The 115,343-nt window shown below is 65.9% G+C and carries 104 protein-coding genes and 1 tRNA gene (1 of these 105 running past the window's edge); 43 read left to right on the top strand and 62 right to left on the bottom strand.

The annotated features are described in order from the left end of the window. From infB to RQI43_RS09905, 6 genes are all read left to right on the top strand, one after another. On the top strand, window positions 1-456 hold the 3' end of the coding sequence (gene infB, locus RQI43_RS09930) for a translation initiation factor IF-2 (protein WP_207411573.1). It extends 2,460 nt beyond the left edge of the window; the window shows 456 of its 2,916 coding nt (coding positions 2,461-2,916); the start codon falls outside the window, past its left edge; it ends in the stop codon at window positions 454-456. A gap of 142 nt (window positions 457-598) precedes the next feature. Continuing rightward, window positions 599-1,024, top strand: coding sequence for a 30S ribosome-binding factor RbfA (gene rbfA / locus RQI43_RS09925; RefSeq protein WP_056431290.1), 426 nt, complete (start codon window positions 599-601; stop codon window positions 1,022-1,024). 141 nt (window positions 1,025-1,165) lie between these two features. Further along, a complete protein-coding gene (gene truB / locus RQI43_RS09920) occupies window positions 1,166-2,191 on the top strand; it encodes a tRNA pseudouridine(55) synthase TruB (protein ID WP_311275049.1) in 1,026 nt (341 codons plus the stop codon). 181 nt (window positions 2,192-2,372) lie between these two features. Continuing rightward, window positions 2,373-3,914: a TadE/TadG family type IV pilus assembly protein gene (locus RQI43_RS09915; protein ID WP_311275048.1), complete on the top strand. Its 1,542-nt coding sequence runs from the start codon at window positions 2,373-2,375 to the stop codon at window positions 3,912-3,914. Continuing rightward, a complete protein-coding gene (locus RQI43_RS09910) occupies window positions 3,911-4,495 on the top strand; it encodes a TadE/TadG family type IV pilus assembly protein (protein ID WP_311275047.1) in 585 nt (194 codons plus the stop codon). The genes RQI43_RS09915 and RQI43_RS09910 overlap by 4 nt, the downstream gene beginning before the upstream one ends. Then, the gene (locus RQI43_RS09905; RefSeq protein WP_311275046.1) at window positions 4,495-5,073 is read left to right on the top strand and encodes a TadE/TadG family type IV pilus assembly protein; all 579 of its coding nucleotides are present in this window, start codon (window positions 4,495-4,497) and stop codon (window positions 5,071-5,073) included. The genes RQI43_RS09910 and RQI43_RS09905 overlap by 1 nt, the downstream gene beginning before the upstream one ends. Before the next feature lie 64 nt (window positions 5,074-5,137). Here the strand turns inward: RQI43_RS09905 and RQI43_RS09900 are convergent, their stop codons facing one another. From RQI43_RS09900 to RQI43_RS09890, 3 genes are all read right to left on the bottom strand, one after another. Further along, a complete protein-coding gene (locus tag RQI43_RS09900; protein ID WP_311275045.1) occupies window positions 5,138-6,307 on the bottom strand; it encodes a M20 aminoacylase family protein in 1,170 nt (389 codons plus the stop codon). Between the two features lie 140 nt (window positions 6,308-6,447). Next, window positions 6,448-6,897: a Cu(I)-responsive transcriptional regulator gene (gene cueR / locus RQI43_RS09895; protein ID WP_311275044.1), complete on the bottom strand. Its 450-nt coding sequence runs from the start codon at window positions 6,895-6,897 to the stop codon at window positions 6,448-6,450. Beyond that, a complete protein-coding gene (locus RQI43_RS09890) occupies window positions 6,894-9,371 on the bottom strand; it encodes a heavy metal translocating P-type ATPase (protein WP_311275043.1) in 2,478 nt (825 codons plus the stop codon). Before RQI43_RS09890 ends, cueR begins: the two co-directional genes overlap by 4 nt. 108 nt (window positions 9,372-9,479) lie before the next feature. On the opposite strand from RQI43_RS09890, the gene RQI43_RS09885 reads away from it, so the two are divergent. Next, window positions 9,480-9,734, top strand: a complete 255-nt coding sequence (locus RQI43_RS09885; protein ID WP_056431317.1) for a hypothetical protein — start codon at window positions 9,480-9,482, stop codon at window positions 9,732-9,734. Between the two features lie 10 nt (window positions 9,735-9,744). Here RQI43_RS09885 and RQI43_RS09880 read toward each other — a convergent pair whose 3' ends face one another. The 11 genes from RQI43_RS09880 to RQI43_RS09830 all read right to left on the bottom strand — a co-directional run bounded on the left by RQI43_RS09880 (window position 9,745) and on the right by RQI43_RS09830 (window position 21,826). Then, window positions 9,745-11,013, bottom strand: coding sequence for an ATP-binding protein (locus tag RQI43_RS09880; RefSeq protein WP_311275042.1), 1,269 nt, complete (start codon window positions 11,011-11,013; stop codon window positions 9,745-9,747). A gap of 30 nt (window positions 11,014-11,043) precedes the next feature. After that, on the bottom strand, window positions 11,044-12,102 hold the full coding sequence (locus RQI43_RS09875; RefSeq protein WP_311275041.1) for a lysylphosphatidylglycerol synthase domain-containing protein: 1,059 nt from the start codon (window positions 12,100-12,102) through the stop codon (window positions 11,044-11,046). Window positions 12,103-12,227: 125 nt separating this feature from the next. Then, a complete protein-coding gene (locus tag RQI43_RS09870; RefSeq protein ID WP_311275040.1) occupies window positions 12,228-12,884 on the bottom strand; it encodes a uracil-DNA glycosylase in 657 nt (218 codons plus the stop codon). After that, window positions 12,868-13,641, bottom strand: a complete 774-nt coding sequence (locus RQI43_RS09865) for a PIG-L family deacetylase (protein ID WP_311275039.1) — start codon at window positions 13,639-13,641, stop codon at window positions 12,868-12,870. Before RQI43_RS09865 ends, RQI43_RS09870 begins: the two co-directional genes overlap by 17 nt. Before the next feature lie 2 nt (window positions 13,642-13,643). Further along, the gene (locus RQI43_RS09860) at window positions 13,644-14,867 is read right to left on the bottom strand and encodes a glycosyltransferase family 4 protein (protein WP_311275038.1); all 1,224 of its coding nucleotides are present in this window, start codon (window positions 14,865-14,867) and stop codon (window positions 13,644-13,646) included. Beyond that, the gene (locus tag RQI43_RS09855) at window positions 14,864-15,709 is read right to left on the bottom strand and encodes a sugar phosphate isomerase/epimerase (protein ID WP_056431334.1); all 846 of its coding nucleotides are present in this window, start codon (window positions 15,707-15,709) and stop codon (window positions 14,864-14,866) included. Before RQI43_RS09855 ends, RQI43_RS09860 begins: the two co-directional genes overlap by 4 nt. Next, window positions 15,706-17,292: a YcaO-like family protein gene (locus RQI43_RS09850; RefSeq protein WP_311275037.1), complete on the bottom strand. Its 1,587-nt coding sequence runs from the start codon at window positions 17,290-17,292 to the stop codon at window positions 15,706-15,708. The genes RQI43_RS09855 and RQI43_RS09850 overlap by 4 nt, the downstream gene beginning before the upstream one ends. 179 nt (window positions 17,293-17,471) lie before the next feature. Beyond that, window positions 17,472-18,497, bottom strand: coding sequence for a Gfo/Idh/MocA family protein (locus RQI43_RS09845; protein WP_056431340.1), 1,026 nt, complete (start codon window positions 18,495-18,497; stop codon window positions 17,472-17,474). Further along, entirely contained in the window at window positions 18,497-19,681 is a 1,185-nt protein-coding gene (locus tag RQI43_RS09840; RefSeq protein ID WP_311275036.1) for a methyltransferase domain-containing protein, read from the bottom strand. Before RQI43_RS09840 ends, RQI43_RS09845 begins: the two co-directional genes overlap by 1 nt. 31 nt (window positions 19,682-19,712) lie before the next feature. Beyond that, window positions 19,713-20,609, bottom strand: a complete 897-nt coding sequence (locus tag RQI43_RS09835) for a hypothetical protein (protein ID WP_311275132.1) — start codon at window positions 20,607-20,609, stop codon at window positions 19,713-19,715. Between the two features lie 23 nt (window positions 20,610-20,632). After that, window positions 20,633-21,826: an inositol-3-phosphate synthase gene (locus RQI43_RS09830; protein WP_056431348.1), complete on the bottom strand. Its 1,194-nt coding sequence runs from the start codon at window positions 21,824-21,826 to the stop codon at window positions 20,633-20,635. 316 nt (window positions 21,827-22,142) lie between these two features. Here RQI43_RS09830 and RQI43_RS09825 point away from each other — a divergent pair, with 316 nt between their 5' ends. Both RQI43_RS09825 and RQI43_RS09820 read left to right on the top strand, forming a co-directional pair. Then, window positions 22,143-23,333, top strand: a complete 1,191-nt coding sequence (locus RQI43_RS09825; protein ID WP_311275035.1) for a transglycosylase SLT domain-containing protein — start codon at window positions 22,143-22,145, stop codon at window positions 23,331-23,333. 436 nt (window positions 23,334-23,769) lie between these two features. Then, window positions 23,770-26,244, top strand: coding sequence for a PBP1A family penicillin-binding protein (locus tag RQI43_RS09820; protein ID WP_311275034.1), 2,475 nt, complete (start codon window positions 23,770-23,772; stop codon window positions 26,242-26,244). Window positions 26,245-26,281: 37 nt separating this feature from the next. Here the strand turns inward: RQI43_RS09820 and RQI43_RS09815 are convergent, their stop codons facing one another. Beyond that, entirely contained in the window at window positions 26,282-27,751 is a 1,470-nt protein-coding gene (locus RQI43_RS09815; RefSeq protein WP_311275131.1) for an AMP nucleosidase, read from the bottom strand. 238 nt (window positions 27,752-27,989) lie between these two features. On the opposite strand from RQI43_RS09815, the gene tsaA reads away from it, so the two are divergent. Together tsaA and RQI43_RS09805 are read left to right on the top strand one after the other, a co-directional pair. After that, the gene (tsaA, locus tag RQI43_RS09810; protein WP_311275033.1) at window positions 27,990-28,511 is read left to right on the top strand and encodes a tRNA (N6-threonylcarbamoyladenosine(37)-N6)-methyltransferase TrmO; all 522 of its coding nucleotides are present in this window, start codon (window positions 27,990-27,992) and stop codon (window positions 28,509-28,511) included. Continuing rightward, window positions 28,508-29,203 (top strand): GDSL-type esterase/lipase family protein, encoded by a 696-nt coding sequence (locus RQI43_RS09805; RefSeq protein WP_311275032.1) that lies wholly within the window; start codon window positions 28,508-28,510, stop codon window positions 29,201-29,203. The genes tsaA and RQI43_RS09805 overlap by 4 nt, the downstream gene beginning before the upstream one ends. On the opposite strand, the gene RQI43_RS09800 is transcribed toward RQI43_RS09805, so the two are convergent. From RQI43_RS09800 to RQI43_RS09790, 3 genes are read right to left on the bottom strand one after another with little or no spacing between them, the layout of a single operon-like run. Next, the gene (locus RQI43_RS09800; RefSeq protein ID WP_311275031.1) at window positions 29,204-32,302 is read right to left on the bottom strand and encodes an efflux RND transporter permease subunit; all 3,099 of its coding nucleotides are present in this window, start codon (window positions 32,300-32,302) and stop codon (window positions 29,204-29,206) included. Between the two features lie 38 nt (window positions 32,303-32,340). After that, window positions 32,341-33,426 carry an efflux RND transporter periplasmic adaptor subunit gene (locus RQI43_RS09795; RefSeq protein WP_311275030.1) on the bottom strand — a complete coding sequence of 362 codons (1,086 nt, stop codon included), beginning with the start codon at window positions 33,424-33,426 and terminating at the stop codon, window positions 32,341-32,343. Next, on the bottom strand, window positions 33,423-34,556 hold the full coding sequence (locus RQI43_RS09790; protein ID WP_311275029.1) for an efflux RND transporter periplasmic adaptor subunit: 1,134 nt from the start codon (window positions 34,554-34,556) through the stop codon (window positions 33,423-33,425). The genes RQI43_RS09795 and RQI43_RS09790 overlap by 4 nt, the downstream gene beginning before the upstream one ends. A gap of 88 nt (window positions 34,557-34,644) precedes the next feature. Between RQI43_RS09790 and RQI43_RS09785 the strand changes: the two genes are divergently transcribed. Beyond that, a complete protein-coding gene (locus RQI43_RS09785; RefSeq protein ID WP_056431361.1) occupies window positions 34,645-35,238 on the top strand; it encodes a TetR/AcrR family transcriptional regulator in 594 nt (197 codons plus the stop codon). 6 nt (window positions 35,239-35,244) lie between these two features. Here the strand turns inward: RQI43_RS09785 and RQI43_RS09780 are convergent, their stop codons facing one another. Further along, a complete protein-coding gene (locus RQI43_RS09780; protein ID WP_311275028.1) occupies window positions 35,245-36,144 on the bottom strand; it encodes a histone deacetylase in 900 nt (299 codons plus the stop codon). Between the two features lie 196 nt (window positions 36,145-36,340). On the opposite strand from RQI43_RS09780, the gene RQI43_RS09775 reads away from it, so the two are divergent. From RQI43_RS09775 to RQI43_RS09765, 3 genes are all read left to right on the top strand, one after another. Further along, a complete protein-coding gene (locus RQI43_RS09775) occupies window positions 36,341-37,501 on the top strand; it encodes a ceramide glucosyltransferase (RefSeq protein ID WP_311275027.1) in 1,161 nt (386 codons plus the stop codon). A gap of 344 nt (window positions 37,502-37,845) precedes the next feature. Continuing rightward, complete coding sequence (gene eat / locus RQI43_RS09770) at window positions 37,846-39,222, top strand: ethanolamine permease (RefSeq protein WP_311275026.1); 1,377 nt, start codon at window positions 37,846-37,848, stop codon at window positions 39,220-39,222. Between the two features lie 262 nt (window positions 39,223-39,484). Further along, window positions 39,485-40,192, top strand: coding sequence for a glutamine amidotransferase-related protein (locus RQI43_RS09765; RefSeq protein ID WP_311275025.1), 708 nt, complete (start codon window positions 39,485-39,487; stop codon window positions 40,190-40,192). 43 nt (window positions 40,193-40,235) lie between these two features. On the opposite strand, the gene RQI43_RS09760 is transcribed toward RQI43_RS09765, so the two are convergent. Beyond that, window positions 40,236-40,322: transfer RNA gene (locus tag RQI43_RS09760), tRNA-Leu, on the bottom strand. 143 nt (window positions 40,323-40,465) lie between these two features. Here RQI43_RS09760 and RQI43_RS09755 point away from each other — a divergent pair. Further along, window positions 40,466-41,047 carry a YqaA family protein gene (locus tag RQI43_RS09755; RefSeq protein ID WP_056431376.1) on the top strand — a complete coding sequence of 194 codons (582 nt, stop codon included), beginning with the start codon at window positions 40,466-40,468 and terminating at the stop codon, window positions 41,045-41,047. Further along, a complete protein-coding gene (locus RQI43_RS09750) occupies window positions 41,044-41,535 on the top strand; it encodes a disulfide bond formation protein B (RefSeq protein ID WP_311275024.1) in 492 nt (163 codons plus the stop codon). The genes RQI43_RS09755 and RQI43_RS09750 overlap by 4 nt, the downstream gene beginning before the upstream one ends. Window positions 41,536-41,553: 18 nt before the next feature. On the opposite strand, the gene RQI43_RS09745 is transcribed toward RQI43_RS09750, so the two are convergent. The 4 genes from RQI43_RS09745 to cpdR all read right to left on the bottom strand — a co-directional run bounded on the left by RQI43_RS09745 (window position 41,554) and on the right by cpdR (window position 43,664). Then, window positions 41,554-42,039, bottom strand: a complete 486-nt coding sequence (locus tag RQI43_RS09745; RefSeq protein ID WP_311275023.1) for a DUF1178 family protein — start codon at window positions 42,037-42,039, stop codon at window positions 41,554-41,556. 25 nt (window positions 42,040-42,064) lie between these two features. Then, on the bottom strand, window positions 42,065-42,940 hold the full coding sequence (locus tag RQI43_RS09740; RefSeq protein WP_311275022.1) for a carbon-nitrogen hydrolase family protein: 876 nt from the start codon (window positions 42,938-42,940) through the stop codon (window positions 42,065-42,067). Then, window positions 42,937-43,209: a glutaredoxin 3 gene (gene grxC, locus RQI43_RS09735; RefSeq protein WP_207411540.1), complete on the bottom strand. Its 273-nt coding sequence runs from the start codon at window positions 43,207-43,209 to the stop codon at window positions 42,937-42,939. Before grxC ends, RQI43_RS09740 begins: the two co-directional genes overlap by 4 nt. Window positions 43,210-43,307: 98 nt before the next feature. After that, window positions 43,308-43,664 (bottom strand): cell cycle two-component system response regulator CpdR, encoded by a 357-nt coding sequence (gene cpdR, locus RQI43_RS09730; protein WP_003603128.1) that lies wholly within the window; start codon window positions 43,662-43,664, stop codon window positions 43,308-43,310. 208 nt (window positions 43,665-43,872) lie between these two features. Between cpdR and RQI43_RS09725 the strand changes: the two genes are divergently transcribed. Then, complete coding sequence (locus RQI43_RS09725; RefSeq protein WP_207411539.1) at window positions 43,873-44,781, top strand: N-formylglutamate amidohydrolase; 909 nt, start codon at window positions 43,873-43,875, stop codon at window positions 44,779-44,781. Window positions 44,782-45,111: 330 nt separating this feature from the next. On the opposite strand, the gene galU is transcribed toward RQI43_RS09725, so the two are convergent. Beyond that, complete coding sequence (galU, locus tag RQI43_RS09720; protein WP_311275130.1) at window positions 45,112-45,978, bottom strand: UTP--glucose-1-phosphate uridylyltransferase GalU; 867 nt, start codon at window positions 45,976-45,978, stop codon at window positions 45,112-45,114. 188 nt (window positions 45,979-46,166) lie between these two features. On the opposite strand from galU, the gene galE reads away from it, so the two are divergent. The 3 genes from galE (at window position 46,167) to RQI43_RS09705 (ending at window position 49,901) form a co-directional block, all read left to right on the top strand. Next, a complete protein-coding gene (gene galE / locus RQI43_RS09715) occupies window positions 46,167-47,159 on the top strand; it encodes a UDP-glucose 4-epimerase GalE (RefSeq protein WP_311275021.1) in 993 nt (330 codons plus the stop codon). Continuing rightward, window positions 47,156-48,382, top strand: a complete 1,227-nt coding sequence (locus RQI43_RS09710; RefSeq protein WP_311275020.1) for a lytic murein transglycosylase — start codon at window positions 47,156-47,158, stop codon at window positions 48,380-48,382. Before galE ends, RQI43_RS09710 begins: the two co-directional genes overlap by 4 nt. Before the next feature lie 130 nt (window positions 48,383-48,512). Further along, window positions 48,513-49,901: an SGNH family hydrolase gene (locus RQI43_RS09705; protein ID WP_056431400.1), complete on the top strand. Its 1,389-nt coding sequence runs from the start codon at window positions 48,513-48,515 to the stop codon at window positions 49,899-49,901. Between the two features lie 79 nt (window positions 49,902-49,980). Here RQI43_RS09705 and RQI43_RS09700 read toward each other — a convergent pair whose 3' ends face one another. From RQI43_RS09700 to gltB, 3 genes are all read right to left on the bottom strand, one after another. Next, window positions 49,981-51,414, bottom strand: coding sequence for a glutamate synthase subunit beta (locus RQI43_RS09700; protein WP_056431403.1), 1,434 nt, complete (start codon window positions 51,412-51,414; stop codon window positions 49,981-49,983). 101 nt (window positions 51,415-51,515) lie between these two features. Beyond that, window positions 51,516-52,118, bottom strand: a complete 603-nt coding sequence (locus RQI43_RS09695; protein WP_056431405.1) for a glutathione S-transferase family protein — start codon at window positions 52,116-52,118, stop codon at window positions 51,516-51,518. Between the two features lie 7 nt (window positions 52,119-52,125). Then, window positions 52,126-56,838 (bottom strand): glutamate synthase large subunit, encoded by a 4,713-nt coding sequence (gltB, locus tag RQI43_RS09690; protein ID WP_056431408.1) that lies wholly within the window; start codon window positions 56,836-56,838, stop codon window positions 52,126-52,128. Window positions 56,839-57,489: 651 nt separating this feature from the next. On the opposite strand from gltB, the gene RQI43_RS09685 reads away from it, so the two are divergent. Further along, on the top strand, window positions 57,490-58,419 hold the full coding sequence (locus RQI43_RS09685) for a hypothetical protein (RefSeq protein WP_311275019.1): 930 nt from the start codon (window positions 57,490-57,492) through the stop codon (window positions 58,417-58,419). Between the two features lie 86 nt (window positions 58,420-58,505). Here the strand turns inward: RQI43_RS09685 and RQI43_RS09680 are convergent, their stop codons facing one another. From RQI43_RS09680 to RQI43_RS09655, 6 genes are all read right to left on the bottom strand, one after another. Beyond that, on the bottom strand, window positions 58,506-58,799 hold the full coding sequence (locus RQI43_RS09680; RefSeq protein WP_207411533.1) for a formate dehydrogenase subunit delta: 294 nt from the start codon (window positions 58,797-58,799) through the stop codon (window positions 58,506-58,508). A 43-nt stretch (window positions 58,800-58,842) separates the two neighbouring features. Then, complete coding sequence (fdhD, locus tag RQI43_RS09675) at window positions 58,843-59,700, bottom strand: formate dehydrogenase accessory sulfurtransferase FdhD (protein ID WP_311275018.1); 858 nt, start codon at window positions 59,698-59,700, stop codon at window positions 58,843-58,845. Next, window positions 59,687-62,548 carry a formate dehydrogenase subunit alpha gene (fdhF, locus tag RQI43_RS09670; protein ID WP_311275017.1) on the bottom strand — a complete coding sequence of 954 codons (2,862 nt, stop codon included), beginning with the start codon at window positions 62,546-62,548 and terminating at the stop codon, window positions 59,687-59,689. The genes fdhD and fdhF overlap by 14 nt, the downstream gene beginning before the upstream one ends. Window positions 62,549-62,561: 13 nt before the next feature. Next, window positions 62,562-64,121, bottom strand: coding sequence for an NADH-ubiquinone oxidoreductase-F iron-sulfur binding region domain-containing protein (locus tag RQI43_RS09665; protein ID WP_311275016.1), 1,560 nt, complete (start codon window positions 64,119-64,121; stop codon window positions 62,562-62,564). Continuing rightward, window positions 64,118-64,591 (bottom strand): formate dehydrogenase subunit gamma, encoded by a 474-nt coding sequence (locus tag RQI43_RS09660; protein WP_311275015.1) that lies wholly within the window; start codon window positions 64,589-64,591, stop codon window positions 64,118-64,120. Before RQI43_RS09660 ends, RQI43_RS09665 begins: the two co-directional genes overlap by 4 nt. Window positions 64,592-64,714: 123 nt before the next feature. Continuing rightward, the gene (locus tag RQI43_RS09655; protein WP_056431607.1) at window positions 64,715-65,623 is read right to left on the bottom strand and encodes a LysR family transcriptional regulator; all 909 of its coding nucleotides are present in this window, start codon (window positions 65,621-65,623) and stop codon (window positions 64,715-64,717) included. A 410-nt stretch (window positions 65,624-66,033) separates the two neighbouring features. On the opposite strand from RQI43_RS09655, the gene coxB reads away from it, so the two are divergent. From coxB to RQI43_RS09585, 14 genes are all read left to right on the top strand, one after another. Then, window positions 66,034-66,885 (top strand): cytochrome c oxidase subunit II, encoded by an 852-nt coding sequence (coxB, locus tag RQI43_RS09650; protein WP_207411529.1) that lies wholly within the window; start codon window positions 66,034-66,036, stop codon window positions 66,883-66,885. Window positions 66,886-66,992: 107 nt separating this feature from the next. Next, entirely contained in the window at window positions 66,993-68,621 is a 1,629-nt protein-coding gene (gene ctaD, locus RQI43_RS09645; protein ID WP_056452074.1) for a cytochrome c oxidase subunit I, read from the top strand. A gap of 154 nt (window positions 68,622-68,775) precedes the next feature. Beyond that, complete coding sequence (locus tag RQI43_RS09640) at window positions 68,776-69,738, top strand: heme o synthase (protein ID WP_311275014.1); 963 nt, start codon at window positions 68,776-68,778, stop codon at window positions 69,736-69,738. Then, the gene (locus RQI43_RS09635) at window positions 69,735-69,908 is read left to right on the top strand and encodes a hypothetical protein (protein WP_056431437.1); all 174 of its coding nucleotides are present in this window, start codon (window positions 69,735-69,737) and stop codon (window positions 69,906-69,908) included. Before RQI43_RS09640 ends, RQI43_RS09635 begins: the two co-directional genes overlap by 4 nt. Before the next feature lie 43 nt (window positions 69,909-69,951). After that, complete coding sequence (locus tag RQI43_RS09630; protein WP_311275013.1) at window positions 69,952-70,566, top strand: cytochrome c oxidase assembly protein; 615 nt, start codon at window positions 69,952-69,954, stop codon at window positions 70,564-70,566. 164 nt (window positions 70,567-70,730) lie between these two features. Beyond that, window positions 70,731-71,582, top strand: a complete 852-nt coding sequence (locus tag RQI43_RS09625) for a cytochrome c oxidase subunit 3 (protein ID WP_056431442.1) — start codon at window positions 70,731-70,733, stop codon at window positions 71,580-71,582. 151 nt (window positions 71,583-71,733) lie between these two features. Next, entirely contained in the window at window positions 71,734-72,102 is a 369-nt protein-coding gene (locus RQI43_RS09620) for a DUF983 domain-containing protein (protein WP_207411527.1), read from the top strand. Beyond that, on the top strand, window positions 72,102-72,878 hold the full coding sequence (locus RQI43_RS09615) for an SURF1 family protein (protein ID WP_311275012.1): 777 nt from the start codon (window positions 72,102-72,104) through the stop codon (window positions 72,876-72,878). The genes RQI43_RS09620 and RQI43_RS09615 overlap by 1 nt, the downstream gene beginning before the upstream one ends. Window positions 72,879-72,972: 94 nt before the next feature. Continuing rightward, window positions 72,973-73,407, top strand: a complete 435-nt coding sequence (locus RQI43_RS09610) for a DUF4864 domain-containing protein (RefSeq protein ID WP_311275011.1) — start codon at window positions 72,973-72,975, stop codon at window positions 73,405-73,407. A gap of 203 nt (window positions 73,408-73,610) precedes the next feature. Beyond that, window positions 73,611-75,023 carry a threonine synthase gene (gene thrC, locus RQI43_RS09605; RefSeq protein WP_311275010.1) on the top strand — a complete coding sequence of 471 codons (1,413 nt, stop codon included), beginning with the start codon at window positions 73,611-73,613 and terminating at the stop codon, window positions 75,021-75,023. Window positions 75,024-75,029: 6 nt separating this feature from the next. Then, window positions 75,030-76,325, top strand: a complete 1,296-nt coding sequence (locus RQI43_RS09600) for a pitrilysin family protein (protein ID WP_311275009.1) — start codon at window positions 75,030-75,032, stop codon at window positions 76,323-76,325. Window positions 76,326-76,646: 321 nt separating this feature from the next. Then, the gene (locus tag RQI43_RS09595; RefSeq protein WP_311275008.1) at window positions 76,647-79,532 is read left to right on the top strand and encodes an EAL domain-containing protein; all 2,886 of its coding nucleotides are present in this window, start codon (window positions 76,647-76,649) and stop codon (window positions 79,530-79,532) included. 114 nt (window positions 79,533-79,646) lie between these two features. Next, window positions 79,647-80,024 carry a hypothetical protein gene (locus tag RQI43_RS09590; protein ID WP_056431462.1) on the top strand — a complete coding sequence of 126 codons (378 nt, stop codon included), beginning with the start codon at window positions 79,647-79,649 and terminating at the stop codon, window positions 80,022-80,024. Between the two features lie 76 nt (window positions 80,025-80,100). Continuing rightward, window positions 80,101-81,054, top strand: coding sequence for a ferredoxin--NAD(+) reductase (locus tag RQI43_RS09585; protein ID WP_311275007.1), 954 nt, complete (start codon window positions 80,101-80,103; stop codon window positions 81,052-81,054). Window positions 81,055-81,155: 101 nt separating this feature from the next. Here RQI43_RS09585 and RQI43_RS09580 read toward each other — a convergent pair whose 3' ends face one another. From RQI43_RS09580 to RQI43_RS09570, 3 genes are all read right to left on the bottom strand, one after another. Next, window positions 81,156-81,866, bottom strand: coding sequence for an RlmE family RNA methyltransferase (locus tag RQI43_RS09580; protein WP_311275006.1), 711 nt, complete (start codon window positions 81,864-81,866; stop codon window positions 81,156-81,158). After that, on the bottom strand, window positions 81,863-82,951 hold the full coding sequence (locus RQI43_RS09575) for a Ppx/GppA phosphatase family protein (protein WP_405030588.1): 1,089 nt from the start codon (window positions 82,949-82,951) through the stop codon (window positions 81,863-81,865). The genes RQI43_RS09580 and RQI43_RS09575 overlap by 4 nt, the downstream gene beginning before the upstream one ends. A gap of 130 nt (window positions 82,952-83,081) precedes the next feature. Then, window positions 83,082-83,552, bottom strand: coding sequence for a response regulator (locus RQI43_RS09570; protein WP_056431476.1), 471 nt, complete (start codon window positions 83,550-83,552; stop codon window positions 83,082-83,084). 392 nt (window positions 83,553-83,944) lie between these two features. Between RQI43_RS09570 and RQI43_RS09565 the strand changes: the two genes are divergently transcribed. Then, window positions 83,945-84,709 carry a cold-shock protein gene (locus RQI43_RS09565; protein WP_056431479.1) on the top strand — a complete coding sequence of 255 codons (765 nt, stop codon included), beginning with the start codon at window positions 83,945-83,947 and terminating at the stop codon, window positions 84,707-84,709. A gap of 416 nt (window positions 84,710-85,125) precedes the next feature. Here RQI43_RS09565 and lpxB read toward each other — a convergent pair whose 3' ends face one another. The 9 genes from lpxB to RQI43_RS09520 all read right to left on the bottom strand — a co-directional run bounded on the left by lpxB (window position 85,126) and on the right by RQI43_RS09520 (window position 96,830). Beyond that, window positions 85,126-86,316: a lipid-A-disaccharide synthase gene (gene lpxB / locus RQI43_RS09560; RefSeq protein WP_311275005.1), complete on the bottom strand. Its 1,191-nt coding sequence runs from the start codon at window positions 86,314-86,316 to the stop codon at window positions 85,126-85,128. An 8-nt stretch (window positions 86,317-86,324) separates the two neighbouring features. Further along, window positions 86,325-87,209, bottom strand: coding sequence for a UDP-2,3-diacylglucosamine diphosphatase LpxI domain-containing protein (locus RQI43_RS09555; protein ID WP_311275004.1), 885 nt, complete (start codon window positions 87,207-87,209; stop codon window positions 86,325-86,327). Further along, window positions 87,206-88,018 carry an acyl-ACP--UDP-N-acetylglucosamine O-acyltransferase gene (lpxA, locus tag RQI43_RS09550; protein WP_405030586.1) on the bottom strand — a complete coding sequence of 271 codons (813 nt, stop codon included), beginning with the start codon at window positions 88,016-88,018 and terminating at the stop codon, window positions 87,206-87,208. The genes RQI43_RS09555 and lpxA overlap by 4 nt, the downstream gene beginning before the upstream one ends. Then, complete coding sequence (gene fabZ / locus RQI43_RS09545) at window positions 88,015-88,470, bottom strand: 3-hydroxyacyl-ACP dehydratase FabZ (protein WP_405030585.1); 456 nt, start codon at window positions 88,468-88,470, stop codon at window positions 88,015-88,017. Before fabZ ends, lpxA begins: the two co-directional genes overlap by 4 nt. Before the next feature lie 194 nt (window positions 88,471-88,664). Continuing rightward, entirely contained in the window at window positions 88,665-89,729 is a 1,065-nt protein-coding gene (gene lpxD / locus RQI43_RS09540; RefSeq protein WP_311275003.1) for a UDP-3-O-(3-hydroxymyristoyl)glucosamine N-acyltransferase, read from the bottom strand. Between the two features lie 47 nt (window positions 89,730-89,776). After that, window positions 89,777-92,362, bottom strand: coding sequence for an outer membrane protein assembly factor BamA (gene bamA / locus RQI43_RS09535; protein WP_056431490.1), 2,586 nt, complete (start codon window positions 92,360-92,362; stop codon window positions 89,777-89,779). Between the two features lie 353 nt (window positions 92,363-92,715). Beyond that, window positions 92,716-93,876 (bottom strand): RIP metalloprotease RseP, encoded by a 1,161-nt coding sequence (gene rseP / locus RQI43_RS09530; protein WP_056431493.1) that lies wholly within the window; start codon window positions 93,874-93,876, stop codon window positions 92,716-92,718. A 164-nt stretch (window positions 93,877-94,040) separates the two neighbouring features. Next, the gene (locus tag RQI43_RS09525; RefSeq protein WP_311275002.1) at window positions 94,041-95,618 is read right to left on the bottom strand and encodes a DHA2 family efflux MFS transporter permease subunit; all 1,578 of its coding nucleotides are present in this window, start codon (window positions 95,616-95,618) and stop codon (window positions 94,041-94,043) included. Window positions 95,619-95,627: 9 nt separating this feature from the next. Further along, window positions 95,628-96,830: an HlyD family secretion protein gene (locus RQI43_RS09520; RefSeq protein ID WP_311275001.1), complete on the bottom strand. Its 1,203-nt coding sequence runs from the start codon at window positions 96,828-96,830 to the stop codon at window positions 95,628-95,630. 120 nt (window positions 96,831-96,950) lie between these two features. On the opposite strand from RQI43_RS09520, the gene RQI43_RS09515 reads away from it, so the two are divergent. The 3 genes from RQI43_RS09515 (at window position 96,951) to RQI43_RS09505 (ending at window position 99,481) form a co-directional block, all read left to right on the top strand. Next, entirely contained in the window at window positions 96,951-97,607 is a 657-nt protein-coding gene (locus RQI43_RS09515; protein WP_311275000.1) for a TetR/AcrR family transcriptional regulator, read from the top strand. A gap of 90 nt (window positions 97,608-97,697) precedes the next feature. Further along, entirely contained in the window at window positions 97,698-98,996 is a 1,299-nt protein-coding gene (locus tag RQI43_RS09510) for an SDR family oxidoreductase (protein ID WP_311274999.1), read from the top strand. A gap of 5 nt (window positions 98,997-99,001) precedes the next feature. After that, a complete protein-coding gene (locus tag RQI43_RS09505) occupies window positions 99,002-99,481 on the top strand; it encodes a DUF2269 domain-containing protein (RefSeq protein ID WP_311274998.1) in 480 nt (159 codons plus the stop codon). Window positions 99,482-99,488: 7 nt separating this feature from the next. Here RQI43_RS09505 and dxr read toward each other — a convergent pair whose 3' ends face one another. The 15 genes from dxr to RQI43_RS09430 form a co-directional block, all read right to left on the bottom strand. Next, window positions 99,489-100,658: a 1-deoxy-D-xylulose-5-phosphate reductoisomerase gene (gene dxr / locus RQI43_RS09500; protein WP_311274997.1), complete on the bottom strand. Its 1,170-nt coding sequence runs from the start codon at window positions 100,656-100,658 to the stop codon at window positions 99,489-99,491. A gap of 13 nt (window positions 100,659-100,671) precedes the next feature. Next, complete coding sequence (locus RQI43_RS09495; RefSeq protein ID WP_311274996.1) at window positions 100,672-101,538, bottom strand: phosphatidate cytidylyltransferase; 867 nt, start codon at window positions 101,536-101,538, stop codon at window positions 100,672-100,674. Beyond that, complete coding sequence (locus RQI43_RS09490; protein WP_056431515.1) at window positions 101,538-102,383, bottom strand: isoprenyl transferase; 846 nt, start codon at window positions 102,381-102,383, stop codon at window positions 101,538-101,540. The genes RQI43_RS09495 and RQI43_RS09490 overlap by 1 nt, the downstream gene beginning before the upstream one ends. A 49-nt stretch (window positions 102,384-102,432) precedes the next feature. After that, window positions 102,433-102,996: a ribosome recycling factor gene (frr, locus tag RQI43_RS09485; RefSeq protein WP_056431517.1), complete on the bottom strand. Its 564-nt coding sequence runs from the start codon at window positions 102,994-102,996 to the stop codon at window positions 102,433-102,435. 115 nt (window positions 102,997-103,111) lie between these two features. Then, window positions 103,112-103,627: a BLUF domain-containing protein gene (locus RQI43_RS09480; RefSeq protein WP_311274995.1), complete on the bottom strand. Its 516-nt coding sequence runs from the start codon at window positions 103,625-103,627 to the stop codon at window positions 103,112-103,114. 161 nt (window positions 103,628-103,788) lie between these two features. After that, a complete protein-coding gene (gene pyrH, locus RQI43_RS09475) occupies window positions 103,789-104,511 on the bottom strand; it encodes a UMP kinase (RefSeq protein ID WP_056431523.1) in 723 nt (240 codons plus the stop codon). A 244-nt stretch (window positions 104,512-104,755) separates the two neighbouring features. Further along, window positions 104,756-105,679 carry a translation elongation factor Ts gene (gene tsf, locus RQI43_RS09470; RefSeq protein WP_056431526.1) on the bottom strand — a complete coding sequence of 308 codons (924 nt, stop codon included), beginning with the start codon at window positions 105,677-105,679 and terminating at the stop codon, window positions 104,756-104,758. A gap of 119 nt (window positions 105,680-105,798) precedes the next feature. Next, window positions 105,799-106,863 carry a 30S ribosomal protein S2 gene (locus RQI43_RS09465; RefSeq protein WP_056431618.1) on the bottom strand — a complete coding sequence of 355 codons (1,065 nt, stop codon included), beginning with the start codon at window positions 106,861-106,863 and terminating at the stop codon, window positions 105,799-105,801. A gap of 177 nt (window positions 106,864-107,040) precedes the next feature. Continuing rightward, window positions 107,041-107,790 carry a pseudouridine synthase gene (locus RQI43_RS09460; protein ID WP_311274994.1) on the bottom strand — a complete coding sequence of 250 codons (750 nt, stop codon included), beginning with the start codon at window positions 107,788-107,790 and terminating at the stop codon, window positions 107,041-107,043. A gap of 31 nt (window positions 107,791-107,821) precedes the next feature. After that, window positions 107,822-108,745, bottom strand: a complete 924-nt coding sequence (locus tag RQI43_RS09455) for a class I SAM-dependent methyltransferase (RefSeq protein WP_156467874.1) — start codon at window positions 108,743-108,745, stop codon at window positions 107,822-107,824. Between the two features lie 359 nt (window positions 108,746-109,104). After that, window positions 109,105-110,034: a GTPase Era gene (gene era / locus RQI43_RS09450; protein ID WP_156467881.1), complete on the bottom strand. Its 930-nt coding sequence runs from the start codon at window positions 110,032-110,034 to the stop codon at window positions 109,105-109,107. Window positions 110,035-110,083: 49 nt separating this feature from the next. Beyond that, a complete protein-coding gene (rnc, locus tag RQI43_RS09445; RefSeq protein WP_056431536.1) occupies window positions 110,084-110,896 on the bottom strand; it encodes a ribonuclease III in 813 nt (270 codons plus the stop codon). Window positions 110,897-110,907: 11 nt separating this feature from the next. Continuing rightward, the gene (gene lepB, locus RQI43_RS09440; protein ID WP_056431539.1) at window positions 110,908-111,708 is read right to left on the bottom strand and encodes a signal peptidase I; all 801 of its coding nucleotides are present in this window, start codon (window positions 111,706-111,708) and stop codon (window positions 110,908-110,910) included. Window positions 111,709-111,768: 60 nt separating this feature from the next. Beyond that, complete coding sequence (gene acpS, locus RQI43_RS09435; RefSeq protein WP_207411500.1) at window positions 111,769-112,236, bottom strand: holo-ACP synthase; 468 nt, start codon at window positions 112,234-112,236, stop codon at window positions 111,769-111,771. Continuing rightward, window positions 112,233-113,000 (bottom strand): pyridoxine 5'-phosphate synthase, encoded by a 768-nt coding sequence (locus RQI43_RS09430; protein WP_311274993.1) that lies wholly within the window; start codon window positions 112,998-113,000, stop codon window positions 112,233-112,235. Before RQI43_RS09430 ends, acpS begins: the two co-directional genes overlap by 4 nt. Window positions 113,001-113,115: 115 nt before the next feature. On the opposite strand from RQI43_RS09430, the gene RQI43_RS09425 reads away from it, so the two are divergent. From RQI43_RS09425 to RQI43_RS09415, 3 genes are all read left to right on the top strand, one after another. Then, the gene (locus RQI43_RS09425) at window positions 113,116-113,490 is read left to right on the top strand and encodes a PH domain-containing protein (RefSeq protein ID WP_056431548.1); all 375 of its coding nucleotides are present in this window, start codon (window positions 113,116-113,118) and stop codon (window positions 113,488-113,490) included. 117 nt (window positions 113,491-113,607) lie between these two features. Beyond that, window positions 113,608-113,871 carry a PepSY domain-containing protein gene (locus RQI43_RS09420; RefSeq protein WP_156467875.1) on the top strand — a complete coding sequence of 88 codons (264 nt, stop codon included), beginning with the start codon at window positions 113,608-113,610 and terminating at the stop codon, window positions 113,869-113,871. Between the two features lie 95 nt (window positions 113,872-113,966). Then, on the top strand, window positions 113,967-114,632 hold the full coding sequence (locus tag RQI43_RS09415) for an MgtC/SapB family protein (RefSeq protein WP_311274992.1): 666 nt from the start codon (window positions 113,967-113,969) through the stop codon (window positions 114,630-114,632). 4 nt (window positions 114,633-114,636) lie between these two features. Here RQI43_RS09415 and RQI43_RS09410 read toward each other — a convergent pair. Continuing rightward, window positions 114,637-115,343: PQQ-binding-like beta-propeller repeat protein (locus RQI43_RS09410; RefSeq protein ID WP_311274991.1), on the bottom strand; the 707-nt coding region annotated here is incomplete at its 5' end.

The raw sequence follows: 115,343 nt of genomic DNA, 5'->3' as shown, positions 1-115,343 counted from the left end.
TCGAAGGCCGTCGTCATCGGCTTCAACGTGCGTGCCCATAAGGAAGCGCGCGAGTCGGCCGAGAACAAGGGCGTCGAGATCCGCTACTACAACATCATCTACGACCTCGTGGATGACATCAAAGCGACCCTCTCGGGCATGCTGCCGCCGACCCTGCGCGAAGAGCGCCTCGGTGAGGCGCAGATCCTGCAGATCTTCGACGTGTCGAAGGTCGGTAAGATTGCCGGTTGTCGCGTCACCGACGGTGTCGTGCAGCGTGGCGCCCATGTCCGCCTGATCCGCGACAGCGTCGTGATCCACGAGGGCAAGCTGTCTCAGCTGAAGCGCCTCAAGGACGACGCGAAGGAAGTCGGTTCAGGTTACGAGTGCGGTATGTCCTTCGAGAACTTCCAGGACATGCGTGCGGGTGACACGATCGAGTGCTACCGGGTCGAGGAGATCCGCCGCACGCTCTAAAAGCGACGCGGCTTGACGAACCCGGCGGCTGCAGCGCGCGCTGCAGCCGCCGTTTTGTTTTGCAGACGGCCGGTACGTCTGAGCGCCCCCGCAAAACGGGGCGCCCAGTCCAGGCGATCCCGGATCCGAGACCCAAGCGACAATGGCTCAGAAACCCAATCCTAGTGGTCCTTCGCAGCGCCAGCAGCGCGTGGCCGAACTTATCCGCCACGCCATCGCAGAAGTGCTGCAGCGCGGCGACATCCAGGATCCTGTCCTGGGCTCGCATGTCATCACCGTGCCGGAAGTGCGTATGTCGCCCGATCTCAAGATCGCCACGGCCTACATCATGCCGCTCGGCGGCCTCGACGAGAAACCGGTCATCGCGGCTCTTGAACGCAACAAGAAAGCACTGCGTCAGGAAGTTGCCCGCCGGGTGAATTTGAAATTTGCGCCCGATCTACGCTTCCTGCGAGACGAGACCTTCGACGAAGCGGATCGGATCGACGCCCTTCTCAGGTCCGAGAAGGTGCGGCGCGATCTCGAATCGCAGCCGCGCGATGCGGACGAGCCGGACGCAGGCGCGTAGGTTCGACCATCTCGACGAGGTTCATTGGACCCGGAGAGCGGACGCCTCGCGTTACACCCCATCAGGAACTGACCCTGGCGTGGATTAGGATTTCGTGGCTGCCAAAGCTGCCGCTTCCATCTCGCCGCCGACGAGGACATCATGATCAACGATCCGACGATCGAGAATCCCGACGTCGCCACTCCCTCGCCCCACCGTTCCGGTGAGGAAAGACCCTCACAGGGTCGCCGCCAGCAGCGCGGCCAAGCCTCCGACAGGCCCAAGCGTCGCGATGTGAACGGTTGGGTCATCCTGGACAAAGGCGTCGGAATGACCTCGACCCATGCGGTCGCGGTGGTGAAGCGTGCCTTCAATGCGAAGAAGGCGGGCCATGCCGGCACGCTCGATCCATTGGCCTCCGGCATCCTGCCTATCGCCCTCGGCGAGGCGACTAAGACCGTTCCCTTCGTCATGGATGGCCGCAAGGCCTACATCTTCACCGTGACCTGGGGCATCGAGACGGATACCGACGATGCGGAAGGCCGTCCGGTTGCGACGAGCGACACACGGCCTGACCGCGCGCTCGTAGAGGCCGCGCTGCCCGCCTTCGTCGGAGCCATCGAGCAGGTGCCACCGCGCTACTCGGCGATCAAGATCGCCGGTGAACGTGCCTACGATCTCGCTCGCGACGGCGAAGTGGTGGAGCTCGTGGCGCGTCCGGTCCAGATCGACCATCTCTCCGTGGTGGAACATACGCCCGATCGCACGATCATCGCGGCAGAGTGCGGCAAGGGCACCTATGTGCGCGCCATCGCCCGCGATCTCGGCCGGGTGCTCGGCTGCTACGGGCATGTCTCCGCCTTGCGCCGCACGCGCGTCGGGCCCTTCGCGGAGGCTGAGGCCTGCCTCGTCGCCACCCTCGAAGAGGGTGGACCGGATGGAAACGCCGCACATCTCCGTCCGGTGGAGACTGCACTCGATGCGGTCGTTTCGGTGGCCGTCTCACGGGACATGGCGTTACGGCTCATGCGGGGCCAACCCGTCCTGCTGCGGGGACAAGATGCCCCCACGGAAGGCAAGGCCTTTGCGACCTGCGGCGGCATCCTCGTGGCCGTAGGCGATGTCGAGCGCGGTGAACTCGTCCCGCACCGCGTTTTCCATCTTGGTGGTACCGCGCGTCAGTCGTGAAATAGGCAGAAGCACTGCTACTGATAGTAGCATCTTATCGAGTGCCGATTGTATCGACAGGCTCAAGTTCTTCGGTTTAACTTACGAGTTGTTGACGCTCACATCTTCTTATCTCCCGCCGACAGCCGTTGGCGGGAGAGATTTACTTTTCCATTAGAAAGTTCGTTCTACGCGTGGCTCTATGACGAGCCGAAGCGAACATTCTGCAACGATCCTGCTGACGCGCTTCCGCCGGGATACCGACGGTGCGATCGCCATTTTCTTCGGCCTGCTCGCTGTTCCCCTGCTAATGCTGTCGGGATTGGTGATCGATTACGGCGTGAATTCGATGGCCCAACAGGGTCTTCAGGATGCCGCCGATTCAACAGTTATCTCGCTGCTCAAGCTCCCAGTGGCCACGACAACTGCCGAGCTTCAGACCAGGGCCGAGAACCAGATCAGGGCTGCCGCGCCCAGGTTGGTGGACGCCGACACGAAGATCACTGTTGCACGGGTGGAGAATACGATCACCGTTTCGGTCATCGCCAAGAGCCCGACCAGCATGACTAGGATCGCGGGCTATAATTCCTTCCCTGTCTCAGTCACGGCAGCAGGTATACGTGGATCGGGCAATCTCGAGATCGCCCTCGTTCTCGACAATACCGGATCGATGAGCGGTTCGAAGATCACCAACTTGAAGGCAGCCGCTAACGACCTTGTCACGAGTCTGTTCAGAGAGGCCGATCCCGCTAAGCCCAACGCCCTGAAAATCGGAATCGTCCCGTTCTCGATGACCGTGAATGTCGGTCCATCGAATGCAACCCAGTCATGGCTCGATAAGGATGCGAAGGCCTCCTATCACTCGGATATCTTTGTCTCCTCGGCGAACCGCCTGACCCTTTTCCGCCAAATGGGGGTCGCTTGGGGCGGGTGCGTCGAGAGCAGGCCAGCGCCCTACGACGTTCAAGATACACCGCCGTCGATCGCCAATCCCAATACCCTGTTCGTGCCCTTCTTCGCACCCGATGAATCCGATAACGACCGGAAAGCCGTCAACGATTACATGAGCGACTACACGACCACATCGACAGTGGCCGACCATCGGACGCGGCAGGGCCAGATCATAAAATATTCCAGGAATCCCATCTTACAAAAGGGCCGGATCAGCGACACCGTCCCCTATCGCTACGGGCCCAATTCCGGATGCGAGCTCCAGCCCATCACGCGTCTCACCACGTCACAATCTACGCTCACCAACGCGATCAACGCGATGACCATCGTCGGCGATACGAACATCGCTATGGGTCTGGTCTGGGGATGGCATCTGCTGTCGCCGAACGGCCCCTTCGCGGAGGGTGTGCCGTATGACGAAAAGAACACTCGGAAGTTCGTGATCCTGATGACGGACGGACAGAACGCCTCCTCTGTCAGCTCGTCCGCGAATGCATCGATCTATTCTGGCCTCGGCTTCAGCTGGCAGAATCGTATGTGGACCAATGCCAACACGACCGCGACCCGGACGGCGGCCATGAATGCACGGCTCTCAACCCTTTGCACGAACATAAAGAATGCGGGCATCACCATCTTTACGGTCCGCGTCGAGGTCACTGAAGGGGCCAGCGACATCCTCCGCAACTGTGCGAGCGGCACCGACAAGTTCTACGATGTCCAGCATTCCGCGACGCTGACCGACGCCTTCAGGGCTATTGGGTCGCAGATGAGCGAGATGCGGATTTCGCGATGAGGATCCGCTGGCCGTCCCGCCTGCTTTCGCGCTCATTCCGGGATTTTCCAGGCAATCGTCGCGGCGTAACGGCGGTCGAGTTCGGGATCGTCGGTGTTCCGTTCTTCATGCTGCTCGGTGCGTTGATCGAAGGCGCCATGTTGATGGTCGCCCAGATCTCGTTCGACAACGCCCTCGATCGGGCGGCGCGGGCCGTCTTCACCGGCACGTTTCAGCAAGGATCCAACAGTAGTAGTCCAGCGATCCGGCTCATTCAGGAAATGTGTAGAGGTGCCACGCTGTTCGACTGCAGCACGGACAAGATCAAGATCGAGGTCACTGCTACGGAGAGCAGCAACACCCTCGTGACCTGCTCGCCCTACGATAATGTGAGCCAGTCGATAGCGACGGGCTTCGGAAAGAAGTTCGAGTGTCCCAACGGAGACGACATCGTGACGATCTGCGCGATCGCGGCGATACCTCGCTATTTTCCAACGTCGAAGCTGATGCTGCCGCCTCTCCCCAACAACGAGCAAATGATCCGTTCGATGGTGGTCTTTCGCGCGGAGCCATACGCGCAGGGAAAATGTCAGGCGAATTGATGCGGGCGATCATTCAGTGTCGACGGATGATCACCGACCAGTCGGGCGTTTCCGCCATGGAATTCGCCCTCATCGCCCCCGTGATGATTCTGCTTTTCATGGGTTCGATCGAGTTGCCGCGTGCTTACACGACAGGACAGCATGCCAATCGCGCCGCGCGTTCCATGGCGGATCTGATCTCCCGAACGACATTGACCACGACGGAGATAGAGGGCGTCTATAAACTTGGCCGCAACATCATGGCGCCCTACGACGCCAGCGGTGCGAAGATCGTCCTCACGGCGGCAGGCGTCTACCAGCAGAACGACGGATCCCTCATAGCCAAGGTCTGCTCGAGCACGGCGGTCAACGCCCCGAAATATGCAGCTTCCACGATCCTTGGTGCGCCACCCCCATCGGAAGCTATGAAGCGGGCTCGCTATGTCATCGCAAAGATGACGATCTCCTATAAGCCTGTCTTTCCTGTCTTTCCGGCGTTGACCTCCTTCTCGTTCGAGAAAGAAGTGACTTGGCCAATTCGCGCCATCAACGGGAAGGAGATCATACTCCCCGGTGGCGTGCCCTGCCCCGCAACGTGACAGATCAATCGCAGTCCGTGGCGGCTGCGACGGCCTGCTGTCTCCGAGACGATCAGGACGACGATCAGCGAGCCGGCAGCGCCGTCTCGATTACCCGAGCCCAGAGCGAGGCGCCGTACGGAATGGCGGCATCATTGAAATCATAATGCGGATGGTGGAGGCCTGCGCTGTCACCATTGCCCATGAAGATATAGGCGCCGGGCCGGTGAGCCAGCATGTAGGAGAAATCCTCCGCCGCCATCATCGGCGCGACATCACGCTCCACTCGTTCCTCGCCTACGATGCCCGCCGCTACGTCGGCGATGAAATCCGCTTCGGCCGGGTGGTTCTCGGTCACCGGATATCCGCCGCTGTAATCGACGCGGGCGGTGGCACCGTAGGCGGCGGCGGTGTTCGTCACGATGGCGCCGATGCGCTCCTGCATGGTGGCGCGCACCGTCTTCGAAAGCGCGCGCATGGTGCCCCGCATGGTCACCTGCTGGGGTAGTACGTTGAAGGCATCGCCGGCTTCTAGGGCACAAACCGACACCACGCCACTTTCCAGCGGGTTGATGCTACGCGCGACCACCGATTGCAGTGCGATCACGACATGGCTCGCCACGAGAACGCTGTCGATGGCGAGATGCGGTTGCGCGGCATGGCCGCCGCGCCCTTCGATCGTGATGGTGAAGCGGTCGGTGGACGCCATGATCGGGCCGGGACGGATTGCGAAACGGCCGAGTTCCAGGCCCGGAATATTATGCAGGCCATAGACGGTCTCGACGCCGAAACGCTCCATCATTCCGTCTCGGACCATAGCTTCGCCGCCGCCGCCGCCCTCTTCCGCGGGCTGGAAGATCATCACTGCGGTCCCGTCGAAATCACGTGTCTCGGCGAGGTACTTGGCGGCGCCGAGAAGCATCGCGGTATGGCCATCGTGGCCACAGGCATGCATCCGCCCCGGCGCGGTGGAACGATAGGTCAGATCCCGCACCTCCTGGATCGGCAGCGCGTCCATGTCCGCGCGCAAGCCGATGGCGCGGTTCGAACCGTGCGACCGGCCCCGGATGAGGCCGACGACCCCGGTGCGGCCGATGCCGGTGGCAATCTCGTCGCAGCCGAAATCCCGCAGCTTGTCGGCGACGAAGCCGGCAGTGCGATGGACATCGTATTGCAGCTCCGGATGGGCGTGGAGGTCGTGCCGCCATGCGGTGATCTCATCCGCCAGAGCTGCGATCCGGTCGACGATGGGCATGGTGTCACGTCTCTTCGCGCGTCTTGGCTCGTCTCGGGCAGAGCCTCCCGACCATAGCGCATCCCAGCAAAGGCGAGGCCATTTAGATCGATTTAAAAGGCTACGGCCGACGGATCATGTGCAGAACGTGGCGCCAGGGGCTAGCGGGAGAGCGGCTTCGTCCGGCGAGGGCGTCGTGACTGTTGCGAATGCTCTGCGGCGAGGTCATCGAGAATGGGGCAATCCGGCCGGGAATCACCGCTGCAATGAGCCGCGAGCGACGTCAGGGTGCGAGCCATCGCCTCCAACTCGCCGATGCGGCGACGCAGATCCGTCAGATGCTGCACGGCCAGGGCCTTCACCCGGGCGCTGGCACGTCCGCGATCCTGCCAAAGGGCGAGGAGGCCGGCGATATCCTCAACGGAAAAGCCGAGATCACGGGATCGGCGCACAAAGCGCAAGGTGTGCAAGTCGTTCTCGGCATAGAGCCGGTAACCGGAGGCCGTCCTGTCTGCCGGTGGCAGGAGGCCGGTCTGCTCATAATACCGGATCATCTTGGCCGAGACGCCCGTGGCCTTCGCCGCCTCGCCGATGGTGACGGAACCGCTCACCCCCGATCTCCCGCATGCCGGAGGCGAAGGGCGTTGGCGAGGACGAATACGCTCGACAGTGCCATGGCGCCCGCGGCCAGAACCGGCGACAGCAGGGGTCCGCCGAAAACGTAAAGCAGGCCCGCCGCAACCGGGATCAGGGCCACATTGTAGGCGAAAGCCCAGAACAGGTTCTGCGCGAGGTTGCGCATCACTGCACGCGGGAGCGCAATGGCGGAGACGATGCCGGATAGAGCACCCGCCATCAGCACCACATCGGCGCTCTCCACGGCAATGTCGGTACCGGTCCCGATGGCAATGCCGATCTCGGCTTCGGCGAGGGCTGGCGCATCGTTGATACCATCCCCCACGAAAGCCACAGGTCCGAACCGGGCCCGCAAGGCTTGCACGGCCTCGACCTTACCGCCGGGGAGCACTTCGGCGGCGACCTCGGTGATCCCGAGCCTTGCCGCGACGCCGCTGGCAGCTCCCCGCGCATCACCCGTCACCATGGCGACGACCAGACCTTGTGCCTTGAGCGCCGAGACGGCCTCGGCTGCACCTGCCTTGATAGGGTCGGATACGGCGACGAGGGCGGCGATCCGTCCCTCGACAGCGACGTAGAGGGGGCTTTTCCCCGTACCCTCCAGCCGGGATGCAGCTTCCGCCAGATCGGCCACGGAGATGCCCAGCTTGTCCATATGGCGTCGCGCACCGACGATGACTTTCCGCCCGTCGACGCTCCCCTCGACACCGTGGCCGGGTAAAGCCTCGAATCGATCTGGGGGAATAAGAGTCAGGCCCCGCTTCAGAGCCGCATCGACGATGCTGCGCGCGACCGGATGCTCCGAGCGAGATTCGACGGATGCTGCAAGTCCCAGCACTGTATCCGCTTCGAAGCCCGGTGCCACCACGAAGTCGGTGAGTGCGGGCCTACCCTCGGTGAGCGTCCCGGTCTTGTCGAAGGCGACGACCTTGGCGTCGCGGAGAGCCTGCAAGGCGGCACCGTTGCGGAACAGCACGCCCAGTTCTGCCGCACGCCCCGTGCCGACCATGATCGAGGTCGGCGTCGCCAACCCCATGGCGCAGGGGCAGGCAATGATCATAACGGCGATGGCGTTCACCAGGGCGAAGCCGAGGGCGGGGCTCGGTCCGAATGCCAGCCACGCCAGGAACGTCACCAACGCAGCGCCGAGAACCGCCGGGACGAACCAACCCGTCACCCGGTCGACGAGCGCCTGGATCGGAAGCTTGCTGCCCTGCGCCGCCTGGACCATCGCCACGATCTGCGCCAGCACGGTCCGCGCGCCGATCGTATCGACGCGCAGATCGAGGCTGCCATTGGTGTTCAGCGTACCGCCAACCATGCGGCCACCCTCGCCCTTCGCCACGGGCACCGGCTCGCCGGTGATCATGCTCTCATCGACGAAGCTCCTACCCGCTACAACGACTCCATCGGCAGCCACACGTTCCCCCGGGCGGACTCGAACGATATCTCCGAGCCGCAAGTCAGCCAGGGGAATCTCGTCCTCACGACCGCCCCGCACGATTCGGGCCGTGGAAGGCGCCAGGGCGACCAGGCGTGCGATCGCCGCCCCCGTGCGCCCCTTTGCGCGGGCCTCAAGGACGCGGCCGAGGAGAATCAGGGTGACGATGAGAACGGAGGCCTCGAAGTACAGATGCGCCGTTCCCGGCGGCAGAATCTGGGGAGCGAGGACCGAAACCAGGGAGTACACATAGGCCGCTCCCGACCCGAGAGCGACGAGGGCGTTCATATCGGGATGGCCGTTCAATAGAGCGGGAATCCCTCGACGGAAAAAGCGCCGCCCCGGCCACGCCAGGACGAGCGTCGCCAGAACGGCCTGCACCATTCCGGCTGCATCTCCGAAATGGGCATGGATCGCGTCGCCGAAGCCAGGGAGCAGATGTCCTCCCATGTCGAGGATGACGATGGGCGCCGACAGCATGGCTGAGAGGATGAGATCCCGCCGAAGGCCGGTGGTCTCGCGCTCATGCCGGTTCGCCTGCGCATCCCCTCCCCCGTTCTCGACGCCCGACGCGTCGTAACCGGCAGCGTTAACCGCTTCGACGAGATCCGCGATCGTAACGACGCCGTCAGCATGGCGCACAGTCGCCCGCCCGGTGGCGAGGTTCACGTTGGCCATCGTCACACCGGCGACGGCGTGAAGCGCGCGCTCCACGCGACCGACGCATGAGGCGCAGGACAAGCCACGGACAGACAACTCCGTCACCGCCTCCGGCACCTCGTAACCGGCCTTTCCGATGGCAGCCACGGCATGGGCAGGGTCGCCGTGGAGGATGAGGCTGGCCCGTCCGGTGGCGAGATTGACAGAGACGTCCGATACGCCGGGAAGTGCGGCGAGCACCCGCTCGACGCGGCCGACGCAGGACGCGCAGCTCATGCCGGTAACGGGAAGAGTGAGACGACGTCCCATGCCGGGACGCTGCTTCGGGGGAGCGATCACGTTATCCATGCACGACTATGTGGGGCTTCCCATCGTGGGAAGGTCAAGGCTGCGACGCATGGCTCATCACGTCGCGTGTGCATGGCGTCCGGGGCGTTTCCTTGTCATAGGGAGGCGATGATACAGCCTCTCGACACCTGCATGCGAACCCTGAGCGCGCTGATCACCTCCGACATCCCGGCGGGTGAGGCAGAGGCGAATGCCTGTATCGAGACCTATCTCGCGACGTTTCCCGGCCCGGCGAAGCAGGTGGCCGCTCTCAGCATGCTCGACCGTGCCGTCGACCAGCGCTTGAGCCCCTCCCCTTTCCTGCCTGTGCTGAAGGCCATCATCGAGGCGCAATATAGGCGCCTCGGCACCAGCCGGAACTGACCGACCCGGATCATCCGGTCGTCGACGCTCCTCCGATCGATGGCTGTTCCGGGAGCAGGGCACGGACGGTCGTGCCCCGGTCGAGTTCGCTCTCGATGACGAGCCTGCCGCTGTGGCGATTGACGATATGCTTGACGATGGCGAGGCCGAGGCCCGTCCCGCCCTTTTGGCGGCTCGATGCGACATCGACCCGGTAGAACCGTTCGGTCAGGCGGGGAATATGCTCGGGCGCGATGCCGGGTCCGTCGTCTTTCACGCTCAGTGCGATCAGTGGTTTTCCAAATGCCGAGCGCAAGGTCCGTTCGAGGCCGACCACCACGTTGCCGCCGCCGTACTTGACCGCATTCTCCACGAGATTCTCGACCACGCGAGTGAGTTCGTCGCGCTCTCCTAGAACCGGATAGGCGGCGTCCGGCGCGTCGAGGGTGATGGTCACGCCGCGCTCGCGCGCCAGCGGCCCCTGCATATCCACCATCTGCCGCGCGATCTGACCGAGATCGACGATCTGTGTCGGCGGAACGTGCTCGCGCAACTCGATACGAGAGAGCGAAAGCAGGTCATCGACGAGGCGCGCCATGCGCTGTGCCTGGGTCTTCATGATGCCCAGGAATTTCTCCCTTGCGGGTACATCGCCTTTGGCCGGCCCCTGCAGGGTCTCGATGAAACCCAGAAGTGAGGCGAGCGGCGTGCGAAGCTCGTGGCTGGCATTGGCGACGAAATCGACCCGCATCGCCTCGAGGCGACGCGCCGCTGTGAGATCGCGAAGGAACAGGACCACGTTGGGCTGTCCGCCCCCCGGCCCGTCCGGCATGGGCAGCGCGCCGATCTGAACCTCGAAGGCCCGTTCCGTCGGCACACGCGTCGTGTAGAGCGTCTTCAGCGGGGCGCCCGTGCGTAGCACCTCTTCGATCCCGTCCAGTACGTCTGGGGCTCTCAAGGCGAAGGAAAGCGGGTGCTTGACCTTCAATGCCGGCAGCAGCGTACGCGCAGCCGGATTGACTTCGATGACCACGCTGCGCCGATCCACGAGGATCACCGGATCGGGGATGTTCGCCAGCAGGGCTTCGGCGATGGAATGCCGCTGGCGAGCGGTTCTCTCCGGGAGAGCGACTGTTCGGGGCCGGCTCAGACTGCCGGCAAGGCCACCGGCGGCGATGGCAGCCGCCCCAAAGGCGATGGTAATGACATCGAGATCACCTTTGAGGGACGTGGCCGAGGTCGTGATCGCAACGGCGATCCCTGCGCCGATCCAGGCCGATCTTCGCGCGCCCCGGGCCATCGCTTAGCGTTCCAGGATTGGAGACATTGCTCAGGACTCGTCGGACGCTGAAGGAGACGATTCGCGCATACGCCGGACGATCTCGTAGAATCCAAGCATCGCCAGGGCGACGACGAAGGGGACGAGGTAGTAGCAAACCCGAAACAGCAGCAGCGAGCCGAGGACCTGATCCCGTGGCAGGCTCGACAGGGCGAGGAGGATCGTGGCCTCGAACACGCCGAGCCCGCCCGGCGCGTTCGAGGCGATACCGAGCATGGCCGCTAGCACGTAGACGCCGACGAAAGTCGTGAAACCGATGGTCGAACCCGCCGGAAGCAGGACGTAGAGCGTGGCCGCTGCCGCGCAGACATCGCCGATGCCCACCACCATCTGGCTCATGGACACCGTCGCGCCGGGAAGCTCCAGGGACCAGCCTTTCACCCTCACGTGGCGGCGCTTGAGCGAGACCCAGCCGAGATAGCCAAACACCATGAGCAGGGCCGCGAAGCCTACGCCCTGGTTGAGGCGTATGCTGGTGAAGGTCAGCGCCGCCAACTGTCCGGCCTCGGCGACGAGGCTGAGCCCAAGGACGACGCCCATGCCAAGCCAGAACGTAAAGCCGGCAATAACGGTGAGCGCCGCGATCTTCGACGCACTCAACCCCTTCTTCGAGTAGATCCAATAGCGGATCGTCCCCGCTGTCAGGAGTGGGAACCCCAGGGTGAAGCTCACGGCGTAGCTGGTAAACGAGGCGAGCGCGGTCGTCCTGTAGGGGACTTTGATCTTGAGTTGGCGGAGGGCGAGAGCGTCATAGCAGGTGAGGAAGAGATAGCTCACCCCGACGAACAGGAAGGCCAGGCCGAGCTGTTCCCCGGTCGCCGCCGTCAAAGCCGCGTGCAATTCGGCCCAGGTGACCTGCTGAGAGAGCTTCCACAGCACGCCGAGCGACACGGCGAAGATGACGATGCTGGCAGCGGTGCCCAGCCAAGCGTATCGGTTCTTGTAGGAGCGCTTGGGCACGGGCGGCGCGCAATCTTCGGCCTCGGACGTCGCCAAGGCGCTGGCCGCATCGGATTCGGCGCGCCGCTGATGCTCTCCCGCAAAATTCATGTCGTCGGCGTCCGCCTCCGCCGGCCTTCCCGACCAACCTCGACGGCGGCGTGGAACGGGACCGAGCTTTTGCCGGACCGCGGCCCGTGACCCGGCATTTAGGGTCTTTGTGTCCGGAAGGCCAGTCATCTGCCCTCTTGAGTTGGTGACGAAGAGATCCCCCGCAGGATCGCAGCTGCCTCGCTAAGCCCGAGAGCGATCCGTTGGGAGACCTCTGGCGACGTGCAAACGTAGGTTGGGCTCGGATGCGGGACGGCGATGAGCGGTATCACCGGCCGCAGGCGCCGGAGCGTTTCACGCGACAGACCAGCAACACGGCCGGCGAGGACAACGACCTCGAGTGCCGGAAGCATCTCGATGACGGAAGCGAGATAGGTGGTGGCCGTCGCAATCTCGGCTTTCCGTGGAGCACGGTTGACGGCTCCCGGCGCGTGGATGACCCAGGGTACTGCGTTCCAGATGAGGCTCTCACGCCGAGCGATGCCAGCCTCCGCCATGAAGCGGAACAGGTTGGCGGCGGTCCCGGTGGGGTTGTCACGGGAGACGAAGCCGGTACGGCCGATGCCGGGGCCCGGTGTTTCGAGGAGAAGGAGGAGCCGTGCTTCCGTACCGCCATCGAGCGGATCGGGATCCGGCACCTCCGCCGATCGTTCGATGGCGACCGACCGCGCCAGGCGTCGCAGGGGAATGAAGCGATCAGCCTCCAGGAGTGAGCGGCGGATAGCGACCTGCTCCGGATCGGCCAAGCTCCTGGGCCGGGTCGGTTCAGGAAACGGCAGCATGATCCTCGAACAACACGGCGGCTTGCAAGGGGAGCACGCCCGCTAGTCGGAACCGCTCTGACCGTGCCTCATCTGCGAGCCGACGCAGCAGACCCTCGACGCCGCCGAACTGGTATCCGAGTTGGGTGGCGTAGGCAGCGCAGGCGAGCGCCTTCTTCTCTTCCGCGCTCGCACAATAGTGAACCGCGTGCTCGGGCAATTTGGCGAAGCGGGACCCAAACGGCTCCTGCGGCTGCGTATGACGCACCGTGTAGGGGAAATCCCGCCACCACAGGATGGGCGCATCCCCCGCCACGTGACCAATGGCCCGGACTAGCTGGACGTGATCGACATGGCCGCCCACAGATTGAGGGGCGAATATGAGATCGGGCGACACGTCTTTGATAAGTGCGGAGACCGTATCGGCGAGCGCACCGACGATGTCATCGTCATCCCTTGGCGCGGCAAAAAGGTAAGCGGGCGCGCCGTAACCGCGATGGGGGGCCTCGCGGAACGGGAGATGCAAAGGAGGAGCGATGCCGAGCGCCTCTGCTGCTCGTCGATCCTCGGCCCGCCGAAGCGACATGTAGTCGACCTCCGGACCTAGACCCTTGTCGGTCTGGCAAGCGAGCGCGAAGCCTTTGGGATCGGGGACGGAGGCGGTGAAGATCGTCGCCATTACGATCGTCCAGCCGGCATCGGCCAGCGTTGCCAGAGTGCCGCCACAGGAGAAGGCGGCGTCATCAAGATGAGGCGAGAGTGCGAGGGCGACGGGCATGGTCAGAGCAGATGCGGTTCTGCGCGGAAGCGGCAGTTCGGATCGTGTGGCAGAACCTCATCGAACGTCGTATGCGGCCGCTGGCCGACCACTTCGGCATAGATGTCCATGATCTGGCGACCGACGGCGGTCCAGGAATAGACGCGGCGGCATTCATCGAGCCCGTCCGCTGCAAGCCGCTGGCGCAAGCTCTTGTCCTCAATGACGCGCTGAAGCGCATCCGCTAGAGAAGCCACGTCGCCGGGCTGTACCAGGAGGCCGTTTTCGCCGTCGCGCAGGCAGTCGGACACGCCCACCGCATGGGTGGAGACCACGGCGAGCCCCGCCGCCATGGCCTCGAGGATCGTGTTGGAGAAACCCTCCGCATAAGTCGGCGAGACGAAGACATCCGCCTGGCGGTAGAGGTCGGGTACGGTGTCGTAATCGGCGTAGCCGGTGAAGCGGATTTCGGCCTCGGAAAAGTTCAATTCAGCGGCGCGTGCCTTCGAGGAATCCGCGTCCGGCCCGATGCCGGAGATCGTCGTCTCGAGCGGGACTCCGCGCGCGCGCAACAGACCCAGGGCGTCGATGAAGTCGAGCACGCCTTTCCGGCGATCGACGCGACCATGATAGAACAGTCGCACCGGCCCCGCATACCCGGGGACACCGGGCGTGAAGCGCGCCGTATCGACGGCGCCGGGTACAATGGTGAAGCGGTCCGGGTCGGAACCCAGCCGGTCGCAGACCTCCCCCACGAAGGAGCGGCCACCGATGAGGAGGGCGTTGGCATGGGCCAGCACTTCGCACATGGCGATGCGATGGGTCTCGCAACAGGAGCCGACCCAGTGGCCATCGCCCCCCTGGATCGAGACGACGTTGGGAATTCCGATCCGCTTCGAGGCCAGTAGCGTCGCCCAGCCGGTCGGATAGCCGTACTGCGCATGGAGCACGTCGAACGGCCGTTCGCGATGCTCTGACACGATGGTCTCGACCATCGTGTCGATGTCGCGCTCGAAATCGCCGTTCGTCTGCTCGCCCACCTGTTCGAGGCCGATGACGCGTACGCCCGGCACGGATGGCGGTGGCCCACCGCCATAGACGCGAGTGCCGAACGCGTCGCCCCGGTACTGGCTGACCATCGTCACGTCATGGCCGGCGGCCACGAGTTCGCGCAGAAGGTTCTGCGCGTAGACGCTCATGCCTGAGATCGCCGGAAAATAACGGCGGCTGACGAAGCAGATCCTCACGCGCTCACCTCGGCTTTGTGGTTGCGGCAGGTCCGCAGGTAATCGAGCGATATCGGCACCATCACATCGGCGCGGTGGCTCTCGCGGGAGAGTTCGACGCAGACGAGGCGCTGGAATCCGATGCCGTCGAGGGCGTCGAGGACGCTCGGGACATCCATGTCGCCCTCGCCGAAGGGCAGATGGATATGCTCTCCGCGCGCCATGTCCTCGATCGCCACGGTGCCGATGCGGTCGGCGAATTCCGCTACGGCCAGGGCCGGGTCTCGCTCGCCCGTGACGAGGCAATGACCGGTATCGAGAGCAAGCCTGAGGCCTTCGATTTTCAGGTCGGCAAAATCGTCGAGGGTCTCGATCAGCATGCCCGGCTCGGGCTCCAGGCAGGCGACGATACCCTGCTCCGCAGCATAGGCGACAATCTCGGCGATGCCCTCGCCGAGCCAGAGCCGGGCCTCATCACGATCGATGCCGGGTTTGGGCACGCCGGCCCAGAACGAAACCGCTTCGGAATGCAGGATGACGGCGATGTCCACCGCGCGCTTCAGGAAACCGATGCGCCTCGCGCGGCCGGAAGCGTCGCCGCTTACCAAGGTCGGCTCGTGCTTGGCCTTGGGGTCGAGGAGGAAGCGGGCACCCGTCTCGATGACGCTCCCGAGGCCGAGCCTTTGAAGGCGGCTCGACAGGCGCTGGGCCTCCTGGATCCAATTCTCCGAGAACGGATCGAGATGATGGATGTCGAGGGTGAGCGCCACGCCCTGATAGCCGGCATCGGCGATGAGATCGATGGCGTCGTCCAGGCGATGGTTGGCCGTACCGTTGGTGTTGTAGGCGAAGCGCAGACTCATGCGGCGCGTCCCTGCTGCTCGAGACGGAACGGCGCGTGGTGCGATTCCGGCTCGCGATAGAGCGGGTAATGGCGCCCGACGATTTCGTCCGCCAACGCGACGTCGAAGAGCGGCTGGCCGCCGAGACGCTCGATCGCTTCGGGCGTAAGCCGCACGGGCAGCCTCGTTTCGCTGGGCTCGCCGAATGAAATCAGCGGGTGATCCCGCTCGATGAGCTTGGCGGTGTTGCGCTCGCCGATGCGGTGATAGCTCATCGTCTCGACCTCCAGCCCCGGCACGATCGCCTTGACCACGCCGACGCCACCACCCGGCGGCGAGCAGTCGACATAGAGAACGTCGAAACCCGACGCTTCGAGACGTTCGCGGGCGATGCGGCCGCGTGCATGGCCATCCGGTGCCGGGGCGGTCGGCAGATCGGTGAAGGCCTTCGTGCTTCGCTCGGAATAGACACTGTCCTTCAGGACGTCGCGCAGGCCCTCAGGCGGCAGGACGATCCATTCCAGCATTGCCCTTAGGGCACGGCTCTCTTCCAGATCGAGGCTCGGCAGTGCCTTCTGGATGAAAGCCTGGACGTAGCCCGGCGGCGTCACCCGCTCAGCGAAGCTCAGGGGACCATGCCCGAAGGCCTTACGAACGCGGGCCGCCTGGAATTCAAGGAGTGCCTTGCGGAGGGCCCGCTCGCGGTCCGGGTCGCAGGCTTCGCCACAGGCAGAGAGGGCGACGGGGACCGGCGCATCGGCGGGATTCCTGTCGTAGCCGACGACATAGATATTCGTGAGACCGAACTGGTCGGTGGCGAATTTCGGCAGCGCGCGGATACCGAGATCGTCGAGACGCTCGAGCATCGCCCTGTTCTCGGGACCGATCCCGTCGAGATCGAGCATGACGCCCTGGTCGAGGGCGCGGAACAGCAATCCGTTGCCGTCACGCTGAAGCAGTTCGAGCAGGCCGTGGCCCAGGGCGAAATCGACGTCCGGCCCGGCGCCGAGACCGTTCGTGATCAGGTTGGTGAAAGGCTTGTAGCCTTCCGACAGCTCGAAATAATCGGTGGCCGCGATGTCGAGGGGCATCAGCACGGTTTCGCCGGTGCGCGGCCGGACGCTCGGCGTCCATTCCAGAACCGTGTTCCGGCCGACCGGGGAACCGGCGGGCAGGCACAGGGTGAGCGGGTCCGCCACCGCCGCGGCGCCAAAGACCTTGGCGAGGTCGTTGTAGGAGCCCCGTTCCTTCTTGCGCGGCATCACCGCGAGCGACGGCATCAGATTTTCGGCGATCTCCGCGACCGCGCCGATGAGCGCCTCGTCATCGGTGGCGCCGTAGCCGATGCCGCTCGGCATGGCGCCGATAAAGAACGGATCGTCGAGGAACAATGAGACGAACCAGACCGGAATACCCGTCCGGTCGAGAGGGGCCAGAGGGAAGCCGACGATGCGCCCCTTCGGAAGAATGTCGAAATAGGCACGCACCGGCTCCGGCAAAGACGCTGGCAGACCCTCGATGATGCGTGGCCCGCCGTAGGTGTAGGGACGGGGGGCCTTGATGCGCGGGTCACGCGCCCTGGCGTCCTGGTCGTGTTCGCTCACGTCGATCGTCCCTCAGGTTCAGGTAATCCAACCGCCGACCTCACCCCGCAGTGCCCCAGCCAAGCTGCGATTTCGAAAGGGCTCCCAGGGCCGAGGGTGATCCTGGGAAAAGTCCTTCGAAGCAGCTTGGCAGCACCTTCAGGATGAGACCACGTTAGGAAGAAGGGTTGCGTCCCGATCTAGTCCTCGTTGACCCGGGCACTCCGACAGCCAGCATAAGCCCGCGTCAGCAGCCGCATCGTGTGGAGGTCGCGCTCAGCGCTGTATGCGTCGCGCTCGGCGGGTCGGCGCAGGGCAGAGCCGAAGGCACGAACCTGCTCGAGAAAGGGCGAGGCCTCGGCATCGAAGGCGACTGGCTCGGTCTGCCCACTCGCACCATCGGTGATGAAAAGTGTGCCTCCGGCCACCTGTCCCATCGTATCGACGGCCGTGAGCGCGCCACCGGTGCCAATGACTTCGAGACGGCGACGCGGCAGGGCATCCGGGCAATTATAGGCGACGTGCAGGTTGGCGAGGATGCCGGAGCCGGTGCGGCCGATGAGGAGCGCGCCGTCATCGACAGCGTAGTCCTGCGCCCTTGCCTGCGTCAGAGCGGCGATATCCTCGATCGACTCATCGAGAAGAAAATCGACGAGATCGATGCCGTGAGGAGCCAGATCCATCAGCGCGCCGCCGCCCGCTTTAAGCGGGTCGATACGCCAATTGTCCTGGCCGGCGAACGAGGTCCAAGCCCGATCGAGCCAGCAGGCATAGACGATGCGGATGGTTGTCACGGCGCCGATGCGCCCGTCGCGGATCGCGGTGCGCATGGCCCGGTGGGCCGGATGATGGCGCTGGTCGAAGGCCGTGCCGTAGAAGATGCCGCCATTTCGCACAGCCGCGACCATGGCCTCGGCATCGGAGAGCGAGGCCGCCATCGGTTTCTCGCACAGCACGGCCTTGCCAGATGCCGCCAAGGCCTCGACCGCCTCACGGTGGAGGTGATTGGGGGTCGCCACATAGACGGCCTCGACCTCCGGCTCGGCCAGCAATCCGGCCAGGTCAGGATGAGCACGCGCGCCTTCTCGCTCGGCAGCGGCGCGCGAAGCTTCTCCGGGATCGGACACGGCCACGAGCCGATGACCCGCAGCGCGGATGCCCGGAGCCATGTAATCCCGTGCCACCCAGCCGTAGCCGACGATGCCCCATCCGATGGAATCACCCATCACCAGCGCTCCGGCAGGTCGACGAATTCACGGCGGCGGACGCGATCCTCGTGCGGCGATTGCTCGCCCCCGACCCAGTCGAGGGTCTCCGGGCCTTCCGAGCGAAGCGGATAGGTGACCCTGGGGGCATATTCGGCTTCGTAGCGATCCGAGGGCCATGCGACCACGTAGCCGCCGGAAGGATCGGGCTCATAGAGGGGGTTCAGCCGGAGCGACGTCCCTTCATGGGGCCATGTCAGTCCGTCGAGGATGGCGCGGGGTGCAGGCCGCATCCCTGCACCGGCGACCACCGAGAACGCTTCCACATGGCGAAGGTCGGACGGCCGCTGTGGCGAGGGCGCGCGCTTCTCCACGAGGGCACGGGTGAGTTCGTCGTCATCATAGACGAGGGCATCGGGAAACAGGTCCTCGATCTCCTCGGCCGAGACCGCGCGACCGGCCGAGAAGCCGGGCCGCTCGGCATTGTGAATGTGGCTGAGAACGAGCCAACCATCGTCGCCGGCATTGTGCCGAAGGCATTCGAGAATGCCGGGCTTGTCATCGAGGAAGTAGAAAGCGTCGTTGCACACCACGAGATCGACGGGTGCGCCGGGGATCGGCCAGTGCGGTGACGCAGCATCGAAACAGACGAGCTGCGCCCTCTCGCCGACGACCCAGTGCCGGGCGACCCAGAGCTTGGCGAAAACGACATCGGCCCCGGCTACCTTGACGCCGCGCATCTGCATCTCGCGGAGGTAATGGCCAATGCCGCATGCGAATTCGAATGCGCAAACGGGGCCGTTCCAATGCGCTTCGAGTAACGTCAAGCCAGCGAGAAAGGTCGGATCGGTCCAGCGATGCAGGAAATAGTCGCCGACTCTGCCCCAGCCGAGCAACCGCACTGCGTCCCGCAGGCTCGTCCTGTCACGATCCCGCACAAGAGCATGAAGATCGAGGGGATCTGCTGGCGGGCCGGTCCACCAATCGTCCTGATCGGCGAGCAGACCCTCCAGTGCCAGTTCGTGTTTATCCCGATCGAGCAGGTCCAGCGTCGCGCCCAGAAGCTCCAAGCGGCCAATTCGCAGATAGGGAATCCCGTCGATGACCGGCCAGCGCTCACCGGTGACGACGTCGCGGAGGGAATGCGGCGTATCGGCTTTGAGCGCGTTCCCCGTCTCCGGGGAAAGGAGTTCGAACGGGATCATCTGTGATGTCCCGTCATGCAGCGACGAACCATCACGGAATCCGCATGTCCCTGAGGACCCGGTCGTGGAAGCCCTTCACCGGACCGGCATGGACCAGTTCCATCTCCACCAGCACGGTGTCCATGGTCAGCGATGCGGCCCTAAGGTGCTGTGAAATCTGCAGAACCCGGTCGATGCAATCGGCGGCGTGAAAAGCCCTGCCCTCGGCCGTCGCATCGTCGGGCAGGATGGCACGCGCCCGCTCGATGGTCTCGCGCAAGGGGGCGTCCAACTCGTCGAGAGCCCATTGGGTGGTCCGCGCCATGATCGGAGCGAGGTGGTCGCCGAGCAGCATTTCGCCGGTGAAGCCGGCGTCGGGCATTGCCGCGTTGTGGAAGTGGTGGCTCATGGCCGCCAGGAAAACCAGCGTGGGATCAGCCCGGTAAAAGGGGCTGAGGACGACGCCGTAGACCGCAACCATCAGGCAATGTTCGGCATGGTTCTCGGGCGGCTCGAGCAGGATGCGAGGCTTGCCGGGACAGGTCACGCCGGCGCGCGGCTGGTGGCTCAGTGCCGCCACGAAGGCGGGCAAAGGACCGCCATGCAACCCCTCGTTCGAGCGCAACGCGACGGCCATACGCCGCTTCAGTTCGGGGTCGACCGTTGCGGTGACGGCGTCGAGTCCGGACGTCAGAACGTCGCCGATTTCCGCCTCGGCCAGACCGGCGGAGGCGAGAAAAGCGGCATCGAGGTCGCAGAGGCGGGAGGCCGCGAGCGCCTTGGCGGTGATGTCGATGGCGACCGTCTCGGGATCGGCACCGCCCGTCAGCGCCGACCACCCTTGGGCGAACAGCCGCTCGGCGATGGAGCCGATGCGGCCGGCGGAATGCACGCGCTTAAGGTCGTTGAGTTCGACGAACACCTCGCGCAGCGCGAAGGGGGCGGCCATGCCGCCCCCCGTATCGGACGTGATCATTGCTGGCCGCCGAGCCACTCGAGCAGCATGTGCTGCTGCTTGCCGAAATCGTGCTCGGGTCCGTGGCCGTTGGCGACCATGGGCGCCTTGAAGAACGAGGAGAGTTGCTCCTGCGGGCCGCTCTCGCCGCGCTTCTTGGCGAGGTCGAGCACGCGAGCGATCTCGATGACCAGGGGTGCGGCCAGGATGGAATCCTTGCAGAGGAAGTTGACCTTGATCTGCATCCGCTGACCGAGGAAGCCGGTGACGTCGATATTGTCCCAGGCTTCCTTGTCGTCACCGCGCGGACGGTAATAGTGGATGTGGACCAGATGGTCCTCGACCGGATAGCCGAGGATCGAATCCAGCACCGTACCCTTGGTGTTGAGCTTCGACTGGAGCGAATCCTTGTCGTTCAGGGCGAGACCGTCGCGGTTGCCGAGGATGTTGGTGGAGAACCAACCATCCACGTGGAGGGCGCGAGCCTTGAGGGCCGGCGCCAGGACGGTCTTCATCATGGTCTGGCCGGTCTTACCGTCCTTGCCCGCCAACGGCACGCCGTTCTCGCGGGCGAGTTCGAGCAAAGCAGGGATGTCGGCGGCCACGCTCGGGGTGAAGTTGGCGTAGGGGACGCCGCTCTGGATCGCCGCATAGGCGTAGAGCATCGCCGGGCTGATCGCCTCGTCGCTGGAATCGAGACCCTTCTCGAAAGCTTCGCGGGAGTTCAGTGCGGGCGCATCCAGGTTGGGCCAGCGTTCCGTGGAGGCGAGGTTGATCACGACGACTTCGTCGAGATTGCTCTCCAGACGAAAACGACGAAGGTCGTTCGCGATGACGGAGACCGCCTCGCGGTGATCGGCGGCGACGATGCGGTTGGCACCCTCGATGTTCTTGCAGAACTTGGCGCTGCCGACAGCCGGCCAGGGCTTGATGCCCTTCAGCACCTGGGCGCCGTTCTCGATATCCTGCTTGGTGAGCACGCCGTGGCCGGTGGCGGCGGAGGCGAGATCGTCGTCGTTGAGATCCCAGCCGCCAAAGACGAGATCCTTGTAATCGGCCAATCCCGCGACCGAGAGGCCCGCGAGGGGCAATCCGTCGAGGCGGTTCGAACCAGATTTGATCATCTCGATGCCGGCGATGGCGGTGGTGGCGACGGCGCCACCCATACCGACGAAGGCAACGCCGACGCGGCGACCGGTCTGCATGCTCATTGGAAAAAGGCTTCCTTCAATGGGTCCATCGGGGCGTGTCTCGTCGATATTTCGAGATCGCCCTCTGGGACCATCGTAACTGGGCTACGGAGCCTTCGTTCCAACCCCGGCCAGAATGCCTTTTTGACGCGGCCACGCTGAACCGCGCCCGAACGAATACTTAAAATATCGTTAAATCATAGCCTTAACCGTTCCTTAAGCGTGCCACGCTTGAATCACGGAGCTGTCCCATTGTGGTCACAGCTCCCAGCGAGATGTCCGCTCGCTGAACTGATCGAAGCCGCGTCCTAGAAAGCCGCGGCACGAACAAGGAACAATGATGGGGCTTTTCCCGGAGCCGGCGCATCGCGCCGACGACGCGTGCCGTCTCGTGCCTAACGAGACCCTGGATCGTGACGAGACGGTGGCTTGGCTGAAGCCCGGCTCCCTTCGCGGCAGGAAGAAGGCAAGCGCCACGGTATCGGCCAAACTCACCGTCGCGAAGATCGCGATCGGCCTGCTGCTCGGCTCAGGTTTGCCGCAGAGCGCACTGGCGCCGGCAGCGACCGCCCATGACCGCATCGACATCCGCGCCTACGTCGCCAACGATTTCGCGGCGGCCACAATCGACAAACCCACGGATTGGGATGGGGTTCCCCTCCTCGACCAGGAACCTGCGACGGCCAGCCTGATCGAGAACGACCTCGCCTCGCTTCCCCAGAGCCGCGAGAGCGACGGCCGGGACGTGCTTCGGTTCGGCGACATGAATGTGCCGCGCGACATCGTCGAGACAATCCTGAAGGCGTCGTCCGAGACCGGGGTCGATCCGGTCTACATGATGGCGCTGGCCGACAAGGAATCGAGCTTCTCGACCACTGTGAAGGCCTCGACCTCTTCGGCCGAGGGCCTGTTCCAGTTCCTCTCCGCCACCTGGCTCGAACTGGTGCGGACTTATGGCGCCCGCTACGGCTATGAGACCGAGGCCAACGCCATCACCGGCCGCGGCAGCGCGATCACGATCCAGGACGAGGCTACCCGCACCCGCGTGCTGCGCCTTCGGCAGGACCCCTATGTGGCGGCCCTGATGGCCGGCGAGCTGATCAAGCGCGACCGTGCCCGTATCGAGCAGCGCATCGGCCGCGAACTGAAGACCTCCGAACTCTATCTCGCCCATTTCCTCGGGACGTCGAGCGCCGGCAAGTTCCTGACGCTGAGCGACGACAACCCGGACCTCGTGGCCAAGCAGGCTTTCCGCGCCGCCGCCCGCGCCAACCGCAGCCTCTTCACCGCGAAGGCCGGCAAGCACCGCCGCAGCCTCACCGTCGCGGAAGTTCGCGAGCGCCTCGGCGACATGATCGACCGCCGGCTCGACCAGTATGAAGGCGTCACCGCCCTGGTCGGCACCCAGGACGTCACCCCGGAGACGAACAGCGATCCGAGCCAGGCCTCGGCCCTCCTCGATGCGAGCCTGCGCGTTTCGGCCCCGACCGGGCGGATGCAGGTCACCGAGGCCTTGCCGAGAGAATAAAGCTTCGGCCGAGATTCGTCGCTCGGGCGGCGAACCGGGCCGCTGAATCGGAGCGATGCCGCTGGGGGTCCGAACGCAGGCCAGTGCGGTAGGCCATGACATTCATGAACACACCTCCGTCATTCCGGGGCCGCGCAGCGGAGCTCGGAATCCAGAGCCGCTACACGTGCTCGACATAGCAGCGTCGGCGGTTCTGGATTGCACGCCTCTGGCGCGGCCCTCCGGGTCCGGGCTCGCCTGTGGCGACCCGGAATGACGGCGAGGGACAAACCTCAGAGAGCTCTGGTGAGCACGTCTCTGCATTTTGCCCAAGTTCGGAGCCCTGGCGACGCCGCTTCTGGCATGGCGTCGAAGGTTCTTTCCGGTCTAGAACCGCCAAGCCAGCGCCGACGGTAAGCCGACGGGACCTGTGCTCCTGGATGACCACCGGCGGCCGATGACAGATCAAGAACCGGAACGGCCGAAGACCGGCGAAACGCCGGATGCCCGAACCGCCGCCCGCGAAGCCGGACAGGCGGCGCGCGTCCTGTTCAGGCATCTCGGCTTCCTTCTCGTCACGGCCTTACGCGGCCTCGCGCGGGGCTTGCTTTCAGCGGCGCGCGCTGCGAGCCGAACGCTCGGCACCCTCGGTGCGAGGCTCACCGCACGCGCCGCCTCCGCGCGGACGAGCGGCACGGACACTCCGCCTGCGGCAGGGAGCGCTCCGGCGGCGCAGACGCCACAATCGGGCTGGCGCGGCCGTCTGCGGCAACGGCCCTACCTCGCCGCCGGCCTCGCGGCCCTCGCCCTCCCCGTCGTCTTCGTCGCTTGCCTCGTGCTCTACAGTTTCGCGACCCTGCCGCCGCTCGGTGGGGTAGTGCCGGAAGGCGGCCAGCGCGCCCTCACGGTGGAGGCGGATGACGGACGGGTCTTCGCCACGCGCGGTGCCTTTCAGGGCCAGAAGCTCACGGCGGCCGACATGCCGGCCCATCTCGCCCAGGCCGTGGTCGCCATCGAGGACCGGCGCTTCTACTCGCATTGGGGAGTCGATCCGCGCGGGCTGGCACGGGCCCTCTGGCGCAACACCGTGAGCGGCGGGGTGCGCGAGGGCGCGTCCACCATCACGCAGCAATATGTCCGGCTCACCTCCCTCACCCAGGAGAAGACGCTGCGCCGGAAGATCCAGGAGGCGTTCCTGGCCCTGCGCGTCGAGAGCACGATGTCGAAGGAGGACATCCTCCTCGGCTATCTCAACACCGCCTATTTCGGGGCCGGCGCCTATGGCATCGACGCCGCGTCGCGGCGCTATTTCGGCAAGGGCGCGAAGGCGCTGACGCTCCCCGAGGCGGCGATGCTGGCGGGCCTCGTCCGCGCACCGTCGCAACTGGCGCCGACGCGCAATTTCGGCGGCGCCAAGGAGCGCGCCGACATCGTGCTGCAGACCATGGTCGAGACCGGCGCGATCACCGCCGCCGAGGCCGACAAGGCCCGCGCCGAGACGATCACCCTGCGGACACCGCCCGAGACTCCGCCGGGCACTAATTACTTCCTCGACATGGTGTCGGCGGACGCCAAGCGTCTGTCGGACACGCCCGGCGACGTCACGCTGCGCACCACCCTGAACCTCGATCTGCAGAGCCTGGCGGAGGGCGTCGTCGCCCGCCGGCTCGATGCGGAAGGGGCGAAGAAGAAGGCGAGCCAGGGCGCCATGGTCGTCCTGAACAAGGAGGGCGCGATCCTCGCCATGGTCGGCGGGCGCGACTACGAGGACAGCCAGTTCAACCGGGCGACCCAGGCCAAGCGTCAGGCCGGCTCGCTGTTCAAGCTGTTCGTCTACCTCACCGCCTATGAGAAGGGCCTCTCGCCGGAGACGGTGCTGGTGGACCGGCCGATCCAGATCGGCGATTGGGAGCCGCAGAATGCGAGCGGCCGTTTCCGTGGAGCGGTCCCCCTCCGCACGGCCTTCGCGCAATCGATCAACACCATCGCCGCACAACTGGCCGACGAGATCGGCATGGCCTCGGTGATCGAGACCGCGCGCAAGCTCGGCGTCACGTCCGATCTTCCCAACGTCCCGAGCCTCGCCCTCGGCTCGGCCGAAGTCTCCCTGCTGGAGATGACACGAGCCTATGCCGGCGTGCTGGCGAGCGCCCAGCCCCTCGACACCTACGGCGTCCATGCCATTCGCGGACCCGGCCCAGACCCGCTCTACCTGCGCCCCGATTCCAAACCGACGACGCCCCTGCCGGGCGAGAGCCGCGCGATGATGCTGGATTCGCTCCAGGCCGTGGTGGATAGCGGAACCGGACGGGCCGCGCGGATCACCAACCTCGCGGTGGGCGGCAAGACCGGGACGACGCAGGATTACCGCGATGCCTGGTTCGTCGGGGTGACGCCGGACCTCGTCGTCGGCGTCTGGGTCGGCAACGACGACAATACCTCGATGAACAAGGTCGGCGGCGGCGACCTGCCGGCGGCGATCTTCAAGGATTTCACCCAGCGCGCCACCGTCCAGATGGCGTCGCGGCGCAAGCGCCCCTCCACCGCCCGCGCCGAGCCGGCCCCCGCCGCCAAGGAGACCAGTGCCGCCGGAGCGTTGCGCGGCGTGCCGGAGGTGATCGATACCGGAACCCTGTCGTTCCGTGGCCGGACGGTGCGCCTCCTTGGCGTCGATGGCGAACGCGGTGCCCTGGCACGCCAGCTCGCACGCTACCTGCGCCGGCGCGAAGTCGTCTGCGAGCCGGCGGCCAACGGCGCGGTCGACGAGGCCCAGCCTGCGGGCCTGCGCTGCCAGATCGACGGCGACGACCTCGCATCGTTGATCCTCACGGCCGGCGGTGCCCGCGCGTCGGAGGATGCCCCATCGGACCTTCTCGCCGCCGAGGAGCAGGCTCGCTCCGAGCGCGCCGGCCTGTGGCGGCGCGAGCGCTGATACCTGCGATCCGCCGACTTTTCCCGTCTGGGACCGGTCAGCGGAACGGCGGCTCGTCGAAGCTCCTCAGCTTGCGCGAATGCAGGCCGTTGCGGTCGGCACGGAGGATATCGAGGGCGGACAGGCCGATGAGCAGGTGCTCGGCCACTGCCCGTTCGTAGAAGGCGTTCGCCGCGCCCGGCAGCTTGATCTCGCCATGGAGCGGCTTGTCGGAGACGCAGAGGAGCGTGCCGTAGGGAACCCGCAGCCGGTAGCCCTGCGCCGCGATGGTGCCGCTCTCCATGTCGACGCCGATGGCGCGGGACAGGTTGATCCGCCGCCGCTCCTGGCTGAAGCGGAGCTCCCAGTTCCGGTCGTCGTAGGTCACCACCGTGCCCGTGCGCAGGCGGCGCTTCAGGTTCTCGCTGGTCTCGCCGGTGACGTTGGCGGCGGCGGCCTGGAGCGCCAGCTGGACTTCGGCCAAGGCCGGCACCGGCACGTCCGGTGGAACCAGCTCGTCCAGGATGCGGTCGCGGCGCAGATAGCCATGGGCGAGGACGTAGTCGCCGATGGTCTGCGACTGCCGCAACCCGCCGCAATGGCCGACCATGAGCCAGCAATGCGGACGCAGGACCGCGAGATGGTCGGTGATCGTCTTGGCGTTGGAGGGGCCGACGCCGATGTTGACCAACGTCGTGCCCTGCATCGACCCGTCGGGGCCGCGCGCCACGAGGTGGTAGGCCGGCATCTGGAACTTGTGCCAGGGCGAGGCGGCGATGAGGGCCGCCGGATCGATGCTCGCCGCCTCCGCCCGCGAGACGGTGATGCCGCCCGGCAGGATCATGCGCTCGTAGCCATCCTTTCCGCTGGCGAGCTGCTCCAATCCGTGCCGGATGAAGCCGTCGACGTAGCGATGATAGTTCGTGAGCAGAATCCACGGCTGGACGTCGCGCCAGTCGCAGCCGGTGTAATGGACGAGACGGCGCAGGGAGTAATCGACCCGGATCGCGTCGAACAGCGCCAGAGGCTTCGGCTCCTCCGCCGGGGCGACCCAGAGCCCGTCGGCGATCTCGTCACCCACCACCGAGAGCAGCGGGACGGGGAAGTAGGTCGCCAGGTCGCGCGGCGTGATCCCGCTGCCCGAGAGGTTGGCGCCGGGCTCCAGCACATAGGGATAGGGAATCTCCTGGGCGCTCAGGCCGACTTCCAATGTAGCGCCGTAATCCCGCACCAGGGGCGTCAGCTGCTCCAGCAGATACGGCCGGAAATGCGCCGGCTGCGTCACCGTGGTGGCGTAGGTGCCGGGAGACTGGAACTTCGCCGTCGCGCGGGAAAAACGCGGGATCGGCCCGGAGGGGTGATAGGTGATCCGTAGTTCGGGATAGCGGAACTGAAGCCGCTCGGCATGGTCCGGCGCGGCGCCCCCGTCGAGATAGCGGGTCAGGGCGGTCTGGAGCGACTGGATCGCACCCGCGTACAAGGCGGCGAGGCGGTCGACGGCGGTCTCGGCATCGCCCACGGATTCCATCGGGCGCCATTCGCTGGTGGTCACGCTCTCTCCTCGAAGGGCTTCGGCCCGTAGGTGGTTGGGCAGATTGAATTGCCGACGGAAACCTATACCCCGCCGGCCGTGGATGGAACGATGCGGCCCGCATGGCGGCGCGTTGTCGACCGGCTTGCGCACGGGGGCGAGTTGTCCGACATGCTCGCTGCGAACGGCTCGCGCGGTCCCGCCGGGTAACGCCTCTCCAAACCCGATGCGCAAGATGAGCGACCCAATCGACCGGCGGCCCGGCGAAGAGACCGTCACGCTGCCCACCTCCCACGATGCCGGGCTCTACTTCATCGGCCGTGTCCGGACCCCATGGGCGACCCGCGCCGAATGCCCGAAGAACGGGCTTCAGACCGACGCCATCTGCACCCTGGAGGTGGATGCCGCCTTCGCCCCCGGTTTGCAGAACGTGGAGGGGGCGAGCCACCTCATCGTGCTCTACTGGATGGACCGGGCGGCACGGGACATCGTGCGCCAGATGCCGCGCCATGCGGAGGGCAGCCGGGGCACGTTCTCCCTGCGCTCCCCGGCGCGGCCCAACCCCATCGCGCTGTCTGTGGTGGAACTCCTCGGCATCGAAGGGACGACCCTGAGAGTCAGAGGGCTCGACTGCCTCGACGGCACGCCGCTCCTCGATATCAAGCCCTATTACGCCAGCACCGATTCGCGGCCGGAGGCGACCATCGACCGAGCCGGCACGGCAAAAATCGTGGACGGGTCGGGGGCGGCCCGGTGAGGGCTCTGCGCCTGGGCCTTGCCGGGTTGGCGATCCTCGGCGTCGGCTTCGCCATCGGATGGATCGAGAAGCCCCTGCGCCTCAACACCCGGCTCTACGCCACGGACCGGTTGCCTTCGATCCAGGCCCATCTCGACGATGCACCGGACGGCTACATCCTCCTCGCCGGCGATTCGCAGGCCGAGTTGCAGAACCCGGCGCAGCGGGTCTGTGGCGCGGAGATCGTCAATGCCGGTGTGAGCGGCGCCTCGGCCTCCGTCTATGCCGATCTCGTGGCCAACCTGTCCGTGAAGACCCGCCCCCGCGCGGTGGTGGCCTTCATCGGAACCAACGATCTTCTGCGGAAGAAGGAGCCGCTATCAGACAGAACGGGCCAAATCTTCGACGAATCGGTGGAGCGGATCGTGAAACGGCTGCAGGCCGAAAGCGACCGCGTCGTGGTCGCCGCCATTCCGCCCATCTCGCGTTCGGTGGCGAAGCGCCTCGAACCGGCGGCGGTAGCGGCCTATTCCGCCCGGATCAGGGTCCTGTGCGAACGCCTGTCCTGCGGTTATGCGGATCCTTTCGCGGAGCTCCGCGACGGCGATACCGGGTTCGCCCTGCCCGGCACCTTGCGCGACAATCTGCACATCGCGGATTACCGCCGCGTGATGCGGGCCTTGGAGCCCGCTCTCTGCGCGGCGAGGCCCTGATCAGGCCCCGGCGTGATGGGGCGCCGCCGGCGCCGTCGATGCACCGCCTTCCGGCCTGTCTCCCTTGGGTGCCTTGATGCGGTACCAGCCGACATAGAGGGCGGGCAGGAAGAACAGCGTCAGGAAGGTGGCGGCGATGATGCCGCCGATCATGGCATAGGCCATCGGCCCCCAGAACACTTCACGGGCGATGGGGATGAGGGCGAGGCTCGCCGCCCCGGCCGTGAGCAGGATCGGCCGCATCCGGTGGCAGGTCGCCTCCACCACCGCATCCCACGGGGCGTAGCCCTCGCGGTCGTACTCGTCGATCTGCATCACCAGGATCACCGAGTTGCGGATGATGATGCCGATGAGGGCGAGCACGCCGAGGATGGCGACGAAGCCCAATGGCTTGCCGAAGGGCAGCAGGATCGCCACCACGCCGATCAGGCCGAGCGGCGCCACGCTCGCCACCAGGAACAGCTTCTGGAAGCTCTGAAGCTGGATCATCAGGAACATCGCCATGGCGAGCAGCATCACCGGCGCCACCGCCGCGATGGGTCCGCTGCCCTTGGCGCTCTCCTCCACCGCACCGCCGACCGCGAGGGTGTAGCCATCCGGCAGGGTCTTCTCGAAGGCCTTGATGGCCGGATCTAGGGCGTTGACGATGGTCGGGGCCTGGGTGTCGTTCACGATGGCCGCCCGGACCGTGATGGTGGGCAGGCGGTCGCGGCGCCAGACGATGGGCTGTTCGAGTTCGTAGCTCACCGTGGCGAAGGCGAGCAGCGGCACGACGCTGCCGTTCGATAGCGGCACCTGCAGGCTCTGGAGCGTCTCGACGGAGTTGCGCTCCACCGCCTGGGCGCGGCCGATGACGTCCACGAGGTAGATCGAATCGCGGACCTGAGTGATCGCGCGGCCGCCGACGATGCCGTTGAGCAGGCCGGCGATATCCTCCGAAGTGACCCCGAGCTGGCGCGCCTTGTCCTGAATGATCTCGACCTTGAGCACTTTGCCGGGCTCGTTCCAGTCGAGGTTGGGCAGGCCGACATTCGGGTTCGAGGCGACGATGTTGCTGAGCTGGAGCGCGAGGCCCCGCACCTTCTGCAGATCGGGTCCGCTCAGCCGGTACTGGATCGGGCGTCCCACCGGCGGGCCGAGATCGAGGGAGTGGACGAACACGTCGGTACCGACGAATTCCTTGGCCGCCAGCGCCTCGAATTTCTGGATCATCTTGTCCCGCGCCTCGAGCGACGAGGTCACCACGATGATCTGGCCGAAGAACGCGTTGCCGAGCTGCTGGTCGAGGGGAAGATAGAAGCGCACCGCGCCCTGCCCGACATAGGAGCTCCAGCGCAGGATGTCGGGATCGCCCTTCATCGTCGCCTCGAATCGGTCCATCTGGGCCTTGGTCTCGGCGATGCTGGCATTCTGCGGCAACGTCATGTCCACGAGGATCTCGGGACGGTCGGAGGCCGGGAAGAATTGCTGCTGCACGAACTGGATGCCGTAGAGCGACAGGCCGAGCAGGCCGACGCAGAAGGCCACGGTGATCCAGCGGAAGCGCATGGCCGGAAGCAGCATCGCCCGGAAGGTCCGGAGCAGGAAGCTCGGTTTGTCGTGATGCTTCTTGATGGTCTTCGGCAGCAGCTTCACGCCGATGAGCGGCGCGAACAGCACCGCCACGACCCAGGAAATCAGGAGCGAGGCCGCGATGACCACGAACAAGCTATAGGTGTACTCGCCCGCCGCCGAGCCGTTGAAGCCGATGGGCAGGAAGCCCGCCACCGTGACGAGGGTGCCGGTGAGCATCGGGAAGGCGGTGGAGGTGTAGGCGAAGGTCGCCGCCTTCTTCAGGGTATCGCCGACCTCGAGCCGCGCGACCATCATCTCAACCGTGATCATGGCGTCGTCGACGAGGAGGCCCAGCGAGATGATGAGGGCGCCGAGCGAAATGCGCTGAAGCGTGACGCCCATGACCTGCATCACCACGAAGACCACGGCGAGGACGAGGGGGATGGAGAACGAGACCACGAGCCCTGCGCGCCATCCGAGGCTGATGAAGCTGACGCCGAGGACGATGACGACGGCCTCGATCAGCGCCTTGGTGAAGCCGCCCACAGCCTCTTCGACGATCTTCGGCTGGTCGGAGACGAGGTGGATGCCGACGCCGTAAGGTAGCTCGCCTTCGAGCTTCTTCATCCGCGCCTTCAGGTCGTGGCCGAAGGTCAGCAGGTTGCCGGAGGGCTGCATGGCGATGGCGAGGCCGATCGCAGGCTGGCCGTTGAACCGGAACAAGGCAGTCGGCGGATCGGTGAAGCCGCGCGAGATCTCCGCCACGTCGGACAGGCGGAAGAACCGGTCGTTCACCCGCAGGTTGATGGTCTTGAGACTGTCCTCGGAGACGAACTGACCGCCGACGCGCACGGAGACGCGCTCGGGCCCGGCCTGGATCACGCCGGAGGGGGCAATGGCGTTCTGCGCCTGCAGCGTCGCGATGACGGCGGCCTGGTCGACGCCGAGGCCGGCGAGCTTACGGGTGGAGAAGTCGAGGTAGATCGCCTCGTCCTGCGCGCCGAGCAGCTGCATCTTGCCGGCATTGTTGACCTTCTTCAGGTCGGCGCGCACCCGCTCCACATAGTCGCGAAGCTGGCGCATGGAGACGCCGTCGGCGGTGAACGCATAGACGTTGCCGAAGACGTCGCCGAACTCGTCGTTGAAGAACGGCCCCTGGATCCCTTGCGGAAAGGTGCTGCCGATATCGCCGATACGCTTGCGGACCTGGTAGAAAATGCCCGGAATGGTCTTGGGCGGCGTCGTCTCACGCAGCTGCACGAAGACCGTGGTCTGGCCCGGCGTAGTGTAGCTGCGGCTGAAATCGACGGCATCGATCTGCTGCAATTCCTTCTCGATCCGTTCGGTGACCTGATCGAGGGTGTCGCTGATCGTGGCGCCGGGCCAGCGCGCCTGCACGATCATCGTTTTGATGGCGAAGGGCGGGTCTTCCTCGCGGCCGAGCTTCTCGTAGGCGAGGAAGCCCGCCAGCATCGAGATGAGCATCAGGAACCAGACGAAGGAGCGATGCTCGAGCGCCCATTCGGACAGGTTGAAGTTCTTCACGGGGCGGCTCTCGCGTGACGCTGGTCGGATCGGCGCGGCTATTGAAATGTGTCGGCGAGGCGGACGCGCTGACCTTCGGTGAGGCTGCGGGCACCGGCGAGCACGACGCGCTCTCCCGGCTTCAGCCCCTCGGTGATGGAGACACGCTCGCCGTTCCTGTCCGCGACGGTGACGTCGCGGCGGGACACGGCATCCCCGGCCTCGTTGACGATCCAGACCGCGCTTCGTCCATCGGCCTCGAAGACGGCGGTCGCCGGCAACTGGAAACGCGGCGCCATATGGCGCGACAGGCCGACCGTGATGGTGGAGCCGAGGCGGAACGCGTCCGGTGGCTTGAGCAGGGTCATCCTGATGCGGCGGGTGCGAGTCTTCTGGTCGGCGAAGGGCGAGACCTCGCGGACTTTCCCCGTGGCCGTCACGTCGGGCGCGCTTTGGAGCGCAACGGTGAAGACCGCGTCCTTCGGCATGGCCCCCACGAGATCCTCGGGGATGTCGACCACGGCCTCGCGCTCCTCGGGACGGGCCAAGGTCGCCACCGCTTGCCCGGCGGAGAGAACCTGCCCCACCTCCGCGCTGCGGACGGTGACGACGCCGTCGAAATCCGCATGCAGCTCGGTATAGCCCATCTGGTCGCGGGCTTTCTGCAGGTTCGCCTGGGCCTGGGCGAGACGGGCCTGGGCCGTGTCCCGGCTCGCCACGGCGCTGTCGAGCCGGGCCTGGGTGACGTTGCCGTTGGCGATGAGCCGCCTCTGCCGCGCCTCGGTGGCGATGGCGTTCTCCGCCTGCGCCGTGGCATCGGCGAGTTCCGCCTCCGCCCGCGTCAGGGCGAAACGCGTGACGACGGGATCGAGGGCGGCGATGCGCTGGCCCTTCTTGACCACATCCCCCACGGTCACGTCGCGGGCGATGACCCGGCCCGCGATCTGGAATCCGATCTCGGACTGGTAGCGGGGGGCCACGAAGCCCGCGAAAGGCCCGAACACGATCGTGTCGATGGGCTTGACCACGGTGTAGAGGACGGGCCGCACTGGAGGCGGGCCGGCATTCTCCTCCTCGCCATGGCAGGCACCGAGGGTGGACACGACCGCTGCGATCAGCGTCAGGCGTAAGCCGAAATGGATCATCGGCCGATCTTCTCGGCAACCGAGACGGTCTGGCCCGGGCGGAGGAATTGAATACCCGCGATGACCACCTCCTCGCCCGGCTCGACACCGCCGGACAGGGCGATGGTGTTGGGCGAGTAGCGGTCGATGGTCACGTTGCGCGGCGCGACCTTGCCGCTGGCCGGATCGCGGACCCACACGGCCGGTGCGTTCTCCCAGCGGTAGAGCGAGGACCAGGGCAGGACGATCGCCGTCTGCGGCCGGAACTTGCCGGTGCCGACGACGATGGCCCCAAGGGTCATGGCAGCGGGCGTGTCCTTCAGCCCGACCTTGACCCTCACGGTGCCGGAGGCGGCGTCCACGCTCGGGGAAATTTCCCGCACCGTGCCGACGGTCCGCACCTTCGGGTCCGCCTGGAGGGTGACGTCGATCTGCTTGCTCTCGGGCGGGGTCGCGAGAACCGCCTCGAACACGTTGAACACCGCGTCGCGCGGCCCGTCCTCCGCCATGGTGAGAACGGTCTGGCCCGCCTGGACCACTTGCCCCACCTCGAAGCTGCGGCTCAGGACGATGCCGTCAACGCCCGATTTCAGATCGGTGTAGGAGAACTGCTCCTGGGCCGTGCCCAGTGCCGCCTTGGCGGACTCGACCGAGGCCAGGGTCGTGCGGAGTTGCTGCTCGGCATCGTCATAGCTCGGCCGTGTGGTGTATCCGCTGGAGAGCAGCATCTCCTGGCGCTTGAAATTGACCTTTGCCTGGGTCAGCAGCGCCTCGGCGGAGGTCAGCGCGGCCTGAGCGTTGTTGAGGTTGGCGCGCTGCTCCTGCGGATCGAGCTTGGCCAAGACCTGATCGGCGGTGACGTGATCGCCGACCTCCACCAGTCGCGTGGCGATCTTGCCGTTGTTACGGAACGCCACGTTGACCTGCGACTGGGCCTGGATGTCGCCCGTGAAGACGAGATCGGCCGAGATGGTGCTACGCTCGGCCTTCGCCGTCCGGACGATGGCGAGGCTCTGCTTGGCCGCGCCGGCAGCGGAGACGTCCTCCGCCTCCTTGGCAGAAGCCGGAAGCGAGGCCGAGACCGCAAGGCCGAGGAGGGTGACCGCCCCCGCGCCACGGATTCGTCGAATGGACTTGGTCAGACCAGACACCACGACCCCATTCCGGATAAGCTCTATCGAACCGCTTCTCTATCGGGTATCTTACAGACCGTCCAGACGGTTTCTAAAAGGCAATGACATGGCAAAGCCGCGCACACGGCGCGAGGACCGGGCAAGCATCATCCTCGATGCGGCCGAGAGCCTGATCCGTCGTGCGGGTACGCGCACCTTGACGATCGACGCGGTCGCGGCGGAGGCGGGCCTGAGCAAGGGCGGGGTCCTCCACCATTTCTCCTCGAAGGAAGCGCTCATCACGGCCATGGCCGAGCGCAAGCTGAAGGAGGTCAAGGAGGGCATTGCCCGGCTCGAAGCGGAGCAGGTTCCGGGTCCCTCGGCCCTCCCCCTCGCGCTGATCGCCCATGCGAGGCAGGTCTACGCTGAGGAAGAGGGCTTCCCGCGGGCCTTCCTTCTGGCCTCCGCAGAAAATCCCGAGGCATTCGCCGGCTTCAACGCGTTCCTCCGCGAACGGCTCGCCGGCCTCGAGAAGATCGAGACCTGTCCGGGGATCGGCGCAGCTTTGGTGTTCTCGACACTGGGGTTGCTGATCACCCGGACGCTGGGCTTCCATTCCATGGAGGGCGCGCAGCTCGAACGGCTCTTCGACGGCCTCGAAAAGGTGGCGCGCTGCGTGACCGAGGGCGAGATCCCTCCGGATGCGTGCGGGACGCCCTGAGCGGCTTCACGCGAGGGCGGCCATGGCCTGGAAGACGAGGGCGTGGCGGGCGGCCAGGGCGTCGATATCGGTGGCATAGCCGCCGCCGATCACAGCCACGAGGGGAATGCGACGCCGGCGTGCTTCTCCGATGACGTAGCGATCCCGTGCGGCGAGGCCCGCATCGGTGAGGGCCAGTCGCCCGAGCCGGTCGTCCATGTGCGGATCGACCCCGGCATTGTAGAACACGATGTCCGGCGAGAGGCCGTCGAGCAGGCCCGGCAGATGCGCCGCCAGAACGGCCGCGTAGGCCGCGTCGTCGACGCCATCGACCAAGCCCAGATCGAGGTCGCCGGGGATCTTGCGCGTCGGGTAGTTCTTTTCCGCATGGACCGAGAACGTGAACAGGTCCGGTGAGCCGGCGAGGCAATCGGCGGTGCCGTCGCCCTGATGCACGTCGCAATCGACCACCAGCGCCCGGCGGATCGTGCCCTCGTCCTGAAGCGCCAGGGCGGCGACGGCGACGTCGTTGAACACGCAGAAACCCGCGCCGGTCTCCCGCCGCGCATGGTGGCTTCCGCCGGCGGCGCTGCCTGCGAGGCCATGCTCCAGCGCGAGCCGCGCCGCCGCGAGGGTGCCGCCGGCCGAGGCACACGAGCGGGCCACGACGCTCTCATCCACCGGAAGGCCGATCTCGCGCTCGATTTCCCGCGAGACCGAGCAGGACAGGACGGCATCGACGTAATCCGATCGATGCGCGCGCTTCAGCATGTCCGCGTCGGCCGGCTCCGGTCTGACGAAACCGGCGGGGGCGAGGCCGAGCGCCGCGAGCGTTTCGGCGAGACGGCCATATTTCCGCATCGGAAAGCGATGCCCCTCCGGCAGGACGGCCTGATAGGCAGGGTGGACGACGATGGGCGGGGTCATGCCGGGTCGAACCGACCGGGCCGAACGGCAGTTCCGCGAACGGCCAAGGGTCTCGTCTCGCTCACGCCCTAGCCTTCCCTCTGGCGGGCGGCAGATCGGGGCCGCGCCGCTGTCATACGACTGAAATAGCCCGTCTGTTACGGCCTTGGGCAGGGGCTGGTTCCGTCAGGTGGCGGAGGCCCGGAGGGAGCGCGGCATGTTCGGCAGTATCGAGACCGGCGCGATCGTCGCGCTCTCGCTCTGTGCCGCACTGACCTCGGTCAATCTCCTTAGCATCGCCATCGCCGCATGGCGCATTGGCCGGAATCGCGGGACCCCGAGCTTTCCCAGCGCCGCGCCCATTTCCCTCGTTCGCCCGGTCTGCGGCCTCGAAGCGTTCAGCGAGGAGATGCTCGAGCGCGGCTTCCATCTCGACCACCCGGATTACGAGCTGATCTTCTGCGTCGCCGATGACCGCGATCCCATCGTCCCGCTGCTGCACCGCCTGATGGCGGCCCATCCCACGGTGCCGGCACGGCTCATCGTCGGCGACGAGCGAATCAGCGACAATCCCAAGCTCAACAATTGCGTGCGGGGCTGGGAGGCGGCCCGCCACGAATGGGTGGTGCTGGCCGATTCCAACGTCCTGATGCCGCCCGATTACCTGCAGAGGCTGCAGGCCTCGTGGCGGCCCGATACGGGCCTCGTCTGCTCCACGCCCATCGGCGCACGGCCGCACGGTTTCTTCGCCGAACTGGAATGCGCCTTCCTCAATACGCTCCAGGCACGCTGGCAATATACCGGCGAAAGCCTCGGCCTCGGCTTCGCGCAGGGCAAGAGCATGCTCTGGCACAAGCCCTTCCTGGACGGGCATGGCGGCATCCGGGCGCTCGCCGCCGAGATCGCCGAGGATGCGGCGGCGACGAAGCTCGTTCGCGCGGCCGGCAAGCGGGTCCACCTCGTGGCCTCGCCCTTCGACCAGCCCCTGGGCACCCGCGCGTTCCGCGAGGTCTGGTCGCGGCAGGTCCGCTGGGCGCGTCTGCGCCGGGTCACCTTCCCGCACTTCTTCGCGCCCGAGATCGGCTCCGGCACGGTGCTGCCCTTCGCGATCGCGGCCCTCTGCGTTCCCTGCACTCCAGTCCTGATCGGCGTCGTCGTCATGGCGATGCTCTGGTACGGGGCCGAATACGCGCTCGCGGCCCGCGCCGGGTGGCACCGCTCGCCCCGGCTCTTCCTCGCCTTCCTGCTTCGCGACGCCATCCTCCCCATCATGTGGGTCAGCGCCTGGATGCAGAGCGCCATCGTCTGGCGCGGCAACGCCATGGACATCCGCCCCAAGGAGACGCCGCGCCTGCGCACCCGCGCCACCGCGGCCTGACGGCGGATACGCCGGACTCCGAACTCGGCTTTAAGGCACAGACTTATTCGATACGGCCTCCGGGGTTTTGTCCCCTCACCGTCATTCCGGGTCCGCGGAGCGGAGCCCGGAACCCAGAGCCTCAACCTGTGCTCGACATGGCAGCCTCGGTGGTTCTGGATTCCGGGCTCGCCGTCGGCGACCCGGAATGACGGAGATATGTCCACGAATATCACGCGATAGCGCTCTCACCTGAGTTCGATGCCCTAACCGGATACCGGCGTCGCACGCCCTCTTTATCGTACGGCAAAACTCTTGCTTGGCCATTCCCCGACGGCAGCCTTCGCCGATGACGGGAACCCACCATGCAAAGCGAATCCACCGGCCTGCATAAGGGCCTGAACGCGTTCCATCTCTGGGGCATCGCCGTCGGCCTCGTGATCTCGGGCGAGTATTTCGGCTGGAGCTACGGCTGGGCCAGCGCCGGCACGCTCGGCTTCCTGGTGACGACGACCTTCATCGCGGCGATGTACGTCGCCTTCATCTTCAGCTTCACCGAACTCACCACGGCCATTCCGCAGGCCGGCGGCCCCTTCGCCTATAGCCGGCGCGCCTTCGGCCCCATCGGCGGCTGCATCGCCGGCTATGCGACGTTGATCGAATTCGTATTCGCGCCGCCCGCCATCGCGCTCGCCATCGGCGCCTATCTCAACGTCCAGTTTCCGGGCCTCGACCCGAAACACGCAGCGCTCGCCGCCTACCTGATTTTCATGACCCTCAACATCGTCGGCGTTCAGATCGCCGCCACGTTCGAGCTGTTCGTGACCATCCTGGCGGTGGGTGAGTTGCTGGTGTTCATGGGCGTCGTCGCCCCCGCCTTCAGCTTCACCAATTTCGCCGCCCATGGCTGGGCCGGGGAATCCACATTCAGCCTCGCCGCGATCGGCGGCATGTTCGCGGCCATTCCCTTCGCCATCTGGTTCTTCCTCGCCATCGAAGGCGTCGCCATGGCGGCGGAAGAGGCCAAGGACCCCAAGCGCACGATCCCCATCGCCTACATCACCGGCGTGCTGACGCTTACCGTCCTCGCCTTCGGCGTGATGATCTTCGCCGGCGGCTCGGGCGACTGGCGCACCCTGAGCAACCTCAACGACCCGCTGCCCCAGGCCATGAAGACGGTGGTGGGCGAGTCGAGCGGCTGGCTGCACATGCTGGTCTGGCTCGGCCTGTTCGGCCTCGTGGCGTCGTTCCACGGCATCATCATGGGCTATTCGCGCCAGATCTTCGCCCTCGGCCGCGCCGGCTACCTGCCCGGTTTCCTCGCAAAGGTGCATCCGCGCTTCCAGACCCCCCACGTGGCGACCGTGGCCGGCGGCCTCGTCGGCATCGCCGCCATCTACAGCGACAACCTCATCGAGATCGCGGGCCAGTCCCTCACCGCGAGCATCGTCACCATGGCGGTGTTCGGCGCGCTGGTGATGTACGGCATGAGCATGGCGGCCCTGTTCAAGCTGCGCCGCAGCGAGCCCGATCTGGCTCGTCCCTACCGGGCACCGTTCTTCCCCATCGCCCCCGCCTTCGCCCTGGCCATGGCCGGCATCTGCTTCATCGCGCTGGTCGTCTTCAATCCGGCGATCTTCGCGATCTTCCTGGCCGTGATGGTCGTGGCCGTTTCCGCCTCGCATTTCCTGGCAAAGCCGGTCGCAACCCTTCCCGCCCCGACGCTCGATCCGGCTATCTGATGGGCTAATTGGTTTTTTCCAAGCCTTTACCTCATCCTGAGGTGCCGCGTAGCGGCCTCGAAGGAGCCTTCCAGGGATCGCTTTGGTATCTGGAGGGCTCCTTCGAGGCCCTTTGCCACAGCAAAGGGCACCTCAGGATGAGGAGGTCTGCTTGGATGATCGCCCCTGCGGATGATCGACTTCGGCATGAGCATCCGCTGAGAAATCCAATCGAGCAGGATCTGAGAGCTTAGGGCTCGCATCACGCGCGGGGCTCGGCCATATGGCAGCGATGAAAATTGGAATCATCGAGGCGGGCGCACCGCCCGCCCGCCTGGCAGACGCCTACCCGTCCTATGCCCGCATGGTCGAGACACTCCTCGGCGACCCCGCTGATGTCACGATCTTTCCGGTGGCGGAGGGACAGTTTCCCACCGCCCCCGAGGCGTTCGACGCGTTCGTGGTGACGGGATCGGCGGCGGGCGTCTATGACGACCTGCCCTGGATCGCGCCGCTGAAGAGCTTCCTGCGCGACGTCGACGGGCGCGCCAAGCTCGTCGGGCTCTGCTTCGGTCACCAGATCCTCGCGGCGGCGTTCGGCGGCACGGTGGAGAAATCGGCGAAGGGATGGGGCATCGGCCTCCACACCTATGACCTGTTCGAACGCGCGGACTGGATGGACGACGCGACCCGCATCTCGGTGCCCGCGATCCATCAGGATCAGGTGATCGTCCCCCCTTCGGGCGCGCGCGTTCTCGGCGGCAACGTCTTCACACCCTACGGCATCCTGTCCTACCCGCAACGCCGGGCGATCTCGTTCCAGGTCCATCCGGAATTCGAAACCGATTACGCCACGGCTCTGATTGCCGGGCACCGGCCGACTGAGCCCCACGACGAAACGTTTCAAGCCGCGGCCATCGCATCGCTGCGCGGCGAGAGCGATGCTCCCCGCGTTGGCGGCTGGATCCGCCGCTTCCTGCAATCGAGGTAGGGGGTGCCCAGGGCTGGCTCACAGCCTGCGTTGCCGGGACGATTGGTGCGGGCGGTCGGAATCGAACCGACACTCTGTCACCAGAACCGGATTTTGAGTCCGGCGCGTCTACCAGTTCCACCACGCCCGCAACATCCGCCTCATGGCACAGGATCGCGCCGACGGCCAGAGGGGTTTTGCAGCGAGACCGCGCCGCGGTGGTTCCCGCTCGCAAGTCCGGCCGGGTTATGCTCAAAGGGCCTCGCGCCCTCCCCTATCGGATAGAAGCTCTTCATGATCCGCCGCCTTTACGAGTGGATACTCGCGCTCGCGGGCAAGCCGTCGGCCCCCTACGCGCTCGGTGCGGTAGCGTTCTCGGAGAGCTCGTTCTTTCCGGTGCCACCCGACGTGATGCTGGTGCCGATGGCGGTGAGCCGGCCCGACAGGGTCTGGTTCTACGCGACGATCACCACCCTGTCGTCGGTGGCCGGCGGGCTGCTCGGCTACGCCATCGGCGCGTTGCTCTACGATTCCATCGGGGTCTGGCTGTTCTCGCTCTATGGGTTGAACGAGAAGGCGGCGAGCTTTCAGGCTTCCTACGCTCAGTACGGTCACTGGGTGATCCTGCTGAAGGGCCTGACACCGATCCCGTTCAAGCTGGTGACGATCACGTCGGGCTTCGCCCATTACGACCTGTTCTGGTTCGTCCTGCTCTCGCTCATCACACGAGGCGCGCGCTTCTTTCTCCTCGCTGGGCTTCTGAAGCGCTACGGCGTATCCATTCGCGCCGTCCTCGACCGGCATCTGAACGTCGTCGCGGCCATCACGGTGGCCGTCATCATCCTCGGCTTCGTCCTGTTCAAGGTGCTGCTGTGATCGATTACTCCGCCCTCCTCCGCCTACGCCGTGCCGCATTGACGGTTCTGATCGGGTCTGTCCTGGCGATTGCCGGCGCGTTCTATTTCCAGTGGGTTCTCGGCTACGTGCCGTGCAAGCTCTGCCTGACGGAGCGCCTGCCTTATTACGCGGCCATTCCGCTGGCCCTGCTGGCCCTGTTCACCCCCGAGCGCGTGACGCGGCTGATCCTCGGGATCGCCGCCCTCGGCCTGCTCTATGGTGCGGGCCTCAGCGTCTATCACGCCGGTGCCGAATGGGCGCTCTGGGCCGGGCCGTCCGATTGCGGCGGCGGCAGCGGCGCCAATCCCAGCGATGTCGGCGACTTCCTCGATACCCTGAAGGCGACGCGGGTCGCCGATTGCTCCACCGCTGCCTGGCGCTTCCTCGGCATCTCGCTGGCCGGCTGGAATGCGGCCATCGCCTTCATCCTGGCCTCCATCGCCGGAACGGCCGCCCTCAAACGCTGAACGGGCAGCGGCGAAACTTCAGTTGAGGTCGCCGGGCAAGGCAGGGAGCGGGGCCACGTCGATCCCCTCCTCCACGAGGGCACGGGCCTCGGAAGGGCTGGCGACGCCGTAGATCGGGCGAGACTCGGCCTCGCCGTAATGCATGCGCCGCGCTTCTTCGGGGAATTGCGGACCGACATTGTCGGCCGTCCGGATCACGTGCTCGCGGACCGCTCGCATCAGCGCGCGCAGCTGCCGCTCTGGCTCCGCCATCGGCAGTCGCTCGGCCGACGGTGCTGCGGCAGGATCGGTGGGCGACGCTTCTGCGAGGGCGCGGTTCGGACCGGGCAGCTGAGCCACGGTCTTCGCCAGCGCCGGCGCCATCATGGCCTTGGCGACCCGGGTCGAGCCGCAAGCGAGACATTCCACGAGACCGTCCGCCGCCTGAGCGTCGTAGGAATCGCTCGAGCGAAACCAGCCCTCGAAATCGTGTCCGTTATCGCAGACGAGCGTGTAGCGGATCATGGGCGGGATAGGACCGGACGCATGGTCACCCAGCCCGCCCGAGGCGCTCGACCGTGAAGGGGCGCGCGTGTTTGAGCGCCGGAATCCGCCCCCTCGCCTCTGTGACGCGGGCGAGGTCGATCTCGGCCAGGATCACGCCGGGCTCGGCACCACCGGCATCCGCCAGCACCTTGCCCCAGGGATCGACGATGATCGAGTGGCCGTAGGTCTCGCGTCCGTCCTCGTGGCGACCGCCCTGGGCGGCCGAGATCATGAACGATCCGGTCTCGATGGCGCGGGCGCGGTGGAGGACATGCCAATGCGCCTCACCGGTCTGCTTGGTGAAACAGGCGGGCGCGCTGAGGATCGTCGCCCCGGCTTCCGCCAGAGCCCGGTACAGGGCCGGGAAACGCAGGTCGTAGCAGATCGCGATCCCGAGGGGCGCCCAGGGCGTTTCGGCGACAACCGCGCAGGCACCGCCGGTATAGGTATTGGATTCGCGCCAGCGCTCACCGTTGGGAAGGTCCACGTCATAGAGGTGGAGCTTGTCGTAGGAGGCGGTGATCGCGCCTTCCGCATCGATGAGGAAGGCACGGTTCGCGATCTTGTCGCCGTTCCGCACGGCCAGCGAGCCGATATGGACGACGATGCCGCGCTCGCGGGCCACATCGCGCAGGGCGGCGAGGGTCACGTCCTCGTCCTGCTCGCGCACATTGGCGAACAGGCTGGCTTTATCCCGCTCCACCAGCGAGGTCATTTCCGGTGTCTGTACGTAGTCTGCCCCCTGGGACGCAGCCTCTCGCACCAGGGCGACGGCGGCATCCCGATTGGCAAGCGGATCGCGCCCGGACCGCATCTGGACGCAGGCCGCGACAAAGCAAGGCTCGGTCTTGTCCTGTTCCGTCGGCGAACCGTCGCTCATGATTGCGGCGCCTCGGTCGACAGAAGCGGATCGAGCTTGCCCGACCGGTCGAGGGCGTAGAGGTCGTCGCAACCACCCACATGCGTCTCGCCGATGAAGATCTGCGGCACGCTGGTTCGGCCACCCGCACGCTGGGTCATGGCCGCACGGGAGCCGACAGTCTTCTCGACGTCGACCTCCGTGAAGGTCACGCCCTTCTCGCGCAGCAAGGTCTTGGCGGCGGTGCAGTAAGGGCACCAGGCTGTCGTGTAGATGGTCACCGGAGGCATGGTTTGCAGACGTCCCGCTTCGCTCCCCTGAGCATATAGGGGAATGGCGGACGTCTTCCTACCGTGAAGGCGTCATTGCGCCGACGCGCGAATCGGTTTCAGGCCGCCAGCAGCTTCTCGACCTCGTTGACGAGATCACGCAGGTGGAAGGGCTTCGACAGCACCTTCGCGTCCTTCGGAGCCTTCGAATCCGGGTTCAGGGCGACGGCCGCGAAGCCCGTGATGAACATGACCTTGATGTCCGGATCGAGTTCGGTGGCGCGGCGCGCCAGCTCGATCCCGTCCATTTCCGGCATCACGATATCGGTCAGGAGCAGTTCGAAGGGCTCCTCGCGCAGGCGGTTATAGGCCGAGAGGCCGTTATCGAACGACAGCACGTCATAGCCGGCATTCTGCAACGCCTTGGCCAGGAACCGGCGCATGTCGTTGTCGTCTTCGGCCAGGAGGATCTTCATCGGTCGGTGTCCCGCACCCTTGAGTCGCTGTGTTCTTTTCATAAAGCGCAGACTTGGTAAACAAGGTGTTGAGATTGGCACCCGGACCGGGTGCAGGACGGCACACCGATCACTTCGCGACGGGGGGTGTCGCAGTGGACACGCACCGTCACACACCGCAAAGTGTGGCCATGCGTTTCCCTTCCAGCACCTGGGCGCACACGCCGCGATGACCGAGCCTAGCCCTCGCTGGAATGCAGCGAATCCGGGAGACTTCGTACCGCCCTTCGCCATCGACGAGCCGGGCGAGCACACGCTTCCGTTCGTGTTCAACACGCCTCATTCCGGGGCGGTCTATCCGAAAGCCTTCCTCGCGGGCTCACGCCTCGACCCGTTGGCGCTCCGCCGCTCGGAAGACGCCTATGTCGACCGCCTGTTCGCGCCCGTGGTCGATCTCGGCGCGCCGCTCATGCGAGCGAACTTCCCACGGGCCTATCTCGACGTAAATCGCGAGCCCTACGAGCTCGACCCGCGCATGTTCGACGGCCGCCTTCCGCCCTTCGCCAACACGCGGTCCATGCGTGTCGCCGGCGGCCTCGGCACGGTGCCGAGGGTGGTGGCCGATGGTCAGGAGATCTACCGCACGCGGCTCCCCGTGGAGGAAGCGGTCGCGCGGATCGAGGAGCTCTACAAGCCGTATCACCGCACCCTGCGCGGCCTCATCCAGCGCACCGCACGTGCCTTCGGCCACGCCATCCTGATTGATTGCCATTCGATGCCGTCCTCGAGCCTCCCCCGCGACGAGGATGCGAAGGCCGATTTCGTGCTGGGCGACAGGTTCGGGACGAGCTGCACGCCGATCCTGATCGCCGCGTTCGAGCATCATTTGCGCGCGCGCGGTTTCCGCACCCTGCGCAACAAGCCCTATGCGGGCGGGTTCATCACCGAACATTACGGAGAGCCGAATATCGGCCGCCACGCGCTTCAGATCGAGATCAACCGTGGGCTCTACATGAACGAGAGCAACCTCGCGGTGACGCAGGGGTTCGCGGATCTGGTCTGGACGCTACGCGAGGTGGTGAAGGCGGTGGCCGAGGAAATGGACAGCCTGACACTCCGCAGGATCGCCGCCGAATAGACGGGATGGGTTCTGCCGCGCGTATCGCGCGAGCAGACGTCCCAAATTACAAACCGCCAAATCACAAACCGATTTCCCAAGAAAAAAGGCCGCTCCGAAGAGCGGCCCGAAGTCTAGGGAGGAAACGCCCAAGAAGGGCTACGGGACCGCGACGCCATCGCGATCTCGCAATGCACAAAGTACAGTGCGCCGCACAAAGCGCAAGAGTGTTTCGCCGCCGAAAGTCTGCACTCGGTGCATGCCATGCCCGCGTCGCACGCACCGTACGGCGCAGCTTGCAGGTCTTGGCTAGACAGTCCCGGTTTGTGCCTACCCCCCCTGAGCCTTCTTTCAATGGTCCTTCAGCAGCCGGGCGATCTCGGCCTTGAGCGGCTCGGCGAGTTCCTTGCGCTGCAGCGCGTAGGCGATGTTCGCCGTGAGGAAGCCGAGCTTGGAACCGGTATCGTAGGTCCGGCCCTCGTAATGCATGCCGAAGAAGGATTGCTTCTCGGCCAGCCTGATCATTGCGTCGGTCAGCTGGATCTCGCCGCCGGCACCCTTCTCGCCCTTCTCCAGGATCGAGAAGATCTCCGGCTGCAGGATGTAGCGCCCGGAGATGATGAAGTTCGATGGCGCGGTGCCCTGTTTGGGCTTCTCGACCATGCCGTTGATCTCGAAGGTCTGCCCATAGGTCTCACCGACGCCGACGATACCGTATTGATGCGTCTCCTCCGGCTTGACCTCCTCCACGGCGATGACGTTGCCGCCATGGCGCTCATAGGCGGAAAGCATTTGCTGCATGCAGCCCTTGCTCAGCATGTCGGGGAGCAGCACGGCGAAGGGCTCGTCGCCGACGATCTCGCGGGCACACCAGACCGCATGGCCGAGGCCGAGAGGAGCCTGCTGGCGGGTGAAGCTCGTTTGCCCGGCAGCCGGAAGATCCCGCTTCAACTCCTCGTAGATCGCCTCCTTGCCGCGCTCCTGCAGCATGCGGTCGAGTTCGAAGGCGATGTCGAAATGATCTTCGATCACGGCCTTGCCGCGGCCGGTCACGAAAATGAAATGCTCGATCCCGGCCTCGCGAGCCTCGTCGACCACATGCTGGACGACCGGCCGGTCGACCACGGTGAGCATTTCCTTCGGGACGGCCTTGGTGGCGGGCAGGAAGCGGGTACCCAACCCTGCGACAGGCAGGACGGCTTTACGAATCGGTTTCATCAAGCGGGACCCGGTCTCTTAAAATGCGGTGGGAACAACCCGGAGGCGGGGGACGATAGCACGTTGTCGTGATGGAGCGAGCAAGAACAAAACCATTTCCACGCCCGACTCAGCCTAAAGCGCCGCATGATCACACGGAGGGTTTGAGGTATATCTTCCGCGACGTGCGCGGGAATGGAAGTGGGGCCATGGCGATTCTGGTGACGGGCGGCGCGGGATATATCGGCAGCCACATGGTGCTGGCGTTGCTGGATGCCGGCCAAAAGGACATCGTCGTCATCGATGATTTGTCCACCGGCTTCGACTGGGTGCTTCCCCCCGACGTGACGCTGGTGGTGGGCGATGTGGCCGATCAGGCCCTGGTGAAACGGGTCATCGCCGAACACGGAATCGATGTGCTGGCGCATTTCGCCGCTAAGATCGTGGTGCCGGATTCGGTGGCCGACCCGCTCGGCTACTATCTGGCCAACACGGTCAAGACCCGGGCGCTCATCGAGGCTGCGGTGCATGGCGGGGTGAAGCACGTCATCTTCTCTTCCACCGCCGCAATCTACGGCGAGCCCGAAATCGTCCCGGTGCCGGAGGACCTCGTGGCCGCGCCGATCAACCCCTACGGCCGCTCGAAACTCATGAGCGAGTGGATGATCGACGACGCGGCCAAGGCCCACGGCTTCAGCTACGTCATCCTGCGTTACTTCAATGTCGCGGGTGCCGATCCGCGCGGACGCAGCGGCCAATCTTCAAGCGAAGCCACCCATCTCATCAAAGTCGCCACTCAGGCGGCGCTGGGCCGGCGCAGTCATCTGAGCGTGTTCGGTACGGATTACCCCACCCGCGACGGCTCGTGCCTCCGCGATTACATCCAGGTTTCCGATCTCGCCGATGCCCATTGCGTCGCCATCGATCATCTACGTTCGGGTGGCGCGAGCAAAACTCTCAATTGCGGCTACGGGCGTGGTTACTCGGTCCTCGAGGTGATCGAGGTGGTCAAGCGCATTTCGGGCCGCGATTTCGAAGTAAGACTGTCGCCGCGCAGGCCCGGCGATCCGGCGCAGATCGTGGCGAAGGCCGACCGGATCCGCGCTGAATTGGGCTGGCAGCCACGTTACGACGACCTCGACGGGATCGTGGCCCAGGCCCTTGCCTGGGAAGAGACCCTGGCTCGGCGCAACCGCCTATGAAGACGGCCCTCCGCGCCGCCATCGCCCTCTGCGCATTTCTTGCAGCGGAGAGTAGGGCCCAGGATTCTACTCGGCCGGCACCGCCTGCCAAACCGGAGGCGGCGGCAAACGCTTCGTTTCGCAGCTTCGTCGATGCCCTGCGGCCCGATGCCGAGGCGCGCGGGGTCAGTGCTGCGACCTTCGACGCGGCGTTTCGCGGCGTGTCTTCGCCCGATCCCGGCATCCTCGCCAAAACCACCGCTCAAGGGGAGTTCGGACGCCCCGTCTGGGACTACCTCGTCGGCGCGGTCTCGACCGGGCGGATCGCACGGGGTCGCTCACAAGCGGCCCGTCTGTCCACCACGCTGGCGGCGATCGAAGCCCGGACGGGCGTCCCGCGCTGGATCGTCCTCGCCTTCTGGGGAGTCGAGTCGGATTTCGGAGCGAGCGGCGGGACCGTTCCGACCATCCGTGCCCTCGCGACCCTGGCGCAGGCGCGCTTTCGCGGCACGCTGTTTCGGAACGAGCTCCTCGACGCATTAACGATTCTGCAGCGCGGCGACATCGCCCCCGAGGCGATGAAGGGATCCTGGGCCGGCGCCATGGGCCAGACCCAGTTCCTCCCATCGACCTTCCTCAAACACGCGGTGGATTTCGATGGGGACGGTCACCGCGACATCTGGCGTTCGGAGCCGGATGCCCTGGCCTCCATCGCCGGCTATCTCCAGTCTCTCGGCTGGAACCGCGACCTGTCCTGGGGCTATGCCGTGACGCTTCCAGGCGGATTCGACCTGACGAAGTATCGGGCGGACCTGTCGGACTTCGCCAGACGGGGCGTCCGTAGGATCGATGGCGAGGCGCTGCCGGGATCGGGTGCGGCCAGCCTGTTCCTGCCCGGCGGCTCGGGCGGCCCGGTCTTCCTGATCACCGACAATTTCGAGGTGATCCGGGGCTACAACACCTCGGATTCCTATGCGCTCGCCGTTGGCCATCTCGCCGACCGTCTTGCCGGCGGGCCGCCACTGGCGGCACCTTGGCCGACCGGCGCGCCACGCCTCGACAAAGCGGGCCTGCAGGCCCTGCAGAAAGCCCTGACGACCCGAAACCTCTATGCCGGCGATGCGGATGGCCGCGCCGGGCCAAAGATGCGGGAGGCGGTCCGCCAATATCAGATCAAGGAAGGTCTGGTGGCCGACGGCTACGCCACGCCCAGCCTTCTGGAGCACATCACGGCGCGCCCCTGAGGCTTCGCCTCGTGAGGCGGATTTAGACGCGGGGCCGATCGTCCGATAGGATGGCACGGTCTCGTCCTTCGACGATCAGCAGGCAGGTCGCAGCGTGGCACCAAGGACAGTCAAGAACGTAGCGTACGGGGTGGCCGTTGCGGGACAGGTGAAGGACGCTCTTCTCCGTGTCTGCCTCCTCACCTTGTTCGCGACGCCCCTGCTCTTCGCCTCTGGCCCGTTCGCCGCGGCGCAATGGGGCGATTCCTACGATACCCCTCGCGGCGATTCCTACTACGCGCCGCGCCGCCGGCCGCGCGAGGAGGGGGATTACGGTGGCCGCCAAGCCAACCGGCGCTACGCCCCTCCCCCACAAGAGGCGCCGCGTCAGTTCTACTGGCCCTGGGAAGATCGTCCGCAGCAGGTACAACCGACCCCGGCCCCGGTGCCATCGGCCCGACCCACCCGGCCGCGGCCACCGACGATCGGGGAGAGCCAGCGCTCCTATACGAGGCGGCCGCGTCCGGCCCCCGTGGTCGCCCAGCCGAAACCGGTCCAGCCCAAGGCGGAGCCGTCGATCCGCATCGCGGTCTTCGGCGATTCGCTGGCGAACTCTCTCGGCCGTGGCCTCGATGACGTGTTCGAGGACAATGCCGACGTGGCGATCCTCGACCGTTCGAAGGCCGATAGCGGTCTCGTCCGGAAAGACGTGGTCGACTGGCCTAAGGCGGCGGAGGATTTTCTGAAAACCAGCCCGAAAGTCGCCTACGCGGTCGTGATGCTCGGCGCCAACGACCGCCAGCCGATACGGGAGGGAACCGAGACCGTGGAACCGGGAACGGAACGCTGGCGCGAGATCTACCGCGACCGCGTCGATGCCCTGGCCAAGGTCTTCGCCGCCCAAAAGATTCCCTTCATCTGGGTCGGCGCGCCGCCGATGCGCAGCGAGCCGCTGACGAAGGACATCGCCACCATCAACGACCTCATCCGCGACCGCGTGGCGAAGGCGGGAGGGACTTATGTCGACATCTGGCCGGGCTTCGTCGACGATCGTAACCGCTTCACCATGACGGGGCCCGACCTGGAGGGGCAGGAGGCCAAGCTGCGGACGTCGGACGGCGTGCATTTCACCAAGGCAGGCTCCCGCAAGGTCGCGCATTTCGCCGATGTCGAACTCAAGCGTCTCATGGGCACGAACCCCACGGAGGCGCCGACGGTGGCGCCCGTAGCGACGGTTCCGGGTCCCCTCCTGGATGGTGAGGCCCCGAAGCTCGATGACACCGCGGCGATCGATCGCCAGATCACCTCGATGCTGCCAAGCCTGCCGGAGCCCCCGGGCATCCCCGCCTTGCCGGTGAAGCCCGCGTTCGGCCCGGTCATTCCCCTCGGCCGCGCCGAAGTGACCCCCGGCGGCACGCTCATCAGCGGACGGCAGCGCGATGGCGACGCATCGGGGAACGTGGAGCGGGTGCTTCAGCGCGGCTCGGCGCCGATGCCACAGCCGGGCCGGGCCGACGATTTCAAATGGCCGCCGGGCTGATCCCGGCACGTCTGCGCCGGGTAGCGCGAAGAGATCCGGTGCCGGGGCTCGGCATGGAGCCGGCCCCGGACCTTGGGTTTCAGCGCGGCAGGACGCTCGATCCCATCAGGGCTTCGTCGATCGAGCGTGCCGCTTGGCGGCCTTCGCGGATTGCCCAGACCACGAGGGACTGCCCACGGCGCATGTCACCGGCGGCATAGATCTTCTCGTTGGACGTCCGGTAATCGAGTTCGTTGGCGGTGACGTTGCCGCGCTTGTCCATGACGACGCCGGATTCCTCGAGTAGGCCCTTGCGAACCGAACCGGCGAAACCGATGGCGAGGAACACCAGATCGGCCGGCAGGGTGAACTCACCGCCGGGGATGGGCTGACGCTTCTCATCCACGCGGGTGCAGACCACGCCGGTGAGCTTGCCCTTCTTGTTGCCTTCCAAGCGCAGGGTGGCGGCCTGGAACTCGCGCTCGGCGCCTTCGGCCTGGCTCGAAGAGGTCCGCATCTTGGTCGGCCAGTAGGGCCAGACCGAGAGCTTGTCCTCGCGCTCGGGCGGACGCGGCCGGATGTCGAGCTGCGTCACCGAGAGTGCGCCCTGGCGGAAGGACGTGCCGACGCAATCCGACGCCGTATCGCCGCCACCGATCACGACGACGTTCTTGGCGGTGGCGAGGATCGGCAATTCGCCGTTGCCCGGCATCGGCTCGGCACCCACCCTGCGGTTCGACTGGACGAGGAACGGCATCGCGTAATGCACGCCGGCGAGTTCCTGGCCGGGGAGCTGCGGGTTGCGCGGATCTTCGGCGCCGCCGGCGAAGAGCACCGCGTCGAACTCGGCGGTGAGCTCGTCGAGCGGCTTCGTTACGCCGACATTGACGCCGTAATGGAAGGTCACGCCCTCCGCTTCCATCTGCTTCACGCGCCGGTCGATATGGCGCTTCTCCATCTTGAAGTCGGGGATGCCGTAGCGCAGCAGACCACCGGCCTTCGGCTCACGCTCGAAGACATGGACGTCGTGGCCGACGCGCGCCAACTGCTGCGCAGCGGCCATGCCGGCCGGTCCCGAGCCGATGACGGCGACCTTCTTGCCGGTGCGGGACGCAGGAATTTCCGGCTTCACCCAACCGTTGTTCCAGGCGCGGTCGGCAATGGCCTGCTCGATCGTCTTGATCGCGACGGGCTGGTTCTCGAGATTGAGGGTGCAGGCCTCCTCGCACGGCGCGGGACAGACGCGACCGGTGAATTCCGGGAAATTGTTGGTGGAGTGGAGGTTGCGCGCGGCCTCCTCCCAATCCGACTGGAAGACGAGCTCGTTCCAGTCCGGGATCTGGTTATGCACGGGGCAGCCGGTCGGCCCATGGCAGAACGGGATTCCGCAATCCATGCAGCGCGCGGCCTGCTTCTTCAGGTCGTGCTCGTCGAGGGGCAGCGTGAACTCGCGGAAGTGCCGCACGCGGTCCGCTGCGAGCTGGTACTTCTGCTCCTGCCGGTCGAACTCGAGGAAACCCGTGATCTTGCCCATCGTGATCGTCTTTCGCGAGTCTGTCTGATCCGTCGAGCGGCGGTTGACCGGCCCGGTCCGCCTCAGCTCGTCATCCCTGTTGTGCCGCCCGGTGCCGCCGACTAACCCGTCTTCAGCCTGTGGTCGGCGCGCTCGAAAACATTCGTGCAACGGGTGAGCCACGCCCTTATCGACGGTCTCGCCGCGAGGTCGAATCCGCCCTCATCGGCCCATTGCGTATAGGCGAAGAGCGACACGTCCGCGACGCTGAGCTCTTCTCCAACCAGCCACTCGACACCGCCGAGATGGCGCTCCATCACGTCCAAAGCCGCCTCGCCGCGTGCCACACGGGCCGGATCGCGCGCCTCCTTCGGCTTGCCGAGGTAGCGCATCTCGAACCGGCAGACCGCGATGGCGGGCTCGTGGCTGTACTGTTCCCAGAACAGCCACTCGTCCATCTTCGCCGCGAGGAACGCGTCACACGGGATCAACGCGCTCCCGCGGGAAAGATAGCGGATGATCGCGTTCGATTGGGCCAGACACCGGCCGTCCTCGAATTCGACCCCCGGCACCTGCCCCGCCGGAAAGCGGGACAGGTAGTCGGGTGTTCGGCTTTCGCCCTTCAGAATGTCGATCGGCACCCAGCGATAGGAAAGGCGGAGGTAATCGGCGACGATCTTGACCTTGAGACAATTGCCCGAGACGAGATCACCGTAGATCCGCATACCGGCCTCACTCAGCCGCCACCGGCATCCGCGCCATCTCCATTTCGCGCAGGGCGCGGCGGTATTCCACCGGCATCACCTTCACGAACTTGGTGCGGTAACCCGCCCAATCATCGAGGATCGCCTTGGCACGCGGGGACCCCGTGTACTTCAGGTGATTGGTGATGAGCTGGCTCAGCCGCTCCTCGTCGTGCCCGGACATGTCGGCCAGGATATCGACGCGGCCCTTGGTCTCGAGGTCGCCATCCTGGTGGAAGCGACGCATGACGTCGTCCTCCTCCTCGATGGGCTCCAGATCGACCATCGAGAGATTGCAGCGCGCGGCGAAGGAGCCGTCCGCATCCAGCACGTAGGCGATGCCGCCCGACATGCCGGCCGCGAAGTTACGCCCGGTTTCGCCGATGGACACCACGACGCCGCCGGTCATGTACTCGCAGCCATGGTCGCCCATGCCTTCGACCACCGTGATGGCGCCGGAATTCCGTACGGCGAAGCGTTCGCCGGCCGAACCGCGAATGTAGCATTCGCCCGCGATGGCCCCGTAGAGCACCGTGTTGCCGGCCATGATCGTCCGCCCGGCGGGTGACCGCAACGCGTCGCTCGGCCGGATGATCAGCTTACCACCCGAGAGCCCCTTGCCGACGTAATCGTTGGCATGACCCGTCAGAACCACGGTGATACCGGCGGCCAGCCAAGCTCCGAAGCTCTGGCCGGCGGTGCCGGACAGGTTCACCGTGATGGTGTCGTCGGGCAATCCCTCATGGCCGTAGCGCTTGGCGACGACGCCCGAGAGCATCGCCCCAGCCGTGCGGTCCGAGTTCCGGATCACCTCGTTGAGCACCACCGGCTCGGCGGTCTCGATGGCCGCCTTGGCGCCCTCGATCAGGCGGCGGTCGAGTACCGTGTCGATCGGGTGCTTCTGCTTCTCCGTATGGCGGATCGCCACGTCGGGGCCGACATCGGGACGGTGGAAGAGCTTCGAGAAATCGAGGCCCCGCGCCTTCCAGTGGTTGATGACCTCCAGTGTGTCGAGGAAGTCGGCGCGACCGATGAGGTCTTCGAGCTTGGTGTAGCCCATCTCCGCCATCAGCTCGCGCAACTCTTCCGCCACGAAGAAGAAGTAGTTCACCACGTGCTCCGGCGTGCCCTTGAAGCGCTTGCGCAGGACGGGGTCCTGCGTCGCCACGCCCACCGGACAGGTGTTCAGGTGGCACTTGCGCATCATGATGCAGCCGGCCGCGATGAGCGGCGCGGTGGAGAAGCCGAACTGGTCGGCGCCGAGCAGAGCCGCGACGAGCACGTCCCGGCCCGTGCGGATGCCGCCATCGGCCTGAAGCACGACACGACCGCGCAGGTGGCTGAGCACCAGGGTCTGCTGGGTCTCGGCGAGACCCGTCTCCCATGGCCCGCCCGCGTGCTTGATGGAGGTCAGCGGCGCCGCGCCGGTGCCGCCGTCGAAGCCCGAGATGGTGATGTGGTCGGCGCGCGCCTTGGCGACGCCGGTGGCGACCGTGCCGACACCGACCTCGGAGACGAGCTTCACCGACACATCGGCGGCCGGATTGACGTTCTTCAGGTCGAAGATCAGCTGGGCGAGATCCTCGATCGAGTAGATGTCGTGATGCGGCGGCGGCGAGATCAGGCCGACGCCGGGGGTGGCGTAGCGGACCTTGGCGATCTTGGCGTCGACCTTGTGGCCGGGCAGCTGACCACCCTCGCCGGGCTTGGCGCCCTGCGAGACCTTGATCTGCATCATGTCGGCATTGACGAGATATTCCGTCGTCACGCCGAAGCGACCGGAGGCCACCTGCTTGATCGCCGAGCGGCGCGAACGGCCGTCGGCCATCGGCTTGAACCGCTCGACCTCCTCGCCGCCCTCACCGGAATTCGAACGGCCGCCGAACGAGTTCACCGCGATAGCGAGGGTCTCGTGGGCTTCCTTCGAGATGGAGCCGTAGGACATCGCGCCCGTGGCGAAGCGCTTGACGATGTCCACGGCCGGCTCGACCTCGGAAATGTCGACGGGCGCCCGGCCGAGCTCGGCCGCCTGCTTGATGCGGAAGAGGCCGCGGATGGTCTTGAGGTGGTTCTCCTGCTCGTTCACGAGCCGGGCATATTCACGGTAGCGCTCGGGCAGGCCGAGACGCACCGCGTGCTGCAGGGTGGCCACCGAATCCGGTGTCCAGGTATGGCTCTCACCGCGCAGGCGGTAGGCATATTCGCCGCCGACATCGAGGGCGTGACGGAACACCGGAGCGTCGCCGAACGCGTCGGCATGGCGACGGGCAGTCTCCTCGGCGACCTCGGCCATGCCGATGCCTTCGATCGTGGTCTTCGTGCCGAAGAAGTCACGGGCGACGAAGGACGAGTTCAGGCCGATCGCGTCGAAGATCTGCGCGCCGCAATAGGATTGGTAGGTCGAGATGCCCATCTTGGACATGACCTTGAGCAGACCCTTATCGATCGACTTGATGTAGCGATAGACGATCTCGTCGTCGGTGAGATCCGGCGGGAACTCGTCCTTCATCGCGATCACCGTCTCGAAGGCGAGATAGGGGTTGATCGCCTCGGCGCCGTAGCCCGCGAGACAGGCGAAGTGATGCACCTCGCGCGGCTCGCCGGACTCGACCACGAGACCGACGGAGGTCCGAAGTCCCTTGCGGATCAGGTAGTTATGCACCGCCGCCGTGGCCAGCAGGGCCGGGATCGCGATACGGTCCGGCCCGACACCGCGGTCGGTCAGGATGATGATGTTGTAGCCGCCGCGCACCGCCGCCTCGGCCCGGTCGCATAGCCGGTCGACCGCGCCTTCCATGGCGACGGCGCCGGACTCGGCCGGGAAGGTCATGTCGAGGGTCTTGGTGTCGAAACGGTCCTCGAAATGGGAGATCGAGCGGATCTTCTCGAGGTCCCCGTTGGTCAGGATCGGCTGACGGACCTCAAGGCGCTTCTTGCGGGAAGCCCCCTCCATGTCGAGCAGGTTCGGGCGCGGCCCGATGAACGAGACGAGGCTCATCACGGCCTCCTCGCGGATCGGGTCGATCGCCGGATTGGTGACCTGCGCGAAGTTCTGCTTGAAATAGGTGTAGAGGGGCTTGGGCTTATCGGAGAGGGCCGAGAGCGGCGTGTCGGTTCCCATGGAGCCGACCGCCTCCTGGCCGGTGACGGCCATGGGGGCCATCAGCAGCTTGAGGTCTTCCTGGCTGTAGCCGAACGCCTGCTGCCGATCGAGCAGCGACACGTCGGAGCGCGAGGCGCGCGGGATGACGGGCTTCAGGTCCTCCAGAACGATCTGGGTGTTCTTGACCCATTGTGCGTAGGGATTGGCCGCGGCGAGCTCGCTCTTGATCTCCTCGTCGGAGATGATGCGACCCTTCTTCAGGTCGATGAGCAGCATGCGGCCGGGCTGCAGGCGCCAGGATTCGACGATGCTCTCGTCCGGGATCGGCAGAACGCCCATCTCGGAGGCCAACACGACGAGGCCGTCTTCCGTAACGATGTAGCGGGCGGGGCGCAGGCCGTTGCGGTCGAGGGTCGCACCGATCTGGCGGCCATCGGTGAAACAGACGGCTGCGGGGCCGTCCCACGGCTCCATCAGGGCGGCGTGATACTCGTAGAACGCCTTGCGCTCCTCGCTCATGAGCGGATTGCCGGCCCAGGCCTCCGGGATCAGCATCATCATGGCATGGGCGAGCGAGTAGCCGCCCTGCACGAGGAATTCGAGGGCGTTGTCGAAACAGGCCGTGTCGGACTGGCCCTCATAGGAGATCGGCCAGAGCTTCGAGATGTCGTTGCCGAACAGATCCGAATCGACGCTGGCCTGGCGCGCCGCCATCCAGTTCACGTTGCCGCGCAGGGTGTTGATCTCGCCGTTATGGGCGACCATCCGGTAGGGGTGCGACAGCTGCCAGGTCGGAAAGGTGTTGGTGGCGAAACGCTGGTGCACGAGGGCGAGGCCCGAGACGTAGCGCTCGTCCTGCAGGTCCTTGAAGTAATGGCCGAGCTGCGTGACCAGAACCATGCCCTTGTAGACGATGGTCCGGGTCGAGACGGAGACCGGGTAATAGGCCTTCACGCGCGGATCGTTGAGGCCGTAGACCTTGTTCGAGATGACCTTGCGCGCGATGAACAGACGGCGCTCGAAAGCGTCCTCGTCCGTGATCGCGGCCGGGCGGCCGATGAAGACCTGCTTGTGGTGCGGCTCCGTCTCCTTGACGCGCACACCGAGGTCGCTTGAATCCACCGGCACGTCGCGCCAGCCGAGGAAGGGGAGCCCTTCGTCCTGGAGGGACTTCTCGACGATCTCCTCGACGATGCGGCGGCCTTCCTCGTCCTTCGGCATGAAGAACTGGCCGACACCGTAATGGCCGGGCTCGGGCAAAGCGATGCCGAGGCCCTCGCACTCTTCCTTCAGGAGGAAATGCGGGATGTGGGTGAGGATGCCGCAGCCGTCGCCCATCTTGGGATCGGCGCCGACGGCGCCGCGATGGTCGATATTCTCGAGGATGAGCAGGCCCTGAGCCACGATGGCATGGGTCCGCCGGTCATGCATGTCCGCGACGAAGCCGACACCGCAGGCATCGCCCTCGCGGGCCGGATCGTAAAGACCCTGCTTATGCGGCAGGGCGGAATCGCGAACGACGAGCGGCGCGACGCCGTCCCGCGTGGCGGGGATCGGGTTCTGGACGATCCCGGCAACCTCAGATGCGGCCATGCTCATAACCCCTCAGCCTCATTCGTCCGTGCCCGCATGCGAGCATGTTTCATGCCCGAATGCCATCCGGCACTCAGGCCCCTACCTCGACGCGGTCGGATTCGTGCAGGATCTTCGGTAAGGAAGCGCCCGCACTCCGCGGGCTCAACGACGGCTTGAATTCAAGCCGTGCGGGCCCGGATCGCCGTAATGGCGACCGGCTTGGAATCTCGTTTTTTCGTGAGATTCGACACCCGCTCGAGACCTTCCGCGTTCCTCGACGGCAATTGTCCTCGGAGACGAATCGCCGCCGGAACACCCTGCCAAAAATGGGACAGCCGTACTGTCCTAATTACGGAAGGTGACAGATTTTAAACGCTCCAGCAAGAGGCTCACGCGCGTGATGGACAGGTTTGATGTGCGCTGCGACCATGCATACATTTTGAGGTCAACAACACGGGCCGATGCTGACAGCGGGATCGGTGACAGGGCCGGGAAACCGACGGATACCGATCGCCCGCGACTTGCCGCGCTTCACCCGCATTCCCGCCCCAATCAGGCGTTCTACAGGGCTCGCCAAGCACAAGCGGCATGCGGGGTGATGGACCGCACGGAGACCTCCATAGACCTGCGTCAACAGTAGGCTACGGAACGAACGACCAAGCAAGACGAGGCACCATGGAATCGAGCCGCAGGGCGCCTGTGCGCTCCCATAAGTTCAGCCGGTCTCAGATCGGCCTGACCATGCTGGCGGGGTTCATCTCCCTGTCGGCCCTCGGGACTGTCACCGCTCAAGCGCAATACGGTTACGAGCCCGACCTTATCCTTCCCCCTCGCGCCGTCGTCTGGCGCCTGAACGACCGCGGCTTCACCGAGGTGACGCGGCCGCGATTCGACGGCCGTGCCTATATCGTCGAAGCAACGGGCCCCTATGGCGACAGGGTGCGGCTCTTCGTGGATGCACGGGACGGCGCGGTCCTCGACCGCCAGCGTCTCGGTGCACCGTTGCCGCCTGCACCGATTCCCGTCGCCCGTCCGGCGGCGCCCGGCTATGGCTGGACCGAGGCGGACGAGCAGCCCCGTCAACCGATGCGCGAGGCGGCACGGCCTGTTCCCCCCGGTAGGATCCCAAACGGAGATGGTGTGAGCCGGCAGCCGCGATTCGACGTGGCGGCGCGCCCAGACGCGCCTGCCCGCGCGGAACCCGCCGATCGCAACCCGTTGGGTCTCAACCCCGATGCCCGCACCGGCGACGCGAGACGCCCGTTAGAACCGGCGCCTGCCCGCAAAGTCACCAGGTTGGCCCCGCCGGCGAAGCCGGCAGCGCCCCGGCTCGCTCCGGAAGCCCCCTCCCCGGCCGCGACGGACGCAACGTCCGATGCCCGGACCAGCACGCCTCCGGTTGCCGCCATCGAGCAGCCGAAGGTCGAACCCTCGACACCCGCCGCGAATCAGCCCCGCCGAGACGCCGCGCAGGCTCCCTCGCCCAAGGCTCAGGCGTGGAGCGATCCACCTGCGGACAGGAAAGCCGTTCGGGTCATCGGTGGCGCAACGGTCGTACCGGGATCGACCGACAAGGATCAGCAAGGCGGCCGTTCGGCCGAGTAGCCGACGTCATCATCGCCTACCGAGACGAACAAAGGCGTCGAGCGACGAAGGCTCGGCGCCTTTTTCTTGAACACGCTCGCGGCCAATCAGCCAGCATCGCTCGCGCCGGCGCCCTGTAAATGGGGGTCGTTCGTGGCCGCCCGGACGGGGCTGTCGCTCTGGCTCGGCGAAGTCGTGATCGCCTTCAACGCCAGCGGGTCGAGGTTGCTTCCCTCGGTCGGGCCATAGGCTTCGAGGGCACGGCGCATCTTCGGCGTCCAGAACGCCACGATGTGCTTGTGGATACCCGCCACGGCTTCGTCATCCGGATAGGATCTGAAGAAGCCGGCGATCTGGTTCGCCATGCGGACGAGCTTGTCGTTGGTGGTCAGGGCGCTCATGGGACTGGCTCTGTCGACGGGTGAAGGATTGGCCGCGCGCGACTTAGCGTTCGGCGGCAAGACGAAGACGTTCACGGCCGGAAAAGACCGTGAGGGTGTCCGACCGGGCGATGGCGCAGAGCGTGATGTCGTGCAGTCGCGCCCGGTCGATGGCGAGGGAGGTCGGGGCGGAGATCGCCACCAGAACGGCAGCGCCGAAGGTCGCAGTCTTCTCCACCATCTCGAACGAGCAGCGGCTGGTGATGACGACGAAGCCATCGTTGGGATCGGTCCCGGCCCGCATCAGCGCACCGATCAGCTTGTCGAGGCCGTTATGGCGCCCGACATCCTCGCGGACGGCGAGAAGATTGCCGTTCCGATCCGCCCAGGCCGCGGCATGGACGGCGCGGGTCGTGTGGTTGAGAACCTGCGCATCGCCCATTCCGAGCAGGGCGCGCTGGATCGATTCGATCCCGACTACCTGCATCGCATGAGCACGCGGCTCAGCCTTCGGCAGGGCCGCGAGATCGTCGATGCCGCAGACGCCGCATCCGGTGCGACCGCTGATGGCGCGTTTCCGGGCAAGATGCTCGCGCAACCGCCCCGGAGCGAGATCCACGACGAGGCGCAATCCCCCGTCTCCGTCCTCGACCCGAACCGACCTGATCTCGTCTGCGGACTCGACGATCCCCTCAGTGAGGCTGAACCCGTAGGCGAAATCCTCGAGGTCGGACGGGGTCGTCATCATGACCGCGTAGGGCACGCTGCCATAGACGAGGTTGACGGGCATCTCGACGGCTAGATCGCGATGCCCTTCGCGGGCCGTGGGATCGTCGTAGGCCACGACCAGGGTCGGGACACGCCGGCTCGTCGGAGCCGGCGCGTCGATGTCGTTCAGATCGTTCCGTTCACTCGGCAGCATTCAATTGCGTCGCGATTCTCGTGAGCGAGAAGTCCTCCTCGAAGAACTTCGCCTGCCAATCCGACGGACGGTTCGTCCGCCGCACCTGTACCGCCGTCACCTTATACTCGGGGCAGTTGGTGGCCCAGTCCGAGTAGTCGGTGGTGATGACATTGGCACCGGTCTTGGCATGGTGGAACGTGGTGTAGACCACGCCCGGCTGCATCCGCTCGGAGACGATCGCCTTCAGGGCGATGTCGCCGGAGCGGCTCTCGAGAGCCACGAGATCGCCGTCGAGAATGCCGCGAACCTCGGCATCGAACGGGTGGATCTCCAGCACGTCCTCCTCGTGCCAGCGCGAGTTCTCCGTGCGGCGCGTCTGTGCGCCGACATTGTACTGCGACAGGATGCGGCCGGTGGTGAGGATGAGCGGGAAGCGCGGTCCGGTGCGCTCCTCGGTCGCCACGTACTCCGTGATCATGAACTTGCCGAGGCCGCGCACGAACCGGTCCACGTGCATCATGGGCGTACCGTTGGGAGCGGCGTCGTTGCACGGCCACTGGATCGAGCCGAGTTCGTCGATCTTGGCGAAGCTCACGCCCTTGAAGCTCGGGGTGAGCGAGGCGATCTCGTCCATGATCTCGCTCGGATGCGAGTAGTTCATCGGATAGCCGAGGGCGTTCGAGAGCAGCATCGTACCCTCCCAATCACCGACGCCCGAGAGCGGCGGCATCACCTTGCGGACGCGGGAGATGCGACGCTCGGCATTGGTGAAGGTACCGTCCTTCTCGAGGAACGACGCGCCCGGCAGGAAGACATGGGCGTATTTCGCCGTCTCGTTCAGGAAGATGTCCTGGACGACGATGCATTCCATCGCCATCAGGCCCGCGGTGACGTGGTGCGTGTCGGGGTCGGACTGGGCGATGTCCTCGCCCTGGATGTACATGCCCTTGAAGGCGCCATCGACGGCCTCGTCGAGCATGTTGGTGATGCGCAGGCCCGGATCCTTGTCGAGGGAAACGCCCCAGAGCGATTCGAAGGTCTCGCGGGTGGCGTCGTCCGACACGTGGCGGTAGCCCGGCAGTTCGTGCGGGAACGAGCCCATGTCGCACGAGCCCTGGACGTTGTTCTGTCCGCGCAGCGGGTTCACGCCGGCGCCCAGCATGCCGATATTGCCGGTGGCCATGGCGATGTTGGCCATGCCCATGACCATGGTCGAGCCCTGGCTGTGCTCGGTGACGCCCAGACCGTAATAGATGCCCGCGGCCCCGCCGGTGGCGTAGAGGCGGGCGGCGCCACGGATATCCTCGGGGTTCACGCCGATCTTGTCGGCCTGAGCCTCGGGCGAATGACGCTCCTCGGCGATGAACCGGGCCCAGGATTCGAAGTCGCCGAGATCGCAGCGCTCGCGGACATAGGCCTCGTCGATCAGCCCTTCCGTGACGATGACATGCGCCATCGCGTTGATGAAGGCGACGTTTGAGCCTGGCTTCAGCGGCAGGTGGTAATCGGCCTCGATATGGGGCGACTTCACCAAGTCGATCCTGCGCGGATCGGCGACGATGAGCTTGGCGCCCTCACGCAGGCGCTTCTTCATCCGAGAGCCGAAGACTGGGTGACCGTCGGTCGGGTTCGCACCGATGACGAGGATCACGTCGGAATGCGCCACCGAGGCGAAATCCTGCGTGCCGGCCGAGGTGCCGAGCGTCGACATCAGGCCATAGCCGGTGGGTGAATGGCAGACGCGGGCGCAGGTATCGACGTTGTTGTTGCCGAAGGCAGCGCGAACGAGCTTCTGGACGAGGTAGGCTTCCTCGTTGGTGCAGCGCGACGAGGTGATGCCGCCCACTGAATCCTTGCCGTACTGGGCCTGGATTCGCTTGAACTCGGAAGCGGCGCGATCGATCGCGACCTCCCACGACACTTCCTGCCAGGGGTCCGTGATCTTGTCGCGGATCATCGGCTTGGTGATGCGGTCCTTGTGGGTGGCGTAGCCGTAGGCAAAACGGCCCTTGACGCAGGAATGGCCGTCATTGGCCTTGCCGCCCTTGTAGGGGACCATGCGGACGATGCGGGTGCCCTGCATCTCGGCCTTGAACGAGCAGCCGACGCCGCAATAAGCACAGGTGGTGATCTCGGAATGGTCCGGCTGGCCATGCTCGATGATCGACTTTTCCTGAAGCGTCGCCGTCGGGCAGGCCTGAACGCAGGCGCCACAGGAGACGCATTCGGAGTTGAAGAAGTCGGTGGGGCCGGCAGCCACGCGGCTGTCGAAGCCACGGCCCGAAATCGTGAGCGCGAAGGTGCCCTGCGTCTCTTCGCAAGCGCGGACGCAGCGATTGCAGACGATGCACTTCGACGGATCGTAGGTGAAATACGGGTTGGACGTATCCTTGGCCAGGTACTGGTCCGAAGACGGCTTGACGTGGTTGGCGCCGTCATAGCCGTAGCGCACGTCGCGCAAGCCGACCGCGCCTGCCATGTCCTGCAATTCGCAATCGCCGTTGGCAGCACAGGTCAGGCAGTCGAGCGGGTGATCGGAGATGTAGAGCTCCATCACGCCTTTGCGGAGCTTGGCGAGCTTGTCCGTCTGGGTCGAGACCACCATGCCGTTCTCGGCCGGGGTGGTGCAGGAGGCGGGCGTGCCGCGCCGCCCCTCGATCTCCACGAGGCAGAGACGGCAGGAGCCGAAGGCTTCCAGCGAATCGGTGGCGCAGAGCTTGGGGATCTGCGTGCCGGCATGCATCGCCGCCGCCATCACCGACGTGCCGGCGGGAACGGTGACGCTCATGCCGTCGATGGTGAGGGTGACGGTCTGCTCGTTCACCCGGATCGGGGTGCCGTAATCGATCTCTTTGATGAGGGCCATGGGTCGCGCCTCCTTATTCAGCGGCCACGGACATCGGTCCGCGCTGCTGGAAATCCTCGGGGAAATGGGTGATCGCGCTCATGACGGGCATCGGGGTGAGCCCGCCCATGGCGCAGAGCGACCCGTCGGTCATGACGTCGCAAAGATCGGCCACGACGGCGAGATTCTCGGCGGGGCGGATGCCGGCGATGACCTTGTCCATCGTCTCGACGCCGCGCGTCGCGCCGATGCGGCAGGGGGTGCACTTGCCGCAGGATTCCACCGCGCAGAACTCGAAAGCGAAGCGGGCCTGTTTGGCCATGTCGACGGTGTCGTCGAACACCACGATGCCGCCATGGCCGACGAGGCCCTTCTTGGCCGCCATCGCCTCGTAATCGAGGGGCGTGTCGAGGAGATGGTCGGGGAAGTAGGCCCCGAGCGGGCCGCCGACCTGGACCGCCCGGACCGGACGGCCGCTCTGCGTACCGCCGCCGAAATCCTCGATGATCTCGCGCAGGGTGATGCCGAATGCGAACTCGATCAGGCCGCCATGCTTGATGTTGCCGGCGAGCTGGATCGCCAGCGTGCCGAGCGAACGGCCCATGCCGTAATCGGCATATGCCTTGGCACCGTGCTCCAGGATGTAAGGCACGGCCGTGAAGGTCATGACGTTGTTGACGAGGGTCGGCTGGCCGAGGAAGCCCTTCAGTGCCGGGATCGGCGGCTTGGCCCGGACGATGCCGCGACGACCCTCCAGGCTCTCCAGCAGCGAGGTCTCCTCGCCGCAGATATAGGCGCCGGCGCCCAGGCGCACTTCGAGGTGGAAGGCCTTGCCCGAGCCCGCCACGTTGTCGCCGAGATAGCCGGCGGCCTTGGCATTGACGATCGCTTCCTTGAGGGTCGCGAAGGCCTGCGGATATTCGGAGCGCAGATAGATGTAGCCGCGCGTGGCCCCCGTCGCGATGCCCGCGATGGTCATGCCCTCGATGAGGTTGAAGGGATCGCCCTCCATCATCATACGGTCTGCGAAGGTGCCCGAATCGCCCTCGTCCGCATTGCAGACGACGTATTTCTGCTCGGACTGGGCGAGCATCACCGTGTTCCACTTGATGCCGGCGGGGAAGCCGGCGCCACCGCGTCCGCGCAGGCCGGAATCGCGCACCTGGGCCACGATACCGGCGGCATCGAGCTTCAGCGCGGCATCCAGGCCGTTATAGCCGCCATGCGCCCGGTAATCCTCCACCGAGACGGGATCGATCACGCCGCAGCGATGGAAGGTCAGGCGCTGCTGCTGGGCGAGATACGGCATCTCCTCGGGCTTGCCGAGGCGAAGGGCATGTTCGCCGCCATTCACCAAGCCGGCATCGAGAAGGCTATCGACATCGCCGGGAGTGACGGGACCGTAGGCGATGCGGCCCTCCGGCGTCGCGACCTCGACCATGGGCTCCAGCCACAGCATCCCACGCGAGCCCGTACGGACGATGGTGACGTCGAGACCGCGGCGCTCGGCGCCCGCGAAAATCGCGCGGGCGACACGGTTGGCGCCGAGACCGAGCGCGACGGCGTCGCGCGGGACATAAACGGTGATGCTCACGAGTTCATCTCCGTGAGGGCCGATTCCAGGGAATCTGCGGTGAGGCGCGCCAGCGGCTCATCGTCGACCAGGGCGCCCGGGCCGTTGGCGCAGAGGCCGAGGCAGTAGACCGGCTCCACCGTGATCTGGCCGTCCGGCGTCGTGCCGTGCCAATCGATGCCAAGGCGGGCAAGGATATCCGCGTGGAGGGCGTCGGATCCCATGGCCTGGCAGGCCTCGGCGCGGCACAGCTTCACCTGATGCTTGCCCGAGGGGGCACGGCGGAAGTCGTGGTAGAACGTGATGCAGCCATGCACCTCGGCCCGCGACAGGTTCAGCGCGTCCGCGATGAGCGGAACGGCGCCCTCGTCGACGTAACCAAAGGTTTCCTGCAAGGCGTGGAGGATGGGGAGCGTGGCGCCTTCGAGATGCGTATGGTCGGCGATGATGCCGGCCGCACGCTGCGCGCTCCATGGCTCATGCTGCAGCATTGTTCCTACCCGGATGAACTTGTTGTCATTCCAAGGTGGTATATCTCCACCCATGAATCAATCGTCCGGTTCGGTCGTTCGACAATGCTTTTTTGTTATAATTCCATTGTGCGGCGCAAAAACTCAGAGTGACGAGATGTTTTCGGCGATCGTCGGTGCGATCGCCTGCCCCTCGACGATGAGTGCGGCACAGAGCGGTGTCATTGGATCGCGCTCCGGCACGACGAGCCCGATCATGTGGCTGACATCGGGTTCGACGATGGGCACGGAGCGCACCCGCTCACTGAGGCGGAAACTGTCGGCGAGAACGGCGGGCATCACGCTGGCCCATTTGGCCGTGCGGACATGGGTCAACAAGACGATCATCGAGTTCGACTGCAGCAACGGCTCGGCGTTCCAACCGGCATTCTGGAGATGGCGGTCGACGATGCGGCGGTTCTGCATATCGGGCGTCAGAAGACAGAGAGGAAGACGGCCGACCTCGTCCCAGGTCACCGAATCCCGCATTCCGTAGATGCCGTCGACCGCGGTGAGCAGGCGGTAACGCTCGCGATAGAGCGGCACGGCAATGACTTTGCCGAGCGGCTCGTTCTCCAGATAGGTTATCCCGGCATCGATCTCGTGGTCGGCGATCAACCGGCCGATCTCGCCGGAGGTAGTGGATTGCACGGAGAATCGCACGTCGGGATGGCGGGCGCGGAATGGGGTGGTCAGCGAGGCGACGATCGGCGTGGCAGTGGGAATCGCCGCAAGGCGAAGAGTGCCCGACAATCCCCGGCGCAGGCTGGCGACTTCCTCCCGCATGGCGCGCGCATCACCGACGATCCGGCGTGCCCAGTCGAGAACACGCTCACCTTCCGGGGTGAAACCCTGGAATCGGGAACCGCGCTCCACCAGCAGGACGCCGAGCCGCTCTTCGAGCTGCTTCACTCCGGCCGAGAGCGTCTGCTGGGAAACGTTGCAGAATTGCGCGGCCCGGCCGAAATGCCGCTCGCGAGCCAGGGCTAGGAGGAATTCGAGGCGTTCGATCACCGCCACGACCTTATGGTGTTCATCCCCGAATTCGCTTCCCGGAATATGCGCCCGCATGTCTCCCGCGGAGCCGGTCATTCTCCATAGCGGGAACCGCGCTATACTGGCGAGGGATTCACGGTCGAAGACGGCGGCAATACAAATTTAAGTTTGCCGTCGAGCAAAATTGCTTTGATTCCCCCAGTCATTCGGGCTCCACGGGTGCTGCACTACGGGGAAAGGCACAACCATGCGACGCTGTTGCGGTTGCGCCATCGACCTCCATGTGGTCTGACACCCGCAATGGCGACCCGGATTTCACATCCGAGGTCCGCCTTTCCCGTTAAGCGAGGACTTGCGCGCGACGTCAAAAGTCGCAAGACGCTTCGGGACGACGTAGAACGATACCAAAGGGGAGCCACGAGAGGCACATGCGGACCACGCAGGCGCAACACCGGTCATCATGGGGACTTGCTGCGGGCGCTCTTGCTGCGCTCGGCACCACCCTCGTTTCTTCAGCTGCCCTGGCGGCCGGCATCGGCCAGCCCGAGCCGTGGCAGATGGACCGTCAGGTCGCCGTCACCGAGAACGCGCGGGACATCCACACGTTCGAGCAGGGGATGCATTGGCTCTCCTTCGGCATCTCGGCTTTCGTGCTCGGATTGATCATCTACTGCATCTTCAAGTTCAACGCGAAGGCCAACCCGGTCCCCTCGAAGACCACGCACAACACCATGATCGAAGTGGCCTGGACGATCGTCCCGGTGCTGATCCTGGTGGCGGTCGCCATCCCCTCGTTCCGCCTGCTCCGCACCCAGCTCTCGGATCCGAAGGCCGACGTCATCGTCAAGGTGATCGGCCATGCCTGGTACTGGTCCTACGAGTACCCGGCGGTCGAGAATGGCGGTGGCTTCACCTTCGACGCCAATATCGACGAAGAGAAGCAGCCCAAGCTGCTCGGCACCGACAACGACATGGTCGTTCCGGTGAACAAGATCGTGAAGATCCAGGTGACCGCCGCCGACGTGCTGCATTCCTGGGCGATGCCGTCCTTCGGCTTCAAGATCGACGCGATCCCCGGCCGCCTGAACCAGTTCTGGTTCAAGGCCGAGCGTGAGGGCACCTATCACGGCCAGTGCTCCGAGCTCTGCGGCGCCCGCCACGCCTACATGCCCATCACGGTGCAGGTGGTGAGCGACGAAGCCTATGCGGCCTGGCTCGCAGAGGGGAAGACCAAGTTCGCCCGCCTCGACGACGGTTCGAAGTTCGCAGAAGCCAAATAGCGGCTTTTTCCGGCGCCGCTCGACGGCTCCGGCTGGACCGGCCCTTGATCGGGCCGGTTCATTCGCAAATCGAGAGATTTAGAGAAACCTGAACAGGGTCTGCATCGATGGCAACCGCCACAGCACAATCAGGGCATCACGACGCCCACGCCTCCCATACGCCGTCCTTCTTCGCCCGTTGGTTCCTGTCGACCAACCATAAGGACATCGGCACTCTCTACCTCCTGTTCGCGTTCTGCGCGGGCATCATCGGCGCGTTCCTCTCCTTCGGCATCCGCATGGAGATGGAAGAGCCCGGCCTGCAGTACTTCTCGAATCCCGGCACCTACAACGTGTTCGTGACCGGCCACGGTCTCATCATGGTGTTCTTCATGGTGATGCCGGCGCTCATCGGCGGCTTCGGCAACTGGTTCGTGCCCCTCATGATCGGCGCGCCGGACATGGCGTTCCCGCGCATGAACAACATCTCGTTCTGGCTCACCGTCTCCGGCTTCGCGAGCCTTCTCTGCTCGCTCTTCGTCGAAGGCGCGCCGGGAACCTCGGGCGCCGGCACCGGCTGGACCGTCTATCCGCCGCTCTCGACCTCGGGCCATCCCGGTCCCTCCGTCGATTTCGCGATCTTCGCCCTTCACCTTTCCGGTGCTGGCTCGATCCTCGGCGCCATCAACTTCATCACCACCATCCTGAACATGCGCGCGCCGGGCATGACCCTGCACAAGATGCCGCTGTTCGCCTGGGCCGAGCTCGTCACCGCGTTCCTGCTGCTCCTGTCGCTTCCGGTCCTCGCCGGCGCGATCACGATGCTGCTCACCGACCGCAACTTCGGCACGACCTTCTTCGATCCGGCCGGCGGTGGTGATCCGGTGCTCTACCAGCACCTGTTCTGGTTCTTCGGTCACCCCGAAGTGTACATCATGATCCTGCCGGCCTTCGGCATCGTCTCGCACATCATCTCGACCTTCTCGCGCAAGCCCGTCTTCGGCTACCTCGCCATGGCCTACGCCATGGTCGCCATCGGCGTCGTCGGCTTCGTCGTGTGGGCGCACCACATGTACACGGTCGGCCTGTCGCTGCAGACGCAATCCTACTTCGTCTTCGCCACCATGGTCATCGCGGTGCCCACCGGCGTGAAGATCTTCTCCTGGATCGCGACGATGTGGGGTGGCTCGATCCGCTTCACCGCCGCCATGCACTGGGCGGTCGGCTTCATCTTCCTGTTCACGGTCGGCGGCGTCACCGGCGTCGTGCTGGCGAACTCGGCGGTCGATAAGTACCTGCACGACACCTATTACGTTGTCGCCCACTTCCACTACGTCCTGTCGCTCGGCGCCGTGTTCATCATCTTCGCCGGTGTCTACTACTGGTTCCCGAAGATGACCGGCTACGTCATCCCGGAATGGGCCGGCAAGCTGCACTTCTGGCTCGCCTTCATCGGTGCGAACATCCTGTTCTTCCCGATGCACTTCCTGGGTCTGGCCGGCATGCCGCGCCGCTACGCCGATTACCCGGAGGCCTTCGCCGGCTGGCACAAGGTCTCGACCTGGGGCGGTCACATCTTCGCCCTCGGCATGGTGGTGTTCTTCATCGGCGTCGTTCTCGCCTTCCGCTCGAAGGTCCGCGCGGCAGACAATCCCTGGGGCGAAGGTGCCACCACCCTCGAGTGGACGCTCTCCTCCCCGCCGCCCTTCCACCAGTTCGAGACCCTCCCGACGATCGTCGACGAGCACGGTCACTAAAACACGAACCGAAACGATACGGATTGCGAGGACCGCGCCAGCGGTCCTCGCTCTTTCCCGGATGCCCCTCCCAGCGAGGGGCGTCCCGCAAAGGGCGGCGCCTCAGACGGCGTGATCCGAACCCCGGCCAGACCGACAACAGCATCAGGTACCCATGACGAGCCTGTCGAACAGCGTATCCGCTGCCGCCGAGCCGCAAGATTTCGCCCCCGCCCCGATGATGGTGGGCGGCGAGGTCTCGGACTTCTTCGCGCTCCTGAAGCCCCGCGTGATGGTGCTGGTGATCTTCACGGCGCTGGTCGGCATGGTGGTGTCCCATGTCCAGATTCAGCCGGTCGTCGGAGTGATCTCGCTCCTCATGATCGCGGTGGGCGCCGGTGCCTCCGGCTGTCTCAACATGTGGTGGGACGCCGATATCGATGCGGTGATGACCCGTACGGCGACGCGCCCGATCCCCGGCGGTCGTATCCAGCCCGGTGAAGCCCTGGCCTTCGGCCTCGTCCTGTCGGTGGGTTCGGTCTTGGTGCTCGGCCTCGCCTCGAACTGGCTGGCCGCCTCGCTGCTCGCCTTCACGATCGTCTTCTACGCGGTCGTTTACTCCATGTGGCTGAAGCGGGCGACGCCGCAGAACATCGTCATCGGCGGCGCCGCCGGCGCCCTCCCCCCGATGATCGGCCAGGCTGCCGTATCGGGATCGGTGGGCATCGAATCGACGGTCCTGTTCCTCATCATCTTCATCTGGACGCCGCCGCATTTCTGGGCGCTCGCGCTCATCAAGGCGGGAGAATACGCCAAGGCCGGCATCCCGATGATGCCGAACGTCGCCGGGCCTCAATCCACGCGGCGCCAGATCATCTACTACTCGATCCTGCTGTTCCCGGTGGGCCTCGCCCCGGTCTTCCTCGGCTTCGGCGGATGGCTCTACGGCGTCACCGCCTTCCTCGGCGGCCTCGGGATGCTGGCCTTCAGCGTCCACGTCTACCGCAACCGTGAGGGCGAGGCGGAGCGCAAGGCCGCGCTCGGCATGTTCGGCTTCTCGATCCTCTACCTCTTCCTGCTGTTCTCGGCGGTCTTGGCCGAGCAGGGCCTGGGACTGTTCCGCGCGGTGCTCGCGTGACCTCGGTGCCGGGCAAATCCACTCCGCCGCGGCAGCTGACGCCCGAAGAGCGCCAGCGCCAGCGCAGGCGCTCCATCGCCATCGCCACGGTGCTGTTCGTCCTCGTGGCCATCTTCTACGCTTTGACCATCGCCAAGCTCGGACCGCAGATCCTCAATCGCCCGCTGTGACCGCATCGACCGGGTCGTTCAGCGAAGAAAGTCGGACGTCATCATGACCGACAAGAAAAGCCCACGAAGCGGCAATCCGAACCGCAAGGCCTCGGTCACGGCCCTCGCCTGCGCGGGTTTGGCGGTGGGCATGATCGGCTTGGCCTTCGCCTCGGCGCCGCTCTACGACATGTTCTGCAAGGCCACCGGCTTTGACGGCACGCCGCGCGTCGGGCTCGCATCGACGCAGGTCGCCACGGATGACAGCATGGTCGTCCATCTCGACACAAACGTCGCGTCGACCCTGCCCTGGCGCTTCGTCGCCGAGACGCCGAAGATCGAAGTTCGCCTCGGCGAGACGAAGACCGTGTTCTTCCGGGTCAAGAATACGGGGACGACCCCCTCGACGGGGATCGCGACCTACAACGTCCAGCCGGGACTGATGGGGAGCTTCTTCGTGAAGATCCAATGCTTCTGCTTCAACGAGCAGACGCTCCAGCCCGGAGAGACGATGGATTTCCCGGTAGTGTTCTACATCGATCCGGCCGTGAGAGCCGACTCGAACACCGCCCACCTTCAGGAGCTCACGCTCTCCTACACGTATTTCGCGTCGAAGAATGGCCAGCCCTCGGCCGCGCTCGCGACGACGGACGGCAAGAATGCGAAAACCAATTTCTGAGGCCATCAAAAATTTTGGCGGGACGCGTTTTCGACGCGCCAGATTTTTGAGGTCTCAAGCGTGACAACACTGCGCCGTCCCGATTAAGGGTTCCGGTGTAGCCGAACGTTCAGAAGGTCAGAGCCGTTCGCGGCATTGGGCCCGGGGTGAGGAGAAGAGTTAAGATGGCCGAGGCGCACGCCAAGAATCACGACTTCCATATCTTGAGCCCGAGCCCTTGGCCGCTGTTGGGTGCCTTCTCCGGCTTCCTCATGGCGTTCGGCGCCGTGTTCTGGATGAAGAGCCTTCAGATCGGCACGCTCAGCCCCGGTCCTTACATTTTCGGCGCCGGCACGATCGGCGTGCTCTACGTGATGTTCGCCTGGTGGCGTGACGTCGTCCACGAGGCGAATGCCGGCGACCACACCCGCGTCGTGCAGCTTCACCACCGCTACGGCATGATCATGTTCATCGCCTCCGAGGTGATGTTCTTCGCCGCCTGGTTCTGGGCCTATTTCGAGGCCGCCCTCTACACGGCCGACCCGATCCAGACCACGCGCCTGGACTTCACGGGCGGCACCTGGCCGCCGAAGGGTATCGAGGCGTTCGATCCCTGGCATCTGCCGCTGCTCAACACCCTGATTCTACTGACCTCGGGCACCACCATCACCTGGGCTCACCACGCCCTGCTCAACAACGACCGCAAGGGTCTGAAATACGGCCTGTGGCTCACGATCATCCTCGGCGTGCTGTTCACGGCCTGCCAGGCCTATGAGTACAGCCACGCGCATTTCGGCTTCTCTGGCAGCATCTACTCGGCCACCTTCTTCATGGCGACGGGCTTCCACGGCGCGCACGTCATCATCGGGACGATCTTCCTCGCGATCTGCCTTTACCGGGTCTATCTCGGCCAATTCACGGTCCAGCAGCATCTCGGTTTCGAGTTCGCCGCCTGGTACTGGCACTTCGTCGACGTGGTCTGGCTGTTCCTGTTCGCCTCGATCTACGTCTGGGGCGCCGGCACGGCGGCTCACTGAGGCGTCGGCCCGATCAGGGCCGAACGGTACGGCGAAGCGACACAGGTATGAGAAACAGGGCGGCGCGAGCCGCCCTTTTTCGTGCGATGGATCGTTCGGTTTCCCATATGCGGCGGAGGACTGACATGTCCGTCGCCGAGGAGCATGCATCGTGAATCAGCAGCGGCCGCTACCGCCTCCCATCCCGACCGGATTGCGTTGCCGCTGCCCCCGCTGCGGCGAGGGTGCGATGTTCGACGGATTCCTGACCTTCAAACCGTCCTGCGAGGTCTGCGGTCTCGACTACTCGACCTTCAATGCCGGCGACGGGCCGGCCTTCTTCGTCATGTCCATCGTCGGCATCGTCGTCGTCGGGCTGGCGCTTTGGCTCGAAATCACCTTCGAACCGCCGATCTGGGTCCATGCCTCCGTGGCCATCACCCTCTCGGTCGGTCTCAGCCTGCTGCTGGTTCGACCGTTGAAGGGGATGCTGGCCGCCTTGCAGTTCGCCAATAAAGCCGAGGAGGGGCGCTTTCGCTGATGTCGACGGAAGTTCGTCCCGGTGCCCTGCGGTCGCTGCTCGCCCCGGGCATCGTCTCGCTGATCTGCCTTGCCATTCTGCTGAGCCTTGGAATCTGGCAGTTGCAGCGGAAGGGCGAGAAGGAAGCCCTGATCGGCCGCATCGTGGCTCGTTCGCGTGTCGAGCCTCCCGCGCCTCTCCCGGCGCGCGGGGATTGGGACGTGGCGCAGGACGAGTTCAAGCGCGTGCGGGTGATGGGGACGCTGCTGAACGACCAGGAGACGTTGGTCCACGGTCTCGCGGCGGGAGCCGTACCCGGCAATGCGCTGCAGGGCTTCTACGTGCTGACGCCACTGAAGCGGGATGACGATGGAAGTCTCGTCATCATCAACCGTGGCTTCGTCCCCACCGAATTGAAAAGCCCGGCGCGGCGCCCATCAGGGCAGATCGCCGGATCGACGACGATCACCGGTATGCTGCGCGGTCCGGAGACCCGCACCATGTTCGTTCCGCCGCCGGAGCCCGCCAAGGGCGAGTGGTTCCATCGCGACATCGACGGCATCGCTGCGGCTCGGGGGCTGACCGTGATGCCCTACCTCATCGAGGCCGATGCCACGCCCAATCCCGGCGGCTGGCCGAAGGGGGGACAACTCCGGGTCGATCTTCCGAACAACCACATGCAATATGCCTTCACGTGGTTCGGCATCGCGGCCTGCCTCGTCGGCGTGTTTGGCGTCTTCGCCTGGAAACGTCTCTCCGACATGGGAGACGATTCGGCAGCGAACCCGGCCCGCTAGTTCTAGCGCTTCGTCGCCGATGATGATCCGCTCTTGCCGGCGGCAAGCGCCGCGCTATCCTGCATAGGGTCGCCCCGATTGCGGAGTGTGATCCATGCGCGCTGTCTCCTCCCTGCTGATCGGTTTCCTGTCTTTGGCCGCGAGCCATTCGGCCTCGCCGGCCCATGCCGCCGACGAAGCGGCGAAGCTGAAAGCTCGGGCGGCTGTGGAGCGGCAGATCGAGGCGTTCCGCAAAGACGACGCGGCGACGGCCTATGCCCAGGCCGCCCCGTCGATCCAAGGGATGTTCACCTCTCCCGAGACATTCATCGAGATGGTGCGGAAGGGATACGCCGCCGTCTACCGCGCCCGCAGCTTCAGCATCGATCGTGTGGAAGAGAGCGGCGAGGATGGGATCGCCCTCGGCGTCAAGCTGCAGGACGAAAACGGTATCGACTGGATGGCCCTCTACAGCCTCGAGAAGCAGAGCGACGGCGATTGGCGGATCAGCGGATGCCGCCTCGTCAAGGCGCCGGGCAGCGCCGCGTAGGGGGATGAACCGGTCGACATACCTCGGCGCCGAACGAAGGCGCGGGTCGAGCGGTTTCTGGATGAGGTTCGGACGCGCCGATCGATCCCGTCCCTCGGCGTCCCCGTCGCGGGCCGGCAGACTCTGTTCGCGCAGGCGGCAATTTCCCGCTTTCGACAGACCGACCCACATCGTGTAGACCGGCGCCCTTCCCGGAGGCCCCTTTGCTACACGTTTCGACCCGCGGCGCCGCGGCGCCCCTCAGCTTTTCCGATGCTCTCCTCGCCGGTCTTGCCCGCGACGGCGGTTTGTACCTGCCCGAGAGCTGGCCGCAGATTTCCCATGACGCGATCGCCGGACTGGCGGGACAGCGTTATGCCGATGCGGCCAAGCTCGTCCTGCGGCCGCTGATCGACGGCGAGATCGCGGATGCCGATCTCGACCGGATGATCGAGGAATCCTACGCCACGTTCCGCCACCCGGCGGTGTGCCCGCTGGTGCAGCTCGACGACAACCTGTTTCTGCTGGAGCTCTTCCACGGTCCGACGCTGGCGTTCAAGGACGTGGCGATGCAGCTTCTCGGCCGGTTGATGGACCATGTCCTGCGGTCCCGCGGCTCGCGCGCCACCATCGTCGGCGCCACCTCGGGCGATACCGGCAGCGCCGCCGTCGAGGCTTTCCGCGGGCTCGATCAGGTCGATATCTTCATCCTGTTTCCCTATGGCCGCGTCTCCGAGGTGCAGCGCCGCCAGATGACCTCGGTGGGGGCGGACAATGTCCACGCCATCGCCATCGACGGTAATTTCGACGATTGCCAGAACATCGTCAAAGCGCTGTTCCAGCACGCGGATTTCGCCGACGAGCTGCGGCTCTCCGGCGTCAACTCGATCAATTGGGCGCGAGTCGCCGCACAGGCGGTCTATTACTTCACCAGCGCCGTGGCCCTGGGCGCACCGCACCGCCCGGTCTCCTTCGCGGTGCCGACAGGCAATTTCGGCGACATCCTCGCCGGGTGGGTCGCCAAGCGCATGGGCCTTCCCATCGAGCGCCTCATGATCGGCACCAACGCCAACGACATCCTGGCGCGTACCCTCGAACACGGCGCCTACGAGGTTCGCGGCGTCCAGCCCACCACCTCGCCCTCCATGGACATCCAGATCTCGTCGAATTTCGAGCGGCTTCTGTTCGAGGCCCTGGGCCGCGACGCGTCCAGCCTGTCGCGGCTGATGGCCGGATTGAAGCAGTCGGGCGGTTTCCATCTCGACGAGACGGTACTCAAAGCCGTCCGCGACGAGTTCGACGCGGCCTCGGTCCCCGAAGAGGCCGTCATCGCCGAGATCGCACGGGTGCACCGGGAGATCGGCATGGTCATCGACCCGCACACCGCCATCGGCGTTCATGCCGGCCGCCGCCTTCTCGAGAAGGACGCGAAGACCCCGGTCGTCGCCCTGGCCACCGCCCACCCGGCCAAGTTTCCGGATGCGGTCTCTCAGGCGACGGGCGGCTTGCGCCCCGTGCTGCCGCCCCATCTTGCCGACCTGCTGGATCGGAAGGAGCGCTTCGACCGCGTCGCCAACGACCAGGCGGCGGTGGAAGCCTTCATCCGCGCACATTCACGCATCACGGCCGGGAACTGAGACAGCATGAACCAGCATTTCGCGACCCATGGCGCTTCTCCCGGCCTGAAAGTGTCCCGCCTCGCCAACGGCATCACCGTCACTACGGAGACGATGCCGGGTGTCGCGACCGCGACACTGGGAGTCTGGGTGGGCGCCGGATCGCGCCACGAGCGGGCCGATGAGGGCGGCCTCAGCCATCTCATCGAGCATATGGCGTTCAAGGGAACCGAGACCCGCTCCGCCCGCCGGATCGCCGAGGACATCGAGAATGTCGGCGGCGACATCAATGCCGCCACCAGCGCGGAGGGTACCAGCTACACCGCGCGCGTGCTCGGCGAGGATGCCGGCGTAGCCCTCGACGTGATCGGCGACATCCTCACGCGGTCGGTCTTCGACGCGGGCGAACTCGCCCGCGAGAAGGGCGTGATCCTGCAGGAATACGCCGCCATCGAGGATACGCCCGACGACGTGGTCTACGAGGCCTTCACAGCGGCGGCGTTTCCGGACCAGCCGATCGGCCGTCCGATCATCGGCACGCCGCAGACCATCGCGAGCTTCGACCGCGACGCCATCGAAGCCTATCTCGCCCGCGAATACACCCCGGACCGCATCGTCGTGGCCGCAGCGGGCGCCATCTCCCACGAGGCCATCGTCGAGGCGGCCGAGCACCATTTCGGCGGGATGCCGGCGACGGTCGCCCCGGAAATGGTCCCCGGCACCTATGTCGGCGGCGAGAAGCGGATCCAGAAGAAGCTCGAACAGGCCAATCTCGTGCTGGGCCTGCCCGGCCTCTCCTTCCGCGACGAAGGTTATTACGCCCTTCACATGTTCGCGCAGGTGCTCGGCGGCGGTCTCACCTCGCGGCTGTGGCACGAGGTGCGCGAGACCCGCGGCCTCGCCTACGAGATCCAGGCGTTCCACTGGTCCTTCGTCGATTGCGGCCTGTTCGGCATTGGCGCCGGCACGTCCGGCTCAGATCTCGCCGAACTCGTCGACGTGACCCTGGCCGCCACGGCGAAGGCGGCGCGTGACGCGGATTCGGTCGAGGTCGCCCGCGCCAAGGCACAGGTTAAGGTGGCTTTGCTGTCGGCCCTGGAGACTCCCGGCGGTCGGATCGAACGCAATGCCCGCCAGATGCTGGCCTGGGGCCGGGTGATCCCGCCGCCGGAGGTCATCGCCAAGATCGATGCCGTCACCGTGGACGATGTGAGGGCGGCGGGTTTGCGTCTGCTCTCGGGCGCTCCGACGCTGGCGGCGATCGGGCCGATCAAAAAGCTTCCGTCCCTGGAGAAGATGAGGGGCGTGCTTCAGGCAAGCTGAGCAGCGTTCCCGGTTCGGCGCGGATGCGCCGGACCGGGACCAGGAAAACGGAAAGTTCCTGGTCTGAATGGGTCCTGCCCCGTCAATGCCGCCGCGCGCAGCATTTAGGCGGTGAAGCACCACCATCGTGAAGCGTTACCGGCTTGTTTTGGCCGCAAAGGAGCGCGATCCCATCCTCCTCGGCGCTACGCCAAGAAGCAGTGGGTGCCGCAATGCGAGGCAGACCGCTCGCCTTGTCCGTGGACCCCCCCGCCGGTACGACTGGGCTACAAGCTGAGCCGTATTCCTCATCAGTGCCCGCCCGGCCGGAACACTCGCCCGTTGCGCAGATCCCTCTACGTCCTCAACGTTTTCGTCTCCCTGCTGATCGGCATCCTGGTAACGGGAGCGCCGGCTTCGGCCGTGGAAGCCGTGCGGGTGACCCTCGACGCTCCGGCCATCGACCTGACGCCGATGATCGAGCGCTACCGCTCCGATGGCGACCTGATCCAGATCTCCACCGCCCCCGGCAAGGACGGCATCGTCCGCCGCATCGTGGTGAAGGCTCGGGATAGCGGCGCACGACCGGACTGGATGGTGTTCGCGCTCACCAACGACACCGACGAGCAGATCGACCGGGTTCTCGTGGCCCCGCATTTCCGTCTCGTCGGGTCGGGGGTGATCTGGCCGGATCTGGGAGGCTCGCGCATCGCGGCGATCACGGCGAGCCAGGGCATCCGGCCCGAACGCGACGAGAACCCGGAAGCCGACCAGTTCGTCATTACCCTCGATCCCGGCGCGACCGTGACCTTCGTGGCCGAGCTGCATGGGCCGAACGTGCCGCAGGTCTATCTCTGGGACCAGGAAGCCTACCGCAAGAAATCCACCGGCCTGACGCTCTACAAGGGCATCATCATCGGTATTGCCGGCCTTCTCGCCCTGTTCCTCACGATCATCTTCGTGGTGAAGGGTGCGATCATCTTTCCGGCGGCCGCGGCTCTGGCCTGGGCCGTTCTCGCCTATGCCTGTATCGACTTTGGCTTCCTGCAGCGGGTCTTCCCCGTCACCGAGGTGGCCGAGCGGGTCTACCGGGCCTCCGCCGAGGCGGTGCTGGGTGCGACGCTCCTCGTCTTCCTGTTTGCCTATCTCAACCTCAGCCGCTGGCATGTGCGCTACGGCCACGTGGCGTTCTTCTGGCTCGCCTTTCTCGCCGGCCTCGTCGGCCTTGCGGTCTTCGATCCGCCGGTAGCGGCCGGCGTTGCCCGCATCTCCATCGCCGCCGTCGCCGGCGTCGGCCTGCTGCTGATCGTCTATCTCGCCATTCATAACGGCTACGACCGCGCGATCCTTCTCGTACCGACCTGGTTCCTCCTCCTCGTCTGGGTCGTGGCTGCGGGCTTCGCCATCACCGGACAGATCGGCAGCGACCTCGTCCAACCGGCCCTGATCGGCGGTCTCGTCCTGATCGTCATGCTCATCGGCTTCACGGTGATGCAGCACGCCTTTAGCGGGGGCGGGATGACCCATTCCCTGGTCTCCGACACGGAGCGCCGCGCTTTGGCGCTGACGGGCGCCGGCGATGTGGTGTTCGATTGGGATGTACCGGGTGACCGGGTCTTCGCCGGCCAGGAGATCGAGAGCCAGCTCGGCCTGAAGCGCGGCACCCTGGAAGGCCCGGCTTCGAACTGGCTCGGCCTGGTCCATCCCTTCGACGTCGACCGCTATTCCACCGCCCTGGACACGGTGATCGAGGAGCGGCGCGGTCGCATCGTTCATGATTTCCGCCTCCGCTCCACGGAAGGCCTCTATGTCTGGTACCGGCTGAAGGCCCGGCCGGTGATCGGGCCGGACGGCGAAGTCATCCGCATCGTCGGCACCATCTCGGACGTTACCGAAGTGAAGACGGCCGAGGAGCGCCTGCTCTACGACGCGATTCATGACAGCCTCACCGGCCTGCCCAACCGCGAATTGTTCAACGACCGCCTCGACGCCGCCCTCGCCTTCGCGAGTCAGGATGCGCGCCTGAAGCCGACGACGATCCTCCTCGACGTCGACCGGTTCAAGGCGATCAACGATGCCATCGGCCTCTCGGCTGGCGATTCGCTCCTGCTCACCCTGTCGCGCCGTCTCGGCCGGCTGCTGCGCCCTCAGGATACCTTGGCCCGCATCGCCGGTGATGAATTCGGACTGATCCTGCTGTCGGAGCGGGAGCCCGACCGCATCATCGCCTTCACGGACATGATCCGCCGGGCGATCGCCACGCCCATAACCTATGCCGACCGCGAGATCTTCCTCACGGTCTCGGTGGGGATCGTCCTGCATGAGGTCGGCACCGCCCTCAAACGCGAAGACGTGTTCAAGAACGCCGAGATCGCCATGATCCAGGCCAAGCGCAACGGCGGCGACCGCACCGAAGTGTTCCGTGCCTCCATGCGCAACGAGCGCAGCGACCGGCTGATGCTCGAAGCCGACCTGCAGCGAGCGATCGAGCGCAACGAAATGAAGGTGCTGTTCCAGCCCGTCGTCCGCCTCGAGGACCGCACGGTGGCGGGTTTCGAGACGGTCCTGCGCTGGGATCACGCCAAGCTCGGCCGCATCCCCTCCTCCACCTTCATGCCGATCGCGGAGGAGAGCGGCTTCGTCGTCACGCTGGGCATCTTCGCGTTGGAGCGCACCGCCCTCGAACTCGCGGCCTGGCAGCGATCGCTCGATGTCGATCCCCCGATCTTCGCCTGCGTGAACGTGTCCTCGCGGCAGATCCTCCGACACGACCTGCTTCATGACGTGAAGACGATCATGGCCCGGTCGGGCGTCCTTCCCGGCTCGCTCAAGCTCGAATTCGGCGAGGGTCTGGTGATGGAGAACCCGGAATATGCGGCCCAGATGCTGAGCCGCATCCACGAACTCGGCGCCGGCCTGTCGCTGGACGATTTCGGCACCGGTTACTCGGCCCTGTCCTATCTCCAGCGGTTCCCGTTCGACACGATCAAGATCGACCCGACATTCGTGCGCCAGATGGCGGGCGGGCAATCGGTCATGCTGCGCTCCATTGTGAAGATGGCCCAGGAACTCGGCCTCGCCATCATCGCTGATGGGGCGGAGAACGAATCCGACGCGCAGACCCTGGCCGAGTTCGGTTGCGAATACGCCCAGGGGACGGCATTCGGCGATCCGATGTCGATGCTTCAGGCCCGCCAATTGGTCGGCGCGGCGCCGGAAGCGGCCTGATCGCCAAACCGTCACGGTTGAATTAAACGTCCCTTAACCATGATCGCGCATCGTCACGATCGAGATGGATCGAACGGCGCGGCATGACCTGCCGTTCGTCAGGAGGCGGGCGTGATGGCCGAAGCGGCATTGCGATTAGGCAACGAATTCGGTCACGGCGAGGATTTCGGCTCGGATATCGTCAGGCGTCTGATGGCCCGGCCGATCCGCACCGGCGCCACCCCGAAGCGCGCGGACGCCTCCCCGGTGGCTTTGCCGGCCGAGCCGGTAGTGGAGGCGGTCGAAGAGATCGCTCTCGACACCGATCTGGCGCGGCTGCGTTCAGAGATCCTAGTGATGAAGGCGGTGCTGCGGGCCGAGCGGGAAGAGAACGCCGGCATCCGCGCGAGCGTCGAACGCCTTGCCGGACCGGAGCCGCTGTCGCCGGAAGCCCGTGCCGTGCGCGACCGCTGGGCCGCCCTCGTGGACAAGCTTCTCGACGGACCTCGTTGAGGTTTCCGCCATCGGCCGGCGCACGTCACTCGACGCCGGCCTCCTTTCGACTTCTCTCATCCTCCGAGGCTCGACCATGAGCGCGCGCTGCTCGCTTGTCGTCAACGGCAAGGCCGTGCGGGTCTCGACCGGCGATACGCCGCTCGAAGCCGCCCTTGCCGACGGCGTCATCGCCCCCACGACCGGTCTGCACGGTTCCCATCTTGGGCAGGGTTCCAACCCTTCGCCGCGCCGGGCGCAGGCCCGTCTGCACCGGGCCGAACCCGTCAAGCTCTCTTCACTCCGCCCCTCCAAGGCGGGCGAAAGCCTCGTCTTCGCCGAAGTGAAGCCGGCCGCGCAGGCGCGTCGGGTCGGTACGGTCACGCAGATCGCGCCGCTCGGCGCCCATGTGATCGAGGTCGTCGTCACGATCACGCGCCGACTCGATCTCGAGCCCGGTCACCAGGTGACCGCCACGTTCGAAGGGTTCGAACCGATCGACGTGAGCCCGACCCTGCGCCTCGACGGTACGACGGAGCTCAACGAGCTCGTCTTCCACCTCCGCCTCGGACATGCGTGCAACGCGATCACTCACGCCCTCGGCGAGGAGATCCTTCTCGGACATCCGGTCAAGATCAAGGGGCCGGTCGGACGCGGCTATTATCGCCCCGGCGGCGGCCGACTACTGCTGGTGGGCCGGGAGACGGGCTTCGCCCCGATCTGGTCGATCGCCCGGGCGGCGCGCTACATCGAGCCCAACCGCGAGATCGTGGTGGTGATCGGTGCCAGCGATCCCCTCGACCTGTACATGCGTCCGTCGCTCGATTGGCTCAAGGCCACGGGTGTGTCGCGGATCACCCTCGTCGCCGACAGGATGAGGCAGCGGCCCCCGGACGTGCGTCCCGGTCCCCTCACGGCGCATCTCAGTGGCCTGAAGACCACCGATGTCGTGCATGTGGCGGGAGATACCTCCACCGTGGGCGCCGTCGAGGTTCTGGCGGCGGGCGCCGGAGCGCGATGCTACCCGATCCTGATCCCGCCGGGTCTTTAGGCGCGACGCCTCGTACTGAGCGGCGCCGATCCCGGCCGATCGCGATCAGCCGGTTCGGCGGATGAGAGGACAACCATGAGCCCACTCGCCGCCGCCAGATATCAAGCGTTTTCCTCGACAGCTTCCGCCGACCCGCGAAACCCGGTGGCCAGCACGTAGAGCTCGCTTGAATCGGCACGGCTCGCCGAAGGCTTCACGTGGCGCACCAGGGTGAAGTCGCGCTTCAGGTCGGCGAGCAGGGTACCCTCGGTCCCGCCCTGGAAGACCTTGGCGAGATAGGTGCCTCCGGGCGCCAGCACCTCGCGGGCGAATTCCGCGGCGGTCTCGGCCAGGCCGATGATGCGCAGATGGTCCGTCTGCTTGTGGCCGGTGGTGTTGGCCGCCATGTCGGACATGACGATATCGGCCTGACCGCCGAGGAGATCGATCAGCCTCTTCGGAGCGTCGGGATCGAGAAAGTCCAGGGTGATGAACTCGACGCCGACCATCGGCTCGATTTCGAGCAGATCGATGCCGACGATCCGGCCGCTCGACCCGACGATCTTGGCGGCGACTTGAGACCAGCCTCCGGGCGCCGCGCCCAGATCGATGATCTTCTGGTTCGGCTTCAGGATCTTGAAACGCTCGTCGATCTCGAGGAGCTTGAAGGCGGCGCGCGAGCGGTAGCCCTCGCGCTTGGCCCGCGCCACGTAGGGATCGTTGAGTTGCCGTTCGAGCCACCGCTTCTGAGACGCGGTGCGGCCGCGCCCCGTCTTCACCCGCTGCTTGAGATCGCCTCGCAACCCGCCGCCCGCGCCACGCCTGTCGGTCAACGGTAGCCTCCGCGGCGCCAGACGCCGTCTTCGCGCATCATGTTCATCAAGAGACCTTCGCGCAGCCCCCGGTCGGCGATGCGAAGCCGTTCGGAGGGGAATGCCCGGCGGATCGCTTCCAGAATGGCGCAACCCGCGAGGACGAGATCGGCGCGATCGCGGCCGATACAGGGATTGTCTGCCCGCTGGTCCAGGCGGGTGTCGAGCAAATCGTCGATGGCATCGCTCACGTCGCCATCGCTCATCCACAGCCCATCGACGCGGCGGCGCTCATAGCGCGCGAGACGCAGATGCATGGCGGCAAGGGTCGTCACCGTTCCCGAGGTGCCGAGAAGATGGAAATGCCGGGCATTCGCGGCGGGTGCGGCGCGGATGGCGAAGCGCGACAGCATGTCGGCCACCTCCTCCACCATGCCCTCGAACATCAGGCGTGTGACGTCGGCGGCACCGTGCCGCTCGGCCAGCGTCACGACGCCGACGGGAAGCGAATCCCAAGCACGGATCCGCAAGGTGGGGTCCGCCGACGGGTTCGTGGCCGCGCCATCGAGCCAGGCGATCTCCGTGGACCCGCCGCCGATATCGAAGATGACGACCGATTCGGAGTAAGGATCGGCCAGGGCGGCACAACCGGTCACCGCGAGATAGGCCTCGGTCTGCCGGTCGACGATCTCGAGGTCGAGGCCCACCTCGTCCCGTACGCGTGCCACGAAATCGGCCCCGTTCACGGCGAGCCGGCACGCCTCCGTGGCGATGATCTTGGCACGGGCGACGCCACGCGATTCCATCTTGGCGCGGCAGACCCGCAAAGCCTCCAGAGTTCGCTCCACGGCGGCATCGCTAAGACGATCGGACGTCCCGAGCCCCTCACCGAGGCGGACGATCCGGGAAAACGCATCGATCACGCGAAAGCCATGGGAGGCAGGCTCGGCGATCAGCAGGCGGCAATTGTTGGTCCCCAGGTCGAGGGCGGCATAGGTGTTACGCCGTCCGGGGCGAAATCCCGCCGCCGGTGAACGACCCGTATCCGGCAAGGCGGGGGCGGCGTTCGGTGAAGTCGTGCCGGCCATGGGGCGGGCCGGCGTCATGGCGGCACTCTCTTCCCTCATCGGCCTTGCCGGAATCCTCGATCGTGGCCCCACCGGATAGGCCGGCCATCATTCGATAGGAAGCCTACAGGCCTTGGGCGTCAGTGCAAAGCCTCGATCTATGATCGGCTTAGAGACCTTTGCCGGCAGCCGACATTCTGGGGACAGGCCTCAGGAGGCTCTTCACCTGGGAGAACGGTCTCGGCCGATTGATGACTTCGTCCAGACGCGACCACAAGGTCTTCGGTGAGAAAGGCTTGGCGATGATCTCGTTGACCCCGAGGGAGATGGCGCGGTCCACGACGTTGCGGCGGGGCTGAGCCAGCATCAGGATGATCGGCACGGTAGGCGACGGCGAGGTGGTGGGGGTGCGCGCGAGCCGGATGAACTCCTCGCCCGACAGAATCGCCAGATCCCAGTCGATGATCGTGATGTCCGGTTTGCTCTCCGCCAACACGCCGAGCGCCTCCGCACCATCCGGGGCTTCGAGGACGCGTTTGATCCCCACGCGCATCAGCATGTCGCGAACGATTCGGCGGATATAGAGGCTCTCGTCGACGACGAGGGCCGAAAGATCCGGAAATGATGGGGTAGCGATCATCGGACAGGGGTTCCGGGCAACCTGTTTTCGCAGGTGCCTCGGCGCATCTTAACGGCCATCGATTTGCATTTTCCTAACGCGACCGAGAAAAATTCGGGACGCGAAGTCGTTCAGCCGCATGACATTTGGGGATTCTGTACGCACTGCCCTGCCGGCGCGCCTGGGCGCTTCGCCCGGACTTGATTGCGTAATCTGCCGCAGGAAATCAGAGGAACCTTACCGAGAGGGGCGACAAGCATCTTGCGATGAAGCCCAGATTCAGTCAGGACTATGGCGTTATTCTTGGTCACCGCTGCCGAGAGTGATGATAGTGTGGTGAAGCGCCCGTCTGGGACGGCGCGCACCCGGTATTCGATGACAGATGGTCGGCGGACGGTTTTTGCGAGCTTTCGATGGGACGTGGTCGTGATTTCAGGGGGCCGCAGAAGCGCGGCTTCGATGAGGGTGGTGCCGAGCCTCGCTGGCCGGATCAGGCACCCCCGAGCGGTGGCTTCGGCGGTGGGTACGGCGGTGGCGGCGGCGGTTTCGATCGCGGTCCGGCCCGTGCGGCAGCCGCTCCCTCTGGGCCGGAGCGCGACGCGACGGTCAAGTGGTTCAACAAGGAGAAGGGCTTCGGCTTCGTCGAACTGGCTGACGGTTCGGGCGATGCGTTCCTTCACATCCGCGCTGTCGAGGCCGCCGGCCATGCCGACCTCCTCCCCGGCACGCGCCTGACCGTCCACACCGCGCAGGGCCAGAAGGGTCCGCAGGTGACGGACGTGACCAGCGTCGACACGTCGACGGCCGAAGCTGAGCCCCCGCGTCGTGCGCCTGCACCCCGCGCCGGTGGTTTCGGCGGCGGTGACCGCTTCAGCGGCGGTGGCGGCGGCTACGGCGGCGGCAACGATCGCTTCGGCGGCGGTGGCGGAGCCGGCGGCGGCGGTGGTCGTTTCGCCAGCGGACCCTCGGTTGAAATGAGCGGCACCGTGAAGTGGTACGATCCGGCCAAGGGCTTCGGCTTCGTCTCCGTGAATGACGGTGGCAAGGACGTGTTCGTGCACCGTTCGGCTCTGTCGCGCGCTGGGCTCGAGTCCCTCGCCGAAGGCCAGCAGGTCACCCTCAGCGTGATCGACGGTCAGAAGGGCCGCGAGGCCCAGAGCATCAACGCCGATTACTGATCGACGTCGATGCCTCTCGAGAAGGCCGCGTTCGCGGGGCCTTCGAGATCATCGAAGAGACATGGCGGCGGCCTTCGGGTCGCCGTTTTTCGTCGTCAGCATCGTCGGAACGACCGGATGACAGGTTCCGGCCCGTCGATCCGGTGAGACATTTCAGGTGCTGAGAGCAGCGATGCGTGCCGTCTTCTTGACGATGAGCTTGTGCCTGCAACTGGCTTTCAGCGGCTTGGCGAAGGCCGAGGATTTCACTGGCTTCTATGCCGGCGTGAATGCAGGCTACGCTTTCGGACGCGAACGAAACGCTACAAGCCCGGACCTGCCCTCGCTGTCATCGTCGCCCAAGGCGGACGAGAGGGCCCTACCGCCCAGCGCCGTCCAAGCCTCCGAGGCGATGAGAAGCGGGCGACCCAAAGCGGCTATGCCGACGACGATCCGCTGACGGGCGGGCGCGCCATCGACAACACGATCCTGGCTGCCTTGCGACTCGGTTCGTCATCGCCCGCCAGCCGCATCGCCCCGTCGATGCGCTGAAGCGACCGCACCTGCGCGTCACGAGACTCGCCGCCCTTGAGAAGCGGCAGCATGGCCTCGCCCAAGCGGCCGGGGGTGCATTCGGCCTGGATGAATTCGGGCATGGCATTCTCGCCGAGGATCAGATTCGGAAGCACGATGGTCGGCACCTGGATGAGCCGCCGTGCCACCGCCTCCTCCAGGCGCGAGACTTTATAGGCCACCACCATCGGCACGCCGGCGAGAGCGAGTTCGAGGGTGACCGTGCCCGAAGCCGCCAGAGCGGCACGAGATCGCCGGAAGGCTGCGTATTTCGCCACCTCACCGTGCACAATCGTCACCGGCCGCGACCAGGACAGGGCCAGACGCTCGATCATCGCACGATGGCGCGTGACCGCCGGGAGCACGGCATCGATCGGCCCGTAGCGCTGGACGAGCAGATCCAGGGTGGCACCGAAGACCGGCATCAGCCGCTCGATTTCGGAACGGCGCGAGCCGGGCAGGATCACGAGGGTCGGGGGCGTCCCCTCCCGAGCCGCTGCCTCGTCGGCTTTCGGGCGCAATTCAGCGAGTCGCTCGATGAGCGGATGCCCGACATAGGTACAGTCCGGGCCGCCGAGCCGGCGATGCGCGTCCGGCTCGAAGGGCAGGAGCGCCAGGACGTGGTCGATGAAAGGCCGCATCTTCGCTGCGCGCCAGGGTCTCCACGCCCAGACGCTGGGAGAGACGTAATCGACGATGGGAAGGCTCGGCAGGCGCTTGCGCACCCGTGAGGCCACGGCGTGGGTGAAACCGGGACTGTCGATGATGACGAGAATGTCGGGACGCGATTCGACGATGTCGCGCACGGTCTGCCGAATGCGGCGCAGGAGGGTGCGCAGGCGCGCAGCCACGGGCAGGTAGCCCATCACCGCCACGTCATCGAGGGGAAACAGGGAGACGAAGCCCTGCGCCGCCATGGCCTCACCACCGACCCCACCGAACGCCACAGGCCCATCGGAGAGGTTCGATAGCGCCCGCATCAGCTTGGCGCCGAGCTGATCGCCGGAATCTTCCCCGGCGACGAGCCAGATTCGTTTGGACGGCGTGGTCGTCATGCCGCGATTCATGCCTCGATCCGCAAACCGATGAGGAACAGTCCCGCGCGGTCGGCCTCGGCCACCGTGGCGTTCCTGTCGATGATGAGGGTGTAACCGGCCTGAATGGCGATACCGGCGCAGCCCGCCGCGGCGGCGGCCTTGACCGTGCGCGGCCCGATGGCCGGCAGGTCGACCCGCAGATCCTGGCCCGTCTTGGCGAGTTTGACCAGCACGGTGCCCGGCTGGGCTGAGCCCAATCCGAAGGGCTTGCGGCCGAGGGCACGCGCACGGGCGAGCATCCGGTCCGTTCCCTCGGGTCCCTCCACCGCGAGCGCCCGTTGCGCCGCCACGACGATGGCCTGGCCGACATCATGGGCGGCCAGCGCCGCGAGAATATTGCAGCCGGTCGCGATGGATGCCTGAGCCGCGAGGTCGGGAGCGAGCCTGCCGAGTTGCCCCTCCGGGCTCAGGAGGTCCGGCGCCACGTCATGGATGCCGACGACGCGGTGGCCGTTATCCTCGAGGAGGACGAGGGCGCCCCGTAGCAACCGGTCGTCCCCTCCCCCCGATATGGCTCTGAGCGCCTCGCGGTTCCGCAAAGCCGCCGCGGCATTGAGGATCGCCGCCGGATTGGGGCGTGAGACTCCGCCCACCGGTATGACGCAGGCCGGCCCCCAGGCCTCCAGGATGGCCAGCGCACCGGCAATGTCGAGGAGATCGACCGTGGCGTCGGCTCGCGCACGCATCGGACGTTCGGCAAAGCCGCGAATGGCCAGCACCCGAAACGAGCGCCCCGACCTATCGAGGGAATCGGCCACCAGCTCGGGGAGCCGGCCGGCCCCCGCCACCAGAACCAGACGCTCTTCCGGATGCGGATCGACGAGGGACACCGGCTGGAGAGAGGCGGTCAAGCCGAGCCCGAATTCTCACGCGGGGTGCAGATCGAGCGCTTACCGCCCTCACGGATGAAAGCGATGATCTCCGCCACCGCACGATGCGACTCGAACTCCGCCGCCACGTCCTCGACGCGCTCCATCAAGGTGCCCTCCTGGGCGAAGAGCAGGCGATAGGCGCGGCGCAGGGCATGGATGTCTTCCCGCGCGAAACCACGGCGCTGCAGCCCGATGATGTTGAGGCCAGACAGATACGCGCGATTGCCGAGCGCCATGCCGTAAGGGATGCAATCGTTCTCCAATCCGGAGAGACCGCCGACGAAAGCATGGGCGCCGACCCGCGCGAACTGAATCACCGCGGCGCCGCCACCGAGGATCGCATGGTCACCAACGGTGCAATGACCCGCGAGCATGACGTTATTGGAGAAGACGACGCCATCGCCCACACGGCAATCGTGGCCCACATGGGAATTGGCGAGAAAGGTACACTTGTCGCCCACGGTCGTCTCGAGCCCGCCTCCGGCGGTACCGGGATTCATGGTGACGCCTTCACGGATCAGGCAATCGGCGCCGATCGTCAGCGTCGACACCTCGCCGCGAAACTTCAGATCCTGCGGCGGGTGTCCGATGGAGGCGAAGGGATAGAGCTTGGTGCGGGCACCGATGCCGGTTCGCCCGGCAACGACGACATGGCTGATGAGTTCGCAGCCTTCGCCCAGGACCACATCCGGTCCGACATGACAGAAGGGGCCGATGCGGACGCCTTCGCCGATCGTGGCTCCATCCTCGACAACGGAACTCGGATGGATTTCAGCCACGTCGCTCACTCCGTCACCAGCATGGCACCGATCTCGGCTTCCGCCACGAGGGTGTCGCCCACGCGGGCCTCGCCCCGGAACCACCACATGGTCCGGCGCTGGTTCATCTTCGTCATATGATACCGCACCGTGTCACCCGGTACGACGGGCTTGCGGAACTTGCACTTGTCGATGGTCATGAAGAAGACCTGCTTGGCCCGCATGTCATCTGTCTTGATGTGCTGGCAGCAGATCGCGCCGGCGGTCTGGGCCATGCCCTCGATCAGCAGAACACCCGGAAAGACCGGCAGACCGGGAAAATGCCCGGTGAATTGCGGCTCGTTGAACGACACGTTCTTGATGCCGATGCAGGAACGGTCCCCGTCGATCTCGATGATCCGGTCGATCATCAGGAACGGATAGCGATGGGGCAGAAGTTCCAGGATCTTCTGGATGTCGGCCGAGCCCAGATCTTTCGGCATGTCACTCATCGATCGAACAATCCCATGGCGCGCCGGCGCACCTGACGCCTCGCCTCATCCCCTGAAAAATGGAATGTTGTCTTCGGCATAAACGCCACCCGATGCAAGTCTTGCGGTTGCGAAGTCTTGCGGAGGGATGACGTCGGCGATCCGAGACCGGTCGGCAATCCCATGCGACCGATCTTGGATCTCGCTCAATCCTTCTGCGGCTCGCTCGTGTCGCGCCCGGACTTCTCCGCGAGCCGGGCCAGGGCCGTGAGTTCACGGAACCAAGTGCGCACGGGCTTTGCCGGCGTACCGCCCCATCGGCTTCCGGGCGGGACGTCCCGGTTGACGTTCGAGGAACCGGCTATCTGCGAGCCCATGCCGATCCGGAGGTGCCCGACCACGCCGACCTGACCGCCGAGGACCACGTAATCTTCCAGCGTGGTCGAGCCGGAAATGCCGACTCCGGAGACGATGACGCAGTGGCGGCCGATGACCACGTTATGGGCGATCTGGACGAGGTTATCGATCTTGGTCCCCTCCCCGATCGTGGTGTCGCGGCCGGCGCCGCGATCGATCGTGGTGTTGGCACCGATCTCGACATCGTCCTGCACGATGACGCGGCCGGTCTGGGGAACCTTGAGGTGCCCGCCCGGCCCCATGGCGAAGCCGAACCCGTCCTGGCCGAGGCGCGCACCAGGATGGAGGATCACGCGGTTGCCGACCAGCGCATAGGCCAGGGTCGCCCCCGCACCGATGGAACAGTCGCGGCCGATGCGGACATTCGGACCGATGACGGCGTTCGGTCCAATGACGGTCCCTGAACCGATTTCGGCACCGGGACCGATCACGGCGCCGGGATCGACGATGACGCCGTCTTCGAGATGGGCCTTGGGATGGACATGGGCGCCCGGTGATACGCCCTCGGTGGCGAATTGCGAAAGCGGCCGCATGGCCTCCGGATGGAAGCGCGCCAACAGGCCGGCATAGACCCGGTAGGGATCGCGCGTGACGAGCGCCACCGTGGATGCGGGAACCTTGGCCGCGAAGCGCGGCGAGACGAGGCACGCCAGCGCCTTCGTCTGGGCCAGGACATCGCCGTAACGGGCATTGTCCATATAGGCGAGGTCGCTCGGGCCGGCAGTCTCGAGAGGAGACGCGCCGCTGACCATCAGCTGAGAATCCGCTCCCTCGGGGAGCGAAATGCCTGCAGCCCCGGCGATGTCACCGAGGCTGAGGGTCGTGCTGGATGCGAAGAAGATGGGATCAGACATGATGCGACAACGCACGGGCTTCGAGAATGAAGCCCGTGCGTCTTGGCTCAGAAGCGCGAACCGCCGGAGAAGCGGAAGGCCTGGAGCTGATCCTTGCCCACGCGGCCGAGGAAGCTGCCATCGGCGTTGTAGATCTTCTGGCCCTCGTCCTTGGTCAGGGCGTAAGCGTAATCGAAGCGGATCGGGCCGAGCGGCGAGTTCCACAGGATGGACGCACCGATCGAGGAGCGGATCGTCATCTTGTCGCGGACGTTCAGGCATTCCGGCTCGACGGTGATCGCTCCGGCACCCAGCGCCGTGTAGGCACAGGCCCCGCCGGGGGCGATGCCGTTGATGATCGCGTCGCCGTTCACGTTGAACTGCGTGCGGCTGTTGTAGCCGAACAGCGTACCGGCGTCGGCGAAGACGGCGCCCTTCAGACCGAGATCACGCGGAATACCGTAGATCGGGAACTGAACTTCGAGCGTACCGCCGAAGTAGGTCGTACCGCCGACAGCGTTCGAACGGGAGTCGGCGCTGCCGACGTCGCGCGGACCGATACCGTTGGGCGCAAAGCCGCGAACGAGCGACGGGCCGAGGAAGTACTGATCGGTGATGCGCAGCTTCTCGTCGGTGAGCGGCGAGATATGGCCGCCCTGGAAGCGGGCGAAGCCGACCACGTCCTCGTAGAATTCCTTGTAGTAGCGAACGTCGCCAGCCACGCGGAAGAACTTCGAGTCACCGCCGAGACCGGCGATTTCGGGTTTCAGCTCGGCATAGAGGCCGTTCCGCGGCTGGGCGAGGTTGTCCAGCGTCGAATAGGCAAGCGTCACACCGGCAAGCGAGGTGAGAGTGTTTCCAGTCGAACCCTTCAGAGCAATCGAGGCTTCGCCATTGAAGGCGCAGTTGTTCGGGTAGGAAGCCAGACCACCCGTGTTGAGGCCGGAGACGGGATCGATCGTGCCCGCCGGGTTCACCGTCGTGAAACCGGGGATCGGGTTCGAACAGTCGTTATACGGTCGCTTGGTGCTGTTCGGGATCGTCAACTCGGTGTTGTAGAGCGAGTAGCGCAGCGTGACGCCGAACTCTTCCGTGATCGGCAGGCCGACGCGGATCTGACCGCCGTAGACGGTGGTCTCGTAGCGCGAGTAGCGGGTCAGATCGCTGTACTTGTAGAAGGCGTCGAAGCCGGCGGCGAGACGGTAGCCGAGGAAGTATGGCTCGGTGAACGAGAAATCGACGCCGCGCGAGTACTGGCCGCCGGTGCCGGCGACACGGACGTACTGACCACGACCGAGGAAGTTCGACTCGGAGACCGAGACTTCGCCGATGATGCCGTCCTGGGTGGAGTAGCCGCCTGCCACCGAGAACGAACCCGTGGGCTGATCCTCGACATCGATGTTGATGATCACGCGGTCGGCGGAAGAGCCCGGCTCGTTGGAGAAGCGGACCTTCTTGAAGAAGCCGAGGCCATTGAGGCGACGCTCGGCACGATCGGTCAGGACGCGGTTATAGGCGTCGCCCTCGGTGATATCGAGCTCGCGGCGGATGACATAGTCGCGGGTACGGGTGTTGCCGCGGATGTTGATGCGCTCGACATAGACGCGCGGGCCGTCTTCGACGACGAAGCCGAGCGCCACGGTGTGGGTGGCGCGGTCGCGCTGACCGGTCGGGCGAACCTGAGCGAAGGGGAAGCCCTGACGGGCGACCTGATTGGTCACGCCGGAGAGGGTCTTCTCCACGTCCTCGGCATTGTAGACGTCGCCCACGGCGGCGCGGACCTCGCCGTCGAGGATCTGGGTGTCGACACCCGGCAGACGCGAATCGATGGCCACAGCGCCGACGGTGTATTGCTGACCCTCGTCCACCGTCACGGTGATGACCCAGCCGGCATCGCCTTCGCCTTCGACGTAGCGCGCATCGGCATTCACCACCCGGAAGTCGGCATAGCCGTTCTTCAGGTAGTAGCGGCGCACGAGGTCGAGATCGTTGGTGATCCGGTCGGGATCATAGACGTCGGATGTCTTGATGAACGAGAGGAAGTTCATCTCCGACGAGCTCATCAGCTCGCGCAGCTTGCTCTCGGAATAGGCACTGTTCCCGACGAAGTTGATCGCCTTGATGCCGGTCTTGTCGCCTTCCTCGATCACGTAGATCAGGTCGATACGGCCATTCGGCAGATCGACGGTGCGGAAGCTGACCTTGGCGGTGCCGCGGCCGGCGCGGCGGTAGATTTCGCGGATGCGCTGAAGATCGGCCTGGACGATGCCCTCGCTGAAACCGCCGCGGGCCTTGGCCTCGACCTCGGCTTCGAGCGTCCCCTTCTCGACCTTCTTGTTCCCCTCGAACACGACCCGGTTGATCAGGTTGTTCTCGCGGACCGTCACCACCGTCCCGGCGCCGCTGCGCGAGACCTTGACGTCGGAGAACATGCCGCTCGCCAGCAGGTTGCGGCGGGCCTCTTCGGGAGATCCGGAGGCCGTGCCGGTCACGTAGGACCGGATCGTGTCGGCATCGACGCGCTTGTTACCCTGGACGACGATCTGCTGCGCCTGAGCCGTGCCGCCCAGAACCAGCCCTGCGGCCGCGGCAGCGACTAGGACGATGGTCCGTTCGGCCGACTTACGCCGGCGCTTCCCCGTCATCGACATCATGTAATCGCCCGTCTCTATTTATTAACAGTCCGGGTTTGCACCCGCAGACAGGCGGTCGTTATCCGACCGTCCCGTCACCTGGTCCCAAGCTCAGCTTCTACCGAGTTTCCCGAGCGAAGCAAACGCTCGGACCTGGGCTGTAGGGGGGATTTTGGGGAGACGTGGCCTTCCGGTCACTTAACGGTTCCCGTTCATCGCTCGATAAGGTGAATCAATCGTCAATTTGCAGCAAAAAGCCCGCTCCGGTGACCGGGCGGGCTTTTCGAATGTCGAGTGCAATCAATATGTTGTGGAGAAATCCACAACCTTGCGAGAGGACTGCTCCGCGCAGCGGCCGAGACGGCGGCGTCCGGTCAGGAGCCCCGGCCGGACCAGGACGCACCGAGGTTCAGGATATCGTTCCAGGCGGCGAACAGCATGAGGAACAGGACCAGTGCGAGCCCGATCCGGAACCCGATCTCCTGGGTCTTCTCGCTCAGCGGGCGGCCGCGAACGGCCTCGAACGCGTAGAACAACAGGTGCCCGCCATCGAGGAGGGGAACCGGAAAAAGGTTAAGCAGGCCGATCGAGACGGAGAGAAGCGCCACGAGACCGATGAGCCCCCCGACGCCACCGACCTTGGCGACCTCGCCCGAGACGCGCGCGATCCCGATCGGACCGGAGAGCTGATCGGCGGATTCGCGGCCCGTCACCAGCTTGCCGAGGTAGTTCATCGTGCGGTCGACGACGAAATAGGTCTCCGACACGCCGAGCCCGAGGGATTGGAACAGGCCGTAATGCCGAACCTGGGCATCGGCACCGTTCGGCCCCTTGATGCCGAGGCGGCCGAGGCGATGCTTACCGAACGGGGTCCGCTCTTCCACCGCGTCGGGCACGGCGGTCAGGGTCTTGGTCTCGCCGCCGCGATCCACGGTGACGGCGAGGCTGGCGCCGGCGCTTCCGGAAACGGTGCGCTGCATGTCGAGAAAGTTGGTGACACTCGCCCCGTCGATGGACGTGACCACGTCGCCGGGCTGGAATCCGGCACGCTCCGCGGCGCTGCCTGGCATTACGCCATCGATGCGCGGCGGAAGCTCGTAGCGACCGACGAAGTAAATCGCCCCGGCGAAAAGCGCGATGGCGAGGAGGAAGTTGGCGATGGGGCCGGCAGCCACGATCGCCGCCCGCTTACCCAGGCTCTGCGTGGGAAAGCTCGTCGCACGCTCCTGGGGCGTCATCCGCGCCAGGGCGGCGGGATCGGCCACGCTGGCGCCATTGGCGTCGCCATGGAACTTGACGTAGCCGCCTAGCGGGATCGCCGACACCTTCCAGCGTGTGCCGTGACGGTCGTTGAAGCCGAAGAGCTCGGGACCGAAGCCGATGGAGAAGGCGTGAACGCCGACGCCGCACCAGCGACCGACGAGGAAATGGCCCATCTCGTGGACGAAGACCACGATGCTGAGCACGATGACGAAGGGGATCACCGACCCGAAGAAGCCGGAGGCGGTTCCCCCCATCGAAGCTAGAAAGTCCATTCGTCGATCCTCAGGGCCTCGCGAGGGGCCAACACACGTCCATAGCAGATCGGATCGCGGACGAGCGAACGCAAACCGGGCGGGGCCGGTGAGATCGTCGCATGCGGCTCTCCCGTCCCCGCTTTCCTCGGTGGACGGTTAAGGGCCGGGCGATGACGACCGCATCAATGCCCGCCTCCCGCTGGCGCGGCGGCACGCGGCCGGCGGATCAACGGAGTCGCGCAGGCCATGGCGAGGAACAGGAAGGTCAGCACCAGGAAGACGTCGGTGAAGCCCATCACCAGCCCCTGCATCCGCACCGTGTTCATCATCGCCTTCAGGGCCATGGCGTTGCTGTCGAGGCCCAGCGCATCGAACTGCCGACGGGTCATGTCGAGCCGCTCCAGCACGGTATTGTTCGTCCAGGTGAAGCGCTCGTGCAGCCGGGCGAGATGCAGGTCCCAGCGGTCGTTGAGCACGGTGTTGATGAGGGCGAGGCCCACCGCCCCGCCGAGGTTGCGGGTGAGGTTGTAGAGCCCGGACGCGTTCTTCATCCGCGCCGGCGGAAGCGTGCCGAGCGCGATGTTGTTGATCGGGATCATGCACAGCATCAGCGAGCAGCCGCGCAGGACCTGGGGCAGCAGCAATTCCCAGAAGTCCCAGTCCTTGGTCAGCCCGGTGACGATCCAGGTGCCGGCGGCGAAGCCGGTGAAGCCGATCCCCATCAGGATGCGCGGATCGACATTGCCCGAGAACCGGCCGGCGATGGGCGCGGTGGCGAACATGCACAAACCGGAGACGAACATCGTCTCGCCGATCTGCAGAGCCGAGTAGCCGCGCACCCGCCCGAGATAGACCGGGTAGAGGTAGGTCAGGCCATAGAGCCCGATGCCGAGAACGAAGCTGAAGATGCAGCCCGCCGCGAAGTTGCGGTCGGAGAAGGCGCGCAGGTCGACGATGGGCTCAGCCGCCGTGAGCGCGCGCCAGAAGAAGGCGATACCGCCGGCGACGCAGATGATGGCGCAGGCGAAGACCGCCTCGTCCTGAAGCCAATCGTGATTCGGCCCCTCCTCCAGCACGTATTCGAGGCAGCCGAGGAAGGCGGCCATGAAGGCGAGACCGAACCAGTCGAAGCGCTTGAACAGGTCGAGGTTGGGCTCGTCGAAATCCACGAGCAGGTAGGTCGACACGGTGACGACGATGCCCGGCACCACGTTGATGAGAAACAGCCAGTGCCAGTCGAACGCATCCGTCAGGTAGCCGCCCACCGTCGGACCGATCGTAGGGGCGAGCGTCGCCACGAGGCCGATCATCGGTGACACGATGGGACGCTTGGAGGGCGGGAAGATCGTGAAGGCCGAGGCGAAGACGGTGGGGATCATGCCGCCGCCGATGAAGCCTTGCAGCGCGCGCCACAGGATCATTTCGTTGATCGAGGTGGAGGTCGCGCACATCAGGCTCATCAGGGTGAACCCACCCGCCGAGACCACGAACATCCAGCGGGTGGAGATCACCCGCGAGAGGAAGCCCGACAGGGGAATCGCGATGACCTCGGCGATGAGGTAGCTGGTCTGGACCCAGGGGATCTCGTCGCCCGAGGCCGAGAGCCCGGCCTGGATCTCGGCCAGCGATGCCGAGACGATCTGGATATCCAGGATGGCCATGAACATCCCGAACACCATGCAGACGAAGGCCACCATGCGGCGGCGATCGAGGGGCGGCTCGGCGGCGGGTGCGGGCGCGATGGTGGCGGTATCGGCCATGATCGGCCCCTAATGCCGCCACGCCGTGCGGACGCGTTCGTCCTCGCCACGGGTATCGACGCGCACGGTGACGGAGAGGCCGGGACGCAGGAGCCCTTCCCGCGCCACGTCCGCCGGCACATGAATGCGCACCGGCAGGCGTTGCACGATCTTGGTGAAGTTGCCGGTGGCGTTGTCGGGCGGCAGCAGGCTGAAGACGGAACCCGAGGCCGGCGACAAAGATTCGACCTCGCCGACGATGTCACGGCCCGGATAGGCATCCACCGCGATGTGGACCTGCTGGCCGGCATGCATCCGCTCGACCTGCGTCTCCTTGAAGTTCGCGTCGACCCGCACGCTCTCCAAGGGGACCAAGGCCGCGATGCGCGAGCCCGGCGCAACATAGGCGCCCGCCTCCACTGCCTTGTTGCCGACGACACCGTCGAAGGGCGCATGGATCACCGTGAAGGCGAGGTCGCGGTCGGCCCTGTCCTCGGCGGTCTTCAACTCAGCCGCGAGCCCTTCCGCCTCCCGGCCCTGAGCTCGCAGGACCTCGACATTGGCCTTCATCATGGCGAGGTTCGCCTCGGCTCCTTTCACCGTGGCCTCGGTGCGGTTGCGATCGGCCAGGGCCTGCTCGATCCGCGATTTGGCGACGAAATCGACCTTCTCCAGCTGCTGCTGCCGGGCATAATCGGCAGCGGCGCGGATGGAATCGGCCTTGGCCGCATCGATCTGCGCCGCGCTCTGGAGGAGCTGCGCCTGTGCGGCCTCCACCTGCCGGCCGATGCGGGCGATGGTAGCCTGCTGAGTCAGGAGCTTGTCATGCGCGGCTTGGGCGGCGAGGCGATAATCGCCGTCGTCGAGGCGGGCGATCACGTCGCCCTGCTTCACCGCCTGCCCGTTCATCACCGGCACGGCGGCGAGATAGCCGGGAACCTTGGCCGCCAGGATCGAGATGTCGGCCTGGACGTAGGCATCGTCGGTGGAGACGAAGAAGCGCCCGACCGTCCACCATTCGTAGCCCTTGTAGCCGCCGCCCGCGAGCGCGAGCGTGAGCACGGTCAGCATCATGGCCTTGCGGAGCAACCGCGGCTTCGGCGGCGTTGCCACCGTGGCGGCGACCGGCACCGGGGAATGCGCAACGACCGAAGTCGCCAGTGGCGCTGCGTCGTTCGGCAGGTCGCCGCTGCCAGAGGCGGCAGAATGACTGCCTTCGTCACGGAGAGACATGGTCTGATCCCGGGATCAACGAATTGACCGAACCGTTCGGTCATTCGGCATCAGGTTGACCGACGCCGCGAGTTCCCCTTAGGTATGATGACTGAACGGTTCGGTCAATTGGGGTGAGCGGTGAGTGCAGTCCAGGCAGAGCGCCCGACGGTCGAGAAGGCGAGCACCCGCTCCGCGCCGGAGACGGATAAACGTCGGCAGATCCTCGACGGCGCACGCTCGGTCTTCATGGCCTCTGGTTTCGACGGTGCCAGCATGGGCGAGATCGCGAAGGCGGCCGGCGTCTCGAAAGGCACGCTCTACGTCTATTTCGACAGCAAGGAGGCTCTGTTCGAGGCCCTGACGCTGGAGGAAAAGCGCTGCCTCGCCGAGGCTCTGTTCCAGTTCGATGCCGACGATCCGGATGTACGCGGCGCGCTCACCCGCCTGGGGCAGAGCTACCTCGTCCACATGATACGCCCGGACCACGTGGCGATCATCCGCATGGTGATCGGCGCGACAGAGAAGTTTCCACGCTTCGGCCAGGCCTTCTACGAAGCGGGACCGGCGCAGGGCGTCGCGAGGCTCACCGCCTATCTCGACCGTCATGTCGTGGCGGGCCGCCTGCGCCACGCCGATACGGAACTCGCGGCCAAGCACTTCCTGCATCTGTGCCAGGCGGGCTTGCTCACGCGCCTGCTCTTCGCCGCGGGCGGTCCGGTGACCGAAGCCGAAATCGGGACCCGCGTGACCGAAGCCATCCGTGTGTTCTTCGCGGCCTATGGACCCGAGGATTGACGACCCGCCGCATGACGAGAGGTCACGCTTGATTCAGGCGATCCGGGCAAGGTCGGCCCGCGACGCGACCGGAACGGCAGGTCACCCCTTATGCGAATCCTGGTTCTCGGAGGCTACGGCCTCATCGGCTCGGCCGTGGTCTCCCGCTGCCTCGCCGCCGGGCATGCGGTAACGGGTCTCGGGCGAGACGTCCGGGCGGCGCGCCTGCACCGTCCCGAAGCAGATTGGATCGAGCACGACATCGCCCGGCTCGTCGCGCCGGAGGATTGGAGCGACACGCTGCGGGGCATCGATGCCGTGGTGAATTGCGCGGGCGCCCTGCAGGACGGCCCGCGCGACGATGTCCGCGCTCTTCAGGCGACCGCCATGTGCGCCCTGTTTGCCCGTTGCCGTCAGCTGGGTATCGTGCGCGTCGTCCAGGTCTCGGCGGCGGGAGCCGCTCTGAACGCCGCCACCGAATTCATGCGCAGCAAGGCGGAAGCCGATTCGAGCCTGGCCTCCCTCGATCTCGATTGGGTGATCCTGAGACCGGGACTGGTCCTGTCGCCGATCTCGTACGGGGCGACCGGCCTCATCCGTGCGTTGGCATCGCTCCCGGTCGCCTTCACCGGTATGTCCGATCTGCAGCCGATCCAGACCGTCCATGTGGACGATGTGGCGGAGGCGGTCCTGCTCGCGGTCGAGGGCCGGATCGGTCCGCGCGCGAGCTACGACCTCGTCGAGGAGCGGGGCCACTCCCTCGCGGAGATCGTCGCGGCCTTTCGCGCCCGGCTTGGACGCCCCACCGCCGCATTCGCGCTGCCGATGCCCTCCCCGCTCCTTCGCCTCGGGTTCCGCATCGGGGACCTCGTCGGCCGTCTCGGCTGGCGGACGCCCATCCGCACCACGGCGTTGATCCAGATCGAGGCCGGCGTGAGCGGGGACCCGACCGTCTGGATGCAGGTCACCAAGGCTCCGCTTTCCTCGCTGTCGGACAGCCTTCGCCGGATGCCATTCGGGGTGCAGGAACGTTGGTTCAGCCGGCTCTGGCTGCTGAAGCCGGCCATCCTCGCCACGCTTTCGCTGTTCTGGCTGCTCTCAGGCCTGATTGCCCTGACGCATCTCGACGCCGCCATGGCGGCGATGACCGCCCACGGCATCGATGCGGCGACCGCGCGTGTCACGGTGCTCGCCGGAATCCTCGTCGACCTGGCGCTGGGGGGAGCGATCCTTGTCAGGCGCACCATGCCGCTCGCCGCCCTCGGCATGGCGGCGATGACTGGAGTCTACCTCTTCTTCGGCTCGGCCATCGCCGCCGGCCTCTGGCTCGATCCCCTGGGCGCCTATCTCAAGACCCTGCCCGGGGCGATGCTGGCCCTCGTGGCCTATGCGCTGGCCGACGAGCGCTGACCCCGATGGAGTACGTCGATCTCCTACGCTGGCTGCACGTCATCGGCGCGACGATCCTGCTCGGCACCGGAACCGGCATCGCCTTCTTCATGACGATGGCGCATCGCACGAGGCGGCCCGACCTGATCGCCCATGTGGCGGGGACGGTGGTCATCGCCGACATGCTCTTCACGGCGACAGCCGCGGTGATCCAACCGGTGACGGGCTGGCTCCTGGCGCGCGCGGTGGGCTGGCCCCTCGCGGAGGGATGGATCGCCCTGTCGTTGATTCTCTACGTCGTCATCGGCTTGTTCTGGCTGCCGGTGGTCAGAATCCAGATGATCCTGCGCGATCTCGCCATGGCTGCGGCCCGATCGGGGATACCCCTCCCACCGCGCTACCATGCTCTCTACCGGATCTGGTTCGCCTGCGGTTTTCCAGCTTTCGCCGCCATGCTTGCCATCGTCTGGCTGATGACGGCGAAACCGCGCTTCGCCCTGTTCTGAGCGGACCTCAGGCGGCCGATGGCAGCGCCTTGGCGCTCCAGGCGCGGACATGGGCGTCGATGGCCAGAGCCTCGTCCACGTCGGCCGGCGCACTGCGATACTCGGGGGCGAAATGTTCGCAGGCCCGCTCCACCAGTTCGGCGATGCCGTAGAAGCCGATCTCGCCGCGGATGAAGGCGGCCACCGCGATCTCGTTGGCGGCATTCATCACCGTCGGGGCGGCGCCGCCCTCCGCGAGCGCGGCGCGGGCGATGCGCAGGCAGGGGAAACGCGCCTCGTCCGCCGCCTCGAAAGTGAGGCTGCCGACGGCGGCGAGATCGAGGGAGCGTCCCCGCTCGATGGTCAGACGGTCGCCAAGGCCGAGGCAATGGGCGATGGGGACGCGCATGTCCGGCATGGCGAGGCCCGCCGTCACGGCGCCGTCGCGCCAGGTGATGAGGCCATGCACGATCGATTGCGGATGCACGATCACGTCGAGGCGCTCGGCCTCGATGGCGAACAGGTGATGCGCCTCGATGAGTTCGAGGCCCTTGTTCATCAGCGAGGCCGAATCGATGTTGATCTTCATTCCCATCGACCAGGTCGGATGAGCCGCCGCCTCGGTGGGCGAAGCCGCGGCGATGCGTTCCTTCGTCCAAGTGCGGAACGGGCCGCCGGAAGCGGTGATGGTCATCTTGGTCACGTCCGAGACGCGACCGTCCCCGAGCGCCTGCGCCAGGGCATTGTGCTCGGAATCGACCGGCAGCAGCGTTGCCTTGAACCGTGCGGCGTCGCGCATGAAGGCATCGCCGGCGCAGACGAGGCTCTCCTTGTTGGCGAGGGCGACGGTACGGCCGAGGCGCAGGGCCGCATGGGTCGGGCGCAGGCCCGCCGCACCGCTCACCGCAGCCACGACGATGTCGGCATCACGAGCCACGGCTTCGAGGACGGCGCTGTCGCCTGCCCCGTTGGCGATGCCGGTGCCGGACAGCGCCTCGCGCAGGGCGGATCCCTGGCTCTCGTCGGCGAGCGCGGCGAAATCCGCGCCGATCTCACGGGCGAGCTTTGCCAGAGCGGCGGCATCGCGGCCACCGACGAGGGCGCCGATCCGGAAGCGCTCGGGATGCTGGGCCAGCAGGTCGGTGGTGGAACGACCGATGGACCCGGTGGCGCCGAGGATGGTGACGGTATGGGTCAACGGATCGATTCCTTCAGACCACCGCCAAGCGGTGGGCAACGAGATAAAGGCCGGCGAGCACGGCCACGGCGAAGAAGCCGTCGAGCCGATCCATGACACCGCCATGGCCCGGGATCGAACGGCCCGAATCCTTCACGCCGTAATGCCGCTTGAGCCCCGATTCGGCGAGATCGCCGGCCTGGCTCAGGATGGACGCGAGGGCGCTGGTAATGGCGACCGCGACGAGGGGTGCGTTCGCCAGACTGCTCCACCCCTGCGAGCGCGCGGCCATCACCAGCAGGGTGCCGGCGGCGATGCCCGCCGCGAGACCGCCGAGTGAGCCGGACCACGTCTTCTTGGGGCTCACCGACGGCATCAGCTTCGGCCCGCCGAAGGTCCGACCGGTGATGTAGGCGACGATGTCGGTGGACCAGACCACGGCGAACATCCAGGCCGGCCCGAAGATGCCGATGGCCGGGTCGTCACGCAAAGCCGGGGGAACCAGGGCCAGCACCGCGGCACTGAGGAAGCCGATCACGACGCGGCCCCGTCCGCCCGAATCCCGGACGATCACGACGAGGGCAACGAGGGTCAGAACCGCGACCGCGAGCCAGACCAGTGCCGGAGCATCCAGGCGCAGGCAGAGGGCGAGGGCGAACAGCCCCAGGCCCGTAATCGCAACGGTAGGCCTGAGCGGCGCGATCCGGCTGATTGTGATCCATTCGCCCGCGAAGACGATGCCGGCGATGAGCCAGATGGCGGCGAAGGCCCAGCCGCCGAGGAACAGCGTGGTCAGCACGATGGTCGCCAGTACGATGGCGGACGCCGTGCGAAGCTGGAATTCGCGGCCGCCGAGGGGGCCGCGCCTCGGCGCGGATGCCGCGTCGCCGGGCGAGGCCATCACCCGGCCTTGCCGCTGAGGCCACCGAAGCGGCGATCACGGCGATGATACTCATCGATGGCCGCATGGAAGCAGGCGTGATCGAAATCCGGCCAGAATTCCGGCACGATCACGTATTCGGCGTAGGCCGTCTGCCATGTGAGGAAGTTCGACAAACGCTGCTCGCCCGAGGTCCGGATGACGAGGTCGGGATCGGGGATGCCGGTGGTGTCGAGGGCTTGGGCGATGGCCTCGAGGCCGATCTCGGCCGGGCTCATCCGCCCGTCGGCCACTGCCTGGGCCAGGGTCCGGACCGCCCGCAGGATCTCCTGCCGCCCGCCGTAATTGAAGGCGATCACCAAGGTGAGGCCGGTATTGCCGCGGGTCCGCGACTCGGCCTCGTCGAGCAGCGCGGCGATATCGGTGCTCAGGCCCTCGCGGGCGCCGATGATCTTGACGCGCACGTTGTTGCCGTGGAGCTCGGCAAGGTCGCGGCGCACGAACAGCTTCAGCAGGCCCATGAGATCGGCGATTTCGGCCGGCGGCCGGCGCCAGTTCTCGGAGGAGAAGCTGTAGATCGTCAGATAGGAGACGCCGAGTTCGATCGCGGAGCGGACCGCGCGGCGCACCGCCTCGACGCCGCGGCGATGCCCCTCCACCCGCGGAAGACCACGGCGCGCAGCCCAGCGGCCGTTGCCATCCATGATGATGGCCACATGGGCCGGCGCCGCCGGACGGGTGACGGGAGACGGGCCTGACCCCGAAGTCTCGGTATCGCGCGAGGCGAGGCCGACCGCGACGCTGGCGGTGTCCCTATCCCCGGCCGCAGATACCTCGATCTGACGCGCGCCCTCTGAGCGACCCAACGCGCTTCTCCCCGTCCCTGATTCCGTCGATTCCATACCTGTCCACAACTTAGACCTGCATGATTTCCTTTTCCTTGGAGGCGAGAACGCCGTCGATGTCAGCGATGTGCTGGTCGGTCACCTTCTGCACTTCGGTGGCCTGACGCTTCTCGTCGTCCTCGCTGATGGCGCTTTCCTTCTCGAGCTTCTTGAGATGATCGAGCGCATCGCGGCGGACGTGGCGGACCGCGACGCGGGCCTCCTCGGTATATTTGTGAGCGACCTTGACCATTTCCTTGCGGCGCTGCTCGTTCATCTCCGGAACGCGCAGGCGGATGGTCTGACCCTCGGTCTGAGGGTTCAGGCCGAGATCGGATTCACGAATCGCCTTCTCCACGGCGGCGACCATGCTGCGGTCCCAGACCGAGATCGACAGAAGGCGCGGCTCGGGCACGCTCACCGTGGCGACCTGGGCCATCGGCATGGACGACCCATAGGCATCGACATTGATCGGGTCGAGAATGCTCGGGGTCGCGCGTCCGGTGCGCAGGGAACCGAGATCCTTCGACAGCGCGCTGACGGCGCCCTGCATCCGGCGCTTGATATCGTTCAGGTCGAACTCTGGGGTCGCCATACTGTGTGTCCCGACGAGAATGAGAGAAAAGGCCTTGGGCCGCCGGGGCCCGTGCGTGCGGCCTCAATGAACCAAAATCCGACAGGTCGCAAATGGCGTTCGCGCGCGCGGCGGATCAAATCGACCATGCGAGGCGGCTTCGCGATCTGCCTATCGCGCGACCGGCTTCCTCTCCGCTAGTCCCGGCGGGCCGGAGCGCTGGACGAAATGGTTTGCATCGAGCTCCGTGAACGCCTGGAGCAGCGCGATGATGGCTCGACATCTCCGTAGGGTCGAACTTCGCAGTGGGACCGTATTGGAGATAGAGGGCGTTGAGGGCCTCCGAGCGGCCTGCATAACCGACCATCCATCCCCGCAACGCACGCTGCTGTAATGGAACGGCAGAGACGAGAACCATGCCGCTGTGACGGCTGTCCGCCGCCAGCGCCCAGAGCTGCTCCGAGATCGTCGACGTCTCGCCCTCCATGGCCTGGAGGAAGAAATCCTCGTTGAACACGAGGGCGCCCGTCATGCCCGACGCATGATCGTAGCGGTTGCAGGAGGCCAGGATGTCCCTGACCATGTCACGCATCGAACCACCCGTCAGCTTGACGAGATTCCGGCTGTAGAAAACGAACTGCGACAAGGGCATCGACTATGCTCGGCAGCCGCATCGGGCAGGCGGCAGGCGTTCCCTTTCACAGGAAGAGCGAAAATCCTCAAGAAACCCTGATGCCGAAATCGAGCGAGCAACTGGGGGGCCGCTGCGCATCAACTCGCAACGACGAACCCGATACTTGAGATACTATGTCGTCAGGGCACGACGTGCGTCGAAGGAGCGTTCCCCGTGAGGATCGCGGTGACCGAACTCGGGGCATGAACAGAGCCGACGACGATGGAGATGCGGCTCTCGCGGGCCAGCGCGAAGGCGGCGGTATCCATGATCTTGAGGTCGCGCGCGATGGCATCGTCATGGGTCAGGCGGTCGTAGCGCACCGCCGAGGGATCTTTCTTCGGATCGGCCGAATAGACGCCATCGACCTGGGTCGCCTTGAGCACGGCGCCGCAGCGCAGCTCGGCCGCGCGGAGAACGGCGGCGGTGTCGGTGGTGAAATACGGGTTGCCGGTGCCCCCGGCGAGGACGACCACCTGGCCCTTGTCGAGATGGTGCAGAGCCGGTTGGCGCGCATAGGTCTCGCAGATCGTCGGCATCGACACCGCGGACATCGTCCGGGCGGGCACGCCGGCGGCATTGAGGGCCGTCTCAAGGGCGAGGGAGTTCATCACCGTGGCGATCATGCCCAGCGAGTCGCCGGTGGCGCGATCGATCCACCCCGCCGACGAGATGCGCGCGCCCCGGATCATGTTACCGCCCCCGACCACGAGTGCGACCTGAAAGCCGGCCTCCAGGGTCTTGGCGATATCGTCCGCCAGGGCCGCCAGGAGCGGGGGATGCAGCCAGTACCCGTCCGGGGCGGCCAGGGCCTCGCCCGACAGCTTCACGAGGACGCGGCGAAACGGTTTGGTCTCCGGCATGGCGCCAGTCCCCTCAAGCACCGGCGCAAGGCCGAACGATTCAATCGGAAGCGCCCGCTGTCTATCGCAAGGCGGTCGCGAAGGTCGAGGGGCAGGACCGTCTTAGTATGTCATCTCGGGGATCGGTCGCCGGACCTGTGGAGAGACGAGGCGGAATCGATGGTCGGAAAACGCGGAACGGGCGGCGGCATCGCTGCCACCGCCCGTTCCAGGAAACAGTTGTCGATCCAGAAGGATGGCGGCGTCAGCCGCGCGCGGCAGCCGCGACTTCGGTGGCGAAATCGGGAGCCTCTTCCTTCTCGATGCCCTCGCCGAGCGCGTAGCGCACGAAAGCGGTGAGCTTCACCGGCGCGCCGGCCTTACCCTCGGCTTCCTTCAGCACCTGCGTGATCGTCTTGGAGCCATCATGCACGAAGGGCTGCTCCAGGAGGGTGACCTCCTTGTAGTAGCTCTTCAGGCCGCTCTCGACGATCTTGGCGAGGACGTGGTCCGGCTTGCCGGCATTCTTCTCGCGCAGGATGTTGCTCTCGCGCTCGAGCACGGCCTGATCGACGCCAGCGGCATCCAGCGCCACCGGGTTCGTCGCGGCGACATGCATGGCGATCTGACGGCCGAGGGTGGAGAGAACCTCCACGTCGCCTTCGGATTCGAGCGCGACCAGCACGCCGATCTTGCCGAGGCCGTCGGCGACCTGAGCGTGGACGTAGGACGCGATCACGCCCTTGGTCACGTCGAGCTTGGCCACGCGGCGCAGGGTCATGTTCTCGCCGATCGTGGCGATGAGGCTGGAGAGCGACTCCTTGACCGTGGTCGAACCACCGGGGAAGTGAGCGGCCTCGAGGCCTTCGAGCGAACCATCGGTGTCGAGGGCGAGCTTGGCGGCTTCGCGGGCGAAGGCCTGGAAGCTGTCGTTACGCGCAACGAAGTCGGTCTCGGAATTCACTTCGACGATGGCGGCGTGATGGCCCGACGATTCGACGGCCACGAGGCCCTCGGCGGCGACGCGGCCGGCCTTCTTGGCGGCCTTGGCCAAGCCCTTCTTGCGCAGCCAGTCGACGGCGGCTTCGATGTCGCCATCCGTCTCGTTCAGCGCGCCCTTGCAGTCCATCATGCCCGCGCCGGTCTTTTCGCGGAGCTCTTTCACCAATGCGGCGGTGATGTTGGCCATGGCGAGTCCTCTCTTCGGGTCTGTCTCAAATGATAAAGGAGCCCGGCGCTAGGAGCGCCGGGCTTCGTGGATTGGTTCGACGTCATCGGCGGCATCCCGTCACCGGGATGCCTGGGCGATCAGGCGGCGGCAGCAGCCTCGGCGAAGCCACGGGCCTGGTCGACCCAGCCATCGCGGCTGATGCGGCCGTTGAGCTTCAGATCGGCATCGACCTTGGCGACCTCGGCATCGGTCATCGCTGCGATCTGCCAGTAATGGTAGACGCCGGCATCGTTGAGCTTCTGGACGATCTGCGGTCCGGCGCCATGGAGCTTGGACAGGTCGTCTGGAGCGCCGCGGGGAGCCGAGAGCAGTTCGAAATGCTCGGTGGATTCCACCAGAGCGGCCACGTCGGCCGGATCGAGAGCGCCGGACTCGACCGAGAGAGCAGCCTCTTCCTCGGGAAGCTCTTCGGCAGTCGGAGCCTCGGAGGCACCGAGGTCGATGCCGCTGGAGCCCTGGCCGCGGGAGATACCGTCGATGGCGGCGCGGGCGATGAGGTCGCAATAGAGCGAGATCGCGCGGCCGGCATCGTCGTTGGCGGGAACGACGTAAGTGATGCCGTCAGGGTTGCAGTTGGTGTCGACGATGGCCGCCACCGGGATCCCGAGGCGCTGGGCCTCCTTGATCGCGAGCTGCTCCTTGTTGGTGTCGATCACGAACAGCAGGTCGGGCACGCCGCCCATGTCCTTGATGCCGCCGAGAGCCTTCTCGAGCTTGTCCTTCTCACGGGACAGCATCAGGCGCTCTTTCTTGGTGAGGCCCTGGCCACCACCTTCGAGGGTCTCGTCGACCTTGCGCAGACGGGCGATCGAGCCCGAAATGGTCTTCCAGTTGGTCAGCATGCCGCCGAGCCAGCGGGAATTGACGTAGTACTGGGCCGAACGCTTGGCGGCTTCCGCGATCGTGTCGGCGGCCTGACGCTTGGTGCCGACGAACAGCACACGGCCGCCCTTGGCGACTGTGTCGCTCACGGCCTGCAAGGCCTGGTGAAGGGCCGGCACGGTCTGGGCGAGATCGATGATGTGGATGTTGTTGCGGGTACCGAAGATGTAGGTCTGCATCTTCGGGTTCCAGCGGTGGGACTGGTGTCCGAAATGGGCGCCCGCTTCGAGGAGCTGACGCATCGTGAAATCAACGGCCATGATCGTTTTCTCTTCCGGTTGATGCCGCCGCGGAGGAAGCGACCGACCCTCGAGAGGGACGATCACCGGAAACGCCTCATTCAGGCATGAGGCCGGCTCCGCGTGTGGAATGGGCGGGGCCTTAGCAGAGGATATCCGCCGAGGCAAGGCTATGCGAAGGACATCGCAGGTATCGAATCAGGCAGCCGGCGCCTCACCGAACAAGGCCGCGACATCCGCCTCGCTGAGGATGCGGTACGCTCCGGCCTCCAGGTCGGTCGGCAGGGTCATACCGCCGATCCGGTCTCGATGCAGGGCGGTGACGTGGTTGCCGAGCGCCGCGAACATGCGGCGGACCTGATGATAGCGGCCCTCGTGAAGGGTCACGACCACATGGGTCTCGTCCTCCACCTCCATCTCCACCGGCAGGAGGGGCTTGTCCTCTCCTTCGAGCAGCATCGATCCGCTCCCCAGCACCATGACCTCGTCGCCCTTGAGCGGACGGTCGAGGGCGACGCGGTAGCGCTTGGCGACCTTCGATTTCGGCGAGATCACCTTGTGCAGGAACGGCCCGTCATCGGTGAGCAACAGGAGACCCGAAGTCTCCTTGTCGAGGCGGCCGATGGTGGAGAGGGCCGGGTCACGCCGGCGCCAGCGCTCGGGAAGGAGCCCATAGACGAGGGGACCGGCCTCCTTGTGGGAGCAGGTCACGCCGAGCGGCTTGTTCATCATCAGGACGAGGCCCGGCGGCGGATCCAGGGGATCGCCATCCACGACCATGCGCTGTGACAGATCAGGCGTCGCGGTGATGCGCTGACTGGCGTCGCGCAGCGGCGAACCGTCGAGCACGACGAGGCCGGCTTTGGCGAGAAGGCCGATCTCCCTGCGCGAGCCGTATCCGAGATTCGCCAGCAGGCGATCGAGCCTGAGGCTCGGGCTCTTGCTCAACGACCGGTGCTCGCTTCCAAGTTCCGTGGTTTCACTTGCGCGCTTCGTAGATCTTGTAGCCGCCGGCCGAGGCCTTGAGCGTGACGTTCCGGAAGGCGGCGTTCAGCGGGGCCTCGTAGGGCAGATGCGCGTTGGCGGTGAGCCAGAGCGTGCCGCCGGGCCTCAGGGTCTCGGCAGCGCGGCGGATGAAGACCTCGCCGAGGAAACGGTCCTCGATCCCGCCATCGTGGAAGGGCGGGTTCATGACGACGAAGTCGAGGCGCTCCAGCACCACGTCGGCCGAACGGATATCGGCCCAGCGAATATCCGCGCGCGGGTCACCGACATTGCGGCGGGCCATCTCCACGGCGCGCCGGTCGATGTCGATGAGGGTCAGCGCGGTCACGCCCTGGGAGGCCAGGACGGCGCGGGCAAGGACGCCGATCCCGCAGCCGAAATCCGCACCCCGGCCCGAAAGCGACGGCAGGTTGGCCAGGAGCAAAGCGGTGCCCGGATCGAGTCGGTCCCAGGAGAAGACGCCGGGCTGCGTGCAGAGGGCGAGGTTGTCGATGTGACGCGGCGCGCCTTCCTGGATCACCTCGTCGAGGTCGATGATCGCGGCGGGCCGGGCGACCTCGCAGATCCGGTGATGCCGCTTGGCCGTCTCCGCCGGCTCACAGCCGAATTCCTTCAGCTCGCGGCCGAGACGGGCCCCACCCTTATCCTTCGGCGCAAGCGCGCGCAGGCGCCCACCCGGACGCAAGGCGCGCAAAGATAGTGACAAGGCATAGCGACGCTCGATCGTCCCCGCCGGGGCCAGCATGGTCACGCTCTCGAGGCTACCCTCGGCGATGTCCTCGAGGCGGACAGAACCGGGGATCAGCGGCGAGAGTTGGGCCGCCCCTGCGGACACGTCGGCCAGTTCGGGAGGAGGAGACCCATAGACAGCATCCGGGACGGTGGGAGCAGGCATCATTCATGGATCCGGCGCGACAGGGCGCGCGCCTCGAGAGTTGGGCGTTAAGAGGAAGGATATTGGGCGCCACGACTCGGAATCGAGTCCGGCTTCGCGATTGGTAGCCGGCGATGGCCCCGAAGAAAAGGTTATCTTCGCCAGATCCGATAAATTTACAAAATCGAGCGAATCGGTTGGCAACACCGTGTCAAGTCATTGCCAAGCTCTTCCATGCATAAACATCCCAAACAGGCCTCGTTCTTTAACCTGCGTTTCAAAAACGGCGACGCTGTGCGGAACGTTACTGCAAGTTATGCGGCAATGCAGCACGAAGCGGCTCTGGATACCTCGAACCGTATCGTGACGCACCAGCCCATCACCTATCCGCGCGGGAATTCGAGCCCCATCTCCCGATAGCGTGCCGGATCATCGGCCCAGTTCTCGCGCACCTTCACATGCAGGAACAGGTGGACGGGTTGATCGGCCGCCTCGGCGATCTCGCGCCGGGCCGCCTGCCCGATCGCCTTGATGGTCTGGCCGCCCTTGCCGAGCACGATGGAGCGCTGGCTCTCGCGCTCCACGAAGATCGTCTGCTCGATCCGCACCGAACCATCGGTCTTCACCACCCATTGGTCGGTCTCGACGGTGGAGCGGTAGGGCAGCTCCTCGTGGAGCCGGTCATAGAGCTTCTCGCGCGTGATCTCGGCGGCGAGCATCCGGAGCGGAGCGTCCGACACCTGATCCTCTGGGTAGAGCCAGGGGCCGGGCTGCATCATCCCGGCCAGGGTCTTCCTCAGCGTATCGATGCCGTCGCCGTTGAGCGCGGAGATCATGAACGTATGCGCGAAGGCGATGCGCTCGTTGAGCGAGGCGGCCAGGGCCAGCAGCCGGTCGCGCGGGATCAGGTCGATCTTGTTGAGGATCAGGGCCTTGGGTTGGCGCACCTCGGGCAGACGGGCGAGGATCGCCTCGACCTCCTCGGTGACGCCCTTGCGGGCATCGACCAGCAGGCAGACCGCGTCGGCATCGGCGGCACCGCTCCAGGCGGAATGGACCATCGCCCGGTCGAGGCGGCGCTTGGGCGCGAAGATGCCGGGCGTGTCCACCAGGATGATCTGGGCACTGCCCTCCATGACGATGCCGCGCACGAGTGCCCGGGTCGTCTGGACCTTGCGCGAGACGATGGAGACCTTGGTGCCCACGAGGCTGTTGAGCAGGGTCGACTTGCCGGCATTGGGTACGCCGATCAGGGCGACGAAGCCCGCGCTCGAATCGGCCGGGATGACCGGCAGCGGCTTGATCTCGGGCATCGGGGCCTGCCGGGGCAGGTCGTCTTCGTCGTCGAAATCGTTGTGGTCGTCAGGCATCGGAGTCGCTTTCTTCACCGACGTCCGCCGACGTCTCCATTCCGTTCCGTGGGGTGACGCCGGCCTGAGGGCCCGTGCCGTGAACTTCGCGCTCGAGCACGAGGCGGGCGGCCTCCTGCTCGGCGAGGCGTTTCGAGGGGCCGGTGCCGTATCCGGGCTCGAGGCCCTCGACACGCGCGGCGATCCTGAAGACGGGGGCGTGGTCCGGGCCGGACCGCTCCACGACGTCGTAGACCGGGATCGGCAGGGCGCGCCCCATCGCCCATTCCTGCAAGGCGGATTTCGCGTCACGTCCGCGCGGTGCCGCCGTGTCGGTGCCGGGCGCGAAAGCCGTGGCCACGATGGCCTTCGCCGTCTCGTATCCGGCGTCGAGGAAAACCGCGCCGAGGATCGATTCGCAGGCATCGGCCAGGATCGTCTGGTTGCGGCGGCCGCCGCTCTGGATCTCCCCCGGGCCGAGGGCGAGATGGGGCCCGACATCCCAGGCCGTGGCGACCGAGGCACAGGTCTCCCGGCGCACGAGCCCGGCGAGACGCCGCGACAGGTCGCCTTCATCGGCCTGCGGGAAGGCTTCGTAGAGGAGGTCCGCGATGGCGAGGCCGAGCACCCGGTCGCCGAGAAATTCGAGGCGCTGGTAGCTTCCCACCCGTCCGCCACCGCCGGCCTTGCTGACATGGGTCAGGGCCAGCGACAGAAGGCTACGGTCGGCGAAGACGTGGCCGATCCGCTCTTCGAGCACGTTCAGGCCGGGCTTGGGTCGCGGTGCGCGACGCGCCCGGCTGGAAGGACGCGTCTCCTCACTCACGGTCGATCGTCCTAATGGATGCTGCTGAAGATGCGGCCCCACCGCACCTTCGCCGGCCATTGCCAAATCTGCCAGGCCGGGGTGCCCTCGTCGATGGAGAAGAAGATCATCTCGGCACGGCCGACGAAATTCTCGAACGGGACGAAGCCGACATTGGCGAGGTCGCGCGAATCCGTGGAATTGTCGCGGTTGTCGCCCATCATGAAATAGCGGCCGGGCGGCACGAGATAGGGCTCGGTATTGTCCCAGTAGCCGTTATCGCCCTCGCGCTCGATCACCTGATGCACCACGCCGTTCGGCAGGGTCTCGGTATATTGCTCGACCTTCGTTTCCTCGCCGTACGGACCGGTGGTCTCGTAGGGGGCGATGCGCTCACGCTTCACCGCCACATCGTTGATGTAGAGAATGCCGGCCTTCATCTGGATTTTATCGCCGGGCAGGCCGATGACGCGCTTGATGTAGTCGGTGGCGTTGTCCTTCGGCAGCTTGAACACGGCGATGTCGCCGCGCTTGGGCTCGGCCGCCCAGATCCGGCCATCGGCCTTGAAGGGCAGATACTCGCTCAAGGGCAGCGAGTACTTCGAATATCCGTAGGAGTACTTGGACACGAACAGGTAGTCGCCCACGAGAAGCGTCGGAACCAGCGATCCCGAAGGAATGTTGAACGGCTGGAAGAGCAGCGTGCGCACAACGAGGGCGATCAGTAGCGCCTGGACGCCAACCTTGACCGTTTCCTTGATGCTCGCCCAGGCGCCCGTATCGGCCGCCCTCAGGTCTCGCTTCGTCTGGTGATCCACGCGCGCTCGTTCCATCTGTCTGCAATCTCCGGCTCGACGCGCGAACCCGATCGACTGTCGGTGATGACCGGCGGTCTAGACCATGCCGTCGGGAGCCGCAACGCGAGCAGTGGCCGGCTCAGCATCCGGCATCGGGGACGGCAGCGAGGAGGGCAAGGCCTCGATGATCACGAATGCTTGCGCCATGGGCGGATCGTCGGTGAGCGTCACGTGGATCTTGGCCGTGTGTCCGGCGGGAATCAGCGCCCGCAGACGCTCCGCCGCGCCCCCGGTGAGGCGCAGGGTCGGTGCCCCTCCCGGCAGGCTCACCACCTCCATGTCGCGCCAGAAAACGCCATGGCTCATGCCGGTGCCGAGCGCCTTGGCACAGGCCTCCTTGGCGGCGAAGCGCCTCGCATAGGACGGTGCGCGGGCGGCGCGACGGTCCGACTTGGCACGCTCGCCATCGGTATAGACCCGATGGGTGAAGCGCTCGCCGTAGCGCTCGAGGGACCGTTCGATCCGGCGGATGTCGCAGAGGTCCGAGCCGATGCCGACGATCATGCCCCGATCCCCGTCCGGGCCCGATCCATGGCGGCGCGCATGTCGCGGATCGCCTGAGCCAGCCCGTGAAAGATCGCCTCGCCGATGAGCGAGTGGCCGATATTGAGTTCGGCGAGTTGCGGCAGCGCCGCCACCGGACCGACGCTGTCGAGAGCGAGACCATGGCCCGCATGGACTTCGAGGCCGATTCCGGAGCCATAGGCGGCGGCCCGCGCGATGCGGGCGATCTCATGCGCGACCCGTGCGCCGTCACCCTCGGCGACCGCTTCGCAATAGCTTCCCGTATGAAGCTCGACCACCGGCGCCTCCAGGCGGAGCGCCGCGTCCATCACCGCCTCGTCGGGCTCGACGAACAGCGAGACGCGGATCCCGGCACTCGACAGGGCGGCGATCCGGGGCGCGAGATGGGCCGCCTGTCCGACGATGTCGAGGCCGCCCTCGGTGGTGCGCTCCTCGCGCTTTTCGGGAACGAGGCAGGAGGCGTGCGGGCGAAGACGGGTAGCGATCCCCACCATCTCGTCCGTGGCCGCCATCTCGAAATTGAGCGGTACGGAAAGCCGCGCCATCAGCGCCTCGATATCGGCGTCGCGGATATGCCGGCGGTCCTCGCGCAGATGCGCGGTGATCCCGTCCGCCCCGGCTTCGACGGCGAGCAGGGCGGCAACGACGGGATCGGGATGGATGCCGCCGCGAGCGTTACGCACGGTGGCGACGTGGTCGATGTTCACGCCGAGGCGGAGGGGAACAGGTGCTTTGGCGGACATCAGGCAACTCCGGACGGCAGGCGCGTCCCGCGACGAAGGACGACCGGCAGGCGATGCGCACGGCCGTTTCGTCCCTAGATAGGGGGCAGGCGGTATTTTCGGGATAGGCGGCGCAATGGGAATTCTCGACGGGCTCTTCGGCCATGGCAGCGACCTCTCCCCGCAGGAGGTGCACGAGGCGCTCGGCGGCGTTCTCACCCAGGGCGAGACGGTGCAGGTGGCGTTCCGGGTGATCCGCGACCTCATCGTCTTCACCGACCGGCGGCTGATCCTGGTGGACAAGCAGGGCATGACCGGGCGCAAAGTCACCTACATGACCGTGCCCTACCGGGCGATCACCTGTTTCTCGGTGGAGACGGCGGGCAGTTTCGACTTCGATTCGGAACTGGCGATCTGGGTCTCGGGACGGCCCGAGCCGATCCGGAAAACGCTCAAGCGCGGCGCCGACATCCTCGGCATCCAGCAGGCCATCGCCGCCTCCCTCAGGTGATTTCTCCCTCGGGTGATCTCTCCCGCAAGCGATTCTTCTCCGGAACCGGAAAACCCGTGTGGGTGTTTGCCCTTAGACGGCAAACAAAACCGCACAGAAGAAACCCCGGAGGAACCCATGAGAGCCCTGAAACCCGCACTCCTCGCACTTCTCCTGACCGCCGGGTCCACCGGCATCGCCCTTGCCGACAAGCCCGGCGCGGACTGGATGCCGGCCGAGCAGGTCAAGCAGAAGCTGATGGCGGCCGGCTATACCGACATCACCGAGTTCGAGGCGGATGACGGCCATTGGGAGGGCGAGGGCATGAAGAACGGTGTAAAGATGGAATTCCACGCCGATCCGAAAACCGGCGCCATCATTTCCGAGAAGCCCGACAAATAGGTCTTTCGACAGGTGAATAGGGACGGCGGCAGGATTGTCGCCGTCCCCGTCTCTGCTTAGGAGCGACCGACTGGCTCTGAGCGGATGGACAGCGCGTGATCGGCAATTTCGAGATCCTGGGCCGTCTCCTCGTCGCGGCACTGCTCGGCAGCGCCGTGGGTTTCGAGCGTGAGCGCCACGTCTGGGCGGCGGGGATGCGTACTCATATGCTCGTCTGCGTCGGCTCCTGCCTGATCGTCATCGTCTCGGCCTTCGGCTTCTCCGACATCCTCGGCACCCCGAACGTCAACCTCGATCCCTCCCGCATGGCGGCGCAGGTCGTTTCCGGGATCGGCTTCCTCGGCGCCGGGACGATCATGCTGCGCGGGGAGATGGTGAAGGGTCTCACCACTGCGGCCGGGCTCTGGGCCGTGGCCGCCATCGGCCTCGCTGCGGGAACCGGCCTCTATGTGGCGGCGACCACCACGACCGTCATCGTGCTTCTGATCCTCGCTGGAATGAAGCCCCTGGAGAAGCGCTACCGCGAGCGGGCGCAGACGCGGACCCTCAGCATCACGGCCAAGCGCGGGGTGATCACCATCGAGTCCCTGCGAACGATGTCCGGTCCCTTCGCCTCCCGCCTCGTACAATTCGTGGCGCAGCCGACGGAGGAGGACGGCATCGATACGATCGAGGTGTCCTACGTGCATATCCCGGATAAGAGCTTCGACGAGATCGTGACCGCGCTCCGGGCACGCGAGGGCGTGACGAGCGTCTCGTGAGACGTCAGCCCCGCGATTCGGGCAGGGCGAAGACCATGAGCTGGCCGCCCAGTGCGGTGTAGCGCGACAGGCCAGCATAGCCGCCCACTGCGCCGGCGCCGTCCGCCGGATCGGTGAGGCCGGCGGCGAGCCCGATCCCCGCCCAGCCGCCGACGCCCGACAGAACGGCGACGTATTGCCTGCCGCGATGAAGGTAGGTCGTCACGTTGCCGATGATGCCCGACGGCGTCTTGAACCGGTAGAGTTCGCGGCCCGTGCGCGCATCGACGGCCTTCAGGTATCCCTCCAGCGTTCCATAGAACACCACGTCGCCGGCCGTGGCGAGGGCACCCGACCAGACCGAGAACGGCTCGGTGTTCGACCAGACGACCTTTCCCCCGGTGCCGTCCCAGGCGATGAAACGCCCGGTCTCCGGGCCGCTCTCATGCGGCTGGAGCGTGACGGTGGCGCCGACATAGGGAATGCCGGGGGTGTAGCTCACCTGGAACGGCTCGTAGCTCATGCAGATGTGGTTGGTGGGCACGTAGAACAGGTGCGTGTCGGGCGAATAGGCGGCGGGCTGCTCGTTCTTGGCGCCGATGGCACCGGGGCAGATCCCCACGGTGGTCTCGTCCTCGCCCTTGGCTTCCGGCGAGTAGCGCGGATCGACCAGGGGACGACCGTAGGTCTTGGAGCCCTTGTCCATGTCGACCTTGGAAGCCCAGTTCACCA

This window comes from Methylobacterium sp. WCS2018Hpa-22 (genome assembly GCF_031843785.1).
Taxonomy (GTDB): domain Bacteria; phylum Pseudomonadota; class Alphaproteobacteria; order Rhizobiales; family Beijerinckiaceae; genus Methylobacterium.
The sequence above is the reverse complement of the archived record's forward strand: the minus strand, read 5'-3'. Positions and strand labels throughout refer to the sequence as shown.

Excerpts from the sequence above, each read along its gene's own strand:
- RQI43_RS09575 (WP_405030588.1), bottom strand. The coding sequence starts at position 82,951 with ATGACGCCGGCCCGCCCCATGGCCGGCACGACTTCACCGAACGCCGCC.
- RQI43_RS09610 (WP_311275011.1), top strand. The coding sequence starts at position 72,973 with ATGCGCGCTGTCTCCTCCCTGCTGATCGGTTTCCTGTCTTTGGCCGCG.
- RQI43_RS09890 (WP_311275043.1), bottom strand. The coding sequence starts at position 9,371 with ATGGATAACGTGATCGCTCCCCCGAAGCAGCGTCCCGGCATGGGACGT.
- RQI43_RS09505 (WP_311274998.1), top strand. The coding sequence starts at position 99,002 with ATGGAGTACGTCGATCTCCTACGCTGGCTGCACGTCATCGGCGCGACG.
- RQI43_RS09685 (WP_311275019.1), top strand. The coding sequence starts at position 57,490 with ATGGAATCGAGCCGCAGGGCGCCTGTGCGCTCCCATAAGTTCAGCCGG.
- RQI43_RS09785 (WP_056431361.1), top strand. The coding sequence starts at position 34,645 with ATGGCAAAGCCGCGCACACGGCGCGAGGACCGGGCAAGCATCATCCTC.
- truB (WP_311275049.1), top strand. The coding sequence starts at position 1,166 with ATGATCAACGATCCGACGATCGAGAATCCCGACGTCGCCACTCCCTCG.
- RQI43_RS09835 (WP_311275132.1), bottom strand. The coding sequence starts at position 20,609 with ATGGCCGCCCCCTTCGCGCTGCGCGAGGTGTTCGTCGAACTCAACGAC.
- RQI43_RS09880 (WP_311275042.1), bottom strand. The coding sequence starts at position 11,013 with ATGGCCCGGGGCGCGCGAAGATCGGCCTGGATCGGCGCAGGGATCGCC.
- RQI43_RS09905 (WP_311275046.1), top strand. The coding sequence starts at position 4,495 with ATGCGGGCGATCATTCAGTGTCGACGGATGATCACCGACCAGTCGGGC.
- RQI43_RS09600 (WP_311275009.1), top strand. The coding sequence starts at position 75,030 with ATGAACCAGCATTTCGCGACCCATGGCGCTTCTCCCGGCCTGAAAGTG.
- RQI43_RS09900 (WP_311275045.1), bottom strand. The coding sequence starts at position 6,307 with ATGCCCATCGTCGACCGGATCGCAGCTCTGGCGGATGAGATCACCGCA.
- RQI43_RS09660 (WP_311275015.1), bottom strand. The coding sequence starts at position 64,591 with ATGCTGCAGCATGAGCCATGGAGCGCGCAGCGTGCGGCCGGCATCATC.
- RQI43_RS09795 (WP_311275030.1), bottom strand. The coding sequence starts at position 33,426 with ATGATCCATTTCGGCTTACGCCTGACGCTGATCGCAGCGGTCGTGTCC.
- rbfA (WP_056431290.1), top strand. The coding sequence starts at position 599 with ATGGCTCAGAAACCCAATCCTAGTGGTCCTTCGCAGCGCCAGCAGCGC.
- RQI43_RS09740 (WP_311275022.1), bottom strand. The coding sequence starts at position 42,940 with ATGAGCGACGGTTCGCCGACGGAACAGGACAAGACCGAGCCTTGCTTT.
- tsaA (WP_311275033.1), top strand. The coding sequence starts at position 27,990 with ATGAGCGACCCAATCGACCGGCGGCCCGGCGAAGAGACCGTCACGCTG.
- RQI43_RS09820 (WP_311275034.1), top strand. The coding sequence starts at position 23,770 with ATGACAGATCAAGAACCGGAACGGCCGAAGACCGGCGAAACGCCGGAT.
- cpdR (WP_003603128.1), bottom strand. The coding sequence starts at position 43,664 with ATGAAGATCCTCCTGGCCGAAGACGACAACGACATGCGCCGGTTCCTG.
- fdhF (WP_311275017.1), bottom strand. The coding sequence starts at position 62,548 with ATGGCCCTCATCAAAGAGATCGATTACGGCACCCCGATCCGGGTGAAC.
- RQI43_RS09845 (WP_056431340.1), bottom strand. The coding sequence starts at position 18,497 with ATGGGTGATTCCATCGGATGGGGCATCGTCGGCTACGGCTGGGTGGCA.
- coxB (WP_207411529.1), top strand. The coding sequence starts at position 66,034 with ATGCGGACCACGCAGGCGCAACACCGGTCATCATGGGGACTTGCTGCG.
- RQI43_RS09695 (WP_056431405.1), bottom strand. The coding sequence starts at position 52,118 with ATGCGGATCTACGGTGATCTCGTCTCGGGCAATTGTCTCAAGGTCAAG.
- fdhD (WP_311275018.1), bottom strand. The coding sequence starts at position 59,700 with ATGCTGCCGAGTGAACGGAACGATCTGAACGACATCGACGCGCCGGCT.
- RQI43_RS09700 (WP_056431403.1), bottom strand. The coding sequence starts at position 51,414 with ATGGGCAAGATCACGGGTTTCCTCGAGTTCGACCGGCAGGAGCAGAAG.
- RQI43_RS09420 (WP_156467875.1), top strand. The coding sequence starts at position 113,608 with ATGAGAGCCCTGAAACCCGCACTCCTCGCACTTCTCCTGACCGCCGGG.
- RQI43_RS09815 (WP_311275131.1), bottom strand. The coding sequence starts at position 27,751 with ATGGAATCCGTGGGCGATGCCGAGACCGCCGTCGACCGCCTCGCCGCC.
- RQI43_RS09625 (WP_056431442.1), top strand. The coding sequence starts at position 70,731 with ATGGCCGAGGCGCACGCCAAGAATCACGACTTCCATATCTTGAGCCCG.
- RQI43_RS09710 (WP_311275020.1), top strand. The coding sequence starts at position 47,156 with ATGAAGACGGCCCTCCGCGCCGCCATCGCCCTCTGCGCATTTCTTGCA.
- lepB (WP_056431539.1), bottom strand. The coding sequence starts at position 111,708 with ATGGAACGAGCGCGCGTGGATCACCAGACGAAGCGAGACCTGAGGGCG.
- RQI43_RS09780 (WP_311275028.1), bottom strand. The coding sequence starts at position 36,144 with ATGACCCCGCCCATCGTCGTCCACCCTGCCTATCAGGCCGTCCTGCCG.
- RQI43_RS09865 (WP_311275039.1), bottom strand. The coding sequence starts at position 13,641 with ATGCCCGTCGCCCTCGCACTCTCGCCTCATCTTGATGACGCCGCCTTC.
- RQI43_RS09615 (WP_311275012.1), top strand. The coding sequence starts at position 72,102 with ATGTCGACGGAAGTTCGTCCCGGTGCCCTGCGGTCGCTGCTCGCCCCG.
- RQI43_RS09910 (WP_311275047.1), top strand. The coding sequence starts at position 3,911 with ATGAGGATCCGCTGGCCGTCCCGCCTGCTTTCGCGCTCATTCCGGGAT.
- tsf (WP_056431526.1), bottom strand. The coding sequence starts at position 105,679 with ATGGCCAACATCACCGCCGCATTGGTGAAAGAGCTCCGCGAAAAGACC.
- RQI43_RS09870 (WP_311275040.1), bottom strand. The coding sequence starts at position 12,884 with ATGCTGCCGTTTCCTGAACCGACCCGGCCCAGGAGCTTGGCCGATCCG.
- RQI43_RS09455 (WP_156467874.1), bottom strand. The coding sequence starts at position 108,745 with ATGATGCCTGCTCCCACCGTCCCGGATGCTGTCTATGGGTCTCCTCCT.
- lpxB (WP_311275005.1), bottom strand. The coding sequence starts at position 86,316 with ATGACGACCACGCCGTCCAAACGAATCTGGCTCGTCGCCGGGGAAGAT.
- RQI43_RS09565 (WP_056431479.1), top strand. The coding sequence starts at position 83,945 with ATGGGACGTGGTCGTGATTTCAGGGGGCCGCAGAAGCGCGGCTTCGAT.
- RQI43_RS09425 (WP_056431548.1), top strand. The coding sequence starts at position 113,116 with ATGGGAATTCTCGACGGGCTCTTCGGCCATGGCAGCGACCTCTCCCCG.
- ctaD (WP_056452074.1), top strand. The coding sequence starts at position 66,993 with ATGGCAACCGCCACAGCACAATCAGGGCATCACGACGCCCACGCCTCC.
- RQI43_RS09915 (WP_311275048.1), top strand. The coding sequence starts at position 2,373 with ATGACGAGCCGAAGCGAACATTCTGCAACGATCCTGCTGACGCGCTTC.
- RQI43_RS09830 (WP_056431348.1), bottom strand. The coding sequence starts at position 21,826 with ATGAGCATGCAGACCGGTCGCCGCGTCGGCGTTGCCTTCGTCGGTATG.
- era (WP_156467881.1), bottom strand. The coding sequence starts at position 110,034 with ATGCCCGAGATCAAGCCGCTGCCGGTCATCCCGGCCGATTCGAGCGCG.
- RQI43_RS09525 (WP_311275002.1), bottom strand. The coding sequence starts at position 95,618 with ATGGCCGATACCGCCACCATCGCGCCCGCACCCGCCGCCGAGCCGCCC.
- RQI43_RS09640 (WP_311275014.1), top strand. The coding sequence starts at position 68,776 with ATGACGAGCCTGTCGAACAGCGTATCCGCTGCCGCCGAGCCGCAAGAT.
- RQI43_RS09680 (WP_207411533.1), bottom strand. The coding sequence starts at position 58,799 with ATGAGCGCCCTGACCACCAACGACAAGCTCGTCCGCATGGCGAACCAG.
- galE (WP_311275021.1), top strand. The coding sequence starts at position 46,167 with ATGGCGATTCTGGTGACGGGCGGCGCGGGATATATCGGCAGCCACATG.
- RQI43_RS09495 (WP_311274996.1), bottom strand. The coding sequence starts at position 101,538 with ATGGCCTCGCCCGGCGACGCGGCATCCGCGCCGAGGCGCGGCCCCCTC.
- frr (WP_056431517.1), bottom strand. The coding sequence starts at position 102,996 with ATGGCGACCCCAGAGTTCGACCTGAACGATATCAAGCGCCGGATGCAG.
- RQI43_RS09570 (WP_056431476.1), bottom strand. The coding sequence starts at position 83,552 with ATGATCGCTACCCCATCATTTCCGGATCTTTCGGCCCTCGTCGTCGAC.
- gltB (WP_056431408.1), bottom strand. The coding sequence starts at position 56,838 with ATGAGCATGGCCGCATCTGAGGTTGCCGGGATCGTCCAGAACCCGATC.
- RQI43_RS09775 (WP_311275027.1), top strand. The coding sequence starts at position 36,341 with ATGTTCGGCAGTATCGAGACCGGCGCGATCGTCGCGCTCTCGCTCTGT.
- RQI43_RS09430 (WP_311274993.1), bottom strand. The coding sequence starts at position 113,000 with ATGTCCGCCAAAGCACCTGTTCCCCTCCGCCTCGGCGTGAACATCGAC.
- RQI43_RS09875 (WP_311275041.1), bottom strand. The coding sequence starts at position 12,102 with ATGAATTTTGCGGGAGAGCATCAGCGGCGCGCCGAATCCGATGCGGCC.
- rseP (WP_056431493.1), bottom strand. The coding sequence starts at position 93,876 with ATGGACTTTCTAGCTTCGATGGGGGGAACCGCCTCCGGCTTCTTCGGG.
- RQI43_RS09585 (WP_311275007.1), top strand. The coding sequence starts at position 80,101 with ATGAGCGCGCGCTGCTCGCTTGTCGTCAACGGCAAGGCCGTGCGGGTC.
- RQI43_RS09855 (WP_056431334.1), bottom strand. The coding sequence starts at position 15,709 with ATGAGTCTGCGCTTCGCCTACAACACCAACGGTACGGCCAACCATCGC.
- acpS (WP_207411500.1), bottom strand. The coding sequence starts at position 112,236 with ATGATCGTCGGCATCGGCTCGGACCTCTGCGACATCCGCCGGATCGAA.
- eat (WP_311275026.1), top strand. The coding sequence starts at position 37,846 with ATGCAAAGCGAATCCACCGGCCTGCATAAGGGCCTGAACGCGTTCCAT.
- pyrH (WP_056431523.1), bottom strand. The coding sequence starts at position 104,511 with ATGCCGGAGACCAAACCGTTTCGCCGCGTCCTCGTGAAGCTGTCGGGC.
- fabZ (WP_405030585.1), bottom strand. The coding sequence starts at position 88,470 with ATGCCGAAAGATCTGGGCTCGGCCGACATCCAGAAGATCCTGGAACTT.
- RQI43_RS09590 (WP_056431462.1), top strand. The coding sequence starts at position 79,647 with ATGGCCGAAGCGGCATTGCGATTAGGCAACGAATTCGGTCACGGCGAG.
- lpxD (WP_311275003.1), bottom strand. The coding sequence starts at position 89,729 with ATGTCTGATCCCATCTTCTTCGCATCCAGCACGACCCTCAGCCTCGGT.
- RQI43_RS09520 (WP_311275001.1), bottom strand. The coding sequence starts at position 96,830 with ATGTCTCTCCGTGACGAAGGCAGTCATTCTGCCGCCTCTGGCAGCGGC.
- RQI43_RS09510 (WP_311274999.1), top strand. The coding sequence starts at position 97,698 with ATGCGAATCCTGGTTCTCGGAGGCTACGGCCTCATCGGCTCGGCCGTG.
- RQI43_RS09840 (WP_311275036.1), bottom strand. The coding sequence starts at position 19,681 with ATGATCCCGTTCGAACTCCTTTCCCCGGAGACGGGGAACGCGCTCAAA.
- galU (WP_311275130.1), bottom strand. The coding sequence starts at position 45,978 with ATGAAACCGATTCGTAAAGCCGTCCTGCCTGTCGCAGGGTTGGGTACC.
- bamA (WP_056431490.1), bottom strand. The coding sequence starts at position 92,362 with ATGATGTCGATGACGGGGAAGCGCCGGCGTAAGTCGGCCGAACGGACC.
- RQI43_RS09885 (WP_056431317.1), top strand. The coding sequence starts at position 9,480 with ATGATACAGCCTCTCGACACCTGCATGCGAACCCTGAGCGCGCTGATC.
- RQI43_RS09725 (WP_207411539.1), top strand. The coding sequence starts at position 43,873 with ATGACCGAGCCTAGCCCTCGCTGGAATGCAGCGAATCCGGGAGACTTC.
- RQI43_RS09630 (WP_311275013.1), top strand. The coding sequence starts at position 69,952 with ATGACCGACAAGAAAAGCCCACGAAGCGGCAATCCGAACCGCAAGGCC.
- RQI43_RS09480 (WP_311274995.1), bottom strand. The coding sequence starts at position 103,627 with ATGCCCTTGTCGCAGTTCGTTTTCTACAGCCGGAATCTCGTCAAGCTG.
- RQI43_RS09825 (WP_311275035.1), top strand. The coding sequence starts at position 22,143 with ATGATGGGGCTTTTCCCGGAGCCGGCGCATCGCGCCGACGACGCGTGC.
- grxC (WP_207411540.1), bottom strand. The coding sequence starts at position 43,209 with ATGCCTCCGGTGACCATCTACACGACAGCCTGGTGCCCTTACTGCACC.
- RQI43_RS09745 (WP_311275023.1), bottom strand. The coding sequence starts at position 42,039 with ATGATCCGCTACACGCTCGTCTGCGATAACGGACACGATTTCGAGGGC.
- RQI43_RS09755 (WP_056431376.1), top strand. The coding sequence starts at position 40,466 with ATGATCCGCCGCCTTTACGAGTGGATACTCGCGCTCGCGGGCAAGCCG.
- RQI43_RS09465 (WP_056431618.1), bottom strand. The coding sequence starts at position 106,863 with ATGGCCGTTGATTTCACGATGCGTCAGCTCCTCGAAGCGGGCGCCCAT.
- RQI43_RS09765 (WP_311275025.1), top strand. The coding sequence starts at position 39,485 with ATGGCAGCGATGAAAATTGGAATCATCGAGGCGGGCGCACCGCCCGCC.